This is a genomic window from Neoaquamicrobium sediminum (assembly GCF_013240295.1).
In the GTDB taxonomy this organism is placed as follows: Bacteria; Pseudomonadota; Alphaproteobacteria; order Rhizobiales; family Rhizobiaceae; genus Aerobium; species Aerobium sediminum.
The window spans coordinates 114,294-228,775 of sequence record NZ_JABETK010000002.1; the positions used below are offsets into that span (position 1 = coordinate 114,294).

Consider the following 114,482-nt stretch of genomic DNA (forward strand, 5'->3'; position numbering starts at 1 on the left):
TTCAAACTCGAATTCCAGCCAAGGCAGGCCGCTGTTGTTCAGCGCGACGATCTGCATGTGGATGAAGCCATGCGCGAAATTGCCGGAAAAGTCTCGTGCGCGAACCGGTTTCTCCGCGCGTACAACCAGTGTGACCGGGCTCGCCGAGGCCATCTCTTGGATCAGCACCACGGGGTCTTCCGCGCTGCCCGTACCGGAGATTTCGCGAATGGTGAAGCCGCCCATTTCATCGGAGAAAGAATAGGGGCCGGCGTGCCAGCGGCCGAGATCGTCGGCGCCAAGCGCTGGTGCCACAGCGACCGGTTGAGCCAGGACTAGCAGGATCGGCAAGTGTCTTGCCATGCATCCTCCCGTCGGCAGCACGCACCCGGTTTTCTGTTCGTTGTGGAGCCGGCTACCTTTGGGCATTCTAGCGTCGATCGGGGCATGCGAGAAGCGTCTATGTTTGCCGCGGGCGGGCACTTGGAACCTTGCCACAATGATTGACGTTTACGTCAACGTCGCTTAAATTCGGATGATAGCGGCTAAACAGTAAGCTGGGACCTTGGGTCGCGGGCGGTTTCGCCGCTTCCCAACATGCGCTATGAGCGCAAAGGGTATCAGCTTGAGTGCCGACGGGCGGACGCGGAGGATTGATTGATGAGCGAGACTGAGCGCGAAAGCATGGAATTCGACGTGGTGATCGTCGGCGCGGGGCCGGCCGGTCTTTCCGCGGCGATCCGCCTCAAGCAGCTCAATCCCGATCTGTCCGTAGTCGTTCTCGAAAAGGGCGCGGAAGTCGGCGCGCACATTCTTTCGGGCGCCGTGGTCGATCCGATCGGTATCGACCGGCTGCTGCCGGACTGGCGTGACGAAAGCGACCATCCGTTCAAGACCCCGGTCACGGACGACCATTTCCTCGTGCTCGGGCCTGCGGGTTCGGTGCGGCTGCCCAACATCCTGATGCCGCCGCTGATGAACAATCACGGCAATTACATAGTATCGCTCGGCAATGTCTGCCGCTGGCTCGCCGGCCACGCCGAAGCGCTCGGTGTCGAGATTTATCCGGGCTTCGCCGCGGCCGAGGTTCTTTATAACGATGCCGGATCGGTGATCGGCGTGGCTACCGGCGACATGGGGGTCGAGCGCGACGGATCGCACGGGCCGAACTACGCGCCAGGCATGGCGCTGCTCGGCAAATATGTGCTCATCGGCGAGGGCGTGCGCGGCTCGCTGGCCAAGCAGCTCATCGCGAAATACGCTCTGGGCGAGGGGCGCGAGCCGCAGAAGTTTGGCATCGGTCTGAAGGAGCTGTGGCAGGTCGCGCCGGAGAACCATCGTCCCGGCCTCGTCCAGCACTCGTTCGGCTGGCCGCTCGGCGGCAGCACGGGCGGCGGCTCGTTCCTCTACCATCTGGAGGACAACCAGGTCGCCGTGGGTTTCGTGGTTCACCTCAACTACAAGAACCCTTATCTCGCGCCGTTCGAAGAGTTCCAGCGCTTCAAGACGCATCCGGCGATCCGCGGCACGTTCGACGGTGCCAAGCGGCTCTCCTACGGCGCGCGCGCGATCACCGAGGGCGGCTACCAGTCGGTGCCGAAGCTGTCGTTCCCGGGCGGCGCGCTGATCGGCTGCTCGGCGGGTCTCGTCAACGTGCCGCGTATCAAGGGTTCGCACAACGCCGTGCTGTCGGGAATGCTTGCGGCCGAGCATGTCGCCGAGGCGATCGCGGGCGGTCGTGCCCATGACGAACTTGCCGGTTACGAAGAAGCCTGGCGCGCGACCGACATCGGCAAGGACCTGAAGAGGGTCCGCAACGTCAAGCCGCTTTGGTCGAAGTTCGGCCTGTGGCTGGGCGTCGGGCTCGGGGGTCTCGACATGTGGCTGAATACGCTGTTCGGCTTCTCGCCATTCGGCACCATGAAGCACGGCAAGACCGATGCGGCCGCGCTGGAGCCCGCCGCGCAGCACAAGAAGATCGAATATCCCAAGCCGGATGGCGTGCTGACCTTCGACAGGCTGTCTTCGGTGTTCCTGTCCAACACCAACCACGAGGAGGACCAGCCGGTCCATCTCCAGGTCAAGGACATGGAACTGCAGAAGCGCTCGGAGCACGACGTCTATGCCGGACCCTCGTCGCGGTACTGCCCGGCCGGCGTCTACGAGTGGGTGGATGCCGACGGCAACGCGGCCGCCGACCGCATGGGGATAGAGGTGCGCTTCGTCATCAACGCCCAGAACTGCGTCCACTGCAAGACGTGCGACATCAAGGACCCCAACCAGAACATCAACTGGGTGCCGCCGCAGGGCGGCGAGGGACCGGTCTATCCGAATATGTAGGCGATTGGCGAATGGTGAGTAGCGAATAGGGGGCGGCTGAAACGCCAGCGCCAACCTGTTCGCTAACCGCTCAGCGACGCCTGCAACACGGCTGCCGGCTGTTCCTGCGGCAAAAGCATGAATTCGAACAGCAGGGGCAGGTGGTCGGATCCCACCGCTTCGAGCTTGCGCACATTCACCGGCACGATGCCGCCCTTGACCATGACATGGTCGATGGGCAGACCTAGCGACGGGCGCATCCAGGCCGGAAAGCGGCGGTCGAGATAAGTCGGCCCGACCCCGCGCAGGATCTCGGTTCCACTGGCCCGCTCCACGCGTTGCGCCGTCTGGCTCCACGGAACGGCATTCAGGTCGCCGGCAACGATGGCCGTAGAGCCGATCTCGGCGAGCAGCGGCTCCATCAGCGGCACCTGCCATTGCTGGCTGAACGGCCACGGCCAACCAAGATGCACCGCCGCAACCTCCAGCCGCCTCCCGTTCATGTCGAGGATGACGTGGCCGAACGAGCCCCGGTCTCCGCAATCCGGCTCGAAATCTGCGGCGAAGGGGCGACGCGACAGGATCGCCGAGCCGCCGATATAGGCAGGCGGCGGGCAGATGAGTTGGTACGGATAGGTGGCCTTGAGGACGCCGAGTTTGTCGATCCAGTATGCGGAGACCTCGTTGAGCGTAATGACGTCCGGCTTTTCGCGCCCGATCATCGAGAACACATCGTTTGGCCGCGGGTTGTCGTAGCGCAGGTTGAGTTGCACCAGACGATAGAGACTGCCGCCGGGTTCCGCCGAAGCGGCGTTCACCTTCAGCGCATGTCCCGAAAATCCCACGGTCTGGACGATCGCGGTCGCACCGAAAAGCAGGGCGAAGACGGCCTCCGGCCAGTAGCGCAGGAAGACCAGCAGCGGCACGCCACAGACGAGCAGGCCCGCAGCCAGATGAATGCGCAGGTGCGAGAAGGAATCGAACGCGAAATGGATCCAGCCGAGATAGCCGAACGCCAACGCCGCCGCGATGCCAAGCAGCGTGGTGACGGCCAGCAGCCGCAATATGATTGATCCCCTCAGGCGGTCCATGGCGCTCGGATGGTCGAAGATTGAGGCGCGATCAAGACAGCCGCGCCGCTCTGCTGAGCGTCGAACCCTACAGGAACGCGGTTTCCGAAAAGCTGCGCAGTTTGCGCGAATGCAGCCTTTCGGCCGGCATCTCGGCGAGCTTTTCCATGGCGCGGATGCCGATGGTCAGGTGCTGGGACACCTGCCGCTTGTAGAATTCCGTCGCCATGCCCGGAAGCTTCAGTTCGCCGTGGAGCGGCTTGTCCGAGACGCAAAGCAATGTCCCGTAAGGAACGCGGAAACGGAAGCCGTTGGCCGCGATGGTGGCCGATTCCATGTCGAGTGCAATGGCGCGCGATTGCGAGAGCCGCTGCACCGGCCCGCGCTGGTCGCGCAGCTCCCAGTTGCGGTTGTCGATGGTAGCGACCGTTCCCGTGCGCATGATGCGTTTCAGGTCGTAGCCTGAAAGTCCGGTCACCTCAGCCACCGCTTCCTGCACGGCCACCTGTATTTCGGCCAGCGCCGGGATCGGAACCCAGACCGGTAGATCGTCGTCGAGCACGTGGTCCTCGCGCACATAGGCATGAGCCAGCACGTAGTCGCCCAGCGCCTGTGTGTTGCGCAGCCCGGCGCAGTGGCCGAGCATCAGCCAGGCATGCGGGCGCAGCACCGCGATATGGTCGGTGATCGTCTTTGCGTTGGAAGGGCCGACGCCGATATTCACCATCGTGATGCCGCCATGGCCCGGCTTGGACAGATGGTAGGCCGGCATCTGCGGCATACGGGTCAGCGTCGAGCCTTCGTGCGGCATGGTCTCGCCGGCACGCGTGATGACGTTGCCGGGCTCGATGAAGGCCTCGTAGCCGTCGCCGCCCTTGGCCATCAGCTCGCGCGCCAGCACGCAGAACTCGTCGATGTAGAACTGGTAGTTCGTGAACAGCACGAAATTCTGGAAGTGGTTCGGGCTGGTGGCCGTGTAGTGCGACAGCCTGTGCAGCGAGTAGTCGATGCGCTGCGCGGTAAACGGCGCCAGCGGCATCGGCTCGCCCGGCAGCGGCTCGTAGGTGCCGTTGGCGATGTGGTCGTCGGTGGCGTTCAGGTCCGGTACGTCGAAGAGGTCACGCAGCGGCCGCTGGATGCGGTCGGCCACGCCGGCGTCCACGTGCGTGCCTTCGAGGAACGCGAAATGCAGCGGGATCGGCGTTTCGGATTCGCCCACCGTCACCGGCACGCCGTGATTGCGCATCAGCAGTCGAAGCTGCTCGGTCAGGTAGCTGTCGAACAGATCGGGGCGGGTGATGGTTGTCGAGTAGTGCCCCGGCGCGGCCATGTGCCCGTAGGAAAGTCGCGTGTCGATCTGGGTGTAGGAGGAGGTCGAGACACCGACCTCGGGATAGAAGGCGCGATAGCGGCGCTGCTGATCGACACCTTCGCCGAGCTTGTCGAACGAGTCCCTCAGGAAGCTGGTGTTGCGGTCGTAGAGGGCCTTGAGCGCGTCGACGGCCTCGCGTGCGTCGGTGAAGCTCTGGCGGGCATAGGGGTCCGGCGTGGAGACCGATTCGATGGGTTGTGGGTAGATTCGCTTTTCCATGACCTATTATAGAGACTTGGTCATGACGTTTCGAGGGTCCCCACCTCCAATTTCCGTTTGAAGCTGTTTTGCGGTCTGCCTGACACTCACAGGCGGCGCAGGCTCGTGACCAGCACGAAACCGATGCCCTTCTGCGGCGAGCCGGCGCTTTCGATGATGCTGGCCGAACCGGCCTGCACGGACTGTATCGCGAGCAGCGGCGTGAACAGCAGCATGAAAAGCAGGGTCACGCGCAATGCAGCGGTGAACAGGCCTGGGAAAGTGTTTGCGATCTGGTTCATCGGTCGCCTCTTCAGTGACGGGCCGGGATGGCGCAGCCGCTGGCATCGCAGCTCAGGAAGCCCGTCGGGCGCACGTGGTTGGCGCGGCTGTCCTCTGCGACGAGCATGGAGAGCGCCATGCCGAACGAGGCGACGAGCAAGCATACGATTGTGAAGCGGCGGCTGAGCATCTCTGGCAGTGTCCTTCGTTTGTGACCGAAAGATGCCAGAAGCCGGCTGAACCATGGCTGAGATGTGCATTCATCTGCCGTTCAGCGACCTTAACGAAAGCTTGCAGGTATTGATTGGTGCGGCTTTGCGCCGGCTTGGGCGGCCAGCACGAACGTTTTCCTAGCGATGCCGTCGAAGGATTGTACTGTTGGACGGAGTCCGACCGGCGGCCCAGCGTCATGCGGGACCGCCGGCGGCAGCGTGAGCTACTGCCGCTTCCAGTTCTGGGTGCGGCAGAAGATGGCCGCTACGCAGCCCTGCATGGCAAGGCTGTTGCCGTTCAGCGTGGCATTGCCGGAATAGGTCTTGTCGTTCGCGGGGTCGGTGATCTTCCCCTTGTATTTCCCGCTTCCGGCCGGCTGCATCTGGCCGATGCGTTTGCCATTATGCTCGCCGCTGCGCAGCGTAATCATGAAGCTGCCCCCTGACGCAGCGATCTGGGCGATGGCGCCGCTGTCTGTCTTCCAGTTCCCCTCGATGGGATCGGCAAGCGCGGTGCCCGCGAGCATGAGGGACAGTGCTGCTGTGACTGTAATTCTGCGAAGCATGTTTCTCCTCCCATCCCGGACGGGCTCATATGCCGGCGCGGGCTTGTTACTTACGCAAACGTAAACGTAAACGAATTCGTGTTGCCGCGAAAGACCCCGCATGCACGGCAGGATTGCGCGACTTTCTCCGTCATGCGGTCGCGCGATCGTCGAAAGAAGCCGGAGCGTGGTTAGCGAAAGCTTTCCCCGGCACAGGACAATTTTCAACGACTTTTCGGCGAAATGCGGAGAACTCCGCGCTTCCTATCCTTAACGAAATCCGAGCTTTACTTCTTGTTTTAGTTTTGTTTTCCGCAAATTAAGCAAGCCATTTAACGACGGATTCAAGCCTCCGCTGCATTCTCCAAACCATCGGATCACACGACGGGACCCGCACAAAACAAGGGCTCTCGGGAGACACACAGGGGACTGGAACATGGCACGTTTTGACATGCTTGAAGCCGGCATCGGCTCCACCGCACAGGCTGAAATTCTGTTCGAACTCGGCATGATGTATGCCACCGGACGCGACTGTGACGTCGATCTCGTCGCCGCCCACAAATGGTTCAACATTGCCGCGATCAAGGGTTCTGATCGTGCTGCCGGGCTGCGGGCCGAACTTGCCGCGACCATGAGCAAGCAGGACATCGCAAGGGCGCTTCGCGCAGCCCGTGAATGGATGACCGTGCACTGAGTTTTACGAGGCGCGGCGTTCGCGCCTCAAGGAATGAACAGGGATGGCGAGTTGGGTGCGGGCGCACCGGGGCTTGACCATGAGCGAAGGTCGCGACCGGCGGGAACAGCCGGCGCGGCCTTCGCTTTTTCGGCTCAGGCCTTGGCTTCCTCCTGGAACCGCACCAGCACTGTCCCGTCGGTGACCTGCGCGCCTTCGGTGGCTATCTCTTCGACGATGCCATCATGCGGCGCGGAAATGGTGTGCTCCATCTTCATTGCTTCCAGCACCAATAGCGGCTGGCCCTTGGCGACCGCATCGCCCACAGCCGCCCGCACCACTTTGACCAGCCCCGGCATCGGCGCACGCAGGGCGTCACCGCCAGCCGCCGCTGCCTCTGCTTCGGCGAACGGATCGGCCACTGCGAAGGTGTGGCTGGCCGCACCGGCAAACACCGTAACATGGCCGGGCCAACGTGCGGCCCGCCTGGCGGTCGCGAGCGGCTGCGTTGTCGTGGCGCCGTCGATGGTGACGGCCGCGTTGCCGTTGGCTGCGATGGCGAGCTTTGCGACGATCTCGTTGCCCTCATGTGAGAGACGCACCTGCCGCACGGGCGCATGGAAATGCGCGTAGCCGGCCAGCGATGCCCAAGGGTCCACCGCCTGCGGGTTGGTCTCGACTCCGGCGGCTGCAATGGCAGCGGCTGCAAGCTGGCCTGTTGTCGGAGCGTGTGAAGCGGTCAGTTCCGCCTGCTTGCGTTCGATGAGCCCGGTATCGACGTCGCCGGCTGCGAAATCCACGTCGCTGGCAAGTGCTGCGAGGAACGCGGTATTGACCACCGAGCCCGCGATTTCCGTGCCGGAGAGTGCTTCGCCCAACGCCTCCAGTGCGGCACCGCGGTCGGGTCCGTGAACCACCAGCTTTGCGATCATCGGATCGTAGAAAGGCGAGATCGCATCGCCCTCGCGCACGCCGGTTTCCACACGAAGCTCAGGTGTCGCCGGCGGAAAGCGCAGGTGATGCAGGGTGCCGATCGCCGGCAGGAACCCCTTAGCCGCGTCCTCGGCGTAAAGCCGTGCCTCGAACGCATGGCCCGACAGCAAAATCTGGTCCTGCAGCTTCGGCAGCCGCTCGCCGCTTGCCACCCGCAACTGCCATTCGACCAGATCGACGCCGGTGACCATCTCCGTCACCGGATGTTCCACCTGCAGTCGCGTGTTCATCTCCATGAACCAGAAGCGGTCGGGGCGGAGCCCCTGCGACGCGTCGACGATGAATTCGATCGTGCCGGCACCGGAATAATTGATGGCCTGTGCCGCAGTCACGGCGGCTTCGGTCATCGCTGCGCGCATCTCGGGGGTCATGCCGGGGGCAGGGGCTTCCTCTATCACCTTCTGGTGCCGCCGCTGCGCGGAGCAGTCGCGCTCGAAGAGGTGGACCACGTTGCCGTGGTTGTCGCCGAACACCTGCACTTCGATGTGCCTGGGCTTCTCGACATATTTCTCGACCAGAACCCGGTCGTCACCGAACGCCGCCTTGGCCTCGCGCCTTGCCGCTGCCAGCGCCTCGGGAAAGGCGTCCGGGTCTTCGACCTTGCGCATGCCCTTGCCGCCGCCGCCGGCCCGAGCCTTGATAAGCACCGGGTAGCCGATCTCGCGTGCCTTGGAGGCGAGGATCACGATCTCCTGGCCTTCACCATGATAGCCGGGCACCACCGGCACGCCGGCCTTCTCCATCAGACGCTTGGCAGCGTCCTTCAGCCCCATGGCACGGATCGACGCTGCCGAAGGACCGATGAAGACGAGACCGGCTGCTTCCACCGCCTCCACGAAATCGGGATTTTCCGACAGGAAGCCGTAGCCGGGGTGGATCGCCTGCGCTCCGGTGGCCTTGGCGGCCTCGATAATCTTCGCCGCCACCAGATAGCTCTCGCCGACGGGAGACGCGCCGATATGCACGGCTTCGTCCGCCATCTCCACGTGCAGCGAGCGGCTGTCGGCATCCGAATAGACGGCGACGGTCGCGATGCCCATCCGGCGCGCGGTGCGGATAACGCGACACGCGATCTCGCCGCGATTGGCGATCAGGATCTTGTCGAACATGAAGCTCTCCTGGAAAGAGGAATCCTGCAACGGCGTTGGCCCTCGGTGACGATAGCCATGCCGAATGCGGTTGTGCAGATTGGTGCTTTGCCCCTACTTTGCCGCGCGAGCGAGGCAGGCGAGGAAATGCCATGACGAGAAGTTTGCGATTGCTGGCGCGGCGGCAGCGATTGTATGGATGCCGGCGGCAGCCAATGCCGACTGGAAGCCGGTGGAGAAGATCGAGCACTACCGGGTATCGGGCAGCTCGGGCATCGATCTCTACCGGTCCATCGGTGCGAACGGGCCGCAGGTCGGCGTCGGACGCGCCATCGCGTTCACCGACTTCAAGCTGTTGTGGTCGCGCGACTATCGTCCGCAGCCTGACGGCTCCTGCACGCTCGTCTCCGCGCGTCCGAGCCTGACCATCATCTATCGCCTGCCAAAGGCATCCGGGGACATGCCGGCGGCGACCCGGCGCCTGTGGGAAACCTTCGTCACCGGCGTAGCCGCGCACGAGAAGGTCCATGGCGAGTTCATCGTCGATCTCGTCAAGGCGATCGAGGCCACCTCGGTCGGTCTGTCCGCGCCCAACGATCCCGACTGCCAGAAGGTTCGCGCCGAGCTGCAGAGCCGTCTCGGCCCGCTGTCGCAGGAGCAGCGCCGTCGCAGCCGCGAATTCGATCAGGTCGAGCTGACCGACGGCGGCAACGTCCACCGGCTGGTGCTCGCGCTGGTGAATGGCGGGTAGGGCGGTCGCGCCCGTCCAGCGTTCCGGTTTTCTGATGCCAGCCTGCATCGTCACATCCTGAACACGCCGAACTTCGTATCCGGCACCGGCGCGTTGAGCGCCGCACTCAGCGACAGCGCCAGCACATCGCGGGTCTTCGCCGGATCGATGATGCCGTCGTCCCACAGCCGGGCGGAAGAGTAGAGCGGGTGCCCTTCATGCTCGTATTTCATCAGGATCGGCTTGCGGAATTTCGCCTCGTCCTCGGCCGACCAGTCCTCACCCCTGCGCTCGAAACCCTCGCGCTTGACCATCGCCAGCACGGTCGCTGCCTGTTCGCCGCCCATCACGGAGATGCGCGCGTTGGGCCACATCCACAGGAAGCGCGGCGAGTAGGCGCGTCCGCACATGCCGTAATTGCCCGCGCCGAAGGAGCCGCCGATGATGACGGTGAGCTTCGGCACCTGCGCGGTCGCCACCGCCGTCACCAGCTTGGCGCCGTCCTTGGCGATGCCGCCTGCCTCGTATTTGCGTCCGACCATGAAGCCGGTGATGTTCTGCAGGAAGATCAGCGGGATCTTGCGCTGGCAGCACAGCTCGATGAAATGCGCCCCCTTTAGCGCGCTTTCGGAAAACAGCACCCCGTTGTTGCCGAGGATGCCGACCGGCATGCCGTGTAGGTGGGCAAAGCCGGTAACCAGCGTCGTGCCGTAGTTCTGTTTGAACTCGTCGAACTCCGAGCCGTCCACCAGGCGTGCGATGACTTCGCGCACGTCGTAGGGCTGGCGCAGGTCGGTGGGCACCACGCCGTAGATTTCTTCCGGCGCGTAAAGCGGTTGAATCGGTTTGCGCAGCGTCACGCCTATCCGCTTGTTCCGATTCAGGTTCTTGACGATGCGCCGGACGATCGCGAGCGCATGCGTGTCGTCGGTGGCGTAGTGGTCGGCGACACCGGATTCGCGCGTATGCAGGTCCGCCCCGCCGAGGTCTTCGGCCGTTACGTCCTCGCCTGTTGCCGCCTTCACCAGCGGCGGGCCGCCCAGAAAAATGGTTGCCTGCTTTCGCACCATGATCGTCTCGTCCGACATTGCAGGCACATAGGCGCCGCCCGCCGTGCACGACCCCATCACGCAGGCGATCTGCGGAATGCCGGCAGCCGACATGTTGGCCTGGTTGAAGAAGATGCGGCCGAAATGCTCGCGATCCGGAAACACCTCGTCCTGGTTGGGCAGGTTGGCCCCGCCTGAATCGACGAGGTAGATACAGGGTAAATTGTTCTGCAACGCGATCTCCTGCGCACGCAGATGCTTCTTCACCGTCAGCGGGTAGTAGGTGCCACCTTTCACGGTCGCGTCATTCACGACCACCATGCATTCCGTGCCCTCGATCCGCCCGATGCCGCAGATCATGCCGGCCGAGGCGATGTCCTCGCCATACATGCCCCATGCCGTGAACTGGCCGATCTCGAGGAAAGGCGCGCCGGTGTCGAGCAGCTGGGCCAGGCGTTCGCGCGGCAGGAGCTTGCCACGGGCGACGTGACGCTCGCGGGCCTCCTCGCTGCCGCCGAGCTCGACGGTCGCGGCCTTGTCGGAGATGTCGGCGACGAGCTCGCGCATCCGCTCGGCATTTGCCTTGAAGGTGTCGGACGAAGGGGAGAGTTCGGACTTGATGATGGGCATTGCGGCTCCCGTGAGCTTTTATTGCGCGGTCGTGTTGCCGTAGGCGGGAACGCCGCCCGCATCGTTCAGCATGCGCGCGAAGTGCATGAGATTGAAGGTCATGGTGGTCAGATTCTTGCGGGTGAAGTCGTTGTCGAAGCCGGCTTTGCTCCCGTCGTCCATCGTGTCGCCGTAGGAGGGGCCGGGGCCTGCCTCGCCGATCCAGCCACAATCGGCCTGGGGCGGCACCGTGTAGCCCACATGCTGCAGCGAATAGAGCACCGTATTGGACACGGCCTTGATGCCGTCCTCGTTGCCGGTGACCATGCAGCCTCCCACCTTGCCGTAGTAGATGTACTGGCCTTTGTCGTTTTTCTGCGCCGAATGCGCGTAGAGCCGTTCGATGATCATCCGGCAGATTGAACTTTCCTCTCCGAGCCAGATCGGCGTGCCGATAACGAGGATATGGCTGTCGCGCACCTTCGGCCAGACGCGGTCCGGCCAATCGTCCACTTCCGCGCCATGCTTGCGCATGTCTGGCTGGACGCCGAAGGCGATCCTGTGGTCGGCCGCGCGCAGATAGTCGGTCGAAACACCACAACCCGACATGATCTCGATCGCATCGCGCATGAGCGTTTCGGTGTGCGATCGGCCTTGTTCGGTGGGTGTCAACGTGGTGTTGATGAACAGCGCGCGCAGACCGGAAAAGTCGGCCCGGTTGCCGGAAATGAGCTCTTTCTGGCGTTGGTCAAGCGGCATGTCGTACCTCCATTTTGTTGGAAATGAAGAACTAGAGCACCAAAGCCCGACGTCACGCAGACTCCCCCATCATCTCCCGGCCGATCAGCCAGCGCCTGATCTCACTCGTGCCGGCGCCGATCTCGTAGAGCTTGGCATCGCGCAGCAGGCGGCCGGTCGGGTAGTCGTTGATGTAGCCGTTGCCGCCGAGAAGCTGGATCGCGTCGAGCGCGGTCTGCGTCGCCTTCTCCGCAGCATAGAGGATGCAGCCGGCCGCATCCTTGCGCGTGGTCTCCTTGCGGTCGCAGGCCGCCGCGACGGCGTAGACATAGGCGCGGCAGGCGTTCATCCTCGTATACATGTCGGCGAGCTTGCCCTGCACGAGCTGGAACTCGCCGATCGCGCTGCCGAACTGGCGGCGTTCCTGCGTATAGGGGATCGCAACATCGAGAGCGGCCGCCATGATGCCGAGCGGCCCGCCCGACAGCACGACGCGTTCGTAGTCGAGCCCGGACATCAGTACCTCGACGCCCTTGCCCTCCTCGTAGAGCACGTTCTCGAACGGCACTTCTACATCCTCGAACACCAGCTCGCCGGTGTCGGAGCCGCGCATGCCCAGCTTGTCGAGCTTCTGCGCGACCGAGAACCCCTTCATGTCGCGCTCGATGAGGAAAGCAGTGATGCCGCGCGAGCCCATCGTCGGCTCCGTCTTGGCATAGACGACCAGCGTATTCGCCGAGGGGCCGTTGGTGATCCACATCTTGGAGCCATTGAGCACGTAGCGGTCGTTCTTCTTGTCGGCCCGCAGCTTCATCGACACCACGTCCGATCCCGAGCCGGTCTCCGACATGGCCAGCGCGCCGACAGCCTCGCCCGAACAGAGCGAAGGCAGGTATTTTTCCTTTTGCTCCTGCGTGCCCCAACGGTTGATCTGGTTGACGCACAGATTGGAGTGCGCGCCATAGGAAAGCCCGACGGACGCGGACGCGCGGCTGATCTCCTCCATCGCGATCACATGAGCGAGATAACCCATGCCGGTGCCGCCGAAGTCAGGGTCGGCCGTCATGCCGAGCAGGCCGAGCGCACCCATCTCACCCCACAGATGGGCCGGGAACTCGTTGGAACGATCGATCTCGCCGGCGATTGGTGCGATCTGCTCCTGGGCGAAGCGGCGCACCATGTCGCGCATCGCGTCGATATCCTCGCCGAGGCCGAAATTCATCGAATGGTCGTACATCGTCTCTCCCCTTATGCGTTGCGCGCGCCGACGAGGCGCATCGTCATCTTGTGATAGGTATCCGTCACCTCCGCGACGGAAAGGCGTTCGTCCGGACGGAACCAGACGATCACGCCGGTGACCATCTGGATGATGGCCATCGCTGTCAGCGTCACGTCCTCGACCGTGAAGAGCCCGGCATCGGCACCTTGCCGCAGGATCTGCCGCAGTTCCTTTTCATAGCCAGCGCGCAGGCGCAGGATCGTAGACAGGCGATCCCGCGACAACGACCGCAACTCCATGTTGTTGACGTGTGTCGAGTGCCGCCGCTCCACATGGAAGTTGATATGGTTTCGGACGAAAGCAGCAAGCAGGGCGGTAGCATCCCCGGTGGCCGGCCGGGCGGTTTCCCAGCTTGCGACGAGCGCGTTCATATGCGCCGTCATAAGGTCGTAGAGCAGGTCTTCCTTGGTCGGGAAATAGCGATAGAGCGCCGCCGGTTGCACACCCACCTCGGCGGCGAGCTGGCGCATTGACACCGCCTCATAGCCGTAGCGCGCGATCAGGTTGACGGCGGCATCGCGGATCGCCGCCTGCGTCCTTTCGCCGTCCGATCCTGCCGTTCGCGCCATTATCTCCTCCGGATGGTCAGATAATAAAACGAACGTTCAATTAATTCAAGATGGAGTAGCGATGCGCAATTTAGTTGACTCGGTCCATTAAATGTCGGCAAGCTGAGCACGAGTTGGGAGAAACTGCAAATGACGGATCTCGATACGGCAATCCGCGGCGTTCGAGACTTCAACCGCTACTATACGCGCACGATCGGGCTCCTGAACGAGACGCTTACCGCCAGCGACTTCACGCTCACGGAGGCGCGTGTCCTGTTCGAGCTCGGACATCGGCAGGCTCCCGCGGCCGGCGAAATCGCCCGCGACCTGATGCTCGATCCTGCCTATCTGGCGCGCATCCTGCGCAAGTTCCGCGACAACGGTCTGGTCGCGGTGAGCAGGGATGTAGAGGATGGCCGCCGGCGCATACTCGCGCTCACCGACGAGGGCGCCAGCGCACTAGCCGGGCAGCAGGCACGTTCGGAAAGCCAGATTTCGACGCTGCTTTCGCCGATCGATAGCATCGGCCGCGAAAACCTGCTCGATGCGATGGCGCGTATCCATGAGACGCTGGAGCGCGACCGGACGGGCCAGGCCCCAGTCATTTATCGGCCCCATCGCGCGGGGGATGTTGGCTGGGTGATAGAACGCCAGGCGCAGCTCTATACGCAGGAGTATGGCTGGAACATCGAGTTCGAGGCGCTTATCGCCGGGATAGGTTCCGATTTCCTCGGAAATTTCAGGCCGGGCGCCGATTTCTGCTGGGTTGCCGAACGTGACGGCGAACGACTTGGCGCGGTGTTTTTGGTTCGGCAGGACGATGAAGAGGCCAAGCTGCGCATGCTGCATGTCGAGCGCGCGGCGCGTGGTGCAGGCGTCGGTTCCGGTCTCGTGGCGCGCTGTGTCGAACAGGCCCGCGCGAGCGGCTATAGCTATCTTACGCTCTGGACGAATTCGGTGCTGGTCGAGGCCCGGCGGCTCTACCAGCGCGCCGGTTTCGAGCTCGTCAGCGAGGAGCCCCACCACAGCTTCGGCAAGGACCTTGTTGGCCAGTACTGGAAGCTGAAGCTCTGATGACAGCCTAGCCGCGCGAGGCTGCTAGCGCTTCCGGCAGCATCTGCTCGAACAGGTCGATTTCGGCCTCCGGTCCCGCGCTGACCCTGACGCAGCGATCGAGCACGGGAGCCATCGGCTTGCGTACGAACACGTCGCGCGCAATAAGCGCCTGCATGACCTTGAGCGCGAAGGCACTGTCTCCGCCGCAGTCGAAGGTGACGAAGTTTGTGGCAGACGGCAGCGGCTTCAGGCCGTTGGCCTCCGCGATCGCTGCGATCCGGTTCCGGCATGCGGCGACTGAGTCAATCACCGAGTTGAGGTAGTCCTGGTCGCGGAGCGCGGCCAGAGCGGCCGTCTGTGCTAGCCGGTTGACGCCGAAATGGTTGCGAACCTTGTCGAATGCCCGGATCGTCTCCGCTTCGCCTATGGCATAGCCGCAGCGCAGGCCGGCCAGGCCATAGGCCTTTGAAAAGGTGCGCATGCGCACGACGTTGGGTCGCGCGACATCGAGCGGCGGAATGGCCGAGGCCGGCGCGGTTTCGCCATAAGCTTCGTCGAGAACGAGCAGCGTCGTTTCCGGCAGGGCCTCGATCAGCCGCGAGATTTCCGCAGCCTCCCACCATGTGCCCATCGGGTTGTCGGGGTTGGAGAGATAGACCAGCGGCGCATTTTCGCGCCGCGCAGCATCGGCCAGCCCGTCGAGGGCCTCGCGATCGTCGACATAGGGAACGCTGACCAGACGCCCGCCGAAACCGGCCACGTGGTAGTTGAAAGTGGGGTAGGCGCCGAGCGAGGTCACCACTGGCTGTCCGAGCTCGACGAATAGTCGCACTACCAGCCCGAGCAGCCCGTCGATCCCTTCGCCGACCGTGATGTTTTCCGGCGCGACGCCGAGATGAGCGGCCAGTGCCGCCTTCAGGTCGTGGTTCTCCGGGTCGGCGTATTTCCATACGTCGCCCGCCGCCTCGGCAATGGCCGCCTTGACCGCGGGTGAGGGGCCGAAGCCGCTTTCATTGGCGCCGATGCGCGCGCGGAAAGGGCGCCCGCGCTGGCGTTCCTGCGCTTCCGGGCCGACGAAAGGCACAGTGGCGGGCAATGTTGCGGCAAGGGCGGTAAGGGCAGGGCGGTTCATGATCGGGAGGCTTGAGCAGGTTGCGGATGCTGCGCTTTACAGCGTTTCGTAGGCTTTGGCGATCTGCGAAAGCATGGCGACTTCGAGCGCAGTGGCATCGTCGTCGCTGGCATCGGCGCGTGACGATGTCTTGGCGATGACCACGCGGCTTTGCGGGTCTGCCCACAGCCACTGGCCGTGTATGCCGACCGCAGCGAGCGTGCCGCGGCCATCGCCGACATCGTACCAGCACGAGCGGTAGCGCCCGTTCTCGAACATGTCTGCGAAATTTCCGTCCATCCAGGCTTGCCGGTCGCCATTGGTGCGCATGTCGTCGATCCAGTCGCGCGGGATGACCGCGTGTGCCGTCGGCCGTGCGACCATCGTTCATCACGAGTTGACCCAGCCGGGCAAGATCGCGCGTGGTGATGCAGACGCCACCCGCAGCCCGCGCGGTGCCGACCCTATCGACCGTAACGCTGGCAGCGCCCCGCGCGCCCATCGCCCGCCAGAGGCGGTTCGCTAAGTAAAGATGATAGCGCACGCCCGTTGCGCGTTCGACGACGAGACCGAGCAGATCCGTGTTCGGTGACGCGTAATAGAACTGTTTGCCATGGCCGTGCCCGCGCGGCCCCAGCGTGGCGAGGAACGCTTCCATCGTTTCCGGCTGGCTGTTGCCGCGCTCGGGGTTCCACAGCATGGCGCGGCGATAGCGGTCGAACGCCCCGCCGTCGTGGAGGTATTCCTCGTCGAAATCGAGGTCGACGGTCATGTCGAGCAGGTCGCGGATGCGCGCGTCGCCATAGGCGGAGCCCGTCATCGAAGGGACGTATTGCGCAACCGGCGCATCCGGGTCCAGCAGCCCTTCGCCGGCGGCGATCCCGGCGAGCAGGCCGGTGACCGACTTGCTGATCGAGAAGATGACGTGCGGCCGTGCCGGATCGGCGTTCTCCGCAAGCCATTCCGCGATCACCGCACCGTCGCGCATGACCACCAGATGATCGGTATGAGAGCGCTCCATGTGAGCCAGCGCTCCGATGGATCCGCCGTCGATGTCCTTGAGTGAAAGCTCTTGCAGGGCAGCGGGGCCGGGGGATGGGTCTTCGTTCCCGGCTGCCGTGGCGATTTCCGCCGTTGGCACGAATTCGGCCACGTGCTGGAAGCTGTAGCGGCTGAACGGGCTCGTTCTCCAGTTGGCAAGCGTGATGTCGGAACGCTTGAAACTGTCGGTCATCGCGAACTCCCCGAATCCTGTCTTTATAATCGCGCGCCGATTGGCGGCAGGCAGGCCTTTGGAGTCAACAAAAAAGCCCGGCGGTTGTCCGCCGGGCTTGCAATGGCTTGGAGTCTTGCGATCAGAAGCTGCGGGTCACGCGCAGCACGCCTTCCCAGCTATCGGCACCGCCGGAAACCTTCGTGTAGCGAACCTCCGGCAGCACTTCGAGATTCTCGATCGGGGTCAGCGCGAGGCCGCCCTTTGCCTGCCAGGCGCTGTCGCCGTTGGTCGTCGCATCGAACCACTGCAGGTAGCCGTTGACGGCAATCTTCTCGTTCAGCTTGACCTCGGCATGCGCCAGGATTGACCATTCCGAGGTCTCGCCGGAGCCAGGATTGACCGCCCCGTAAGTACCGCTCTCGCTGCTGCTGTAAAGTACGTGCACGCCGAGTGCGAACGGGTCGAAGTTCACGCGCCCCACGGCCTTTGCACCCCAGGAGTCATCGGGATTGTCGTAGCCGACCATGCCGCCGATCGAGCCCCAGTCCTTGCGGTAGATCGCGCCGGTTTCGATATTCGGCTCGAACTGACCGGTTCCGGTCTCGACAGCCGCGATGACGGCTGAGAAGCCGTTGGCCGCCTCGTAGGTATAGGACACCTCGCCGCTATTGTAGATCTGGCCTGCGAAGTCGCCCTCGAACTCGCCCGGCGCGCCATAGTCGCCGAAGAACCGCGCATAGGGATTGTCGGTCTTGCCGACGAGCAGCGTGCCGCTGCCCATCTGAAGCTCCATGAAGAGCTGGTCGGCGTAGACATCATTGCCGTCGAGCGAATTCCATTCGAAGAAGAGATGCGCGAAGCCGCGCAGCGTGCCCCACTCCGTCTCGGAGCGAACATCGAAGCTGGGGGCGAAGCGGGCCGTCTTCGTGAAGACGTATGGCAGCCCCTCCTGCTTCACATAGTCCATTCGGTAGCGCATATAGCCGCCGATCTGAAGGCAAGTCTCGGTCCCGGGGATATAGAAAAAGCCAGCGCCGTAAACGTCGCATATGCGAACATATTCCATTGGCTCAGGCTCTGCATATACAACGGCGTCAGCTGCATGTACTGCCGAGATACCGGAAAGGGACGCAAGAGATGCAAGGATAGCGCCGCGCAATTTCATGAATTATCTCCGAATCGGAACGAGGTGTATCGGTTTCTTTGATCAGGGCCTGATGTTGGAAATAAAACGACTCTTCTCAGGCTTGTCATGAAGTGGAGATTTCAGAAATTTGGCCGGCTGGACAACAGAAATATCGAACGGATCGATTTCAACTGCAGAGGGAAAGTTGCGTGTTGCAGAAATGCTACGAATCGGTGGCGCAAGAATAGGCAGATGCTGAATCCGCATGCCGAGGCGCCTGCGGCGCAAGGTCGGGGCGACCTTCCATGAAAAAGCTTCCAGCTCGGTTCCTGTCGATTGATGAACAGCGTCAATGCTGTTATCTGCACGCACTTCGAAGGGGCGGCGGGGCTTCAACCGGCTTCTGGCGACCGATCCGTGAGCGGAAGCTTCAGCAGAGTGGTATTGATGCCGTTTGAACGTATCTCCGTGGTGGGGCTCGGATATATCGGACTTCCCACCGCGGCGGTGTTTGCCAGCCGCAACAAGAAGGTAATTGGTGTTGATGTCGCCCCGCATGTGGTCGACACCATCAATGCCGGCGGGACTCATTTCGTAGAGCCCGATCTCGACGCGCTGGTGCATCGCGTGGTGAAAGACGGTTTCTTCCATGCCACGCTGACGCCGGAGGAGGCCGACGCCTTCGTGGTCGCCGTGCCGACACCGTTCCGCGACGCGACCGTGTCGCAGGTGCCAGAGCCGGACCTCAGCTACATCGAAGCCGTCAGCCGCATGATCGCGCCCGTGCTGCGGCCGGGCAATCTCGTGGTGCTCGAATCCACCTCGCCCGTCGGAGCCACCGAGCAGATGGCCGCGTGGTTTGCCGAGGAAAGGCCGGACCTCACTTTTCCGCAGACGCATGGCGAGGCATCGGATATCCGCATAGCTCACTGCCCGGAACGCGTACTGCCGGGTCAGGTCCTGCGCGAGCTGGTTGAGAACGACCGGGTGATCGGCGGCATGACACCGCTCTGTTCGACACGGGCGGTCGAGCTCTACAGGCAGTTCGTAAAAGGCGAGTGTTTCGTCACCGATTGCCGCACTGCGGAGATGACCAAGCTTACCGAGAACAGCTTTCGCGACGTCAATATTGCTTTCGCCAACGAACTGTCCCTGATCTGCGATCGCCTGGGTATCGACGTGTGGGAGTTGATCCGCATGGCCAACCGCCATCCGCGCGTCAATATTCTTCAGCCCGGCCCGGGTGTGGGAGGACATTGCATCGCCGTCGATCCGTGGTTCATCGTCAGCGCGGCCCCCGAGCAGGCGCGGCTTATACGCCAGGCGCGCGAAGTCAACGATTCCAAGCCCCGCTGGGTCCTGTCCAGAGTGGATGCCGAAATCGAGGCGTGGACGGCCGAAAATCCCGGCTTGAAACCAACGGTTGCCTGCTTCGGCCTGGCATTCAAGCCGAACATAGACGACCTGCGCGAGAGCCCTGCGCTCGGTATCGCTCGCGCGCTGGCCGAGAAAGTGCGAGATCGCCTGATGGTGGTTGAGCCGCATATCGCGAAGCTGCCCGACGGGTTGGGCGAGGCCACCCTCGTGTCCCCGCAGGACGCTTTCGCGAGGGCTGATATCTGCGTGCTCCTGGTGGACCACGACGCGTTCAAGTTCGGCGGTACGCCGGATCGTGCTCGCGTCAGGATCGTCGACACAAGGGGAATATGGAAGGCATGATGCGCGTTCAGGGACGCAGGCAAGCTTGCGCCCCGGCCTGGTAACGGACGAGCGCCTGGATTTATTAGGAGAGTTGTTTTGAACGAGATGAACAAGGGATCGGCGGCCGCCGTGGCTGATAGCGCGATTTATGAGAAGCTTCTGTCCTCCATCGGCTCGCGCGATGCGCTAGTCGGGATCGTGGGGCTTGGCTATGTCGGGCTTCCGCTTGCGGTGACGGCAACGAACGCCGGCTTCGGCGTGATCGGCTTCGACATCGACGCGCAGCGCGTTGCCAAGGTGAACCGCGGCGAGACGGTCATCAAGCATATTGACGGTGCGCTCCTGGGCGATGCCATCGCCAAGGGCAAGTTCGAGGCTACGGCCGACTTTGCGCGGCTGGCCGAGGTCGATGCGATCCTGATCTGCGTGCCGACGCCGCTAACGCGCCATCGCGAACCGGACCTCTCCTTCGTGGTGGCCACGGCGCGCTCTGTCGCGGGCAGCCTGCGGGCCGGCCAGCTCGTGGTTCTGGAATCGACCACCTATCCCGGCACCACCGATGAGGTGCTGCGGCCGATCCTGGAAGAAGGCGGCCTGAAAAGCGGCCAGGATTTCTTCCTCGCCTTCTCGCCGGAGCGCGAGGACCCGGGCAATCCGGATTTCGGCACCTCCACGATCCCGAAAGTGGTGGGCGGCGACGGTGCGCATGCGCTGGAACTGGCCAACACGCTTTACGGTGCTCTGGTGACGAAGACGGTACCGGTGTCGTCTGCCGCGACGGCCGAGGCGGTGAAGCTGACGGAGAACATTTTCCGCGCCGTCAACATCGCGCTCGTGAACGAGCTGAAAGTCGTCTACGAGGCGATGGGCATCGACGTGTGGGAAGTGATCGACGCGGCTAAGACCAAGCCGTTCGGCTTCATGCCGTTCTATCCGGGGCCGGGGCTGGGCGGTCACTGCATCCCGATCGACCCCTTCTACCTGACGTGGAAGGCGCGCGAATACGAGATCTCAACACGCTTCGTGGAGCTTGCCGGCGAGATCAACACGGCAATGCCGCAGCGCGTGGTGAGCCAGTTGGCAAGGGCCATGGATTCAAGGCTCAAGCGCGGCCTCAACGGCGCGCGCATTCTGGTGCTTGGCATTGCCTACAAGAAGAATGTCGACGACATGCGCGAGAGCCCGTCGCTACGGCTGATCGAGCTTCTTGAGGAGCGCGGGGCGGTGACCGCCTACCACGATCCTCACATTGCCCAGATCCCGCCGACGCGCGAACATGCCCCGCTGACCGGTCGCCGCTCGGTCGATCTTACAGCGCAGGAGGTCGCGGCCTATGACGCCGTCCTCATCGCTACCGATCACGACACAGTCGACTATGCTCTGGTCGTCGACAACGCCAAGCTCGTCGTCGACACCAGAAACGCATGCGCCAGGCGGGATCTGCCGAACACCAACGTCGTAAAGGCTTAAGGCTCTCAGGGCTGCCGGCTAAGCTTCGAGCCAGACGTTTTCGAAATGCTGTTCGAGCGACTGATGTTGCTCGCAGCCTTTCACGCTGGCCTGGAACGAACGGAAGACCGAACGCCAGTAGGGCTGGATGATGATGCCCGAGTTGCGCAGGTTGGATTCGATCTTTTCCATGATCGTGCGGCGCTCGTCCGGATCGGGCGTCGCCAGCGCCTCGTCCATCAGGGCGTCGAACTCGGGGTCGGAGTAGCCGCTCTCGTTCCAGGCACCGCCCGACCGATAGGCGAGCGCCAGCACCTGCACGCCCAACGGGCGGCCGAGCCATTCGGTGCACGAGAAGGGAAACTTCGTCCAGTCGTTCCAGAAGGTTGCTTCCGGCAGCACGGTGCGCCTCGTTTTGAGGCCGGCGTTGCGCATCTGCCCGGCGATCGCGTCGGCGGTCGCTTTCTGCCAGTCGACATCCACCGAGATCAGTTCGTATTCGTGATTTTCCATGCCTGCTTCGGCAAGCAACGCCTTGGCCTGCTCGACATCGCGGACGTGGGGGCCGATGTCGGCGTATTCCTCATGCATCGGGCCGACGTGGTGGTTCTCGCCCTGCTTGCCGCGACCATCGATGCCGAGAAGAAGGACCGCCTCGTTGTCGACGGCAAGCTGCCCGGCGCGACGAACGCGCGCATCGCCATAGGGTTCGGCACGTGCGCTGAAGCGGGCGACGATTGTGGAACCAGTGGCAATCTCCGAGGTCGTCAGGCCGATCGCCTCCACCTGATCCACCTGCTCGGCCGCCGTCTCGTGGTTGACATCGACTTCGCCCGCCTCGAAGGCGGACAGCGCCGCGTTAGGGTCGGTGCCGTAGTCGATCCAGCGGATTCCGTCGAGATGGAAGTCGCCCCGCCACCAGGGCGTTTCCTTGCGGCGAACCTCCGCGCTCTCGCCGGTGTTCCACGACACCATTTCGCATGGGCCGGTGGTGATCGCCAGTGCCTCAATGGGGTCTTCGCTCCCGTCGTAGCTGCGGTGCATGATGAGCCCGGGATAATCGGCCATGCCGGCGATCAGCGAGATGTCCGGCTTGGGCAGGTTCAGGCGGACAGTCATGTCGTCCAGCTTCTCGATCGCGCCCTCGATCGCCTGCTTCGACTCCGGGTCGATCAGCACGGACATGCGGTTCGCCATCGAATTGCCTTCGGCGGCGCTGTCGCACCAGCGGGTCAGGTTGTGGACGAGATCGTCCGCGTTGAAATCATCGCCATTGGACCATGTGATGCCGGAACGGACCTTCAAGGTTATGACGCGGGCGTCATCGCTAACCTCCCATGCCTCCAGCAGCCAGGGTTCGAAGGTGAAATCGCTATTCCATCGCACCAGATACTCGTTGCACTGGCGGGCGATATTGGACATCTCGACCCCGTCGAAGGTGCGTGGGTCGCGCCAGTTCTTGACGGTCATGGAGACGCGCAGCGTCCCGCCCGTCTGCGGCTCCTGCGCGGCTGCGGGAGTAACTGCCAGGCCGCCAAGCGCACGCGCGCCTGCAGCGCTGACGCCGAGAGCGGCTAGCGACGCAAGGAACTCGCGCCGGCCGATGCGGCCCGAGCGAAAGCTGCCGGTAACGGCTTCAGCCATAGGGTGAAGGGGTCGTTTCGTCAGCATGTACCTGCTCATGTCGCTCTCCGTCGATCTGGTTGGTGGGGCCGGATGGCTATCACGGCGGATCGTAGAGGCATCGGAGCGAGGCAAATGTGCGTGAATCCGCAAATGATATGCGTCCAGCCGCGCGTTAGCACGCACTCATGGATTTCACAGCGTCGACTATGCGGTCGAAGGCGCCGGCCGCGCGGACTACACGGGTTCGCGCCCGCAGGAAGCTGTGAACCAGTCGGGGCTCGACCACACAAGTTGCATTCCCGCCGGCTGCAAGGATCAGTTCGCAATAGAGCTGCCCCTCGTCCCGAAGCGGATCGAATTCTGGAACGGATACAAAGGTAGGTGGCAGGTCCGTGTAATCGGTATCACGCAGAGGGTTGACGGCCGGGTCAGCCGCATCCCCTGCTTCGCGCAGACGGATCGCCTGATAGTGGCCGATTTCGGCGGCTGTAAGCAGCGGAGCCTCGGCGTGCTCGCTGAATGACGGCAGGTCGCCGTGAACACCCAGACCGGGATAGACGAGCACAAGCCCGCATGGCTTTTCCGAATGGCGTCTCGTCGCGGCCGCAACCGCCGCGGCCAGCGAACCACCAGCGCTTTCGCCGAACAATATCGGAGACTGACCGAACGTCCGCGCCGCCCACGCAAAGGCGGCCATCGCGTCATCGAAGGCCGCAGGGTGAAGGTGTTCCGGTGCGAGCCGATAGTCGACCGAGATCACGTCGACATCGGCTCGGCTGCACAGTTCGGCGCACATGTCGCCGTGGCTGTCCAGGTCGCCGAAGACAAACCCGCCTCCGTGGAAATAGAGGACCGTGGCTGCGCCTTTCCGGCCGAGCGGTCGGTAGATGCGCAATCGTATGGCCCGGTCCGGAAACTCGAGTGCGGTATCGAGGATTTCGATGTCGGCAGGCGTGGGCGCGTGGAAGGCGCTGCACATCTCCCCGTAGACTGCCCTCTGGCGATCCAGCGGCTGCGCGTCCAGATCAGGTGGGAACCCCCGCTCGTGCGCCTGTATGAATGCAGCGAGGTCTGCATCCAGCAGGTGACGGTATCGGTCGAGTGCCGACATCGCGAGACTCAGGGCAGCCTACAACGCATCGTAAAGTGCCGCGGCATCGTCATATGCGAAGCGCAGCGGCACCGAGCCGACCACCTGCCACGCGGAGATCGTCTCGCCGGCCATCAGCCTGCACGCGCCGTCGGTATCGGTGACGGCACCGCCATAGAGCCGGTTGGCGATGTTGAGAACCGCCGTCTCGTGCATGGCGCGGCTGCCGCTGGAACAGGCGTCCTTGACCAGGATTGCGCGAAAACCCTGCTCGACGGCGTCCTTCACGGTCGCGGCAATGCAGGCCTCTGTCCAGACGCCGCATACGAAGATCCATTGCAGGCCGTGGGCACGGAAAAGCAGAGGCACGTCGCCCTGCGCGAGGCTGCTGGCGTCGGTCTTGACCAACACGAGCTCGTCGCCGGCCGGCCCGACTTCCGGGCAGATTGCCGACAGCGGATCGTTCACATCGCTGAAGGCAGAGCGGCCGTCTTCCATCATCGGATGAAAAGGCCGGTGCGTTCCGGCACCGGCATCCACCACATAGGCCGAGTGGTGAACGGCGATGCCGTGCTCCCGCGCCGTTGCCTGCAAGCGCTGGACGTTTTCGAGCACGCGGTCGAAGCCGTCGACCAAGTAGCGGCTGTCCTGGCGGTGCTCTTCCTGCAGATCCACGCACAAAAGCGCGCTTTGCGCGGCTTCGATCGTCAACGGCTTTCTCAAGCTGCACCACCTGCCAGAAACTCGTCCTCATAGGGAAACCGCGACAGAAGCTCGGTGCCGGTCTCGGTGATCAGGATCTCATCCTCGAGCTTGACGCCTTCGCTGCCGCCCTTCTCACCGATATAGCTTTCGACGGACACGACCATTCCCGGCTGGATGATGCCATCGCGACCGTAGGTTTCGTAGTCCATTGAATGGGCGATGAACGGCGTTTCGCCATGCATGCCGACGCCGTGCATGACCGACGTGTAGCGCTGGTCGACGAACCGGTCGGGGATCTTCCACGCCTTTTCGGCTATCTCGCGAAACGCCATGCCGGGCCTCACGATCGAGATGTTGTGCTGAACCTGATCGTGGGCCATGCGGTAGAGCATCTTCTGGTAGTCGCTCGGCTTGCCGGGACCACAGCGGAAGGTGCGCGAGAAGTCGGAGTAGTAGCCGTAGCAGCCGATCGTATCGGTATCGAGCGCGACCAGTTCGCCCGGCCTGATCTTGCGGCCGCTCGCCTCGTTGAACCACGGGTTGGTGCGCTGGCCGGAGGTGAGCAGGCGCGTCTCGATGAACTCGCCGCCCTGGCGGATGACCTCGCCATACATGATGGCGAAGAGCTCGTTCTCCGACACGCCCGGCTTGATCGCCTCGCGAACCGCGGAGACCGCGGCTTCCGCCCCAGCCATCGAAGCGACGAGGCATTTGACCTCCTCCGGCGTCTTGATGGCGCGCACGGCGAGTATCTCGCCCTGGCAGTCCTTCACTTCGCAGCCGCGCTTCTCCAGCGCCAGAGCCTGGAGGTGGCTGCAGCGGTCGAGCCCCAGCTTCATCGAGCCGCCGCCGTGAGCCTTCAGCAACTCGGCGATTTCATCGGCGAAGGGACCGGCGGTTTCGTCGTCTCGTCCGGAGACCGACGACCATACCAGCTTCGACGGCCGCGCCTCGTCGACGGTGTCGAGCACCATGGAGACATGGTAGCTCTGGGGGTATTCGAACAGCACGATCGGCCCCTCGGCAGGCACGAAGAAATAGCGTGTCGAATTGCGCAGGAAATAACCGAACATGTTGCGCGAACCGGTCGCGTAGCGCTGGTTGTACGGGTCGAACAGCACCAGCGCGCCATAGCCGGCGTCCTTCATCCAGGCGCGCAGCTTCGCCAGCCGTCCCTTGCGCAGGGCATTCGCGTCGATGAAGGAGGGTTCGGTGTCGGAGAGCCACATGCCGCCCGATGGGTCCGCAGCCGCCGGATGGCGCATGCGGTCCCTGAAGTCGACGTCTTCGGTGCTGTCCGGATCAAATACGACGATGCTCATTCATGCCTCCTGTACGCGGCGATGATGATACCGGTCAGCTCGCTGGTTTGTGCCAGATTCCGCAAAAGAAAGCCCTGAAACCGCGAGATGGAACGGGCGTCATGCGCGGCGATAGGCACCGGGCGTTGCCCCGTGCGTCTCGCGGAAGGCGCGGGCGAAGCTGGACATGCTGGCGAAGCCACAGGCCAGCGCTACCTCCCGTATTGGCAACGAGGAATGCGCCAGCAGATCGGCCGCACGCCGCAAGCGCAATTGCCGGTAGTAGGCGCTGGGCGCGACGGAGAGTTCCGTCTGGAACGCGCGCTCGAGCCTGTCGTTCGAGACCCCCAGCCGATGGGCCAGCGCCGCGATCGCGAGCCGGCCTTCGACTTCTTCTTCCATTATCGCAATCGCCGAGAGCACCAGTTCGTCGCGAACGCCGGTGCGCAGCCGAACCGGCATCAGCCGCCGGTCGACGCTGGAGCGCAGCGGCGAATGCACGAACCATTCGGCAACACCAGCGGCAAGTTCAGCACCATGATCGCCCGAAATGATCTCGAGCATCATGTCGAGGCTGCCGACACCGCCCGCCGAGGTGAAACGGTTGCGGTCGACCACATAGAGATCCCGCTTCAGGTCGAGGTCCGGAAACGCCTCGTGGAACGCCGCCTGGCTGGTCCAGTGCAGGGTGCAGGCGTGGCCGTCGAGCAGACCGGCCCGCGCCAGGAAGAACGCGCCATCGGCCACGGCCCCAATCGCGGCACCGCGACGAAGGCAGCGCCGGATCCATGCGGTGGCCTCCTTCGATACCACCTGATCCGCATCGCCGCCCGAGCAGACGACAACCCGGTCGACGATAGGAGCGTCGGCAACGCCACGGTCGGGGGCGATCAGAATTCCGTTCGACGCTCTCACCGGCATGCTCGAAGGGCCGACCACGATCCACCGATAAAGCTGACGTTTGGCCAGCACATTGGCCGCGCGAAGCGGCTCGATGACCGAGCTGAACGCCATCATCGGAAAGGCCGGAAACACGAACGCGGCGACCAGCCGCGTGGTCTCCCGGCTTGCAGCTGCCGCGCTTTCAGCGATGCTGGGGTTTGGAAGTATGTGTGCCATGTCGCAATGCCGCGCGATCGCTTGTAAATGGGCGTCGGAGGACGCCTCGGGAGATGCGTTGCCGCAAGCCGGTGAAGGCATCACGCCGCAGGCCCGCAGACGCCGTCGATACGGCGGATCGTGTAGAATGGCTGCGCCGTTGTCCATCCATCGCGAGCGGCATTTTAGCCGGGTCAACTCAACTCTACATGGGTTGATGATTCTGCCGTGCCGTGCTTGGAGAGCAGGCAAGGTGACCGACCCTATGTTGGCATTGATGGAATCCGGTAGAGGCAGTGCTGATGGCGACTGAAGAGCCACTTTCGAAAGAGGGGCGCGATCTCAAGGTAAAATGCAAGTCGATGGCCTTTTACGAGGTCAGGTACCGGCTGCGTACGCATGAGAAGGAGGGCCCCAAGGCCGCCCTCGTGCAGTTTATCGACGCTGACGGCAGGCCGATCACCGAGGAGCACGTTTCTCCCGGCTTTTCCGAAGAAGTGGGCCGGTACTCCTATCTGAAGGCGAACCCGGAGACGGGGGCAGGGGTGGTTCGCTTCTTCGCGCCCACGTCAGGCGGACGTGTAACGCTGCGGTTTCGCGCATGGGCGAACCGCCACCCGGTGTTGCTGGGGCATGATATTTCCGTGCGTGAGGTCGCAGGTTGGACTATTGCGGCCGAGCGTTCCAACAGCGAGCCAATTCGTCTGACGTCTGTGGCACGGCCGCTTTCGATCCCCGTTCCGGCCGGCGCCAAAGCCGAGCTGAGCGTTACCCTTCGCTCTGAAGCGGATGGCCGCCACATCGTACTTCATGCGCCGTGTGCGATGACGATGGCCGGTGCGCGCGTGAGGCTGGACGAGACCTCTGAAAAGGCCGGAAGCCTGAGACCGTTCGAACGTCGGGGCACGCACGTCGTCCTGGATGTGGAAAATCCCGGCCAAGCGCCAGTGGTCCTGTCGCTTGCTTGCGAAGGCGTCGCGGCGATCGACATCGAAGACGTTATCGTCGCCGTCGGCATGACGGACGCGGACGATCTGGCGAACAAGGCGCAGCCGGGGGCAGGCGCCCTGACTGCACCCATCGGGAGCCAGGGCGCGAAAGTCCGCTGGGCAACGAAGGTCGGCAACCGGCTCTTCCTGCGCTCGACGATCATCGACACCAGGCAAGAGCTGACACGCACCGCCGACAAGGTGTCGCAGATCGAGCGCACGCTCGAAGAGTCGCTGCTGCTGGTCGAAAAGAAGGTCGACTATCTCCTGGCAAAGATCGACGCCTACGCGGAGGTCGACGACAGGAACGGCGCCGCACTTCACGAAGGCCTCGCCACCGTTCGGAAGATGGCCCAGGACCTCGGCAAAACCGCAGACGCCAACCAGGCGGAGTTGCGGAGCTGGCAGGAAGGTGTCGACGGGCGGCTGGCTTCCATCGAACGCGGCAATGCCGATCTGGCTGGAGAAGTGAGCGCTGTAAGGGAGAACGGCGAAAAACTGGGCCAAGCCATCAAGGTCGGCCAGCAGGCGACGGATGCCCGGCTGAAAGACGTTGAGCAGGCGAGCAGGAAAATCAGCGAGGCGGTCACCGCAAACCAGACTGAATTCCTCAAGCGGCAGGATGGCCTCGATGTCCGTCTTGTCAGCATTGAGAAGTCGGGAGCGAAACTGGCTAGCGCACTCGACGCCAGCGACCGCCACATCAAGCAAGCCCTGAAGGATATCGGCGGTCGTACGAAGAAGCTCGAGGAGATGGACAAACGGCTGACCAGGCTCGCCGAGCCAAAGAAGCCGGAACCCGCGCCCATTGAGCCGGCCAAAAGGGGAAGCCGACTGTCCTTGTCGAATTGCTTGGTCCTTCGGGGGTGGGAAAGTCGACTATCCTGCGCGCAGCTCAGGCTTTGCGAACCCCGGAACAGTGGTGGTGGGGGGCGGATGAGATCGACACGGTCATATCTGAGGCCAAAACCGACAGGGCGAAACAGCGTGATGCGGTGGACAGTTTCCTGCCACCGGACTTTGCGCGCCGATGTATAGACATCATTACGTCATCTCGCATGCTGCCTTCGCAGATTATCGCGGCTAACAACGGCTTGCGCACCACCTCCCAGGCTGAGAACGGCGGTGGAAAACTAGACCACGGTAGCGGCGGGATTGTCCGGCTGCGGGCGGCGTAAAAGTCGTCCACTTTTTCCCTTTTCTGCGTGGCGCAGGGAGGGAATAGGGATCTACACCGTGGAATTATATCTGAAGGTTCGCGTGGCTTGCGACGGAGGCATGAGCCAGCGCGAGGCAGCAAGGCATTTCGGCATCTCGCGCGACACGGTTCGCAAGATGATGGCGTATTCGGTTCCGCCGGGCTATCGGCGGCAGGCTCCGGTTCGGCGTCCGAAGCTGGACGCGTTCATCGCGGTCATCGATCGGTGGCTTGATGCGGACCGTGCGGTCCCGCGCAAGCAGCGCCATACGGCCAAGCGGGTGTTCGACCGGCTGCGCGACGAGCACGGGTTTGCCGGCGGCTACACGATCATCAAGGACTATATGCGCAAGCGGGATCTGCGCGGCCAGGAGATGTTCGTGCCGCTGGCGCACCCGGCGGGGCACGCACAGGCCGACTTAGGGGAGGCTGTCGTTGTCATCGGCGGCGTTGAGCAGAAGGCGCACTTCTTCGTGCTCGATCTGCCGCACAGCGATGCCTGCTATGTGCGCGCCTATCCTGCGGCGGTGGCCGAAGCGTGGGTGGACGGCCATATCCATGCGTTCGCCTTCTTCGGCGCCGTGCCGCAGTCGATTGTCTACGACAACGACCGCTGCCTGGTGGCGAAGATCCTGCCCGACGGCACGCGCAAGCGGGCAACGCTGTTCAGCGGCTTCCTGTCCCACTATCTGATCCGGGATCGTTACGGCCGCCCCGGCAAGGGCAATGACAAGGGCAGCGTCGAAGGTCTGGTCGGCTATGTGCGCCGCAACTTCATGGTGCCGATTCCGCACTTTGCATCGTGGGACGAGTTCAATCTGTGGCTCGAGGAGCAGTGCCGCAAGCGCCAGGGTGACCGGCTACGCGGCGAGAGCGAGACGATCGGCGAACGCTTGCTGCGCGATCTGGTGGCGATGCGCCCACTGCCGGCATCACCCTTCGATGCTTGCGACCATGCCAGCGGTCGGGTCACTTCGCAGGCGCTGGTGCGCTACAGGACCAACGACTACTCCGTCCCGGTCGCCTACGGCCACCAGGACGTCTGGATCCGTGGCTATGTCGGCGAGGTGGTGATTGGCTGCGGCGGGGGATCATTGCCCGTCATCCGCGCAGCTATGAGCGCGAGGAGGTTGTCTTCGATCCACTGCATTACCTGCCGCTGATCGAGCAGAAGATCAACGCGCTCGACCAGGCGGCACCGCTACAGGGCTGGGAATTGCCGGAGGCGTTCACGACACTGCGCCGCCTCATGGAAGCACGGATGGGCAAGCAGGGCAGGCGCGCCTATGTGCAGGTGCTGCGCCTGATGGAAAGCTTCGATCTGGCCGATCTGCACGCAGCCGTGAAGCAGGCGCTGCATCTGGGCGCCATCAGCTTCGACGCCGTGAAGCACCTCGTCCTGTGCCGGGCCGAACGCAGGCCACCAAAGCTGGACCTCGACATCTATCCCTATCTGCCCAGAGCCACTGTCGAGAAGACGTCGGCCAAGGCCTATATGCGCCTGCTGGACCGTAAGGAGGAACCGGCATGAGCAGCGATGCTCCAGAACTCCTGCTCGCCCACCACCTCAAGACCTTGAAGCTGCCGACCTTCCTGCGTGAGCACCACAAACTTGCCCGGCAATGTGCGGTCGAGGGCGTGGATCATGTCCGCTACCTTGCCCGGCTGGTCGAGCTGGAACTGATCGATCGGGAACGGCGGATGGTCGAACGCCGCATCAAGGCGGCAAAGTTCCCCGCCGCAAAAAGCCTCGACAGCTTCGACTTCGCCGCCATCCCGAAGCTCAACAAGATGCTGGTGCTGGAACTGGCGCGGTGCGAATGGATCGAGCGCCGCGAGAACGTCATCGCGCTCGGCCCCAGCGGCACGGGCAAGACCCACGTCGCGATCGGCCTCGGCCTGGCGGCCTGCCAGAAGGGATTGTCCGTCGGCTTCACCACAGCGGCCGCGCTCGTCAGCGAGATGATGGAGGCGCGCGACGAACGCCGTCTTCTGCGCTTCCAGAAGCAGATGGCGGGCTACAAGCTGCTCATCATCGACGAGCTGGGCTTCGTGCCGCTCTCCAAAACCGGCGCCGAGCTGTTGTTCGAGCTGATCTCGCAGCGTTACGAGCGTGGCTCCACCCTGATCACCAGCAATCTGCCCTTCGACGAATGGACCCAAACCTTCGGTTCCGAGCGCCTCACAGGCGCACTCCTCTACCGGCTGACCCACCACGTCAGCATCCTCGAGATGAACGGCGACAGCTATCGCCTCGCGCAAAGCCGGGCACGAAAAACCCCCAACCCTCACCAATAAGATCGCCGCTGCTGCGAGCGGAAAACTCTGGTCGGGCTACGCCCTCCCGACGTTCCCCGCTCGCAGCAGCGCCAGTGGCCTGGTTTTGCGCCGCCCAATGGCCGGTTTTTGCTCCGCCGTTGACAGGTCTCGCCGCGTCGTCGGGCACCTACATCACGGTCAATGACGCAGACGACTGGTCGCATCCACAACGCATCGAGGTGCAGATGCGAGAGATTGGAGACGATCGACCGTTCAACACCACCTTCGGTGTTCGGGTAACCGACAGTCTGGTTGGCGCGATCAAATATCGCAGCGGGTCTTGCATCGTGGAGAATACGTCATCCCTTCTTGTGGCGACCCGCATTGTGAAAGAGCTCGGCGGGTGGGACGAGGTTCGGTTTTCTGCCGATACTGAACTCTATTTTCGTATTATGAAGTTGAAGGGTCAGAGCGAGCGAATTTTATGGCCTTACACCCCGCTCGCATTCATCCTTTCACTGCCGGAGTCGCTGACCAACCGTGGCGCAACGAGCCTCAAGTCGCTCCACTACGGCGCGCGGCGGGAATATAGGGAAGCCGCCGCCCACTGGCGCGACACGGAGCAAAGTCTCATTGCCAACAACGGGCCGCGTCCGTATCCGCTGCCGCGAGATCGCGTCGGAGCAGGCCGGAGAGCCTGTGCGGGTCGCCAATCTGCTGGTCGCGGATATGACAAAACCCTCAGCACTTGCCTATTTAAGATGGCTAAACGGAAAAACCACGTTCGCCGTACTTCATATCCCCGAGATAGAGAGCTTCGGGGTCGACTTTAGCCCTCATGTTCGTGCTTTCATAAACGACGAGCGGATTGAGGTTGTAGTTTCTGGACAGAATGTCGAGTGCGAGGAGGTTATAATCCCGGACCAGGGCTGCCTTGCAGCATTGCCGGACATGCTGCCCGAAATTTCGGCAGACCGGTGCTTGGTGGCGGGGCATGGAGATGTGTCGAGATTCGGCGCACGCAAAGTCGTACGCACCGAAGCAGATCAAATTTCAGCAATGTGGTCTGCCGCTGACTAAGACCTGACAGATCACGCGATCAGATACCCAATTTCAGTGTGCAAGGCCTTCTCCATTATTGGCGCACCCGACAGGATTCGAACCTGTGACCTCTGCCTTCGGAGGGAATATGGCTAGCTCCGCCAAAAAGCGCAAGGAGCCGCCAATGTCCGCCTATCTCCCTGTAAACGCTAAACAATTTGAATTTCTTCTCCGCCGAAGCTACTCTTCTCCCCGCCACAGTTTTCGCCCGCATGCTTACGTGGTGCTTACGCGAGAGGAAACGGTAGGGTCGGAGGAAGCCCATGCCTAAGCTCACTAAACGGGTCGTCGACGCCACACATAGTCGCGAAAAAGATTACGTCATTTGGGACGACGAGCTGCCCGGTTTCGGCCTCAGAGTGTTCGCCTCCGGCAAGCGCAGCTACGTCATTCAGTATCGGCTCGGCAAGCGATCGAGACGCTTCACGATTGGCCTGCACGGCGTCTGGACGCCCGAGCGGGCCCGCCAGGAAGCGAAGGTGCAACTGGGGCGTATCGCTAAAGGCGAAGACCCGGCAGAAGAGAAGCAGCTCGACAACAGGGCGATCACGGTCAAAGAGCTGTGCGACCTCTACCTCGCCGACCTGAACGCCGGCCTCATTCTCGGAAAAGGCGGGCGCCCCAAGAAGCCAGGCACGATCGCCTCGGACATTGGCCGAATCCACCGGCACATCGTCCCCTTGCTCGGTTCCCGACGGGTGAAGGATCTGACCAAGGCCGAAGTCAACAAGGCCATGAAGGACATCATGGCGGGCAAGACGCGACTCGTTGCCAAGACGAAGAAGCTGCGAGGAAAATCGATCGTCAAGGGCGGAGCCGGGACGGCTACCCGTACGATCGGCTTGTTCGGCGGAATTCTCACCTACGCCGTGGATGCTGGCATTATCGAAGTGAACCCTGCACACGGTGTGCGGCGACCGAAGGACAGCGTCCGCGCTCGGAGGCTCAGCGAGACCGAATATCGCGTGCTTGGCCAGTTGCTCGCTAAGGCGGTCGAGAACGAGAAATATGAGGTTTCGGTCGATTTGATCCGCCAACTTGCGCTCACGGGCTGCCGCCGAACCGAAATGGTCACTCTGACTTGGGCCGAAGCCGATACCGATTCAAGCTGCCTGCGACTGACGGACAGCAAAGAGGGGAGATCTATCCGCCCAATCGGCCTGCCCGTCGTGGAGTATCTCGAGAAGCGCCGGAAAACGAGAGCAGGCACCTACGTCTTCCCGGGACAAGGAGATGATAACGCTTTCGGAAGCTTGCCGAACCATTGGGAGCAGATATTCGACGGTACGCCGCTCGCCGACATCACGCCTCATGTCCTGCGACATAGCTTCGCCAGCATCGCAAATGATCTTGGTTTTACGGAGGTCACCATCGCTGCTCTGGTTGGACATTCGAAGGGTTCCGTCACCAGCAACTACATACACACGCTCGACACGGCACTGATCATGGCCGCCGACACCATCTCTGGCTACATCCAGGGCCTCCTGGACGGCATTGAATTCAAGCAGACGGCATATGCCGTAGATCGGGAGTCGCGCCGCGCAGCGCTCGCACGCTTCTTACAGCAGGCTACGGCAGCGGACGCCGTCGGCACGGCGAATGACGAACAGCGAGCCGCTGCATAACGCTCAGCAAGTGGCGGTGGAATTCTGCCGGGAATGCCGCTACTTGCATGTCAGAAAAACTTGCCTCATTTTCTGACAGGTGAAGACGCTAAACGCCTCAGTCCCCGAGCGGGTTATGAAGCGCGTCCGCGCTAGCGGACGTGGCAGCGTCTTCACGCCTAGCGACTTCCTCACAGTTGCCACCCGCTCCTCTGTTGATCAAGCACTCTCCCGGTTAGTGACGGCCGGACAGCTCCGCCGGCTTGCGCGTGGGCTCTACGACTTTCCGAAGCTACACCCGAAACTCGGGGCGTTGTCACCCGCACCCGACGAGGTTGCACTCGCTCTTGCGCGAGAGACCGGCTTGCGGGTGCAGATCGCCGGAGCGCGTGCGGCGAACGCGCTCGGCCTTTCAACCCAAGTCCCGGCACAAAGCACTTATCTGACCGACGGCCCATCGCGTCGCGTGGTCCTAGGAACGCGCGTCGTGGATCTTCGCCACGCCTCGCCCAAACATCTTATCGCGCCAGGCAGCCCCGCCGGGACGGTGATCCAGGCGCTTCGGCATGTCGGCCCCCTCCGAGCGGCGGACGTCGCGAGCGTCGCGGCGAGCCGGCTTTCGGCACCCGATAAGAAGACACTGGCCTATGCGGCGATCCAGGCACCAGCGTGGATGAGGACAACGCTCGCTGCCATCGCGCTTCTTTAATCAAGGCTTATGCACTGTGTCACCGCCAAGGTCTCCGTCGACGTCCTGACCGTTTTGTAATGCCACTTCGGACATCGACTTGATTTGTCTATTCAGTTCGTCAAGCCGTGCCCTCATCGCCGCGCGATCACCTGACACAGTCCCGATGCCGCCCGGAGCCCCTGACAGTATACCCACGATGTGGTCACGCTCATCTTCGAAGGTGCGCAGTGTCGCGTCACGTTCCAGCGCCGCTGCTGCGTCATCCTGCCGCCGGCGAGCCTTCTCGTCGGCGAGAATGCTTTCCTCGACCCGCGCGACGTTGGGCTTGATATCGGGGAACCGATCAGCTGCGAAACGCAGGAACTGACTGAACTCATAAATGTGAAAATCCTCGCCGGCCTGCGAGCGAAACTCCTCAATCAGCTCCGGGCGAGCACCCATTTTCCGCCCGCGGTGTATCCACCACCAGTCCTCCTTCGCGTCATCGGAAATGAAGATCACAGGCCGATTGTCGGCTTTCGCCTTGGCGATCATGTCCTTCCAGATGATGAGATCGCCGAATTTGTCGTATTCTCCCGCGTCCTTCTTCTGGTCCTTGTAACCCGGCGGTATTTTCTTGGAGTAACGATCTTCGCCCTCCTTCTTCAGCGCAGCAAGTCTCTCCGACGGCCACTTATCTCCAATCCGATGCCCAAGGAGCGAGGTCAGTTTCTCTAAGACTCCTTCGGCCCCAACAGAGGGATGGGCATCACGTGCAGCCTCCATGCGCCCCTTGAAGTCCGATACAAACATATCGAGCGCGGCCAGTTCCTTCTGCACGTCTATCGTCGGATGCGCGCGCAGTTGGCGGAGACGTTCGCGCGCTTTGTCGATGTTCGCCTCTTGATCTTTGATCAGCGCGTCATAGGCATCCAGGGCGCCGAACTCGACGTCCAGGCGATTGCGATGAAATTCGAGGCCGACTTGATATGGGATCCACAAAGCGTCGCCGAGCGCTTCGAAAAGACGTAGCAGTTCATCTCGCACGACGGTCGTGTGCCGGAGGCAATGAAGGAGGACGTTCGCGTCGGGAACGAACACTGCGGTATCCCAGAGCTTCGCGATGTGCTCCGGCGTCTTTGGGTACCATCCTGGAAAATTGTCACGCATATGATTCAGTCCAACCAGGCGAGTTTCTCGACCCCGAGGCGGGTGGCGGCATCTCTGACGAGATTGCGTGTCGCTTCGTCCGGCGTCTTTCCTGTCTCCAGAAGCACCGCGCCAAACGGCTTGCCCTCATGACGAGATTTTCCTCGCTCGAAGACGGCCATGATGACGAGTTTCCAATCCCGGCTCTTGCCCCAGCAGATGACGCGACCATCTTCTAAGCGGCAGCCGTGTGGCTTGATGAATGTTTCTGCCGCCTCGGTCGGCGCCGTCATGTCGAGCGCGCGCCAGATCTCGGGTTCGCTCGCGAGCAGCCGCGCACGCTCATATGGCTTGATCAGGGAATCCTTGATGTAGACCCGTACTTTTCTCGGGTCCATGAAGTGCGCCAACTGCCCGCCAATGGTCGGATCCTTGGTCCACTTTTCATAAAACCGAGACCGCTCCGCATCGTTGAGCGAGGCCCAGCCCAAATCATCCGCCGCGCCCCACAGCTTGTCCCGCAGGCCATCTCGTATGTCCTCGGGCATCATCATTGCACGGTTCCCCGGTTATGCGGTTGGGGAAAGTCAAAGGCCGGCAACTCCAACGTGGGATCGCCCTCGCGCATGAACAGGTCGGCCTGGTCCCGCATCCACTCAAGCATGAAACTCCCAGCGCCCTCGTCACGGAAGTGCACCATGCCCGGCAGGCGAAGACGCTCGAGGTCACCCCGCGCGGCCTTCTCAAGCTCCACGACCTCTGCGATGCGCCGCAAGTCGCTCACGAAATCGAGTACAACCACTTTAGTTTTCTTGGGGCTGATCCTTAGGCCGCGCCCAAGTTGCTGCACGAAGATTCGACGGCTGTGGGTCACGCGCATGAACGCGATCATGTCGACGTCAGGCACATCGACGCCCTCGTTGAAGAGATCGCGCGTCGTTACGACGTCAAGGCTTCCTTTGCGAAAGGCCGCCATCACTTTATCACGCTCGCGGGCGCTCATCTCACCGGTGATGGGCTCAGCCCGGAAACCGAACAAGCGCAACGTGGCCGCGAAACTGTTGGCATGATGCACCGAAGAGCAGAACACGATGGCCGACCGCCGGCGCTCAGCATCGAACGTCTCACGGATAGCGCGCGCCGCCTCCTCATCGCGTGTAGGAAGCAGCAACAGGCGATTCAGTTGACTGAGTGAGTAGCGGTTGCGCGATTGGGAGCGAACGAGTTCCCAGTCGATGTTATCAGCGAGGAGCCTGTAGTCTGCCTCGCATAGAAATCCTCGTTTCAAGCCCTCGGCGATCCCAATTTTCAACACCGGAGGTCCAAGGAGTTCGTCGATATCGTATCCGTCCCCGCGCCATGGCGTGGCCGTAACACCGCCAATCATCGCTTCGGAGAGATGGTCCGTGACGCGTCGGAAGGTCTCCGAGCCAACATGATGAGCCTCGTCGATAAGCACCAAGCCGAAGTCAGGGAGTTCCTCAAGCCTCGACACAGCGGACTGGATGGTCGCGAAGGTGATACCAGCCCAATGGCTTGGGCTCTCACCGCCCATTAGACGATGTGTCCTGATCCACTTCGGAAGTTGATCCCAGAACGAGCGTTGTAGCTGATCGACGAGTTCACGTGTGCCTGCGAGCACCAGCGCTCGCCCCGTAGGAATCGCCTCATCTCGAAACAGTTGCGCGACGCTTTCCGCCAAAACGACGGTCTTTCCCAGGCCTGTGGCCAAGACAACCTGAGCTCGGCCGGTCTCGCGGAGCGACGCCACGAAATTCTCGACTGCCTCGTCCTGATAGTCGCGCAGCTCTCTTCGATGCACCGAGTACTCAGGACTTTTCCGAGCGAGCTCAAGAAGCATCGCTGGTTCTAGGACCCCAATCTCAATCCCGAGCGCCTTCCAGCGCTTAATGGCATCGTGTGTGGCGGGACCGGCTCTCCTGCTGGACGCTACATAGATGCGGTCCGCTTTATAGAACCGCGCGGCCTCTCCGACCTCGTTCACCGCGCTCGCCGACGGGTAGCCGCCGGTGGTAAACTTGCACTGGATTACCCAAAGCTCTCCATTCTTGACACCAGCACGTCCGCGCCGTGATCGCCGGAACCCGCGACCAGCCGCACATCCTCGAACCCGTTGCAAACAAGGAGCCTTGCAACGTCCCGCTCAAAGGCTTGCCACGGCCCCTTTAACAATCGCTCCGCGTCGAGGAAGGGCTCGCGCATCAGTCGGACACGTCGGATTTTAACAGCCTCACGGAGCAGCTCGCTCGGATCACCGCATCTCGGCTCGCACGCTCAATATCGGCCGGCGATTGATTGGCGAGCCACACGGCATCGCTGAGATACGCGTCGTATCGTGAGCGCACCGCCGAACGGGCTTGTTCGGAGATCACGTCACTGCCGAAATCTAAGCTCCCGTAAGCGTCGTCCCAATACTTGCCGTCCAGGAACAGCTCAGGGTGTCTGGCAAAAAGTTCTCTCAGGGATTCGGGTCCGCATAATCCCAGAAACGCCCATCCGCGATTAAGGCCTTATGATCAGGTACGCCTCGATTGGCCATTCGGCGGGCGACGGCATCGCGTTCAGCGCTCTCGAGTTCATTGAACATTGCCTCGCCCTGTCCGTCCGCGACAAGGGTGGGGATAGCGCGTGCCATGTCGCTGAGGACGGACGTCGCCAGCGTGATGATCTCCTGAGGATCGAGTCGGCTATTTAGGCAATACAGCTTACGAAAATCGGCGAGTACGCCAGCGACTGAGGGATCTTGCGCCTGCCCCTTTAGGAACTCGACCGTACGATGAGTGAGCTCGGTGAGAAGTCCGTCAAGCGGGGTCATCGTGGTAGAACGAAAGACATCATGGCTCACGTCGACCAAAAAACCGTAAGTCCTGGTTGCGACGTCATCAAGTTTTAGAACCCAAGGGAGACCGGCCGGAAGATCAGGGTCATTGCTGGCGACCCCATAGGCTTGAATCTCATACTCGACCCTAAAAGTCGGATGCACATACTTACGGGATAGCTCGTGGATTTGCCGACGCGGCGGCGCTGGCGGCTCGGGTTGCGGCGGGGGCGGTGCGGTCGTTGTGGTGTCTTCCGGATCACCCGCAGGCGGCTCATCTACGAAGCCCGGCGGCAAGAGCGCATCGCCTCCCTCGGCCGGTTTCTCACCCAAGACTTCTTTATCCTGCTCAAGTACGAGCTGCCACCAGCGCTCGTCTGTCAGATAGTCAGGATCATCCTCCTCGAAGAGGTTTGCCATCTGCTGGGCACGGTCGTTATCCTTCACGACCAAGACACGTGACCACAGCCCGTTTTTTTCCTTGAGGGCTAGACCGACGGAAAGTCTGGTAGAGCTTGTAAAGCGGGCTGTCGTTGCCAGCATAACCCCGTTGCTTGGCGACGATAGGCCGGAGCGGCCCGTCACCACGAACGACGCGCAACATTTCACTCCATGCGGGATCGTCCCGCTCGAAGCGGTCTTTGGTGTAACTTACGCGGCAGTGATCAATATGTATCTCGCCAACAAACCGACCGCGTCCTCGCTGATCGTCGGTGGGATATTCCACTTCAGCCGTGTCGCCGTCGCTCCATTCGAACAAATCCTTATTCGCGATCTCGATCTTGCGCCCGTTTCGGATGAAATCCAGACCGAACTCAGTGTTGTGAAGATAGCGTTGGAGGCCGATCCAACCGTGGACCCGGCGCTCAGCCTCGACCACCTCGCAGCTCGGGCTCCCCGTCGGGCAGGTTTCCTCGGCCGCCGCGAGCGTTCTCATGCAGTGGATGCAGTAACGACGCGGCGCGAGCTTGAAGTCAATGTGCTCCACCGCCCGGGCGACGGTGCCATCTGGAAACGAAACCGTGCGATCCTCACCCCAAACGCAGTGACGCCTCGGCGCCAAGCGCGTGCTTCCCACCATCAGGCGGATCTTGCCGGCCTCTGATTGACCGAGCAGCGAGGAGTACGCTCGCGCGACGTGCTTGCGCACCGTTTTCTGATTGTTGCCTCGCGCCAAGTATGCACGCTGATCCGGCTTCAACCGGCTTATTACAATCGTTGTCCCATGCGCGTTGTGATCCGGCTTGGCGCGTGTCTGGCGGGGGACCTTGAAGCTACGGGTCGTGCGCAGCTCATCAAGGTCGATACGCACGCCGACCTCCTCGGGATCGCCGGCGCGACTAGTCCAAACCTCGGTCACTAGGCCCAGCCGAGCCGTCGCGATGTTGAAGCCCATTCCAAAGAGGCCGAGATTCGACAATGGATCGTTGCCAGACCAGCCAGCTCGAACGGCGTTTTCCAAAGACTCAAACGACATCCCCGGGCCATTGTCCCTGACAGTGACGCGCGCGTTCTCGTTATCGGCGGTCGGTAGCGCGACGCTAATCTCTGGCGCGTCGATGGGGTCACCAGATCGCGTCGCGTGGACGAACCCGTCGATAGAGTTGTCGATTAGCTCCGCGAGGCACCGCCATTGAGGAAGGTTGATCTCACCCAGCATCTGCAGGACGCGGGGGTCCGGCGTCAGATCGAATTCCTGGCTCATTCTATCTCGTTCCCCCTTCGTAGCGGCAACGCGCTCTGCGCGCTCTTTATCTTGCTCGCCAGAGCGTCCAAATCATCGGCACCCGTCCGGCATTCCCAAACCTCCAGGACATACCAGCCACGCGCCTCCAGCTCGCCGCGCGTTCTCAAATCCCGTTCGCGATTGCCCACTAGTTTAGGGTAGGCCTTCGGTGAAGGCTGCGGATCAGGCGGCTTCGCGTTGATCTTCGGGAGCGCCCCAGTTCCAGGGAAGCAGTTCATGGAGACGGTTCTGGGGAATGTCGGCGATGCGCGCGAGAACGTCGGCGAGCCAGGCCTGCGGATCGATGTCGTTGAGCTTTGCCGTGCCAATGAGGCTCAGCATGAAGGCGGTGCGTTGGCCGCCGCGGTCTGAACCAGCGAAGAGCCATGATTTTCTGCCCAGGGCTATACCTCTTAGGGCTCGCTCCGCTGCGTTGTTCGAGAGGCAGATACGGCCGTCATCGAGGAACCCGGCGAAGGCGGGCCATGCCTTGAGCATGTAATCCATAGCCTCGGCCACATCGCTGTTCTTCGACAGCTTCAACCGATTGTCGCGCATCCATTCTTCCAGATCGGCAACCAGCGGGGCGCTGTGCTCCTGCCGCAGAGCCAAACGATCCTGCGCCGATCTGCCGTTGATGGCGCGTTCGATATCGAAGATCGCGTCGATACGGCGGACCGCCTCCACTGCCAGCGGCGAGATGACGGCCTTTTTGCGGCGCTTCTTGAGCTGCGCGGCGATATCGGCCAGCTCGAAGAAATAACGGCGCGCGTGGCTCCAGCACAGGGCACGGGTGAGCGGCGCCGGCAGGCGGTCGGCATGGAACAGCGCATTATAGCCGGCATAGGCGTCAGCCTGAAGGATGCCTCTCCAGTTGCGTAGATGGCTCACGGGATGTTCGCCCCGCCGGTCGCGGGAATAATGGAAGATCGCCGCTGGTGGTGCAGGTCCGCCAAAAGGTCGATCATCCCGGACATAGGTCCAGATCCGACCCGTATCGGTCTTCGTCTTGGCCAGGACCGGCACTGTCGTATCGTCGCCATGCAGTCGTTCGGCGGCAAGGACGTGGGCTTCGATCAGCAGATAGAGCGGCATCAGCGCGGCGGCGCAGGCGCCCACCTGATCGGCCAGGGTGGAAAGGCTCAGGTCGACGCCTTCCCGGGCATAGCGATCACGCTGGCGGTTAAGCGGTTGATGCGCGCCAAACTTCTCGAACAGCAGCATGGCCAGGAAGCTGGGACCGAAGAGTCCGCGAGGCGTCACATGGAACGGCGCCGGCGGTTGGGTAATCTTCTCGCAATCGCGACAGGAGAACTTCTCACGAACGGTCTGGACCACCTTCCATTGGCGCGGCACCACCTCGAGCGTCTCGGTGATATCCTCGCCCAACTTGCACAGCCGATCCGAGCCGCAGCAGGGGCAGGCCTCGGGCGCGGCGATGACGACGCGCTCGCGCGGCAGATGCTCGGGCAAGGGCTTGCGTGCGGGCCGCTTGCGCTCGAAGGGCGCGACGTTGGTCTTCGCAGCTGCCAGCGCCGCCAGGAGCTCATCTTCGCTGGCAGCGGTCTCACACTCCTCGAAGGTCAGTTCCATCTGGTCGAGCAGATGGCGCGTGCGCTCGGAGCGCTGGCCGAAAAGGGTGCGGCGCATCTTCTCGTTCTGCAGTTCGAGAAGGGCGTTGCGGGCTTCCAGGTCGGCGTTGATCGCCTTGATGCGGGCGACTTCAGCGGCGACAGCCTCGGCAGCGGCAAGCCGCTCGCGAAGGCTGTCGATCTGTGCTTGCGCCTCGTCCCCCATGCCGACGCGTATAGCAGAAATGCGCCGGAATCCCTAGCTTTTTAGGCAATCTCGACCTTTTATCCTGCTAATGTCGGACGCCAGGTGGCCTGCGGATTACGCCAGTCGATCGCCTCCAACATGCAGGCCATCTGCGAGGGGGAAATGGCAAGCACGCCGTCCACCGCTGAGGGCCAGATGTACTTCCCGCGCTCGAGGCGCTTGGCATAAAGCGACATGCCAACGCCGTCATGCCAGATGATCTTGCAAAGATCGCCGCGGCGTCCTCTGAAAATGTAGAGATCGCCGGCGAAGGGATCGCGTCCGAAACTCTGCTGCACCTGCAGGGCCAGGCTGCGCATGCCGCGTCGCATGTCCGTGTGCCCCGTTGCGATCCATATCCGAACGCCGGAGGGAACTGGGATCACGGCTTGACCGACCGCAGCACTGCCGACACCAGCCCGGGCGAGGCGCCAGCGGGAATGCGCACGATCGCCCGCTCAAACTCCACGATGATCGCTGCCCCAGTAGCCGGTGCCGGGTCAGGATGTACCTGCACCTCGGCAAAGCCCTGTGCTGCCTGACCCATCTGCCGCCGCCATCTGTAGATCTGGTTGGGCCGCAGATCAGCACGGCGAGCAATCTCCGCCACGTTCGCGCCGGGGGCCGAAACCGCAGCGACCAACTCGCGCTTCTGCTGGTCGGTCCATACCCGCCGCCGCTCCGGGCCTGAAATTACCGTGATCTGACTCATCGCACCGTCCCTAGTACCGGTGCAAACACCAGCGCTTGCACCGGTGCCATCTCGAAATATCAGCCGATCACCGCAAGGCGGCCCTCACCGGAGCGATACAGTTTAGGCCTCCAAAAGTCAAGCTTTGACTTTGGCATTCGCGCTAGCTTGCAGGCGGGATCCGGATGTTGGTGCCAAAAACAGCCATGCACGAAAACCGCGATACGCCGTGAACGAAACACCAAATCAGGCCGGCCAGGTAAATCCTTCGCGTGAAGTCGGTAGCGTAAGCCAGCCGCATGCATCGCGCGCCGGACCTTCAGCTCAGGTTTTGTGTCCCGCGCCTTGATAAGCGCCATTTGAGCGCTTCTGGCCTTGTCTGTTTCATTCGTCTTCCGCACCACCAGCCTCGTCGGGCGCTGGCCCAGCTGCTTCCTCACCGACTGGAGGTTCCTCACTCTCTCGGCTAACTAGGTCGTCTTGGCGGAACCCTTCCAGCATCTCTTCCAAGAGCGCCGCATGATCCAACCGCGCGGGCACACGCTGCAAGGTGCTCTGGATGCGGCCTTCAATTTCGGTGGGACTGAGTGAATCGACCAGTCGTTCATCCATTGCCCAGGCGCGGCCAGGGTGGACCACGTCCCAAGGTGAGCGCTTGTTGGCGCGTGTGGACGCCGCATCGCCGTGCTTGCTCATGCCCCAGCACGCTTTCGTCTCGGCATTCCAGATCGGCCAGAACGTGCGGATCAGATGCTTTTCAGCCACGAGTTGCGCGTTCGTCGCGCATACCAAACGCCTACATCGAAAATCCGCCAGTCTGATGGGTGAGAGATGTTCTGGCAGTCGATCGGTGTAGGCCTCGGCCGTACCAATGGTGCCCGCATGCTCCAGCAGGCGCGCGGTCAGCTTTGCACCCTGTTCACGGGTAGTGCTTGCATCGTCATTGGCAGGATCGGCTTTGCCGACGTAGATTGGTGTTTCCGACCCAGAGATGCCCGCATAAAGTGGATGCTCGCCGCGATAGTAGATCGCGTACACGCCGGAGCCATACGCTGTGCGGACATCGGCGAGCGGAATCATAGGCTGAGCGAGAAGGGCGATTGAGACCATGCGCCCGATGGCCTTTGGATCGGCCGGATCAAACGTTGCTCTCGGCATCCGAATTGGATCGGTGGCCGATCTTGCAGCTTCGAGAGCCGCCGCATGCGAGGCGAGGCCCTCTCGTATACGCCTTACCACGGCTTGTGGCGGATTCTCGCCAGCAGCAGCTAGCACCGCGCTTAACGCATCCTCGAGTGCCTTAATCGCAGCGCGATCAGGTGCGAGCGCCATCCTTCATCCCTCTTCGGTATGCCGACACGAGGTCTTCTGGTCGCGACTCGTTCTCCCGGCTACGGCAAGGCTCAATCCTTACGCCGCCTTTCTTGCTGGTACTAGCGAAGGTTGCGCTCCACCAGCCGCAAGACCCACAAGCCACTCCCCGGCGGCAGCTCCAAGCTGGGCGGGAACCGCATTGCCCAATTGGCGCATACTTTCCGTCCAAGAGCGGGGAAATTCGTATTCGTCAGGGAGCCCCACAAGGCGAGCAGCCTCCCGGGTAGTGAAATAGCGGACGGTCCCGTCGTCTCGAACCATCATGTTTTCCCCCGGGAACGCCGTGGTCTCCTGCCTTCAGTGCTTTTGCAGGCAGATCGAGGGGGCTACCCGTATGTCCAGGATAAACCCGCGCACCAGTCTGCAGAACATGGTTGCGTTTTCCATTGGGTTCGCCGAGGCCAAGCAATGTATCCCGAACGGTCATCCAAGGCTGTGTTGATGGAGCAATCGCGAGCTTCTTCAGAGCCGCGACGCGGCGTCGATCCTGCTCAAGGACAGCCTCCTTACGTGGCTTCAAACCATGACGCTTCCAGTATTCGCCTGTTACGAATTGATCCCACAGCAACCGATCTCGAGAATGCGTCGGAACCATCAACGTCGGCGCAACACCGACGCTCATATGAACTCCGAAGATAAGGACGCGATGGCGAATTTGCGCCGCGCCATAATCAGCGGCGTTCACCAGTTGCCAAACAACGCGATATTCGCGCTTCGATCGCGAGGCGTTCAACCTCGTTAGATGCGACCCATGGCTTTCGCCGTCGCGCCGAAGCACCCTTGGGCGCTCTAGGCTCGCGATTATCCAGTTGAGGTACGGTTGGAAACGCGGACCAGCGAGGTTGCGAACGTTCTCGAACAGGAACATCCGCGGTGAGGCCTCACGAATGGCGCGGATAGCCTCTGGCCACATATCGCGATGATCGTCCTGGCCAAGCTTTTTTCCGCCTATCCCAAATGGCTGACACGGCGGCCCACCGGAGATCAGGTCAAGAGTGGCAATTTTCTCCCAATCGATCTCACGAACGTCCTGTAAACCCATAGGCCAGTCACGCACGTGCTCGACGCCATTCAGCTTGTTATGAAGAACCGTTTCAACCGCGTCACGATCGAACTCAGCCATATATGCGTGTTTGAAGCCTGCCCGGGACATCCCCAGAGCAAGCCCGCCACAACCGGCGAAGAGTTCAGCGCTTAACATCTCCGCCTCCTTCTAGTTCGAGCGGTAGCATCGGGCCACCAGCCGCTTCATCCAAATATCGTTCAATCGCACGCCGGATCAGCCACGCTACCTTGACCCCTTGCGCCTTCGCGAGCCTATCAAGCTCGGCCTTCTGACGCCTGGTCAATGTAGTGGTGACGCGCTCGGCATCCCGCCCATCCTTGCCCAAGCTTCCAACCTCCGCGGCGATCCGCGGCATTCCGCGGCAACCAATCGATCTTGGCCGAGAGTCCTTAAAAATTCAACTGGCATTGTGCGGAGTTAAACAGCCTTGACTCTCCAGCCATCAAAGAACAAAACATGAACACAATGCTATACCCGTCTCCGGAGGTCAAGGAAAAGAGTGCGGCCCGAGCCCGCCATAGAGTCTTTGCGCGCGCAGATCGAAAAGATCGAAGGCAGAAGCCGGCGCGCCAATACGGTTCTCCCGTTTGGGATTGCCGACGTCGACTCACGACTCCCCGGTGGCGGGTTGGCGCTTGGCGCCCTGCATGAGATCGCAGGGGGCGGGAACGGCGCGGTCGATGGGGCGGCGGCGGCATTGTTCAGCGCGGGTGTCGCGGCACGGACCAAGGGCAAGATCCTGTGGTGCATCACGCGTCCAGATCTCTTCGCGCCGGCGATCGCTCAAGCTGGTCTCGCGTCCGATCGCGTAATCTATCTCGAAGCCGGCGATGACAAGACCGTGTTGGCCTGCATGGAGGAAGGGCTGCGCCATGGTGGCCTAGGGGCGGTTCTCGGTGAGGTGGCGCGGCTTTCCATGACAGCCTCGCGCCGCCTGCAGTTGGCGGCCGAGGGAAGCGGATCGATCGGGATCGCGCTGCGGCGTTGGCGACGACAGACCGAAGCCACTGATTTCGGCCAACCCACCGCCGCGATGACACGCTGGCGCGTGTCTATGGTGCCATCGACACCTCTGCCTGTTCCGGGCGTAGGGCGTGCCCGCTGGCTAGTCGAACTGATCCGCGCACGCGCGGGCGAGAGTGCAGATTTCGAGTTGGAGGCGTGCGATGACACGGGTCGTCTCGCTCTTCCTGCCGAGTTGGTCCACCGACCGGCTCCGGCGGAAGGCTGGCGACGCGGCGCCTCCGGCTGAGGCGCCGCTCGTCCTGATTGGCCGGGAAGGAAACAGGCGGGTGGTGTTGGCGGCGAATGCCGCTGCCGTGGCCGCCAGCCTTTGCCCCGGCATGCCTGTGACCAAGGCTCAGGTCCTCGTGCCAGACCTCATCGTGCAAGATGCCGAGCCGGCAGCCGATGTGGAGGCACTTGATCGGCTCGCCACCTGGCTCCTGCGCTACGCGCCTGTCGTGGCCCCTGATCCTCCAGACGGGATCATCATCGACTCGACCGGAGCCGATCACCTTCACGGCGGCGAAGCCGCCATGCTGGAGGGCCTGATCGGAAGGCTGGCAATGTCTGGCATCGCCGCTCGCGGCGCGATCGCCGACAGCTGGGGCGCAGCCCACGCCTTGGCCCGGTTTGCAGCCCGTCCAACGATAATCGCTCCTGAACGTCATGATGCATCGCTGTTAGAACCGCTTCCGCTGGCCTCGCTGCGCATCGACGCTTCGATCGTCGCGGCGCTGCGAACGCTTGGCTTCGAAACCATCGGCGATATCCTCTCGCAGCCGCGCGCGCCGCTCACCCTGCGCTTCGGTCCAGCAATCGGCCGCCGTATCGATCAAGCGCTCGGCGATCTGTCAGAGCCGATTGATCCGGTTCGACCCGCCGACCTGATCGAAGTGCGCAGATCGTTCGCGGAACCGATCGGCGCGGCGGAGACCATCGCCCGCTACATCGCCAAGCTCGTCGATCAGCTCTGCGACCGCCTCGAGACAGCTGGTCTCGGCGCACGACGGCTCGACCTCATCTGCCACCGTGTCGACAGTCGCTCACAGGCGGTCCGGGTTGGAATGGCGACGCCGGTCCGGGATACAAAGCGCCTGACGCGCCTCTTATGCGACAAGATCGAGACGATCGAGCCCGGCTTTGGGATCGAGGTGATGACGCTTGCAGCCAGCGTCGCCGAGCCGATCGAGCGCCGGCAGACCGTCAGTTCGCTGATAGAGGAGAGTACACCGGACGTCTCGGACCTGATCGATACGCTCATGAACCGGGTAGGTGAGCACGCGCTCTATCGGCTGGCGCCGGTTGCGAGCGACGTCCCGGAACGCTCCGTTGGCCGCATTCCGGCGATGGCCGCCGATACAGGCGCAGCATGGCCCGGCCATTGGCCCCGGCCCTCGCGTCTGCTGGCCCATCCGGAGCAGGTCGAGACTGTAGCGCTGTTGCCCGACCATCCACCCGTTTCATTTACCTGGCGCGGCGTCCGTCGTCGGCTGCGCCGCGGAGATGGGCCGGAGCGCGTATTCGGCGAGTGGTGGAAACGCGACGCGGAGTTGGTCGCCGTCCGAGACTATTTTCGGGTCGAGGACGACGCCGGCGAACGCTACTGGCTTTATCGTGCCGGTGACGGCGAAGACACAGCGACGGGATCGCACCGCTGGTTCATCCACGGGGTCTTCGGATGACGTCGCCTCGCTACGTCGAACTGCAGGTCACCTCACACTTCAGCTTCTTGCGCGGCGCGTCCTCCTGCGAGGAACTGTTCGCGCAAGCGGCCTTGGCTGGGATCGAGGCCGTCGCCATCGTCGATCGGAATTCGCTCGCCGGCGTCGTCCGTGCTCATGAAGCGGCCAAGACGACCGGCGTTCGCCTGATTGTCGGTTGCCGGCTCGACCTCGCCGATGGGACATCCGTGCTGGTCTATCCAGCGGATCGACCCGCTTATTCGCGCCTCTGCCGGCTTCTTTCCCTCGGTAAGAAACGAGGCGGCAAGGCCAGGTGCATTCTCGAATGGCCTGATCTCGTTGCCTACGGCGATGGCCTGATCGTCGCGCTCGTTCCCGACCTTGCGGATGACGAGTGCGCGTTCCGGCTCCGGCGATTGCGGGACGCTTTCGGCGACAGAGCCTATCTCGCGCTCACCTTGCGCCGCCGGCCAAACGATCAACTCCGACTGCATGAGCTTTCGAACATGGCCACACAGATGCGCGTGCCCACCGTGGTGACGAACGACGTCCTCTTCCACGAGCCGGCCCGGCGGATCCTGCAGGATGTCGTCACATGCATCCGCCACAACGTCACGATCGATACGCTTGGCGATCGGCGAGAGCGACACGCCGACCGCTACATCAAGCCGCCGGACGAAATGCATCGTCTGTTCAGCCGCTATCCCGAGGCCCTTGCCCGGACGCTGCAGATCGCGCACCGCTGCCGCTTCAGCCTCGACGAGCTTGCCTACCAGTATCCGGAAGAGCGCGACGATCCCGCACTCACGCCCCAGCAGACGTTGGCGAAGCTCACCTGGGAAGGGGCGGCTGAACGCTATCCCGAAGGCGTACCCGAGAGCGTGACCGCCGCCCTCCAGCATGAGTTGCGGTTGATCGAGAAGCTGGACTACGCGCCTTATTTCCTGACCGTGAATTCCATCGTTCGCTTCGCACGGTCGAAGGACATTCTGTGTCAGGGTCGCGGATCGGCCGCCAACTCCGCCGTCTGTTACGTTCTTGGCATCACCTCGATCGATCCAGGCCGCAATGACCTGCTGTTCGAGCGATTCATCTCCGAGGAACGGCGCGAGCCGCCCGACATCGACGTCGATTTCGAGCATGAGCGGCGCGAGATCGTCATGCAGTGGGTGTTCGAGACCTACGGCCGAGAGCATGCCGCGCTGTGCTCGACCGTCATCCGGTATCGCACCAAGGGCGCGCTGAGGGACGTCGGCAAGGCGCTCGGCCTGCCCGAAGACCTGATCGGCACGCTGTCGTCGCAGGTGTGGGCGTGGTCAGAGGAAGGCGTCGAGAAGCGTCACGTCGAGGAGTTGAACCTCAACCTCGCCGACCGGCGCCTTCGGATGACGCTCGACCTTGCCCGACAGCTGATGGGCGCTCCCCGCCACCTCAGCCAGCACCCTGGCGGCTTCGTGCTCACCCATGACCGCCTCGACGATCTCGTGCCGATCGAGCCCGCGTCGATGGTCGATCGCCAGGTCATCGAATGGGACAAGGATGATATCGACGCTCTCAAGTTCATGAAGGTCGACGTCCTGGCGCTCGGCATGTTGACTTGCATGAAGAAAGGGCTCGATCTGCTCGCCGAGCACAAGGGCGTAAACCTCGATCTGGCTACCATCCCGGCCGAGGATCCTCGCACCTATGCGATGATCCGGAAGGCCGATACGCTCGGCACCTTCCAGATCGAAAGCCGTGCGCAGATGTCCATGCTGCCGCGCCTTAAACCGCGTACCTATTATGACCTTGTCGTTCAGGTCGCCATCGTCCGGCCTGGGCCGATTCAAGGCGACATGGTTCACCCCTATCTTCGGCGCCGGGAGGGGCTGGAGCCCGTCCATTATCCGAAGCCAGAGCTCGAGAAGGTTCTGGGCAAGACGCTCGGCGTTCCCCTGTTCCAGGAGCAGGCGATGCGCGTCGCGATCGAATGCGCCGGGTTCACGCCCGGGGAAGCCGACATGCTGCGCAAGTCGATGGCGACCTTCAAGTTCACCGGGGTGTATCGCATTTCCGGGACAAGCTGATCGCCGGCATGGTGGCCAATGGCTACGACGCTGCCTTCGCCGAGCAGACCTTCAAGCAGCTCGAAGGCTTCGGCTCTTACGGCTTTCCGGAAAGCCACGCAGCCTCTTTGCGCTTATCGCCTACGCGTCGGCCTGGCTGAAGTGCTGGCACCCCGACGTTTTCTGCGCAGCGCTCCTGAACAGCCAGCCCATGGGGTTCTACGCGCCGGCCCAGACCGTGCGTGATGCGCGAGATCATGGCATCGAGGTGCGACCGGTGTGCGCCAATGCGTCCCGTTGGGACTGCACGCTCGAGCCGATCGATGATGACGGCCGATTTGCTGTTCGGCTCGGCCTGCGCATGGTCAAGGGTCTGGCGAACGCCCATGGCGCAGCGATCGTCGCTGCCCGGGCGGGACATCCCTTCATGTCGGTGGACGATCTCTGGCGCCGAGCTGGCGTGCCTGTGGGCGCGTTGACGCAGATCGCTGAGGCGGACGGTTTCCGGCCGCCCTTTGGTCTTGCTCGTCGGGAAGCGCTCTGGGCGATCAAAGCACTTCGGGATGAGCCATTGCCGCTCTTTGCTGCGGCCTCGGCCCGCGAAGCGGAAATCGTGCCCGAGGTTGCCGAACCGGCCATCGTCCTCCGACCCATGACGGCCGGTGGCGATGTCGTCGAAGACTACCGCCACGTCAGCCTGTCTCTACGGGATCACCCCGTATCCTTCCTCCGGCAAGACCTGCGGCGGCGCCGAATGGTCACCTGCCTCGAAGCTATGGAGGCGCGTGACGGCCGGTGGCTCGAAGCGGCCGGCATCGTGCTGGTCCGACAGCGGCCAGGGTCTGCCAAGGGCGTCATGTTCATAACGCTGGAAGACGAAAGCGGCATCGCGAACCTCGTGGTTTGGCCTAAGGTCTTCGAGCAGAACCGTCGCACGATCCTGTCCGCAGGTATGATCGCGGTTCGCGGTCGCGTCCAGCGCGAGGGTGAAGTGGTCCATCTCGTCGCCCAGCGGCTCACGGACCTCTCCGCCGATCTGGCGAGCGTCGGCGATCGACAGACCGCCTTCCCGTTACCGCATGGTCGCGGCGACGAGTTTCACCATGGCTCGCCGACGCCCGATCCACGTGACTTGCCGCCCCGGACCGTTCGGCCGCGCGACATTTTCATCCCAGACCTCCACTTGGACACGATCAAGGTAAAGACGAGAGACTTTCGGTAACGACCGCTGCAGAGGCACGCGAGATAGCCGAGAGGTCGATCGCGAGTTCCCGCGCTCCGGTCTCGTCAGCTCCGACGCGGCGAAGCATCGCGACGAAGGCCTTGGGATCTGGCTGTCCCAACGCGAGCCGGTAGTAGAGCAGGTCCTCGAGCATGCGGTCCCGTCGGGCCGCTCGGTGGCTGAACCGCCAGTCAAAGCTGACGCTGGTCGGGCGGCCTTCGACTGGAAGCCACCACCGCTCGAGCCCCGTGCGGTCGCTATCGACCCTCTTGGCGAGAGAGATCAACTCGCCGAACGGGCTCGAGCCACGGGCGGCAGCGAGCGATTGCGCGCCATGCTCACGCGCCAGCGAGCGCCGGACCGCGAGACTCCCGTAGCGAGCGATGCGGCCCTCGCGCTGCTCGAAGTCGACCGGATCGCCCGGGAGGTCCCAATGAACGATCCGGCTGCACCAGAGATGGAAGTCCAATCCCTCTTGGCCGATCGAGGTGGTGCAGAGCATGTGCGGCCAGAAAGGCGAGTTGAACGCGCGGCGAAGGGTGTTGCTGCGAAGGCGCTTTATTCCCTTCTTTCCGCCGCGGCTCTGTTCGCCTCCGGCGAAGGGAGTCACGGCCCTGCACTGGGACGCGGTGGTTGGTTCTGCCGCGGCGAAATTGCACGAGGCCGGGACGGTCGAGCAGGCTCGCCGAAAGCTGTTCGACGATCTCCTGTCCTTCGGCATCGCCCAGACTGGATAAGAGGCACATCTGCTCGTCCAGTACCGCCTCGAAGCCGCCCCTGAGCATCGCGTCCGCGAGCGCGTCGGGATAACGCTTCTTCTTGGACGATGACTGGATGAGGTCGGCGAAGGCCCTGTGGCCGAGATAAGGCCGCAGGTTCTCCCATAAGAACGCGAATGTCCGCTGTCGATCGCGGGGCCGATCCTGCGGAACATCGTGGCGCACAAGGCATCGCGCAAGGATCGAGCCCGGCGATGACAGGAGGTGGTCGCTGAGCGCCGCCACTTCCGCCGGTGAGACCCTGTTGATCTTGGGCAGGCTGGACCAGTTCTTGGCCTTCGCGCCCCGGCTCACCCTGTCGGCCAGCGATGAAACCCTCTGGTATGTTGTCCCGTTAATCTCGCGCTCGATCCCGGCCGCGACGATCCAGGTCGGACGCTTCTCTGTCCCGTCGAGGCGAATCCGCCGCGCTTGGAGATATACCTCGAGCTGTCGACGGGCGTCCGCCCGGACGCTCGCAAGCGTCGTGCCCCTCGACTTCCTTGGTTCGATCGCGAGTGGCAGGCTGGGCCACGGCATGAAGAGCCCGACCAGAGCGCCAGTTTCGCTGCCCCCGGGCCGCAAGAGCGCGACTGGCGCCTTCTCCTTCGGCTTTCGCAGTCCACCGGACAGGTTGATCGAGAGCAGGGCCGAGATGGCCGTCGGGGCGCCGCGCCACCTGCTGAAAAGCAGCGTCTTGCCTGGAAGCGGCCGCCTTCCTGACCACGGCCCCTCCAGTCGCCACCAGGCAACAGTTGGCGGCTGCCACGGTAATGAGAGATGAGCTTTATCTCCGACCAAATGGGCGAGATGGCGCAACTGGGGGTGCGCAAGATTGCCCTTGCCGCTTCCGGCCTCGATCGGAGCGGGCTTGGCGGCCTGAAGGGACTTCCAAATCTTGTAGCCGTGCATCGTCTGCGCGGGGTATGGGATCGAGGTCCACATCGCTGGCGCCCAGCCGGCAAACTCCGCGCCGGCAGTCTCAGCGAAGTGCTTGAACACAACGAGGTCCTGAGTCTCAACGGAGACCTGCGGGTTATCGCGGTCGAACAGGTCCTCCTTGTGCACCAAGGCGCGCTCCGTCCGCGCCATCAAAGGCCGGAGGAGCGCCTCAAGTCTCTCCTTGGCGCGCAGGACCGACGCGCGGATTGCGTCCCCCGTCCCGATCGTCTTCAAGGCACGGCGGTAGTCACGCATTGCCTCCTCGACGGCGGCCCGGCATCCTTCGTCGTCAGCGAGGAAGCCGGCAAGATCGATGAGCGATCGGTAGTGGTCGACCTCATGGATATCGTCGCCGCCAAGGCGTCGCAGCCTGTATGGTGTTGCGGAGAGCAGAAGCACCGCCGGTCTCTCGTCGCCGCCGAGAAGCGCCTCCACGAGGAGCCGGTGGATACGCGCTCGTTCCTGTTTTAGCCGAACGTTCGAAGTCTCGGCCTTCGGAACGATCAAATCCGCATATCGGTGGAACTCGTCGAGAACGACAAGGTCGGGCTTCACCTTCTTGAGGCGCAGCGCTGCCAGCGCGAGGACCGATCTGAAGCGGCCGACGAACTCGACGACATCCACGTCATCGCGCTCGAGCCATTTCAACGCGGCTTTCTCGATGCTCCCCGACTGGCAGTCGAAGATGTCCCGCATTGCCCGCTCGATCTCAATTGCGGTGAAGCCCTTAAGGTCGCCGCGGTCGGCGAGCAATCGCCGTCCTCCCGCGGCTCGCTCGCGGTCGAGCCGTTTCACAGCAGACAATAATGCAGGGAACCGTTCCAGCGCCGAGCGTATCAGTTCGCGCTCCGTCTTCCGGCCGGTCCTCGGGCCCGGCTTCCATCCGGGCAAGCTCGTTTCCGGGGTGAAGGTGAACACCCGGAATCCATTCCCCTCCTCGGGCAGCCAGCCGGGGACCAGCGCGAGACGATCTCCACCGGGATCGTATTCATCGGGGTCGATCCCAGTCAGCGAGACAAACTTCGGGCGGTTTTGACCGGCAATCTCGAGGCTCGGACAGAGGTACATCACGTTCAGTCGTCTGCGTCCCGCCCGCAGCCGCTGGGCGATCGTCCGGGCAATGACGGTCTTGCCCAGCCCGACCTCGTCGGCGACGAGGAAGCGACGCGGGCCGTTTGCCTTAAGAACCTCGCTTGCCACTTCGACGGTGCGGGACTGAAACGGTGCGAGCTCCATCAGACGTCCCGGTGGATGGCGTCGTGGACGGCCTGCAGGAAAGGCCGCACCTCGGACAGGTCCGCGAGAGCAGCGCGCCTCTCCTCCTCGTCGGGCAGTTCCTCGAAGGTCTCGCGAAATGAGTCGAGCATCGCCATCATGCCGGCGGTACGTCGCTCGAAGCCTCGAGGATCGCGGGCCCAGGCGGACAGCATCGTCTCAAGCGTGAACATCTCGGGCACGTTAGAGGGCTCGCGCTCATGGGTATTATGCAGCCGGTCGGACCACCTTTCCCCTGCCGTGCCGTCGAGACCGTCGAGTTGCGAGCGCAGCCAATCCCGGAACCTGCTGGCCCCAACGTATCGGGTCAGGAGCGCGAGGTCGCGCCGGTCGTGGTCGAGACCGGTAACTGGCAGCGAGAGCACCCAGCATCGTTGGATCGTCCTGTCCGTTAGGCTGGTCGCACGGAACGAGACGAGCGACGTCCGTTCGCTCGGCACGACATTCCCGCGCAGAAGTCGGACCTTTCGCATACCTGTCTCGATCCAGACCCAGGCGTCGGGTTCGAGGAACGGTGCTGCCTCGAACCGCGCGGTCGCGAGTGCGGCGTCCGCTCCCTCGCCGACTGTAAGCATCAGTCCGCCGTCCTCGTATTCAAGGGCGAGCTCGCATTCGAGGAGGAGAGCGATCCGCTCATCCAGCTGCCGCTGGCTTTCCTCAAGCCTCGCGAGATCCTCGTCTACTCGGGAATAGTCGAACTCAAAGCCAGATTGCACGAAGCTATGAAGCGAGCTGGCTAGCGCCGTGTCCATGACGTCGAGGATGGCGACAGCCTCGGCGTTTGGACCAAGCAATCCGCGCTTCGTCAGGTTGGCGCTGCCGAGCATGATGGCCGACCGCTTCCCCTTGCTGACGGCGATCATCTTGGCGTGAACACCCGCCGGTAGCGGCTCGATAAACTCAGCGGTCCTGTCGTCGGTCTGCTGGTCTACTGAGACAGTCGTTTCCGGCTCCGGCGCCGCACCTGTCCGAAAGACGATCCCGGATATCGGCGCACAGCTGCCAGCCGACACGTCATTCGTCAGCAGGGTAACGGAGGGGGCGCCCGCGCGTAGCACCTCTCGCAGTCCGGTCACATCGATGAAGGGGCTGACCGCGCTGGCCGTCTCCGCCCCACCCAGCAACGGCGCGGAGATGAAGGACGTGTCTCCACCCGGCCTGCGCCACAGCAATCGCCGAATGGCCGTACCGGCAGGAGCGAGCCAGCGCGCAGTGCGCAGCTCGTTGAGTTCAGTCGCAGTGAATTGGCCTTCGACCAGAAGGCCACGCGCCAGTTCGGCGATGTCCGGAACCAAACGCGCCGCCTTATCGTGCGAGGACGTAACGAGAAGGCCGGCGTCTAGGTCTCGCGAGCCAGTCAAGTTCCGGCTGCCGATCCAGAATCGCCACTGGACGGGATCGCCATCGTATCGAACGAGGGCGACTTTTGGATGCCAGCTCTGGCGGCGCTCGTTGGCCGGGATCGCCTCAATCATCGTGTCGAGCAGAGGCAGGATCGACCTGTGCGCTCGGGGTGCGATTATGCGACCGACCTGATGCAGCACGCGGAGCTTGCCGCGCACGCAGTCGAAGGCCTTCACGAGACCGAGCGGGGAGCTCTCGAACTCGGCCTCAGCATCTCCGCCAAGCGCAAGGACGAGTCCGAGTAGTGCGATAAGGTCGAGCGAGTAGGTGGCGACGACCGCTCGCGAGACGAATTGCCCAGCGTAGGGCCGCAGTGCGCCAAAAACCGAGATGCGGCTGCCCGGGTCGAAACTCATACGCCCACTCCGACGCGGATGATCATCTCCCGCACCACGGGCCACCGATAGTCGAGCGGTGCTGCGACGTCCTTGCGCCAGTCCACGCGCCGCTTAGCGTTCAGCAGGTACGCCCGCTCCCGCTTCAGCTCGCGCTCGCGGGTCTCGAGGGCACGGGAGATGCCGTCCAACTTCCTACCGGAGCGAACCCATTCGAGCACCTCCTGCACGAAGCGCGTGAGGTTGCCATCCATGCGGGTGGCCGCGCGCAGGGCGTCGAGGTTGGTCTCCAGTGCGGCCTCGCCATGCTGCGCAATGAGCTCAGGCAGCGCGTCGGAATGGAGCCGTTCGTCAATTTCCAGGTCCACGTTGCGCTTCGCCTCGACGAGTGCGGCATAGGCTGCACGCGCAATACAGGCGATCGACGCCGCCCTCCGTGCCAGCGCGAGCAGATCCCGCTCCTCGGTAGAGGCCACGTCCTGAACCTTCCGCGACCAAAGCGATACAGTGCACACGCCGGCTTCTGCGAGGCGGCTGAGCAGTGGACGCGTCCCACCTGGACCGGCCTGCCGCCATTTCCGACGGATGTACTCCGCCTCCACGCCACGGAGTTCGAAATCGAGAGCGCCGGACTTGTGCCGCCAACCCTCAGGCGCGCGCGGGATGTCTTCGAATAGATCGGTGACCGATGCCCTCAGCGCGTCGCTGTCGTCTCGCGTGATAAGCCTTGGCCAAGCGGCCTGCAGCTGCGATTCGGTCGGGGCGTAGTCCATGCCCGCGATAGGAGTTGCGATCTGCCAGGAGCGGAGGGCGGTCCAGTAGATCGTGCTCGCGCGAACAACCGGGCGCTCCCGTGCCTGATACTTCATCCATCCCGAGATGCCTGAGTTCTGTAGCTGCGGAACACCCTCCATCAATCGAAGAGAGTAACGGCGCTCTACCTCGAAGAGCCGGTCGCGGTCGAAACGACCGCCGTCGCTATTGGCCAATAGCTCCTGATACGCCCAGGCGACAAAGAATACATAGCGCAGTTGCTGATGCTGGACCGAAGTGCCTGGGAAGAAGCGGTCGGCGAACGCGAAGTGGATTGGTGCAAAGCCGAGCTCGTCGCGCGTCCCGTCCGACGAGAGCTTCGACAGAAATCGGTGAGCCGCATCTCGATCGGCCTCTGAGAGCATGAACCATCCGATAGCGGGCGTACCGGTCATCGAACCTCTCTTGCGCGGCCCGGATCAGGCTCTTCTCGATTGGGCATCCTCGTATGAATGTCGAGTGTCGCAAGTTCGAACGGAACGTTGGTGTCACAAGATGACACCGCAATACTGTCCAAACCCATCCGCCCGTAGGGTAAACGACACGCCCCCTCCGGGCACCAGCAGAAAACCGATTTCAAAGGATCAACCCCCGAGCCAGAATAGCCCGCGCGGTCTATCGCGGGTCAAGCTCAAGACTAATCATTTTGCCGACGTCGCACATACTTGATTGTGCTTGCTTAGATTAAAAGTGGCTACGTTGCGAGCTATGCCTCAATGGCAACCTCTGGGCGCCCTAGCGGCTAGTTGGAACGACCGGTGAGGACGTTGCCACCAAGGGCCGCTCATCTCGTTGAAAGGCGGCGCCTTGAGACAAGCTCAGCCAGACCGGACGATTGCCGAGCGGCATAGAGCGGCATGGTTCCAACGCCGGACGCTGCATGCCGGTAGAGCAACGTGCCCGTCGCATCGCGATCGGCGGGGTATGCGAATGCGTAGCCCTGACCAAGCCCACAGCCCATCGCCCAAAGCTGACTCGCCTGAACCTCGGTCTCGATGCCTACCGCGACCACGGCGACGCCGAGACGGCGGGCGATCTCGATTAGCCCTTCCACGATGATGGTGCTCGGATCGTCAGGCCACAGCCGGGCGACGAATGCCCGGTCGATCTTGATGATATCGACCGGCACGTTCACCAGATGCGTCAGCGAGGCGTAGCCCGTGCCGAAGTCGTCGAGGGCTACGCGCACCCCGGCCGCACGCAACACTTCGATCTCCCGCGCTACGACGCGATCATTCCGCCCGAGATAGACGTCCTCGCTTATCTCCAACACGATCTTGTTCAGCCCGATGCCGGCTTTGGAGAAGGTCTCGGAGACCTTCTTGGCGAGGCTGCCTGTGTAGAAATCCGCTGTCGACACGTTCAGGCTGACCTGTTCGACGAGCAATCCCGCGTTTTGCCAATGACCTATGTCGTCAGCGACGATCGCCATCATGCGGGCCGTCAACTCGGAGGCGACATGAGCGTCAGTCGTTGCTTCGTGGAAAGAGCCGGCAGGAAGAAGATCGCCGCTTCGCGATCGCAGTCGGCACAGGGCTTCGAGCCCCACGATGAGGCCGGTGTCCAGCCTCAGGATCGGCTGGTAGTGCGCCTCGATACGATCCTCGGCCGAGGCTTCCGAGACATCCCGGATCGCGGCGCGCCGGCTCGTAATCCGTGAGCCGATGCCAGGCCAGTAGCGAACGAAGCCGCCACGGCCCGTCTCCTTCGCATGGTAGAGCGCGAAGTCGGCCGCTTCTCCGACGCTCGTCGCTGTGCGTTCGGTCTTGCTCAACGTCGCGCCGCCGATGGTCGCGCGAGGTACAACGGTGTGTCCGTCGCAGTCCGCCGCCACCTCGAGCTCGTCGAAGACGCGTTCGGCCGCAGCATTCAGGTCGGCGACATTTGCCGGCTGCTGGAGGATGACCGCGAATTCGTCGCCTCCTATCCGATAGGTGACGTCCGGCGCCATCGCGCGAGCGATACGCGCCGACGCGGCACGGATCAGAGCGTCGCCCGCCAGATGGCCGAACGTGTCGTTGACGATCTTGAGGTTGTCGAGGTCGATGATGAACAGTGCCCACGACCCGACATCGTCGCAGCGAAGCTGAGTCATCGCGCCGTTATAGGCTGCCCTGTTGGCCAAGCCCGTCAGTGCATCGACATTCGCTCGACGGTCCCGATCGAGCGTACTCTCGTGTCTGCGGAAGGCCGTCTCGCAGAGTTCCACGCAAGCTTCAGCCACCTCTCGCTCGACATCTGCGACCTGACGCGCACCGTGAAAATAGAGGTTCATCACCGCTAGCGTGTCGCCTGCCGCCCCAAGCACAGGCAGTGACCAACACGCCGATACACCAAGCCCGTGAACGATCGCCGCACTATGGGAGGCGCGAGGGTCGGACGCGAGATCCTCCAGGAGCACTGGCTGGCGTAAAGACGCGGCTCTCCCGGGTACATCGGTGTCGGCGCCGATCGCAACCCCGTCATGCGCCTGGCTGTAGGCCTCCGGGAAGCTCGGTGCCGCTAACGGCCGCATCATGCCCGTTCGATCGATGGCGAACACCGAACAGAGCACACCGGGCCATGTCTTTTCGACCCGCAGCAAAGTTGCCGCATCGTGTCGAAGAGCGGCTCACCGTTCGCGATCATCCGTAGAATTTCGTTTTGAAAGCGCAGCAACGACGGGTCACCCAGGAACACACTTCGCCAAGGCTGACGGTAATCGGAGTTCGCTTAACGGCTGACCTCTGAACACGATAAACATTTCATTATCCTTCAAGGGGGAAGGCTTTCCCCTACGGCCGAGCCCAAGGTCTCTGCCGACCCCTTCTGGGGGAGACCCCGCAACGCCCCCCGAGAGTGAGAGTGCGGACCGGATTGCCGTGACGGGTTGAGAGCTGGGAGAGAGGCTTCCGGCGCCCGTCGCGGAGATCCGCGATGTCCAGACGAACTGCTTTGCCACGTCCAGGCCAGAACCGGGCGAGCCTTTACGACGAGATCACCGATAAGATCGTCGCCGAGTTGGAGGCCGGTCGCGTGCCTTGGGTCCAGCCGTGGGGAACGACGGCCGCAAAGGCCCCGCTTGCCATGCCGAGAAACGCGCCACCGGCCGGCACTATTCGGGGATCAATATCCTGATCCTTTGGGGCGCCGTGGTCGAACACGGCTTTCCGGGCCAGAGCTGGCTCACCTTCCGTCAAGCACTGTCGCTTGGCGGCAATGTCCGCAAGGGCGCGCGCGGCACGACCGTCGTCTATGCGGACCGCTTCACGCCGGAGGACGAAAAGCGCCGCGCCCGCGAGAGCGGTGACGACGCGCAGGCGATCCCGTTCCTTAAGCGCTTCACCGTGTTCAACGCAGCCCAGTGCGAAGGACTGCCGGAAGACGTCGCGATCGATGCGCCCCCGCCGCCGCAAGGGATGATCGAACCACAGGTCGAAGCGCTGATCCGCGCCTCAGGCATAGACTTTCGCATCGCAGGTGATCGGGCGTTCTACGTGCCTGCGCTCGACTATGTGCAGGTCCCTCCGCCACAAGCCTACTTCGAGCCGATCAACTGGCACCGCACGGCCCTGCATGAACTCGGACACGCGACGGGTCACTCGAGCCGAGTAGGCCGCGACCTGACCGGCGGCTTCGGCACCAAGAAATACGCATTCGAGGAACTGGTCGCCGAGATGAACGCGGCCTTCTGCTGCGCTTCGCTCGGCATCGTGCCCACCGTCCGCCACGCCGACTATATCGGCTCGTGGCTGCAGGTCCTGCGCGAGGACAACCGCGCCATCGTTCGGGCCGCAAGTCAGGCGAGCAAGGCGGCCGACTGGCTGCTGGCCCATGCGCCTGAGGGCGCTGCCCACGTCGTCACCGCAGATGAGCTTGAAAGGAGGGTGGCATGAGCAAGGTCTCGTACCCGCTTCGGGTCTTCTTCGATTGCTCGACCGCTCACCTGTCGGAGGCGTCGAGCACCTATCTGAATGTTCACGCCGCTCAGGGCGACGAGCTTGTCGCGGCGACGCCATACGGCTGGTTTATCTGGGTCGGAGAAGGCGACCGCGATAGTCTCCCTGCCGATCTTGTGAGGATCACCGAATACGCGCGGCGCCTCGGCGCGGAATACATCCTGTTCGACCGAGATGCGCCTGAGGATGAGGGGCTTGCCAAATTCCTTGATCGCGCCGCTGTCCTTCCGGCGTCTCACCGGGCGCACCCAGAAATAGAGTGAGAGGGAGGACGGGGTTTCCGTGACGGGTTGGAGGTCGAGAGAGAGGCTCTCGGCCGCCCGTCGCGGAGTATATCCCGATGGCTGTTGCCGCTCAAAAGATCGTCCTGTCGCCCTCGCGCGACATCCCCTTCAACAAGCTGGTCCTGAGCCAGTCGAACGTCCGACGCATCAAGGCCGGTGTCTCGATCGAAGACCTAGCGGCCTCGATCGCCCGGCGCGGCCTGATCCAGAGTATCAGCGTCTTCCCCGTCGTCGATGCCGAAGGCAACGAGACCGGCATGTTCGAGGTGCCGGCCGGCGGACGCCGGTTCCGGGCGCTGGAACTGCTGGTGAAGCAGAAGCGCCTCGCCAAGGTGTCGCCTGTGCCGTGCGTAGTGCGCGAGCGCGACAGCGCGATCCTCGCGGAAGAAGTCTCGCTCGCCGAGAACATCGAGCGCGCGCCGCTCCATCCCCTCGACCAGTATCGCGCCTTCCAGGACATGCGCGACAAGGGCATGACCGAGGGGGAGATCGCCGCAGCCTTCTTCGTGCAGGCCCAGGTCGTCAAGCAGCGGCTGCGGCTCGCTTCGGCGTCGCCCGCGCTGCTCGAGATTTATGCCGAAGACGGCATGACGCTGGAGCAACTCATGGCCTTCACAGTGTCGAGCGATCACGCCCGTCAGGAGCAGGTCTGGGACGCGATCAAGGACGCCTGGTCGAAGGAGCCTTATCAGATCCGGCGCATGCTGACCGAGACAACCGTCCGCGCCTCGGACAAGCGCGCGGTTTTCGTGGGCATCGAGACCTATGAGGCGGCGGGCGGCGTCGTCATGCGCGATCTCTTCCAGTCCGATGATGGCGGCTGGCTGCAGGACGCGAGGCTGCTCGACCGCCTGGTCGCCGAAAAGCTCAGGGCTACTGCCGAGACGATCGCCGGCGAAGGCTGGAAGTGGATCGAGGTCGCTGTCAGCTTTCCCTACGACACGACGCGCGGCCTGCGGGAATTGCAGGGCGAGCCGCTCGACCTTTCGGCCGAGGAGCAGGCGACCATCGAGGCGCTCAATGCCGAGTATCAGAAGCTCGAAGCCGAGTATGAAGGCGCCGACGAACTGCCGGACGAGGTAGACCAGCGCCTCGGCGAGATCGAGACGGCACTAGCCGCCTTCGAGACCCGGCCGGTGCGCTACGAGGCGGACGATATCCCTCGCGCGGGCGTCTTCATCAGCATCGCCCATGACGGCAGCGTCGCCATCGACCGTGGCTACGTGCGGGCGGAGGATGACGCGCCGATCGATCCCGAGGTCGAGACCGGCGTGGACGCCGACGGCGATCCGGCCGAGCCGTCGGTGCAGAGGGCGGTCATTACCATCGGCGGCCAGCCTGCCGAGCCCGAGGACGACGAGGATGACGGCGTCATCAAGCCGCTGCCGGAGCGTCTGGTGATCGAGCTGACGGCCTATCGCACGCTCGCGCTGCGCAACGCCGTCGCGGAGAACCCGCACGTCGCCATGACGGCGCTCCTCCACAAGCTCGTCTCGGACACCTTCATGACCCGCATGTATACGGGCGCCATGGAAGCCGGGGTGAAGCACGTCTTCTTCCCGGCCCAGGACGATGCGCTGAAGGACAGCCCGTCCGCCCGTGCGGTGCAGGACCGCCACGCCGCCTGGGCGGGTGATATCCCGAAGGACGATGCTGCCCTATGGGACTGGCTCGCCGACCTGGATGAGCCCAGCCGCATGGCTCTTCTCGCGCATTGCGTCAGCTACGGCGTGAATGCGCTCTATGAGCGGCCGAACCCGCACAGTGGCAGCGGTGTATCCCAGCATACCCTCGACATGAGGCTTTCGCAGGCCGACCGCCTGACGATGGCGACAGGCCTCGATCTGGTCGAGGTCGGCTGGCGGCCGACCTTCGGCAACTACCTGAACCGGGTGACAAAGCCCCGCATCCTGCAGGCGGTCCGCGAGGGCGCCGGCGAGCAGGCCGCGCAACTCATCGACCATCTGAAGAAGGGCGACATGGCGAAGGAGGCCGAGCGCCTGCTGGCGGACACCGGCTGGCTGCCGGAACCGCTTCGCGTGGTCACCGAGGTCGAGGCGTCGACGGCGGAAACCCAGACCAGCGGCGAGGATGACAGCGCAGCGCTGCCTGACTTCCTCGCGGGCGATGACGAGGAGGCCGCCGGCGAAGACGATGAACGCCACCTCGTCGCGGCCGAATGATCGTGCAGGCGGGGCGGCTTCGGCCGCTCCGCCGATTCCCCCAATCGAGGAGCTACGTCATGTCGCAATCCAGCCCGCCGCCCCGGCGCGTCGTCTTCCAATATCTCGTTCCCGTGCAGGTCGAGGTCGAGGACGGGCTCGTCGCCTGCGTCACGGTCATCGACGAGACGCCAGTCCGCGATCCCGCCATCGTCGAGGGCGATCCCGCCTATCTCAGCGAGGCGGTGCAGGCCGCCGACGACGGTCAAGACTGGCCGTCCTGGCGGTTCGGCTACTAGCCGGACAATCTTTCGATCCTTTCCGAGCCCGGCCTAGCGCCGGGCTCTTTTCGTTTCTGGAGCCTGCCATGACCGATTTTCTGACCCGCTTTTCCTGCCTGCTCGACGTTGGCACTGCCGCCAACGCGGCGCGCGCTTTCGAGATCTACGCAACGCTGATGGCCGAGAACGCCCGAGAGGATCCGCCGGCCGAGCCGTTCCTGCTCTCCCTTTCGCCCGAATACGGATCGGCTCGCCTGTGGCTGCGCGATCCTGGCAGCGCCGACCAGCAACTCGCGATCACCTTCGTGACGCGCTGCGCCGAGGCCTTCGGCCTGACTGGACGTTGGGGATTCCAGTGGGCGAATGTTGCCTCGGCTCCCGTCATCGACGGCTTCGCCGGCGGCGCCCACCTGCTCGATCTCTCGACCGGCCGTACGCTTGAATGGATCAGCACCGGGCGCTGGCTCGCCGACCGGCTTTCCGAGGGAGGCGCGCGATGAGCATTCCCGACCATGCCCGCGCCAATTTCGAGACGCTGCTGCACGCCGCGACCAGCGGCGACCTGGCGTTGATGGAATGCACCGAGATTGCGACGGGCGAGGTTCGCTACGTCATCTGCGCCGTTGGACGTGACGCCAGCGACTATGTTCTTACACCATTCGGCCATCTCGCCGATGGCAACCCATTTGAGCTCTACCGCCCGCCCGATGCCCCGACCTGAGGCGGGCGCTCGAATAGATCCGCGACGATAGTGCGATCCTTAGCCGGGAGCGGCGCATCGCCCGCCGGCATGACGCAACTGTCGAAGGCGAGCTTGCCGCAAGCCGGAGCGATGGCCGCTGCCCGCGTCAGAGTGAGAGGTCGGCCGGGACGGGGTTGAGCCCGTCCGGTCGAGAGAAAGCGCCGGCCCGGCTCGCCCGTCTCCCGCTCTTTCGAGGTATCCTCCATGCTCCACGCTCCCGTCTCTGGTGCCGCTCCGGCGGTCTTGCTTCCGCTCGCACCGAACGCGCCGCCGGCGGCCGCCATTCTCGCCGCCGCCGGCCATCTCCTTCCTCATCTCGAACAGGGCCGCGCGATCGATGCCGCGATACTGCGCTCGGCCATGGAACAGGCCTTCGGCGCGTCCGACGCTAGCGGCGCCTGGGACTGGAAAACGGCCTATGACGCCTGCGAAGCGGCAACCGTCCTCTTCATGCGCAAATACGGAAAGCCGCTTTTCCGCAAAGCCGCGTCTCCGGCCGCACGGCTCTCCGCGCTCGGCAAGATCGCCGGGCTGCTGCCGACGCACACGCGCCGGTCTGAGGAGGCCCAGGCGCGTCAGCAGTTCTCGACGCCGACGCCGCTCGGTCTCGCGGCCTTGACCGCCGCAGCGCTCACGCCCGCCGACCGGGTGCTGGAGCCCTCAGCCGGCACGGGCCTGCTCGCGATCCTTGCCGAGATTGCCGGGTCCGATCTCATCCTCAATGAACTGGCCGAGACCCGCGCCGATCTTCTTGCCTCTCTCTTTCCGGCCAATGCGATCACGCGTTTCGACGCCGCGCAGATCGACGATCATCTCGACCGCACCGCCATTCCCAGCGTCATCATCATGAACCCGCCGTTCTCGGTTATGGCGAATGTCTCCGGACGCGTCGCCGACGCCGCCTATCGCCATATCGCTTCCGCTCTGGCGCGGCTTGCGCCAGGCGGCCGGTTGGTCGCGATCACCGGCGCGAATTTCTCGCCCGAGCTGCCGGCCTGGCGCGACCACTTCGCCCGGCTGCAGGAGCGCGGCCGCGTCGTGTTCACTGCGGCGATCGCGGGCTCTGTCTATGCCAAGCAAGGCACGACCATCGAAACCCGCCTGACCGTCATCGACAAGGCGCCGGCCGAGGATGATGCACGCTTCCCGGCATCTCTCGGCATCGCGCCCGACGTGGCGACGCTTCTCGCTTGGATCGAACGCGACTTGCCCCCGCGCATTCCGGTCGCGCTGCCAAAGATCTCCCCGGATACGGCGCCGCGCACCGTTCGCGGCTATCTCGCCAAGGCCGCAGCATCCACGGACGGCCGGCCCACGGCTGAGATCGAAGGCCTGCCGCTTGACTATCAGACCGTGGAGCGGATGCCTCTTGAAGATGGCCGACTGTCGGACTCGATCTATGAGGCCTATGCGCTCCAGTCGGTCCGCATCCCGGAGGCGCAGCCCCATCCCACCAAATTGGTACAGTCGGCCGCCATGGCGTCGGTCGCGCCGCCGAAGCCGAGCTATCGCCCGACGCTTCCAGCCGCGATCGTCACCGGGGGCGTTCTGTCCGACGCCCAGCTCGAGACAGTGATCTATGCCGGCGAAGCTCACAGCGAACACCTCGCAGGCGCCTGGATTGTGGACGAGACCGGCGATCTCGTCACCGCCGCGCCGGACGACGCTCCAAGCGCCGTCCGCTTCCGCCGGGGCTTCATGCTCGGCGACGGCACCGGCGCCGGCAAGGGCCGTCAGTCCGCCGGCATCATCCTCGACAACTGGCTGCAGGGTCGCCGCAAGGCAGTATGGATCTCGAAGTCCGACAAGCTGCTCGAAGACGCTCAACGCGACTGGTCGGCGCTCGGTATGGAGCGCTTGTTGGTCACGCCGCTATCCCGTTTCCCTCAGGGCACGCGGATCCGTCTCAGCGAAGGCGTCCTTTTCACCACCTATTCCACGCTACGGTCCGACGACCGTGGCGAGAAGCTTTCGCGCGTCAAACAGATCGTCGAATGGTTGGGCTCCGACTTCGATGGAGTCATCATTTTCGACGAGTCGCACGCAATGCAGAACGCCGGCGGCGGCAAGGGAGAACGGGGCGATGTCGCGCCCTCACAGCAGGGCCGTGCCGGGCTGCGGCTGCAGCACGCGCTGCCGGACGCGCGTGTCGTCTACGTTTCTGCCACCGGCGCGACCACAGTCCACAATCTCGCTTACGCCCAGCGGCTCGGGCTGTGGGGCGGTGACGATTTTCCCTTCGCCAACCGCGCCGAGTTCGTGGAGGCCGTCGACAATGGCGGTGTCGCGGCCATGGAGGTGCTTGCCCGCGACCTGCGCGCGCTCGGCCTCTACACGGCCCGGTCGCTCTCCTATGACGGCGTTGAATACGAACTGGTCGAGCACCAGCTTACGCCCGAGCAAGCCCGCATCTACGATGCGTATGCCGGCGCCTTCTCCATCTTATGGCGAGCTGCGCATAAGATGGCTTATCGCGAGGAAGCGGTAATGCGGAGGAGCGCGGCGTAACCGGCGAATTCCCATGATAGTGTGCGCAGTTGCTGCGCATTATATTGGTTGCGAACCTCGGCGGTCCCTGGACCAGCTGAGGAGGCAATCATGTTGAAGTTGCATGACGAGTTGATCACCGAACTCTCGAATTCGCTCACCACACAGAATTACAATCCCGTGGTCGTGGCGAACCACCGTCTCTACGCCCGCGCGTTTCTCGATTATCTGGCCGAGTGCGATATACAGGTCGAGACTGTGACGCCGCAGCAGGTCGATCAGTATTTTGGCTATGCGGTTCAGGATTTTGAGATCCAGTACGGTCGGCCTCCCAGTGCGCGTTGGCACATGTTGCCCCGCACCGCGATCGCCAAGCTCCTCCGGCTTGCTCAAGGCAATTGGCCCCCGGACGCAGAAATGATCGGTCCCGATGACGAGCATCGACATGAAATTTGCCGCGAATACGAGGCATGGCTGCGCGAGGAGCGCGGTTTGGCAAGCGCGTCCATTGCGGCGCTGATGTGGGAGGCGCGAAACTTCCTGCGATGGCAGTTCGACCGGGCCGGTGCCGCCAGCCTCGAAACGTTGAGCATCGTGGACATCGATCTCTACATGGACATGCGCGCGCCTGGTTTACGGCGCAAATCATTGGCCGATGTCGCTGAGCGTCTCCGTTCGGTGGTTCGCCATCTGCATCGGACGGGTCGCATCCCGACCGATCTGACGCCACACATCATCGGCCCCATGCTCTATGCCTACGAAGATGTGCCGTCGACGCTGGAAAGGAGCCAAATCGCCGCGGTTCTGGCGACAACGCAGGAGGACAGATCGCCACGCGGACTACGCGATTATGCGATACTTCAGCTGCTTGCCACGTATGGGCTGCGCGAAGGTGAGATATGCCGCCTTCGGCTCGATGACGTGGACTGGCGCGCAGAATCCCTCCGGATCTGCCACACCAAGACCAACGCGTACTCGTACATGCCGCTAATGGTGACTGTTGGTGAAGCGCTGCTGGATTATCTGCGCCTTGGGCGGCCCCAGGTTGAAGTGCGGGAAATCTTCGTCCGATCCTGCGCACCCTATATCGCAATGACGAACCTGTACGGCATGATCCGCGGTCGGTTGGCCGCCGCAGGCGTAGTGCCAGCAGGAAAGCGGGGGCCGCATGTCTTCCGCCACGCACGTGCGGTCGAAATGCTGCGGGCATCGGTCCCGCAAAAGATCATCGGCGACGTGCTCGGGCATCGATCCACCGAATCCACCAATACTTATCTCAAACTGGCAACAGATGATCTCCGAGCCGTGGCACTCGAGGTGCCTGGAATGGAGGTGCTGTCATGAGCGCCTGGCACGATCCCGATCGCACCGTCGTCGACGCCTTCCTGGTAAAATCGCAGTTCCGGCCGGGAAGCGTACCGACATATCGCTGGTTCCTTTGCACCTTCGAAGATGTTGCCCGCCGGCATCCGGCGGTGGACCGGCAGATGCTCGACGCCTGGCTGAAGGAGATGCAAAAACGTTGGCGATTGTCGACGCTGCTCAATCAGGTCTGCATTGTCGACCGCTTCCTCGACCACCTCGTCGAAATCGGGCTGATCGCCGACAACCCTGTTGCTGCACTTCGCCGTCGGTACAACGTCAAGCAAAGCAAGCCGATCTGGCGGGCCTTGGCTTCCCGAATCCCGACGAATCCTTGGCCGCGTTACGACGGCCTGCGCCCTTCGGCAGCGTGCTGGGTGACTTCATGCAAGACCATGTCATGCTGATGCGCAGCCGGGGATATCAATATGAAGCGCAGGCTCACTGGCTGCTGCGGTTCGATCGGTTCCTTCAGGCCCGTCCCGACCTCGCGGAGCAACCACTTGAGGCAATGATTGCGAGCTGGGCGGCTGCCAAGCCGACCCGCAACCACGCGGCTGAATGCCAGAAGCTGGCGCGCATCCTGACCAAGGCGCGGTTCCGCCTCGATCCGACTATCCCGCCAAAGCGCTTCAATCCCCGGCCAGAGCGGGAAGTAGCGCGGGAGCATCGGCAACCGCATATCTTCAGCCCGGCTGACGTTCGGCGTATGCTCGATACCGCACGGACTTATCCGTCGCCGGACGCTCCGCTGCGGCCGTTGACCCTCTACACCATGATCATGCTGGCCTATTGTGCCGGGCTACGGCGAAGCGAGCTGGCATGGCTCGATCTTGGTGACGTGGACCTGCAATCAAGCACGATCACGATCCGGGAAACGAAGTTCTACAAGACCAGGATCTTGCCTCTATCCGACAGTGTCGCGGTCGAACTGCGCGCGTACATCGATGCGAGGCGGCGCGCTGGCGGCCCACAGAACCCGAAATCAGGGCTGTTCTGGCATGCCCACTTAAATGACCGCTACAGGCCCGAGGCGGTTACGACAATGATTACCAACGTCATGCGCCGTGCTGGGCTCAAGCCCGCTTCGGGCCGGACCGGGCCGCGGGTCCATGACCTTCGTCACTCGATGGTGGTGAACCGCATCCTCCAGTGGTACCGGTCCGGCATTAACCCTCAGGAAAAACTGCACTTCCTCTCGACCTACATGGGGCACCGGGATCTCCACTCCACGCTGGTCTACATCACCGTCACGCAGGATCTGTTGCAGGAAGCCAGTGAACGGTTCCGCGCGCTCGGCGCCCCGTGCCTTGTCACGGAGGCGCGGCCATGAGGAAAGGCAATCCATTGCCCGCGTTGTTGCGGGCGTTCTTCCAGGAGTGGCTGGCCGAGCAGCGCAGCGCGTCAATCCACACGATCCGCTCTTATCGCGACACCTGGCGGCTGCTGCTTCGGTTCGTCGCGGAGCGAAAAGGCTGCGGGGTCGCGCGGCTGACGCTCACCGACGTCTCGGCCGGCGAGGTGCGCGCGTTCCTTCATCATACCGAGCATGGCCGCAAGACCACGATCGGCACGCGGAACTGCCGACTGGCCGCCATCCGCAGCTTCTTCAGCTTCGTGGCGGACAAGAATCCGGAATACATCGCGCAGTGCTCAGAGGTCCTGGCTGTTCCGTTGAAGCGGGAGCCCACCTCCGCGCCGTGCTACCTCGAGCCCGAGGAGGTCGAGGCCATCCTCGCCCAGCCCAACCGATCGACACTCGAAGGGCTGCGCGACCATGTACTGCTCTCGTTCCTCTATAACAGTGGCGCGCGAATCCAAGAGGCGCTTGACCTCTGTCCCGAAGCAATCCGGTTCGATGCACCGAACTTCGTGCGTCTTTACGGCAAGGGGCGCAAGGAACGCATCTGCCCGCTCTGGCCAGAAACCGTGGCATTGCTCAGGAAGCTACTGGAGCGACAGCCGCGTGCGCCCGATGAGCGGATCTTCGTCAATCGATACGGTGAACCGCTAGGGGCGTCAGGGGTGCGGTTCAAGCTCAACGCCTACGTGGAACAAGCCGCGAAATCGACGCTGACCCTCCAGTCAAAACACGTTACGCCTCACAGCTTCCGGCACGCGACCGCCGTCCACCTCGTTGCCGCCGGGGTCGATATCACCGTCATCCGCAGTTGGCTCGGGCACGTCAGTCTCGATACGACCAATCACTATGCTCAGGCCAATCTGGAGACCAAACGAAAGGCGCTGGAACAGGTTGGCGCCCCGGCGGCGAGCAACGTGCCACCTTCGTGGAAGCGAGATGCCAATCTGATGGGATGGCTCGACACCCTATAGAATAATGTGAAGGACGTGGCGAAATGTTCCGCAGCTTTGCAGGACTACGCCGCGTTCCTCCGCATTACCGCTTCCTCGCGATAAGCCATCATCCATAACCATCTCGACGCCGCGATGCAGGCCGCCAACATCACCGGCGATAGCGGCACCCTGAACCGTCAGGCGAAGTCGGCCGCGCGTTCTGCATTCGAAAGCGCCAAGCAGCGGTTCTTCGGTCATCTGCTGACCAGCATGAAGACCCCGACGCTGATCCGCTCGATCGAGCAGGACCTGGCCGACGGGCACAGCGCCGTCATTCAGATCGTCTCGACCGGCGAGGCACTGATGGAGCGCCGACTGGCCGAGATTCCGACCGAGGAATGGAACGACGTGCGTGTCGACATCACGCCGCGGGAATATGTCCTCGACTATCTCGCCCATTCCTTCCCGGTGCAGCTCTACGAGCCGTTCTCCGACAGCGAGGGCAATCTGTCGTCGCGGCCAGTCTTCCGGGGGACGGTCAGCCCGTCGAGAGCAGGGAGGCCGTCGCCCGCCGTGACGAGCTGATCGAACGGCTCGCGTCGCTAGAACCCGTTCCCGGCGCCCTCGACCAGATCGTCCAGCGCTTTGGCTCCGATGTCGTCGCCGAGGTCACCGGCCGTTCACGGCGCGTTGTGCGCAAGGGCGATCGCCTTGCCGTCGAGAATCGGGCGGGCTCGGCCAATCTCGCCGAGGCCGCCGCCTTCATGGACGACCAGAAGCGCATCCTGGTCTTCTCGGATGCGGGCGGTACGGGGCGCAGCTATCACGCCGATCTTGGCGCGAAGAACCAGCGCCTGCGTATCCACTATCTGCTTTTGACGTATTCCTCGTTGGATATCCTTAGCGCGGTACGGCCGCAGAGTCGACGGTTACGGGAGACTTGGCCGCGACACTTACGGCCGGGATCGGCTGCTGCTGTGTTGGCGGAGGGCGTAGCCCGGAGCCAACACAGCAGCAGCCGATGGCCTTTCAAATTCTGGGGTGCAGGGGGTTGCGGGAGCGAGCCTTATGGAGATCCTCAACTTGTCGCGGGCCGGACGGCGCGGTTGAGAGCAGCATAGTTTCGAGCCGCCCTGTTGAGATAGTATCGCAAGCTACGCCAGTCGGAATGCCCAAGTTCTTCTGCGGCGTCGATCAAGATCTGGTGGTCATCGAACAGGATGTCGGAACTCCCCTTTGCCAATGCATACAGCCGGAAGACGACTTCCTCCGCAAAGCAGGCACGCAATCGATGGCCGCTACCCCGAACGTCAGCCACGACGAAGGCATCCTTGACGATATCTCCGACTGCCTTGGCGGTTAATCCATCTTTGGTTTTCAGCGACAGCCACAAATATCCGTGAAACACCGGCCCGGAAGACTGCACCTTGGCGCGTTCCGACCATATAAAGTCGAGGGTCTGGTGGAGTAGTTGAAACGGCACCTTGATTTCGCGGGTCTTTCCGCCCTTCTCTATGATCTCTGCGGTGACGAATGTGCGGCCGCTCTGACGGAAGCGTTCCACCGCGCCGCGCATCTCCGTACGAGATTTCGATGATGTGCCTGCGCGCGTAAAATGTTCGTTGGGCGCGAGAATGCCCTCGGCGACCAGCGACGCCCGCAAGCGTTCGATCGTCAACGAGGCAACGCCCGCACGACGTAAGCCCACGTCTCGCATCCAGCGTGCGATCAGCCAGTTCCTCGCGGCGAGATAGGGATTATCCGGACTGGAAAGCACATCCAGCACCTGTTCGACCGCATCATCCGACGGCGTCGGGCGGCCACCGTTTTTGGCTTTTGCGCTATAACCGAACGTCACCTTGCCTGTGCTGGGGTCAGATAAACGGGCATCCAGACGCGCAACATAGTTTGCCGCGCGCCATTCCTCATGGCCCTGCGAGTAGCTGTGTTCCTGAAGCAGGTAACGATGGAAGCGTGAGATTACGTCGAGGCAGCGCGACAGGCGGCGACGCGTTCTGGCTCCCGGGTTTCCGAGCCTCAGACGTTCGAGTTCCGTTCCTGTCCAGCTGACAATCGAGTCGAGGCTTATGCTGCTCGTCGCGGGTTGCCCGAGTACGAAGTCCCACCAGGCGCAGAGAATATAAGCCTCATCTTCAATACTTCCCGGCGCCAGATGGCGCTGAACGGCCTGGGCGCGCAAATAGTCGAAGATCGGTTCGACCAACGCCCCGCCAGGATCGAGAACGAGCGGGAATCGCGGTAGACGATGCTTTTGCAGCACAAAGTCTTCGGATGCCCGCACGATCCTGGTACGGCCTAAGCTGGCCTTCATCGGATCGGCACAATGCGGGCGAGCTCGGATCGCGCTTCCGCAAGTTGGGCCTGGGCGATCTCCTTCAACTGTCGCTCACGGGTCAGAGCTTGTCCCATAAGTCGGTGCTCGCTGGAGAGGACAGCCATTTGCTGGGCGAGCGCCTGGACCTCTCGTTTCAGAGACTGAAGTTCCGTGCCCGGTCGTTGTACGGGTTTCAAGAGCTTGGCCGCAACCGTATCAAAACGCGCGCGCAATTCTGGATAATGACCGGACGGGGCCGGAGCTGCCAAATTGGGATTCGACCAGGCGGTGAGCCCCGTTCCATATCGACCCAACGGGCAAGTTCTGCTGGCCCGCGTGGGCAATATTCTCCCTCCGGAAGGCCTCCCTTCGCAGCCCAGGATTCGAGCAATTCAACTTTGCGCTGAAAGGATTCCCTGGCAGCAGATGGTTTCATTTCTGATCGACTCCATGGAAACGGGCCAGGTGATCTTCGGCCGCTTGCCGTCTTTCGGCCATCCTGGCTGCCAGCACTGTTCCCGGGCACATGAGGCAAGCGCTATTGGCGCTTTCTATCACCTTTTCCCAGTATCTCCTGTTCTCGGCCAACTGCACATTGTGCGGGCATCCGGCGCAGATCAGATCTTCAGCGTACCGTAAATCGGGACCTTGGCGTCGTTGTGCCTCCGGATTCTTTCTTCGGGCCGCAATCACACAGCCCGCCACGCTGAGGTCCTTTTCCGAGTTACCACACGCGCAATAGGAATGGCCCTGGCCATTCGGTTCCAGACTTTGCGCCCCCGCAAACTCAATGAGCAGTCGATCGAATGTCGGCCCGTCTGCACCGTAGTCGCCGACCTCGGCGCGTGCTTGCCAATCAGCCTTGAGACGTTGAAGGTCGTTCAGGATCCTTGTCCCGGCCCTGCCGCTGAGTTGCTCATGACCATCGAGTGCCCGACGATAGATCTCGAGACGGAAGTCGAGGCCGACCTCCTCGAATGTTCGCAGCCTCAGGTCTTCGCGTGCAAGCGCACGCCTGGCCTGTTCAAGGTCTGCTCGGGCATGGTCGACAAGCTTGAAGAAACCTCCGAACCGCGCTTCGGTGATGTACGAACGGGTGCTGTCCGGATCATAGTGGCAAAGATATTGGGATAGGGCGGTCAGCGAGCGGTCCCGATACCGATAATAATAGACGACCGCGAAAAACCGACGGAACTGGTGTGGAGCGAAGGACCAATAAGTGCCGTCGGGAAGCGCAGGCACCTTCATCTCCTCGGCAAAGGCCAGCAAGCCGCGGCTGATGTTGGGGGTCTGGACCGACGGGGCCCTGGCGAATGGGTTGTGTAACTGTAGCAGCCACCGTGATCCGGATTCCTTGCGTGCGGTTGCACTCAGCCACATCAATATCTCCACGGCTTTTGCTACCGCCGCCGGGGCCGGAATCCGCTCCCGACCGCGGACGCTTTTGGCGATGAAGGTCTTGAGCCAAAGCTCACCGCCATCATCCTCCAGGCAATCATCTCGTAAGCTGAGAATTTCCTCGATCCTTCTTGCCGAGAAGGCCGCGATGACGATCACGCACGCAGTGGGAAGCAGGCGCAGGAAGATATGGTGGAGGCTGGTCGTGACATTGTTGATAGCCGCGCCATCGAAATGGCCGATGCTGGGAATGCCCAGTGCTCCATCCTCGCGCACATGCTTGAGCGCCGGACTGTTCCAGATGTCGTGGACCAGTTTTGCACGACGCCATTTGCCAGGCTCGTTCCTGAACCCTCGCTCGGCATGACGGACGTCATCGACAAGTGTCTTCAGATCGTCGGCGTAAAACAATACCCATCGAAGTGCGCGATCAATGAGAAAACAGGTTTGGGTTGCCGGCGCGGTCGGGGTTTTGGAAAGCGGTGCACCGAGCTTCCTGGCTAACCGGGCGGAGTCGATCCTTCTGTTGAATGGTCTATATCCAATCGGATCATGTGTGAGTTCTTCCTGGAGGCGGCCAAGTCGTTCCCAAACGCGCATATAGCGATCTAAGGATTGCCCACAGAATGTCTGATCTCTCTTGCGATTGTTTACCCGGTTATGAAGACAGGGGGTGATTTTGAGGCCGTTCTCAACGGCCCAATCAGCAAAAATCTTCGCCGCATTGTCCGATAGCTGTTTGCTATATTCGAAACCGGCCAGCCTGCTGGCCGCTTCGACGGAGAAAGTATTCGGGTCACTTTGTTGAACAGGCGGAGCGCGGCCGGCATGACGACATCTTTTAACGGCTTCTCGCGCCGCAGCTTCAGATCGGATCAGTCCTTCCATGCCGGCGTGCTTCAGGCTGTCGCAAAACTCCTCGAACCAGGCCTGTGTCAGATCCGACATGCCAGGAAGCCCACACGCGGTGCGCCAACGAAGGAATGCAACGAACCCCGCATATTCCTCCCGGATGGTCGAGGCAGAGCGGACCCAGGCATTCGGCCCGGTAAGCGCGTAATAGACGTATTTCTTGGCGGTAAGGAGATCTCGCCATTCGGCGTAGTCCGTCAGGCGTCGGTCTGGTGCGATCAAGATGTCGAACCGGATCGTCGTGCTCGCGTGCCGGCGTATCGTCGGGTTGTCGAGCTCAACCAACCAGGCATTATCCTCGAGAGTGCCGTCCTTGAGCCAGAGCGGCCTCGGGTTTTGCAGGAACTCGCAAAAGGCGGCAGCACCTGCCTCGCGGGCGTGTCGTGGCGGTTGATGGACCCGGCTCACCATAACTCGATGGCCCGCACAGTGCCCGCCGTCAGGCCGGCATCGACTTCGGCCTCCATCATCCTGAGAGCGCGACGGTGATGGGAGGACCGCAACCGATCAAGAATGACTTCGCAGAGAGCCTGGAAATTCAGCCAGACCTCGGCCCATCTTGCAGGATTGTTCGCCTTGAACGCTTCCTCCTGCCGGCCAAGAGATCGTTGGAAAAGGACAAGCGCCCGGATGCTATCGTTGCTCGGCCGGAACTGCCGGAAATGACAAGTCGCGCATTTGTCGATGGCCATGCAGGGTCCTGTATCCTCGTTGTTGGACGTCTTGGGGGCCGTGCAGAGAAAGCCCAGGCCCGTGGTTCTGGCGTGGTCCAAGGCGCTCTCGTGCGTCATCGATGTTCCAAGGGTATCGGCCGCTCCTTCGATGGGTTCGATGAGGCCCGCTTCTAATGCGGCTAGGAATGTCCGCATTTTTGAGGCAAGAAGGGCTTTGAACCACGGACGGCTCAGATACCGCATGGTGGTGGCTGAGTTCTTGTGCTGAGCCAATCGCGCCGCGACCGTATGTTCGAAATTGGCGCGCGCCGCTTCCAGTTGAAGGACCGTGGGCCGGATCATCTGGCGACGTAGCGGTAGCCGGCCAATGACGGGGTGCTCGAAATTCTCGGCCAGCATCGCCTGCCAGTGGTGATCGATGGCAGCGGTTGTCATCGGACCGATACGGTTGCGGTCGGATTTATATCCAGGCACGATCCAGAGCTTATCGGCAGTGGGCAATTCGAGGTATCGGGCCGTTGCCCGAATGCGCTCCGACAGCTTCTGCCAGGCGCGGATCGCTTCGGCACCGCTGAGATCGCCGTCGTTGTGGCGGACGTCAATGTCGGCGCCTTCCCAAAGGGTGCCTTCCTGGATTTCGCCACGGGCGCGCAATTTTGCCGCGGCGACGGTGATGATCCGGACTTTGCCCCGGTGAATATCACCGATGAAGGGATCTGCGGCGAGCCGGTCACAGGTCGATACATTGAATGCGGTGTCGATCATGACGATGGTTTGCGCAGCGAGCAGCAACCGAACGTTGCCCTCAACGTGACTGACGGCTTCCGTCCAGCCACCGAGCGCCGTGCCATGGCAGCCCAGCATCGTATTCTTCCAGTCGTTGAAACTCCGTCGATGCGGTTCCGCCAGCGCGAGATAGCGCACCATGATGGCCATGCCTCGCTGTCTGGCATTGGCACGATTCTCGTCGGAGAGCGTGGCTCTTCGGACGTGAAGCGCGCTCAAATCCTGGAGGAGGTCCTCTGGTGTCCGCGGTGTCGGTAGATCCCGCGCTGCTGTGAAAGCCTGACCAGTTTCCCACTTGGCTATTCCGGCGCGCAGAGTACGCACGCAGATTGCCCGCAGCGCATAAAGTCGTTCATCGTTGAGACGGATGACTTCGCGCCAGTCGAGCTGGTCGTATTTCGGTCGTACCCACCCTTGTAGATCCGTCGGCAGTTCGACCTTGTTGAGTTCGCCGAATGATGGAATGTTCCGTCCCGTCAGTTGCCCCCGGGCAACGGGTGTAAATCTACCGGGATCGCTCCAGAGGCCGGCGCGGGACAGCCGCCGCAGGCAACTGACAACGGCTTCGAGGAGAGCTTTCCTGGAAAGCAGGTTGGTGTTGTTGATGATTTCGAAGCACTCGATGTCGCGTAACCGTGACGCCCAAGCCTCGCCCACCTCGTACATGAGCATTTTCGTCAAGCGCTCTGACCGCCCGAGCTGGATCGAATTGAAGAATAGGGCCTCTGCAGATTCTGCGCATATTTCGGCCCTCAGAGCCACCCAGCGGAGAAAGCGGACGAACGCCCGAAAATAACCCGCAGTTGTCGACGCGGTACAGCCGATGAATTGCTGCTCCCACGCAGACGCGAGGCGCTTGGCCGCCGCGGTGCCATAGAGCGGAACCACCACGGCGAAATCGAAAATCCTGCCGTCGACCTTGACTTCGAAGCTGTCCAACGTACCCTCCAATCAAGCCTGTGAGGATACATATCGAGTCGAGCAGATTCGCTAAGCGGCTGTGTTGATAGCGAAAATCTGATTCGATATCGATCGCAAAACGCCAAAATCCTGCTGGAGCCGGGCTGGAAGGCCGATGCGGCGATCCAGGGTCTCGGTCGGACCAACAGGACCAATCAAGCTCAACCGCCGCTCTTCCGCCCGATCGCCACTGACGTGAAGGCTGAGAAGCGCTTCCTCTCCACGATCGCGCGTAGGCTCGATACACTCGGCGCGATCACGCGTGGGCAGCGCCAGACCGGCGGACAGGGTCTCTTCCGGCCAGAGGACAATCTCGAAAGCCCCTATGCGCGCGGTGCGCTGCGCCAGCTCTATCTGCTGCTCGTGCGTGGCAAGGTCGAGAACTGCTCGCTCGACCGCTTTGAGTCCGCCACCGGTCTCAAGCTCACGGATGACAACGGCATCAAGGACGAGCTGCCGCCGATCACGACCTTCCTCAACCGTCTGCTCGCGCTGACCATCGACCTGCAGGGCGTGCTTTTTACGGCGTTTGAGCAGCTCCTGACGGCGAAAGTCGACGGGGCGGTTCGCAGTGGAGTCTATGACGTCGGACTCGAAACGCTGCAGGCCGAGAGCTTCATCGTCACCGGCAGCGAGGTGATCCATACGCACCCGGGCACCGGCGCGGAAACTCGGCTTCTCACCATCACCCGCCGGGAGCGCAATCGACCGACGAGCCTCGCCGACGCGCTCGATCATCTCTCCGATCCGCGCGCACGGCTCCTGGTCAATGGTCGCTCCGGCCGCGCCGCCGTGCAGATTTCCGCACCATCGATGATGCTCGACGATGGCGAGATCGAGCGCCGCGTCTGCCTGGTCCGGCCGATGGAGCAGCACTATGCGCCGCTGCGCATGATGGGTGAGAGCCAGTGGGAGGAAGCCGATCGCGCCGCCTTCGCCGCCGCGTGGTGGGCTGAGTTGATGACGTGCCGGAGTTTTCCGACAGCACGATCCACATTGTCGCCGGCCTGTTGTTGCCGATCTGGAAGCGGCTGCCAAACGAGTCGACGCGGGTCTACCGGCTCCAGACCGATGGCGGCGAGCGCATCATCGGCCGCCGCGTCTCGCCCGCCTGGGCGGCAAACGCCGTCACCACGGGCGCAACATCGCTGACCCCTGAGCAGGCCTTCACCGCTCTGATGGACGGCACGACGATCCTCGATCTCGCTGACGGCCTTCAGCTTCGGCGCGCCCGCGTCATGAATGCCCAGCGCCTGGAGCTGACCGGCTTCACCGAGGCGATGCGGGACCGGCTGCGCACCTACGGCCTGTTCAGCGAGATCATCTCGTGGAAGCTCCGCTTTTTCGTGCCGGCCGACGCCGCCGGACCGGGCGTCCTCGCCAAGGTGCTCGATACATATCCCGTGGCGCGCATCTCCGAGCGGGAGGCCGCGTGATGGCACGTCAAGACGCTTCCGATCTCGCGCACAGTCTCGGCCGGCAGGCCGAGGCGGTGTGCCGGCATTATCTTTCCAGCGGTCGCCGCGAGGGCAACTACTGGCTCGTGGGCGATGCGCGCAACACACCCGGCCGCTCGATGTATGTCCGGCTCAAGGACACGCCGAAAGGTCCCGCCGGCAAATGGACCGACGCGGCCACCGGCGAGCATGGCGATCTCCTCGACGTCATCCGAGAAAGCTGCGGCCTCATCGACTTCAAGGATGTCGCCGACGAGGCGCGGACCTTTCTCTCGATGCCGCCGCCGGCGCCGGAGGCCCGTCAGCACGAACGGCCGAACCCAGCGCCGCATGGCTCCCCGAAGCGGCCCGCCGACTGGTCCGCATGTCGCAGCCGATCCACGGCACGCTCGTACAAACGTATTTACGGGAACGCGGCATTACGGATTTGCGCGGAACCGGAAGCCTGCATTTCCACCCGCGCTGCTATTATCGCCCCGAAGAGCATTCGCCGACCGAGACCTGGCCGGCGATGATCGCGGCCGTCACCGACCTCGACGGCAAGATCACCGGGGCGCATCGCACCTGGCTCGATCCGCGCCGCCGCGATAAGGCGCCAATCGACACGCCGAGGCGAGCCATGGGCGATCTTCTCGGCAACGCGGTCCGCTTCGGCATAGGCAGCGATGTGATAGCGGCGGGCGAAGGCATCGAGACCGTCCTGTCGCTTCGTCAGGTCCTTCCCGACATGCCTATGCTGGCGGCGCTCTCCGCGGCCCATCTCGCTGCAATCCTGTTCCCCGACACACTGCGGCGGCTCTACATCGTCCGCGACAACGATCCGGCCGGTGACGCTGCGCGCGACACCCTCATCGAACGGGCCGACGCGGCCGGGATCGAGGCGATTGTCATCTCGCCGCAGCTGGGCGACTTCAACGAGGATCTGCGCAACCTCGGCCTGGACGCATTGAGCGTGGAAGCCCGGTTGCAGGTCGCGCCGCAGGACGTCGCGCGCTTCATGGCGTTGGCGGCATAGCCGGCAGGAGAACGGGCGTGAGGTTCGCCGCCGTGCTCGGCGGATGCATCATTCCATCGGAGGGGGCCCGCGCCTCGGCCTTCGAGAGGGCGATCGGCCCACAGGCCGGCCAACCGGGCAATGGCGGCGGCCGACTATTTTCCGGCGCGGCCGAGAGGCCGCTTTCCATCGCGAGGCAAAATAGCCGGCCTTAGCCATCGAGCCCTACGCTTTCGCTCCGGGTGCCCGGTCGTCCGGCCTGCGGGCTTCGTCGCCATGAAGGCCGCGACGGTCGCGGTCCAACCGACGGAGCATCCCATGCGCGAGCACGACGACTACGAACCGCATCACGAATCGTCACCCACCGACCATGTCCTCAACGAACTGCAACTCCACGGGTACCGCCCCTTCACCGACGAGCCCGACCAGCGGCTTCTGCCGGACGGCAATCAGCCGCGGGCGCCGTCGCCGACATCTTCGACGCTCTGATCGGCACCCTGGCAGACACGCGTCTCGAACCTGACCTCGACGATCTCCTCTGGTCGACCGTGAACGTCTTCCACCGCGCCACCGACCGGATCGGCCGCGAACTGGATGACAATGAGCAGTCCCAGAAGCGGGCGCAGCGCGAACAGGACGGCAGCGAGGTGAAATCGGTCGAACTGGAGCGCCTGATCGCAGAGGGGATCACGCTGATAGAGCGCCAGAACGCCTTCGAGCTGATGCGCGACCAGGCCGCCGAACACTACGAACGCCACGTCGGCAAGCCTTGGCTCCCGCGCAGCGGATCGAAGGTCAACCATCGCAATCTGACTTCGGCGATGATCGACAGCCGCGACTTTCTCATGGCGAAGAAGCGCGCCGATCAGGAAGTACTACTTCCGCCCGGTCCCAAGATCATCGTCACCGGCGGCCTCGACTTCAATGATCACCAGCTTATCTGGGCAAAGCTCGATCAGGTTCACGCCAAGCACGCCGGCATGGTTCTGGTCCATGGAAAGTCGCCAAAGGGTGCCGAGAGGATCGCCTCGCTCTGGGCATCGAACCGCAACGTTCCGCAAATCGGCTTTGCACCCGATTGGACCAAGCACGGACGATCGGCACCGTTCAAGCGGAATGACCAGATGCTCGATATCGTGCCGAAGGGCGTGCTGCACTTCCCGGGCACGGGCATAAATGACAACCTCGCCGACAAGGCCAAGAAGCTCGGCATTCCGGTTTGGAAGCACGGCGGCGCGTGAGCGCCGCCACGCATGGGCCGCTGCCTAGCGCTTCATCTTCGTGACTTTGTAGACGCACCCGGAGCGATCATACGTGGTCCAATCACCGACTTGCTGACCGTCTTCAAAGTAGCCGGACCGCAGCTTCGAACCGTCGCGGCGAAACCACTCCCAGTATCCGGTAGGTTGTCCCTCCATCGTCTGGCCGACGACCCACAAGCTTCCGTCCTTGTGTCGCTTCTGGAAAGCGAGCGTCTCCGTCATCGGCAACCCCACGTTCAGTCTGGCTCGCCTGTCACTGCGATACGGGCGGATCGCGCGTAGAAGGCAAGCTCGGTGTCGTTTTCGATCAACGCGTCGAGGAGCGCTTTCATATCCGCTTGGTCCGAAGACGACTGGAAGGGGCCCGGCTGCCGCTCAATCGCCAGCACAGCGATCGTCAAAGCCTTTTTCACGAGGTGCAGATTACGTCCTGTGAACTCCGCCATCGTCCAGCCCTTCGCGACTCTACACTTGCCGCCAAGAGCATAGCGCAAATGAAGCCATCTGAGGACACGACGCGAGGCTGAGTCGAAAGCAGCGTCGAGACTGTAAAACGGGTCTCCCGACGCGAAGACCACCTCCGCCTATCAGCGCTGATCCTTGGTCCAGCCGCGGACTTGTCGCCATCAACCCATGAAGGGTCGGCTATGCGAGCATGCCGCCGCTGCGGCTGCGCCTGCGCGGTGATTGCAGTCCACGGCCGAACACTTCGGGCGCCTGTCGGCGGGGATGGTCCCCCGCTCCAGCAGGAGCCCAGCAGATGTCCCTCAATCAAGCTCACGCCTTCGCCTTCAGCCTCGCCACCACCCTGATGGTCTCGATTGTCATCTTCCAGGCGGGCGACGGCAGCATGGGTGTCATGCCCGCGGGCGAATATGACGGCGAACTCGCCGCGATCGTCCATGAGGTTGATCCCTTCGCCCGCTGATCGCGGGCAAGGCTTCACGGCCGCAAGCGGAAGTCCGGCAGGATTTCCGCTCCCGTCCCGGCTTGTCATTCGCTATACTTCAGGCGCGCTGTGGTGGTGGTGGAGGCGCGATCGTCAGCCATGAACGATTGGAAACCACTGCCATGATCATCCTTGCCATACTCGCATCCCTCTTCGCCGTCGGCCTGCTCTGCTGGCTGGTGTTCACCTTGGCCGTTTTCACTCTGCCCGCCTTCGTCGGCGTGACGACGGGCGCCTGGGCCAACGAAGGCGGCGCCGGCATTGCCGGCGCTGTCGTCGTGGGCGCGCTCGCGGCGGCGATGACGCTCGCCATCGGGCACCTCCTGATCGCCTTCGTCCGCCCGATGTGGCTGAAACTCGTCGTGGCGATCGCCTTCGTCGCCCCGGCGGCGATCGCGGGTTTTCATGCCACCCATGGCATCGTGAAGCACCTGATGCCGTCGGAAGCGTGGCAGATGGCGTTTTCGATCTTCGGGGCCGTCGCGGTCGGGATCACCGCCTTCCTCCGGGTCGCTGGACTAGTGGCGACTCCCAGCCCATCCAGCCCGGGCCTTACTCGGGCATAATCTTTGTCGAAGTCGTTCCGGCGGATCGGAACAGCACAAGACAAAGCATATCCTCGTAGCCTCCGAGGTTGCAGATGAAGCGGTGGGTGCTGATTGTTCATCGCCCCGAAAAGCAGCCCGCGGGGGAGCGCTTTGGGCAACACCGGCAGCGCATCCGTTCGTGCACCGAAGGCTGAGACGCTCCCGGTGGCAGTCGACGGAGATGCTGGAGCGATGCCTGTAGATGGGGAACGAAGCTGCTACGCACGCCCTGCGCCAACTTGCCGATGCGGGAGGGTCGCCATCTTCTCCGTTATCTGACCGTGCCTAGACCGCTCCAAACGGCCTCTTTAATGGCCTGATCTGGCCGAAGTACGGCTTCGCCTCGATCGCCTATGACACAACAGCCGCGTCGAACTTTCTTCCCCTGCCGGCTGCGCCGTCATTCCTCGCGAGACAAGAAAGCCCTCCTAAGCTGTCAGGCCCCTTCGGGGTGCGCCGTCGACCGCCTCCGGCCTGCCGATCGCCATCGAGGCCGCAATGGTGCGGGCTCGGAAACGGAAAACGGAGAATTACAATGGCGACCATCGGCACCTTCAAGAAGACCGACTCGAACGAGTTCACCGGCGAAATCGTCACCCTCAGCGTCCAGGCCAAGGGCGTGCGCATCGTCCCCGATACCCGCGCCACCGGCGAGAACGCTCCCAGCCACCGCGTCCTGGTGGGCCGCGCCGAGATCGGCGCCGCCTGGTCGAAGCGCTCCAACGAGGGCCGCGACTATCTCGGCCTCAAGCTCGACGATCCGAGCTTCAACGCCCCGATCTACGCCAACCTCTTCGACGACGAGGACGGCGACACCTTCTCGCTGATCTGGTCCCGCCCGAGCGGGCGGCGCGGCGACTGAGGCCTCCGCGCAAGGCCCCGGCCGGAAGGTCGGGGCCTTTCAGCTTTCTGGCAACCGAATCAGCTGACGTTTCCCCGATCGGCTTTGCGGTGGCCAAACTGGCATAGGGCGACTATTATAGTCGTAGTTCTGGCGTGCGCGTAGGTCCGAGTGGGAGGTGATCATGCATGATCACCGCCCGACAATCACGGGCCGCGCGCGCGTTGCTGGGTTGGACACAGGAGACGCTCGCTGACAAGGCTCGCGTATCTCTGACCGCCCTCAAGCGCCTCGAGTCGGCCAGTGGCCTCGAGGTGTACGAGAGCACGCGGGATGAGGTTAGGCGCGCTTTCGAACAGAGTGGCGTCGTGTTCCTGAGCTCCGACCGTGGTGTGGGAGTGATGGTGGTTGATCGCAAAGGGCAAGGCTAACGGCACGCGAGGAGCGAACTCGCAAACGCCCCTCTCATCGGGTTGCGCTAGAAGCTCGCTCGTAACATCGTTAACAAAATGCTCCAGTATGGATGGATATCCGCGCCGGGGAACGCCGTGACTACAAACTTATTTCTTGATGAACCGCCAAGCAGCGCGACGCCGACCGCCTATGACGCGGCCAATGTGAAGCTTTACCTGCGTTTGCTGGATGCCGAAGCGCAAGGCGCTTCCTGGGCGGACGTCGTCGAGACGATTTTCGGGATTTCGGTCAACGCCGAGCCCGAGCGTGCCGAGCGCGTTCACCGCTCGCATCTCGCGCGCGCAAAGTGGATGACGAAGAACGGCTATAGCGGTTTGCTGGCCGGCCGCGTGAACTGAACGTGATGCAGGTTTCGCATCACGTTGCTCCGCCTTCGTTATTCCCAGCCCCCACACAACTTGGAATCGTGTCCGCAGCTCAATTCGCGCGCTAAAACTGCGGAGGCTGTGGAGGATGTCTGAAGAAGATTCTTGGCGGTCAGAGGCCGCTTACGACTATGTCGATGCTCTGTCTCCCGGAGATCTCGCCTGGGAGTTTTTGCGGAGAAACACCGAGTACCGGCGATCATACGACGAATTCCTCCAGGCAGGCGACAACACCGAAGAACTGACCCGGGAGTTTACATCCCGATGGGGGTTGCGATTTCCCGGCAGATCCTTCTGCATCTGCAATCGTCTCTCCAGTCTATTGGGACGCCCACTTCGATCCATCGATCGTCGTCCTCGGCAAAATCCCGACGGCTCACACGCCTCCCTCACTTGACGATTTCATCAGGGCGCAGGCCATAAATGGCATCGATGGCGAGATGCTGCGCCTTCAGATCCGGGGCGAAATTTTCGACGCTTCTCTGCGCGACGGTGCCGGAAGTCTCGCGGCCATGGTCCTTCTTGATGAGCTTACGCCCGACCGCCTGAGCACGCTGGCTCGTTTTTGGGCGGCTCTCGCTGGAAAAACCGTCCCGCCGGATCCGCGTATCACCCGATCCCGACAAAAGCGGGCGCGCGAAATGCTGCGCGTCCTCGACGGTCGGGCATCCGGAGCGACGTATCGTGCAATCGCCGACGCCGTCTTTCCCAAACATGATCACGACGCAGCCTCGTGGGTAGGCAGCGCAATCCGCGAGACGACCATTCGCCTGGCTAGAGACGGCGCGAAGCTCGTCCAGGGCGGCTATCGTTCGATCTTGCGCCGGCCACGCCGAGACCGCTGACGCCCCAAGGGGTGTCGAACTTATCTCCTTTACTTCGACATCGTGCCGACCGCCGCAATCGCGCCACCGTGACCGCAATCCGCCGCCTGTCCGAGGCAGGCGCCGCGAAACCACGGAGGTTCGATCATGGACGAAACGGCCGCCCCCATGCCGCCACGCTACCTCAGGACAGAGGAAGCCGCGCGCTTTCTCGGGCTGTCGGAGCGCACGCTCGAAAAGCACCGAACATATGGCACCGGACCGACCTACCGGAAGCTCGGTGGACGGGTGGTCTATTCGCTGACCGACCTGCAGGCGTGGGCCGATCGCGGCTTGGTGACCTCCACCTCGGATCCGCGTGGCGGCATCGTCGCTCCTGCGAAAGCTGCGGCCTCCCAAGGCCGCAACGCCGGCACTTCCGGCCTTCGCTGATCCGGTCTCCGTGATGTCGTCCCGCCATCAACGCAGCGACGAGCGAGCGCAACTCGACCTCTTCCGGGCGCTGCCCGGTGACCTGGCGCCTCGCGATGCGCAGGACCTGATGGCCTATCCGTTCTTCTCCCTCGCCAAGTCGAAGCGGCTTGCGCCGATCGACTTCAAGGCCGGCTCGGTCAAGATCCGTGTCGAGGCAGTGCCCGAGCATGGCATGGCGACGATCTGGGACGCCGACATCCTCATCTGGGCCGCCTCACAGATCGTCGAGGCTCGCGACGTGGGGCTCCAGCCATCGCGGCTGATGGCCACGACCCCGTATGAAATCCTGAACTTCATCGGCCGCGGCGTATCGCTGCGGGATTACGATCGGCTCAAGGCCGCACTCGACCGACTGCAGTCGACTACCGTCGCGACCTCGATCCGCCAGCCGACAGAGCGGCGGATGCACCGGTTCTCCTGGATCAACGAGTGGAAGGAACGAGCCGACCAACGCGGCAGGCCGCTCGGCCTCGAACTCATCGTTCCCGACTGGTTTTACAGCTCGGTGCTCGACGACGCGCTGGTGCTCACCATTGACCGCAACTACTTCGGCCTGACCGGAGGGCTGGAGCGCTGGCTGTACCGCTTGGTGCGCAAGCACGGCGGCAAGCAGGAGTTCGGCTGGAGCTTCGACTTTCCGCACCTCCATGCAAAGTCGGGTAGCCTCTCGCCGCTCAAGCACTTTGCCTACGACCTCCGCGAGATCGTCCGCCGGCAGCCGCTCCTGGGTATCAGCTCACCATCGAGCGGTGCGTCGGCGGTCCCGACATCCTGTCCTTCGCACCCACCGATCCCGACGCGCTTGGCATTCCGCGCCGCCGTCGCCGCTCGAAAACTCGCCCTGGGGATAAGCTGTGAATCGTCTCGTGCTATCGGGGACCGGCACTATCGTGCCATCGAGGACCGAAGTCTCGTGCTATCGGGGACCGGATTCGACGAATCCTCGCGCTGAATCAGCGACTTGCAAGCCCTGTAACTTATCTAACCTAGATTCCTACGGAATCTTTCTAACGCGACCGTGCTTTTCGGCCGCTGTGGACGAGTCCCCGATCGCCGGGAGACCGTCATGATCGTCGCACTGCTCAACCAGAAGGGCGGCGTCGGGAAAACGACGCTCGCCCTGCACCTCGCCGGCGAATGGGCTCGCCGTGGACAGCGCGTGACGCTGATCGACGCCGACCCCCAGGGTTCGGCGCTCGACTGGTCGCAGCAGCGCAACCGAGAGGGGTTGGAGCGGCTGTTCGGTGTCGTCGGCCTGGCCCGCGACACGCTCCACCGCGAAGCGCCGGAGTTGGCCCGCGACGTTGACCATGTCGTCATCGACGGCCCGCCGCGCGTCGCTGGGCTGATGCGCTCGGCGCTGCTCGCGGCCGATCTCGTGATGATTCCGGTGCAGCCGTCGCCGCTCGATGGCTGGGCCTCCGCCGAAATGCTCTCGCTGCTCGGCGAGGCACGCATCTACCGCCCGCAACTCGCCGCCCGCTTCGTGCTGAACCGGTGCGCGGCTCGCACCGTGTTGGCGCGCGAGACCGCCGAAACGCTCGCGGATCACGACCCGCCCTTGCTCTCGACCACGATCGGCCAGCGCATCGTCTTCGCCGATGTCGTGCAGACCGGCCGGCTCGCCGCCGAGCAGGACGAGGATTGCCCTGGCGCGCGCGAGATCGCCGCGCTCGCGGCGGAAGTCGCGAGGATCGGCGCATGAGCGCGCGGTCCCCAAAACGCAGCTTCGCGGCGCGTCCGGCCGATCCGGAGAGCTGGATCAAGGCGCCCGAGCGCCACACCCCGCGCGCACAAGCCGGCGAGGACTTCTCGGCGCGACTGACGATCGACGTGACTGCGGATATGCGCGGCCGCATCAAGATCGCCGCCTTCCAGCGCGGGCAGACCGTCGCCGAAATGCTGCGCGCGCTGTTCGAGCGCCAATTCCCACCCCCGTCAGGAGAAGGATCATGACCGGCCATGTCGCCGCGCCAATGCGCGTCGGCCGCGCTGCCGCCGAGCCGCCGCCAGAAGCTTTCACCCAGGTCGAACTTACTTGGGTCGAGAAGCGAACGGAGCACTGGATACGGTTCGGTCACGAGCTACGCGAACAGATCCTCGACCGGCGCCGACGCATCCTCTTCTTCCCTCCGGGAAGCATCTTTGCGCTGGTCCGATGGGCCGCGAATGAGCACGGGACCGTGCTCTCGCGCCTCGACATCCTGCGCGCTGTTGAGCCTGCTGCGCCATGCCAGACGATGCCGACCGTCACGCCCGGAGCGGACATCCTCTTGCGCGTCGACGGCTGGCCGAAGGTGGAGCGCATGCTCCAGCTCATCGACGCCATTGAGGCGCGCGGCATCGAGCCGATCGAGGTCTCGCCGGACCATTGGCGCCACGTCCACAACCGAATGACCGTCGGCGAAACGCCACGCGCTTATGGTCTTCGGCAGCATCGCGCCTTTCTCCTGCGCCAGGAGATCGGCGCATGACGCGGCTCTCCTACGCCATCGCCACAACGGCGGCGGTGTCGCTTCTAGGCCTCGCCTCGATCGCCTCATTCGCGCCGCGCCTCATCTGGAACGCTTCAGCCAGCACGCCGGTCGGCTTCTACACGATCGGCGATGTGCGCGCCCTCGACGTGACCGATCTGGTGGCGGTCGACGCGCCCGAGCCGCTCGCGACATTCCTGTCCGATGGCGACTACCTGCCACGCGGCGTGCCGCTCTTGAAGCGCGTCGCCGCGCTCCCGGGTCAACGGGTTTGCCGGACCGGGCTCGCCATCACGGTCGACGGCGTGCCGATCGGCGACGCCCTCGATCGCGATCGTCGCGGTCGCCCGCTCCCCGTTTGGCAGGGCTGCCGCTTGGTCGCAGCTGGCGAGTTGTTCCTGATGAACTGGCAGGTCCGCGACAGCCTCGACGGCCGCTACTTCGGCCCGCTTCCGGCCACCGCCGTGATCGGCCGGGCCACCCCTCTCTACACCGACGAGGACGGCGATGGCCGCTTCGTCTGGCGCGCGCCGACGCGGTGACGGCGAGCCCATGACCCTGTCCACCGCAACCTGAAGGAGACGACCAATGCCCGTGATCGGTCAATTCATGCGCGAGAATGATGGCTTCATCGGCCATCTGACGACACTTTCCCTGCACCAGGACATCATCGTCGTCGCGGCCGAGCCGTCCGATGCCGAGAACGCGCCGGACTATCGCGTTCATGTGCTCGACACCATGAGCAACGAGACCGGCGCGGAGATCGGCGCAGGCTGGAAGCGCACCGGCGAGAAGGCCGGCGAATACGTCTCGCTGCAGCTTGACGATCCGACCTTCGAACATCCGATCCGCGCCAACCTGTTCCAGTCGGCCGACGACAAGTCCGCCTGGGCCCTACACTGGAACCGCCCGCCAAAGCGCGGCGAGCGGGACTGAACGATGCCCGCCACACGCATCAAACCTGTCGTCGGAGGGAGGATCGCCCTCCGACGTGCAGCTCTCCTTCTCCTTTCCGGCCTGGTCCTCGCCGGATCCGCCGCGAGCACTGCCTACGCCCAGCAGGCGCAGGTCGAGCATCCATCACGCAGCGATCCCTATGGCGCGTACATTGCAGAGGCGTCTCAGCGGTTTGGCGTTCCAGAAACGTGGATACGTGCCGTCATGCGCGTCGAGAGCGCGGGCGATGTGCGCGCGATCTCGTCGGCCGGCGCAATGAGCCTGATGCAAATCATGCCCGCCACGTGGGAGGAGTTGCGCGTCCGGCATCGGCTCGGCGGCAACCCCTACGACCCCCGGGACAACATTCTGGCGGGTGCTGCATATCTGCGCGAGATGCACGACCGTTACGGATCGCCGGGGTTTTTGGCGGCCTACAACGCGGGTCCGGGCCGCTACGAAGAGTATCTCGCCGGCCGCCCATTGCCGGCCGAAACGCGCGCCTATGTCGCGACGCTCGCCCCCATCGTCGGGGGCGGTGAACTGACCGGTCCTGTCATGGTGGCGGCCGCCGATCCACTGACCTGGACGAGAGCGCCGCTCTTCGTCGTACAGTCGGCCGGCAGAGAGTCTGCCGTGCCGTTACAGTCTGACGGCAAGCCGGACACCGCCACGGCGGCGGAACCGGTGCGCGATCAGGGCCCCGTCGCTGCGCCCACCGATGGCCTTTTCGTTGCGCGCAGCGTTTCCGGGGACCGCGATGACCGCGTTCGCACCCGTTCGTACCGTGGCGTGCCTTGGCGGAAGATGGGCAGTCTGCGGAGGGGGAGCAGTCAGCACAACCGAAAGATGGCGAGATAAAAGCCGGCGATGTGCGGCTTGGTGCGGTCGTGTGTTTTCAGGGGCTTATGGCGCATTTGCGCGAGGTGCACCTTGCCGGCGCAGCCTGCGCATTCGCCATTTTTCCAAGTGTTTCCTTCGCTTTGCGCGATGTGCGGAGCTTTGGCGATGAGCGGCGAGGACGATTTCCGCATCCGGCCTGGCCGCATCCGCTCGACCCGCGCGCAACAGGCACGGCCCTTCATCGCTCAGGCACTTGCGGCCGCACAGCGGGCTGGCGGCCGCGTCTCGCGATCCGGCCAGATCACCAAGAGCAATCGCTCGCGGTTCGGTCGCGGGCAGCGCGCGACAGTGCAGGCCAACCGGCTCCTGACCAGCCGGTCGCGCAACGTGGTTTTCAAGACGCGCGTCGTGCGGCACACCGCCAAGGCCGCGCCGCTTAGCGCCCACCTCAGCTACCTCAGGCGCGAGGGTGTTACCCGACGGGGAGAAGGCCCAGCTGTTCGGTCCCGAGACCGGAGACGCCGATCCCAAGGCCTTCGCTGAGCGAACCCAGGACGACCGCCATCATTTCCGCTTCATCGTCTCACCGGAGGACGCAACGGAGATGTCCGACCTCAGGACATACGCCCGCGACCTGATGGGGCAGATGGAAAAGGACCTCGGCACCAAGCTCGACTGGGTCGGCGTCGATCATTGGAACACCGACAATCCCCATGTCCACATCATCCTGCGGGGACGTACCGACGACAGCCAGGACCTCGTAATCTCCCGCGACTACATCAAGGAGGGCATGCGCGCCCGCGCGCAGGACCTCGTCACCCAGGAACTGGGGCCCCGCACCGAGCAGGAGATCCGTCGTAACCTCGGACGTCAGGTCGAGGCGGAACGCTGGACCGATCTCGATCGGCAGATCTCCCGCGACAGCTATCGCAGCGGCATCGTCGACCTCGCGCCACGTCCCGATCAGAAGCCTGACGAGTTCCACGCGTTGAAGGTCGGCAGGCTGCGCAAGCTGGAGACGCTTGGTCTCGCCGATCAGGTCGGTCCCGGTCAATGGGTTGTGTCGGAGACTGCGGAGAAGACTCTACGCGCCCTCGGTGAACGCGGCGACATCATCAAGCGCATCCATCGTGGCCTGACCGAGCGCGGCATCGAGCGTGGCGCCGCGAGCTATGTGCTCGCGGGCGAAAGCATCGATGACCCTGTCATCGGGCGTCTGGTCGATCGCGGTCTCGACGACGAACTGAAGGGCACGGCCTACGCCGTCGTCGACGGCACCGACGGGCGAACCCATCATATTAAGCTCCCCGATCTCGACGCGGCTGCCGACAGCGCGCCGGGTTCGATCGTCGAGCTGCGCAAGTTCGACGACGTGCAGGGCCGCCGCCGTGTCGCACTCGCTGTTCGATCCGATCTCGATATCGAACAGCAGGTCCATGCGACCGGCGCCACCTGGCTCGACCGGCAGGCTATCGCCCGCGAACCGGTGGCTCTCGGTGGAGGCGGCTTTGGCGCGGAGGTGCGGCAGGCAATGGACCGACGCGCCGAGCATCTTATCCACCAAGGGCTCGCCGAGCGTCAGACCCGCGGCGTCAGCTTCTCGCCGGGGCTGATCGAAACTTTGCGCCAGCGCGAGGTCGAAGCGCTCGGGGAGAAGCTCGCGGCCGAGACCGGCCGGCCATTCTCGAAGGCCGGAACGGGCGAGTATGTGGCGGGCACCTATCGCCAGCGCTTCGCGCTCGCCTCCGGCCGCTTCGCCATGATCGACGACGGGCTCGGCTTCCAGCTCGTGCCCTGGTCGCCGTCCCTCGAACGTCAACTCGGCCAGCACGTCTCCGGGGTCTCGCGCGGGGGCGGCGGCGTCGACTGGAGCTTCGGCCGCAATCGCGGCCTCGGCATGTAGCCCCACCAAGAAAGGAGTACCTGCCATGTCGGCGACGAAAATCCTCTGGGGGCAGATCCTCACCGTTTTCCTGATCGTGTTGATGACGACCTGGGGCGCCACGCAATGGACAGCCTACCGTCTCGGCTTCCAGCCCCAGCTCGGTCAGCCTTGGTTCGAACTGGCCGGATGGCCGATCTATTATCCCCCGGCCTTCTTCTGGTGGTGGTATTTCTACGACGCCTATGCGCCGCCGATCTTTGTCGAGGGCGCCTATATCGCCGCGTCGGGTGGCTTCATCTCCATCGCCGTCGCGATCGGCATGTCGGTATGGCGGGCGCGTGAAGCCAAGAACGTCGAGACCTATGGCTCGGCCCGCTGGGCACGACCGGAAGAGGTGAAGGCGGCAGGACTGCTCGGCCCCGACGGAGTCGTACTCGGCAGGCATGAGCGCGAGTATCTCCGCCATGACGGTCCGGAGCATGTGCTGTGCTTCGCGCCGACCCGTTCCGGCAAGGGCGTTGGCCTGGTGGTGCCTTCGCTCTTGACGTGGCCGGGGTCGGCGATCGTCCACGACATCAAGGGCGAGAACTGGACGCTCACCGCCGGCTATCGCGCACGGCATGGCCGCGTGCTGCTCTTCGATCCGACGAACGCGAAGTCGGCGGCCTACAACCCGCTGCTCGAAGTGCGCCGCGGCGAATGGGAAGTCCGCGACGTGCAGAACATCGCCGACATTCTCGTCGACCCGGAAGGCTCGCTCGAAAAGCGAAACCACTGGGAGAAGACATCGCACGCGCTTCTGGTCGGCGCGATCCTGCATGTCCTGTACGCAGAGGCCGACAAGACATTGGCCGGCGTCGCCGCCTTTCTCTCCGATCCGAAGCGCCCGATCGAGTCGACCCTCGCGGCGATGATGAAGACCGCCCATCTCGGCGAGGCCGGTCCACATCCGGTGATCGCCAGCGCCGCCCGCGAACTGCTCAACAAGTCCGATAACGAGCGCTCCGGGGTGCTGTCGACAGCGATGTCGTTCCTCGGCCTGTATCGCGATCCCGTCGTGGCCGAGGTCACCCGTCGCTGCGACTGGCGTATCGCCGACATGGTTGGAGGCAAGTATCCGACCACGCTCTACCTCGTGGTGCCGCCATCGGACATCAACCGGACCAAGCCGCTGATCCGCCTGATCCTCAATCAGGTCGGCCGTCGCCTCACCGAGGACCTGCAGGCGAAGAGCAATCGACACCGGCTGCTGCTCATGCTCGACGAATTTCCCGCCCTTGGGCGCCTGGACTTTTTCGAGAGCGCGCTCGCCTTCATGGCAGGCTACGGTCTGAAGGCGTTCCTCATCGCGCAATCGCTGAACCAAATCGAGAAAGCTTACGGTCCGAACAACTCGATCCTCGATAACTGCCATGTGCGCGTCAGCTTCGCCACCAACGACGAGCGAACTGCGAAGCGCGTTTCGGATGCGCTTGGCACCGCGACCGAAATGAAGGCCATGAAGAACTATGCCGGCCACCGGCTATCGCCCTGGCTCGGCCACCTGATGGTGTCGCGCTCGGAGACTGCACGGCAATTGCTCACGCCGGGCGAGATCATGCAGCTCCCGCCGTCAGACGAGATCGTCATGGTCGCCGGCATCCCGCCTATCCGCGCAAAGAAGGCACGCTATTACGAGGATCGTCGGCTTCAGGAGCGCATCCTTACGCCCCCGCACTCACGAAGCCCGCAAGCGCTCGAGCCGACGATTGGAGCGCGCTCGCCATACCGGAACCTCCCGTACTGAGTGCGCCAGCTCCGGCAGATAACCTAGCCGACGACGACCCGACGGACTCCGAGCAGCGGCATCAGCCTGAACTGAGCCGCATCAAAACAGTCGAACGCAAGGCGATCGTCGACAACGAATTCGAGATCGATCCTCGCGACGACGTCGATGAGGATGCTGCGCGCCTCAGCCGCATGACGCAGACCATGCGCCAAGTCGCTCGGCAGGCATCGCTCGATCCTGGCGATGGCATCGAGCTATAGGAGGCGGGGGTGACCAAACCTTTGAAGAAGCAGCGGCTGTCGGTCTATCTCGACCCGGACGTCATGAAGGCGCTCGCAGCCCATGCTGCCCGGCGCGATCTGTCCCTGTCACTGGTAGCCGAGGCCGGTATCGCTTCATTCCTCTCGCCGGACGCTGCCGAGCGTCAGGAGGCCGCGACGACGAAGCGGCTTGACCAGCTCGACCGACGCATGGCGCGCATGGAGCGCGATCTGGGAATATCGGTCGAGACGCTCGCCGTGTTCATCCGCTTCTGGCTGACCTCCAACCCGCCGTTGCCGGAGCCGGCGCAAGTTGCGGCTCGCGCCAAAGCGTCGGAGCGCTACGAAGCCTTCGTGACCGCGCTCGGCAGACGACTCGCGCAAGGTCCGAAGCTCAGGCAGGAAATCGCGGAAGACATCCCCGCGCGCGACGCGGAATAATCACTGGTTGACGTATCACAAGTATTCGACCGTTCCGCCGTTTCCCTGTCTTTGTACGCCACAGTACGACGGCCACATGATGGTTGTTGTCACGCCATGATTTCTGCCTCTTCTACTCATCCCCGATCCAGGGCCGCCCGCGGCGGTCCCGCAAAAGACGGGGGGGACAGCGTGACGGCAGCTCACCAGAAATCGGAGGCGATCCTTCGCGGGGCTCGGATGCTGCGCACTGCGCTCGGCCCGGCGATCGCCACGTTTCTGGAAGACCCCGCAATCGTCGAGGTGATGCTCAACCCCGACGGGCGGCTCTGGGTCGACCGGTTGTCGGAAGGTCTCTCCGACACCGGTGAACGGCTATCTCCAGCCGACGGCGAACGCATAGTTCGACTTGTCGCACATCACGTCGGGGCCGAGGTTCATGCCGGGGCGCCCCGCGTCTCCGCCGAACTGCCTGAAACAGAGGAGCGGTTTGAGGGCCTTCTGCCGCCGGTGGTGTCCGCGCCGGCTTTCGCGATCCGGAAGCCAGCCGTCGCCGTGTTCACGCTCGATGACTATGTCGCGGCTGGCATCATGCTGTCCGACCAAGCCGAAACACTGCGTCAGGCCGTTCTTCATAGGCGGAACATTCTCGTCGCCGGCGGCACCTCCACCGGTAAGACCACGCTCACGAACGCCCTGTTAGCGGAGGTATCGAAGACATCCGATCGCGTCGTGTTGATCGAGGACACCCGTGAACTGCAATGCGCCGCGCCAAACCTGGTCGCAATGCGCACGAAGGACGGCGTCGCTTCTCTCTCCGATCTTGTCCGTTCCTCGTTGCGTCTTCGTCCCGACCGCATCCCGATCGGCGAAGTGCGCGGTGCAGAGGCGCTCGATCTGCTGAAGGCCTGGGGCACCGGCCATCCCGGCGGCGTCGGCACGATCCACGCCGGCACCGCCATCGGCGCTCTTCGCCGGATGGAGCAACTCATCCAGGAAGCCGTCGTCACGGTTCCGCGCGCGCTGATCGCCGAGACCATTGATCTGGTTGCGGTGCTCTCCGGCCGCGGCTCCTCGCGCCGCCTTGCCGAGCTTGCCCGCGTCGAAGGCCTGGGCCCCGACGGCGACTACTGCGTCACTCCAACAATTCCGTCCATCTCAGGAGACAGGTAATGATCAAGCATGCCCTGCGCATCCGCCGTCACATCGCCACGGCGGCTTCCGTCACTTTCATTTCCATAGCCCTCGCACCTGCCGCTCATGCGTCCGGTTCGTCGATGCCATGGGAAGCTCCTCTGCAGTCGATCCTCGAATCGATCGAGGGCCCGGTCGCAAAGATCATCGCGGTGATGATCATCATCATCACCGGCCTGACTCTCGCCTTCGGCGACACGTCGGGCGGAGCGCGCCGCCTGATCCAGATCGTGTTCGGCCTGTCGATCGCCTTCGCCGCGTCGAGCTTCTTCCTCTCGTTCTTCTCGTTCGGCGGCGGGGCGCTTGTCTGATGGCCGTTGGAGCGGATCATAGCGCGGACGTACCGGGCTTTTCCGTGCCGGTTCATCGTGCGCTGACCGAGCACATCCTGCTCGGCGGTGCGCCGCGCTCGCTCGCGATCCTCAATGGCACCCTGGCCGCCGCGCTTGGCTTGGGCCTTCGCCTTTGGCTGGTCGGGCTGGCGCTATGGGCGGTCGGCCACTTCGCCGCCGTCTGGGCGGCCAAACGTGATCCGCAATTTGTCGACGTCGTGCGCAAGCATCTGCGCATCCCCGGCCACTTGGCAACGTGAGGAGCCGGGCAATGATGAACCTAGCCGAATACCGCAATCGGAATACCCGGCTCGCCGACTTCCTACCCTGGGCGGCGCTCGCCGGCGACGGCGTCGTCCTCAACAAAGACGGCAGCCTGCAGCGCTCGGCCCGCTTTCGCGGTCCTGACCTCGACAGCGCAGTGCCAGCCGAGCTCGTCGCCGTCGCTGGCCGGCTGAACAACGCCTTCCGTCGCCTTGGTTCCGGCTGGGCCATATTCGTCGAAGCGCAGCGCCATGGCGCGGTGTCATATCCGGCAAGCACATTTGCCGACAGCGCTTCGGCGCTTGTCGATGCCGAGCGCAAGGCAGACTTTGAAGAAGCCGGCGCCCATTTCGAATCCAGCTACTTTCTCACATTCCTTTATCTACCGCCGGCCGAGGATGCCGCCCGTGCCGAGACCTGGCTTTACGAGGGTCGGGACCATGCCGGCGTCGATGCGCGCGAAGTGCTCCGAAGTTTTGTCGATCGCACCGACCGTATCCTCAACCTGATAGACGCCTTCATGCCGGAGTGCGTATGGCTCGATGACGCCGAAACGCTCACCTACCTGCATTCGACGATCTCGACGAAGCGCCATCGCGTCCGCGTGCCCGAAACGCCGATGTACCTCGACGCTTTGCTCGCCGATCAGCCGCTCACCGGCGGGCTGGAGCCCCGGCTTGGAGATGCGCACGTACGCATCCTCACTATCGTCGGCTTCCCGACCGCGACGACGCCCGGCATCCTCGACGAGCTGAACCGACTTGCCTTTCCCTATCGCTGGTCGACCCGAGCGATCCTGCTCGACAAGACCGACGCGACCAAGCTGCTGACAAAGATCCGGCGGCAGTGGTTCGCAAAGCGCAAGTCGATCGCCGCCATTCTCAAGGAGGTGATGACCAACGAGGCATCGGCGCTCGTTGACACTGACGCAGCCAACAAGGCCGCTGACGCTGATATGGCGCTACAGGAACTGGGCGCCGACTATGCCGGCCAAGCCTACGTGACCGCGACCATCACCGTCTGGGACGATGATCCCCGCGTCGCGGCCGAGAAGCTCCGGCTGGTGGAGAAGGTCATTCAGGGCCGCGACTTCACGGCGATGACTGAGACCATCAATGCTGTCGACGCCTGGCTGGGCTCACTCCCCGGGCATGTCTACGCCAACGTCCGCCAGCCGCCCATCAGCACATTGAATCTCGCTCACATGATCCCGCTGTCAGCGGTGTGGGCGGGACCGGAACGGGACGAGCACTTCGATGCACCCCCACTGCTTTACGGCAGAACGGAGGGCTCGACCCCGTTCCGGCTTTCCATCCACGTCGGCGATGTCGGTCATACGCTGATCGTCGGGCCGACCGGCGCCGGTAAATCGGTGCTTCTCGCACTCATGGCGCTCCAGTTCCGCCGCTATCAACAATCTCAGGTCTTCGCCTTCGACTTCGGCGGATCGATCCGCGCCGCGGCGCTCGCCATGCAGGGCGACTGGCATGATCTCGGCGGCGGTTTGACTGAGGGTTCCGAGGAGAGTGTGTCGCTCCAGCCGCTCGCCCGCATCGACGACGTCGCCGAGCGCGCCTGGGCCTCCGACTGGCTGATCGCGATCCTCTCCCGAGAGAGCGTGCCGGTCACGCCCGAGGTCAAGGAGCATCTGTGGTCGGCGCTTTCGTCGTTGGCGTCAGCGCCGGTCGCCGAGCGCACGTTGACCGGGCTGTCGGTCCTTCTCCAGTCCAATGACCTGAAACAGGCGCTGCGACCCTACTGCGTCGGCGGCCCCTATGGCCGGCTGTTGGACGCTGAGGCCGAGCATCTCGGCGAGGCGCATGTCCAGGCTTTCGAGACCGAAGGTCTGATCGGCACCGGTGTGCAGCGGCAGCGGTGCTCGCCTATCTCTTCCATCGCATCGAGGACCGCCTCGACGGCCGGCCGACACTCCTGATCGTGGATGAAGGTTGGCTCGCCCTCGACGACGACGGCTTCGCCGGACAACTCCGCGAATGGCTGAAGACGCTGCGCAAGAAAAACGCCAGCGTCATCTTCGCCACCCAGTCGCTCTCCGACATCGACGGCTCTGCGATAGCGCCGGCGATTATCGAGAGCTGCCAAACGCGCATCCTCCTGCCGAACGAGCGCGCGGTCGAGCCGCAGATCACCGCTATTTACCGCCGCTTCGGTCTCAACGACCGGCAGATCGAAATCCTCGCGCGGGCAACGCCCAAGCGAGACTATTACTGCCAGTCGCGACGGGGCAATCGCCTGTTCGAGCTGGGCCTGTCGGATGTGGCCCTGGCGCTGTGCGCAGCCTCATCCAAACAGCATCAAGCGATGATCGCCGACGTCCACGCCCGAAGCGGCACCGGGTTCCTCGCCGAGTGGCTGGCGGCCAACCGACTCGACTGGGCTGCCGACCTGATCACCGACCTCACCAACGTCAATCAACAAGACCCGGAGGCACGTCCATGACACGTCTGATTCAAACCCACAGTCGCGCACTGCGCGTGACGGCCGCACTCCTCGCGGTCCCGCTCGCACTTTCACCGGTCCTCAGCACCCCGGCTGCCGCTCAGTGGATCGTCTACGACCCAACGAACTATGCCCAGAACGTCCTCACTGCGGCGCGGACCCTCCAGCAGGTGAATCAGCAGATCACTCAGCTTCAGAACGAAGCTCAGATGCTGATCAATCAGGCGCGCAATCTTGCCAGCCTCCCGCACTCTTCGCTTCAGCAGCTTCAACAGTCGGTTCAGCGGACGCAACAGCTTCTGAGCGAGGCGCAGGGGATAGCCCTTAACGTCCAACAGATCGACCGAGCATTCCAGACCACCTATGGCAATGCCTCGATGTCCGCCTCGGATCAGGCGCTCGTCACACAGGCGCGGGAGCGCTGGCAGAACACTGTCGGTGGTCTGCAGGACGCTATGCGAGTCCAGGCGGGTGTTGTCGGCAACATCGACACCAACCGTACGGAGATGTCAGCGCTTATCGGCCAAAGCCAGGGCGCGACGGGGGCGTTGCAGGCGACGCAGGCCGGCAATCAACTGCTCGCACTGCAGGCCCAACAGCTCGCCGACCTCACCGCCGTCGTCGCCGCTAACGGGCGCGCTCAGAGCCTATCCGAAGCCGAGCGCGCCGCAGCGGCGGAACAGGGTCGTGAGCAGCGCCGTCGCTTTCTCACGCCCGGCAGCGGCTACCAGCCGGGCAATGCGCGCATGTTCCCGAACGGCAATTGAGAGGACCGACCGTGGACGGCAAATTGGTCGCTCGGATGGGCGCCGTGATTTTCGTCGCGGTTGCGGTCACCGCGACCGCGATCGAGATGTCCCGGAAAGAGGAAGTGCCTGAGGCTTGGTCGTCCGGACGAACGCCTCAAGAAACTGCGGATCCCCTGCGCGACGCGCTCATCCGCTGCCAGGCACTCGGTGAAGAAGGTCCGCGAGACCCCGCCTGCCGCCGGGCCTGGGCCGAGAACCGACACCGCTTTCTCGCGCCCGGTTCTCGTCCCGTCGAGCGCTTGCCGGACGTAGCATCACCCATCGGTGACGTCTTCAGCCCTCAACCACGAGGGACAGACGCGCAAGATCACGCGCCGACCGCGCCGAGCACGCCACAGATCAACGAAGCGCGATAGCATCATGGGCAACACCGGCGTCATCGACCACTTCCTCGAGGTCTTCACTCGCTACATCGACAGCGGGTTCGGCCTGCTTAGCGGAGAGGTCGCCTTCATCGCCACGACCCTGATCGTCATCGACGTGACGCTCGCGGCACTGTTCTGGAGCTGGGGCGCCGACGACGACATCATGGCGCGGCTGGTGAAGAAAACGCTCTTCGTCGGCGTCTTCGCCTACATCATCGGCAACTGGAACAACCTCGCACGTATCGTCTTCGAGAGCTTCGCCGGTCTCGGGCTGAAGGCGAGTGGCACCGGATTTTCAACTGCGGACCTCATGCGCCCGGGAAGAGTCGCGCAGACCGGCCTAGACGCCGGTCGACCATTGCTCGACTCCATCTCCAGCCTGATGGGCTACTGGTCGTTCTTCGAGAACTTCATCCAGATTGCCTGCATGTTTCTTGCCTGGGCGCTGGTCCTGCTCGCCTTCTTCATTCTCGCCATCCAGCTGTTCGTCACCCTCATTGAATTCAAGCTGACGACGCTCGCCGGCTTCGTCCTGATCCCGTTCGGCCTGTTCGGCAAATCCGCGTTTATGGCCGAGCGCGTGCTCGGCAACGTCATCTCCTCCGGCATCAAGGTTCTGGTCCTCGCTGTCATCATCGGCATCGGGTCAACGCTCTTCTCAGAGTTCACTTCCGGTTTTGGCGGGCAGAATCCGTCGATCGACGAAGCCATGGCGATCGTGCTGGCCGCGTTGTCACTTCTCGGCCTCGGCATTTTTGGTCCCGGAATCGCCACCGGGCTCGTTTCTGGCGGCCCGCAGCTCAGTGCAGGCGCGGCGATAGGAACCGGCCTCGCAGCGGGCGGCGTGGTCGCTCTTGGCGCCGGCGCCGTCGGTGCAGCAGCCTCCGGCGGCGCGGCCTTGGCAGGCGGTGCGGCAGCCGCAGCTCGTGGTGGCGCCGCCATCGCGGGTGGAGCGTCCACAGCCTACAGCCTTGGCGCAGCCGGACAGTCCGGCGCGGCCGGGGTGGCCTCCGGCCTCGGAGGCGTTGCGCGTGCAGGCGGCAGCGCGGCTGTCTCACCTCTGCGCCGTGCCGCATCGCGCGCTGCCGACACAATGAGGTCAAGCTTCAACGCAGGCGGCAAAGCGGCGTTCGAAGCGACAGGCGGAACATCCACCATGGGCTCAATAGGGGTGATGCCGCCAGCGATGGCGCGGCGCCTGCGAGCGCTGGCGGGCCGCCGGCTTGGGCGCAGAGAATGCGCCGGTCCCAGCAAATGACTCACGCCGCCCAGGCCACGGCTCATGCCGTCCGCTCTGGCGACGCCCATGGCGGCGGTTCCTCGGTAAATCTGACTCAAGGCGACCGCTAATGTTCAAACGACCATCCACTCACTACGGCAAGGCACCCGAGCCGGAGACGCCGTATCAACGTGCTGCCCAAGTCTGGGACGATCGGATCGGGGCCTCCAGGATCCAGGCGAAAAACTGGCGGCTGATGGCTTTCGGCTCGCTGATCCTTACGGCGGGGTTCGCCACCGCCCTCGTCGTGCAATCAGCTCGCGGGACCGTCGTGCCGTGGGTCGTGCAGGTCGATCGACTGGGTCAGTCCCAGGCGGTCGCACCCGCCGAGGCCGACTTCCGGCCCACCGATCCACAAATCGCCTTTCATCTCGCGCGCTTCATCGAACAGGTTCGCAGCATCCCGGCGGACGCGATCATCGTGCGTCAGAACTGGCTACGGGCGTACGACTTCACAACTGATCGCGGCGCCATGGCGCTCAACGACTATGCTCGCTCGAACGACCCGTTCACGCGGGTCGGCCGACAGCAGGTTGCTGTCGATGTCTCAAGCGTCATCCGCGCCTCGCCCGACAGCTTCCGCGTCGCCTGGGTCGAGCGCCGCTATGAGAACGGCCAGCTCGCCGAGACCACGCGCTGGACCGCGATCCTGACGATCGTCGTGCAGGTCCCCCGCAACGCCGATCGGCTGAGGGCAAATCCGCTCGGCATCTATGTCAACGCCATCAATTGGTCACGGGAGCTTGGGCAATGAAGCCGTCTTTCCGTAAAGCCGGAAACCCGGCTTCACACGCACTTGTAATCCCGGCTCTCCGCCGAGCCGCAATCCCGATGGTCCTGCTGGCGACAACTGCGCTCGCGGGCTGCGCCACCACGAACCCACCGCCCGAGATCTCCTACGACAACGCGGCTCCCGCCGTGCAGACCGTCGATCCGCCAGCGCCCGTCACCGTGGTCGAACTGCCGCGGCCGCTGCCGCTACCCGGCCAGTTGCAGCGTGTGCCGGAGACGCGACGCGCGCCCGAGCCCGCCAACCCAACGGCGCGCGTCAACCAGGCTAATGAGGCGGCCCGCGTCCAGCCGGTGCGCGACGGCTTCATCAACTCCATGCAGGTCTATCCCTGGACGCAAGGCGCGCTCTATCAGGTATATACCGCTGTCGGTCAGATCACCGACATCGCGCTTCAGCCCGGCGAACAGCTCGTCGGCGCAGGCCCTGTTGCGGCCGGGGACACGGTGCGCTGGATCATCGGCGACACCGAGAGCGGATCGGGCGCGACGCGCCAGATCCACATCCTCGTGAAGCCCACACGGGCCGACCTGATGACGAACCTGGTCATCAACACCAACATGCGCACCTATCACATGGAGTTGCGGTCGACAGAGCGAACCTACATGGCTTCAGTGTCCTGGCAGTATCCGCAGGATCAACTCATCGCGCTGCGCCGGCAGAATGCCGACGCGCAGGCCGCTCAACCGGTTGCGAGCGGTGTCGATCTCGCGAACGTCAATTTCCGCTATGCCATCGAGGGTGACCGCGCTCCTTGGCGCCCACTGCGCGCCTTCGACGACGGTCGCCAGGTCTTCATCGAGTTTCCGCGAGGCATTGGTCAGGGCGAGATGCCGCCGCTCTTCGTCGTCGGGCCCGAGGGCAACACCTCAGAACTGGTGAACTACCGCGTTCGCGGCCACCACATGATCGTCGATCGACTCTTCGCGGCGGCGGAACTGCGGTTCGGTTCCGGTCGCGAGCAGAAGCGCGTCAGGATCGTCCGAACAGACGGGAGGCCCACCTCGTGAGCGCGAACTCGCCCACAAATGAGGAAGTGCCAGACGATGATGCACAGCCCCTGACCGGCGAGCCGGTCGGGCCCGCGCCGATGCGTCTGCGCGCCGAACCGCCCCGCGTCACTCGACTATCGCGCAAGGTCCTCGCCGGCCTTGGTCTTGTCGCCAGCGTCGGCCTTGGTGGTGCACTGCTCTACGCGCTCCAGACGCGCGACGCCGGTCGGCCCAACGACGAACTCTATTCGACCGAGAATCGCTCGACGGCTGAGGGCTTGGCCGGCCTGCCGCGAGATTACAGTGGCGTGCCCCAACTCGGTCCGCCCCTTCCCGGTGACCTCGGCCGACCGATCCTCAGCACCCAGGATCGCGGACAGCCGGTGCCCGCTCCCGTTATCGCCACACCCAACCCCGGTATCAGCGCGGAAGAGCAGCGCCGCCTTCAGGAGATCGAGACCGCGCGGACCAGCCGCCTCTTCTCCGGATCGGACAGCCGGGGCGCTCCCGCTGCAGCGGGAGCTGCCCCAGCACTCCCGCACGCTCCGGATTTGGCGAGCCTCGGCCTCGCACCTCCGCCGGCCACACCCTCCGCGCAGGAGCGTCAGAACGCTTTCCTGAACGCAGCGACCGATCGACGGACGGTGTCGCCCGATCGCGTCGTTGCTCCAGCGTCGCCAAATGTACTTCAGGCCGGCGCAGTTATCGCGGCAGCTCTTATAACCGGCATCCGATCCGACCTCCCGGGCCAGATCACCGCTCAGGTGACCGAAAACATCTACGACAGCCCGACAGGGCGCATTCTGCTCGTGCCACAAGGCACGCGCATTATCGGCCAGTACGATAACAATGTGCAATTCGGTCAAAGCCGCGTCCTGCTAGTCTGGAATCGACTGATCTTCCCAAATGGCCGTTCGATAGTGCTCGAGCGCCAGCCCGGCGCAGACGTCGAAGGCTATGCCGGCCTGCAGGATGGCGTCGATTACCACTGGTGGGATCTTGCCAAGGCCGCCGGTCTGTCGACTCTTCTCGGAGTCGGCGCCGAGCTCGCCGCCGACAATGACGACCGTCTCATCCAGGCGATCCGGAATGGCGGTCAAGACACGATCAACGATGCCGGTCAGCAGATCGTCAGACGGCAGCTCAACGTGGCTCCAACATTGACGATCCGGCCGGGATTTCCTGTCCGTGTCGTCGTGACCCGTGATCTCGTTCTCGAACCTTATGGGGGCTGATGATGTCGAAGCTCAAGCTAGGTCCCATCGCCGACGAGAAGCCGATCAAGGTTCAGGTGGAGCTGCCGGCGGCTCTCCACCAAGACCTTTCCGACTACGCGGATTTGTTAGGGCGCGAACAAGGTATGCCTGCTGTCGAGCCCGCGCGGTTGATCGTACCGATGTTGCAGCGGTTCATCGCAACCGATCGAGGGTTCTCGAAGGCTAGGCGTACGAAGACCCAGAACGCCTCCGATTAGCTGGCGCTGCTCCGCGTGAAGGCTGGCAGGACATCGAAGCACTTCAGCAGCAGCGGCAGAGCCGGATTGTCGTTATCGCTCGACGAAATCATAGCCGCCGTCGGCGCCCGCGCGGGTGTGAGCGGAACCAATGCAATATCAGGCCGATGCACGACGCTCGTTATCGTCAGCCCGAAGCCTTGCTCGACCATGGTCAGAAGTGTTTCCCTGCTGACCTGCTGGATAGACAGTTGGATCGCCTCTTCGGCAGCGCCCAGCATCCGCCGGAGAATAGCTGCGAGTTCGCGCCCGGCACCATCGGAGCGGACAAGAAAGACTTCGTCGCAAACGTCCTCCCAGGCGAGCCGCGGTCGCGACGCGAGTTGGTGTATGGGTGATAGGGCAACGAAGAGGTCGGGTTCGCACAACCGTCGAATCTGAAACGGAGGGCCCTTCGTTGCGGCCAGGCTGATCGCCGCGTCTAGCAGCCCGCGCTCCACGCCGAGGGTGTTCTGCTCTGACGTGCCTTCTTCGAGCTTCACCTCGATCGTCGGGTGTCGCTGTCTAAAGGTCGCCAAGAGGTCGATTATGGGACATGCCGGAAACGCCTCGAGCATCCCGAACCTGACTAGTCCAGTCGTAAGTTTACGGACCGATCGCATCTCAGTGGCGGCCTCGCGAAGATACCTCGCCCCGACCGCAGCTTGCTGCAGAAATCGCTCTCCTTCCGGCGTCAATCCAGCGCCCGATCGCGTGCGCTTGAACAGGGAAACGCCAAGCTGCCGTTCGAGCATCTGAACGCGGCGGCTGACCGTTGATTGCGATATCGAAAGGCGATCCGCCGCCCTGCGGAAACTACCCGCTTCGGCGACATGGATAGCATACTTAAGGTATCGAAGATCGAGCGTCAGATCAGGCATGACGCGCATTCCCGGTTCCCGGCTTCCGTTCGCACGAGCAGCGCGCGATGCTCCAAAGCCTTTGCTGGAGGCCCCGCTTTTCGATCTCAGATGGGGAATCCAAGCCGAGCCCATCAGTGAGCATGACCATCTCCGAATCCGTGATAGATGTATGCGCCGGTCATACATATTCGAGCGCTTGATGTCTATGCGTGACGCATATATTCTTTCCGGATGGAGCCCGAGGCCGCCAAATATCATTTTGGTGCACTTGCGCTCGCGGTAGCTGACAGCATCGCGAGCGCATCAGCCTCGCTTTCGCCGAGCGGCCCCGCGGCTGCATTGATGGTCTTCCTTAGCTTCGAGCCGGGATTACCTATCAGTGTCCTTGCGAGCCGGATCCGGCTTTCGCATGCGGGAACGGTCCGATTGATCGATAGGCTCGAATCCGATCACCTGGTGGAAAGGCGGCGACACACGGCGGACAAGAGGGCGCGCTTTATCCACTTGACCAATGCAGGTGTGAAAATGACCGGCGCTCTGCTCAGAGCGCGCGAACAAGTGATTGCAGCGTGTGTCTCGCCGCTGTCGCCGGCTGACCTGAACAAACTAGGCCGATTGTCCGAGCGGCTCCTTATCGCAAACGGTTACGAGAAATCTGGTGTCGAAACTATGTGGCCCGTGGTTGGCTACCGGGGACAGACACCGGCTGAAAATGCATCTCAGCCCGCCCGCCAGCTGCGCCGGCGCCCTTCGCACAAGGGCTGACGAGAAACCGAGGCAGGCTTGATATCTTTGGCATCGATCGCGTTCGACTTTCTCATATGCATACTGGCCTTCTGGTTCGGGTATTCTGCGAACCGAGGCGGCACGTGCTTGGTCGTAGCGGCTCATGAGTTGCAGCAACGGCGCCGACCAAGAATGTTCGTCGGATTTGTTGCGGCGTCTGCGGCTGCTGGCCTTATTGCGATACCGCTCGCTTGGTCGGGGACGCTGAACGCGACCCTCCCACTCTCGACGAGCGTCAACGGCCTCCTCATCATCGGCGCCATCGCCTTCGGCCTCGGCGCGCTCATAAATGACACCTGCCTGCTAGGTTCACTGGCACGGTTAGGGGATGGAGAGATGCGGTTGCTTGCCCTTCCTGCCGGACTGGCAATCGGCATCTTGGCCGCTGATTTCGGCCGGTTTGGCGCCGTCGCGACATGGCCAAGTTTCATCGCTAGGCCGAGTGTCCCTGGGGCCGCGACGCTTCTTGCCTTAGCCGTCGTGCTCGCGCTGGCGGTGATCTTCGTATCGCGGAAGACCCCACCGCGAAGAAGGCAGAGCTGGGCATTTGGCGCTTCAATGATCGGCCTCGGTATCACTGGTGGGCTTCTCTACGCGCTTTCGCCAGCATGGACATTCGCTGACCTTATCCAACGCGGCCTTCCTCTTCGAATGTCGTAAGCGCTGTCTTCAGCCCACGTGAGGGCGCGGCAGGAGCTCTTCGATCCGGGATGCCGGGTGGCCATTGGCGAGGCTGGTGAGCGTCGCGGTCAGCCATGCGTGCGGGTTGATGCCGGTGAGCTTGCAGTTCTCGATGAGTGTGGCGATCACCGCCCAGTTGTCGCCGCCCTCGTCGGAGCCAGCAAACAGGGCGTTCTTGCGATTGAGGGCAAGCGGGCGGATGGCGCGCTCGACGGCGTTGTTGTCGAGATCGATGCGGCCATCGTCGAGGAAGCGGATGAGGCCTTCCCAACGCGGAAGCGTGTAGCGGATCGCCTCGCCAAGGCGGCTCTTGGCGCTGACCTGCCGACCGCGTGCTTCGAGGAACCTGTAGAGGTCGTCGATGATCGGGCGGCTGCGCTGGTCACGGATGTCGCGACGTTCGTCAGCAGGTAGCCCGCGGATCTCATCTTCGATGGCGTAGAGCGAGGCAACGCGCCGCAGCACGTCGGCTGCCACGGGCGAGCTCTCGGCCAACTCGTAAAACTTGCGGCGCACGTGCGCCCAGCAGAATGCGAGCCGGATCTGCTGATGACGCCGGGCAAGCGCTGCATAGGCGCCATAGCCGTCGACCTGCAGGATGCCCGCAAAGCCCTGGAGATGCGCCTCAGGTCGCTCGGTCTTGCGATCGGCAGCGTAGACATAGGCGACCATCGGCGGGTCACTGCCGCCCCATGGCCGATCGTCGCAGGCATAGGCCCAGATCTGACCGGTCTTGGTCCGCTTGCGCCCGGGATCGAGCACAGGCGCGGTGGTCTCGTCGGCGAACAGCCGCTCGGATCGTCGCAATCGCTCAAGGATGTGATCGCGAATGGGCCGAAGATACCATGCTGTCCTGCCGACCCAGTCTGCAAGGGTGGAACGATCCAGCTGGATGCCTTGCCGGGCATAGATCTGCGCCTGCCGGTAGAGCGGGAGGTGATCGGCATACTTGGATACCAGCACCTGCGCGATCAGCGCTTCGGTGGGGATGCCACCTTCGACGATCCGTGCCGGCGCCGGAGCTTGAACAACCGCGCTCTCACACGAACGGCAGCCATAGCGCGGACGGCGGGTGACCAGCACGCGGAAGGTGGTGGGGACGACATCAAGGCGTTCGGCCACATCCTCGCCGATCTGGTGGAGCGCGCCGCCGCAGCAGGGACAAGCCTTCTGCTCGACATCCACGACCTGCTCGATCCGCTCAAGATGGGCGGGCAGCGATCCGCGGTTGGACTTGCGCGGGCGCTCGCCCTTGGCCTTGGGCACCGCGGCATCAGTTGCGGCGTGCACGCTGCCGAGCGCGGTCTCGATATCCTCCAGCGCAAGCTCGAACTGATCGGGATCAAGCTGCTCGGACTTGCGGCCAAACCGGTGCCGCTGGAAGGCCTCGAGGATCGCCTGCAGCCGCTCGATCCGGGCATCGGCCTTGCTCTTGGCATCGGTGAGATCGGTCAGTGTGCGGGCCTGTTCGAGGACGAGCGCGCGCAGCGCGTCAACATCATCGGGAAGGTCCGCCTCGAGGAGCATGAACCAGTTGAATCAGTCTGCGCGCACTCCGTCAAGCAGCAATCTGGGGCGCGATCGGACGGCGTCCGCCATGCACGCGGCGCCAGTCCAGACCCTCCAGCAAAGCGCCCAGTTGGGCAGCGGTCAGCCGCATCACGCCCTCCTGAATCCGGGGCCAATGGAAGGTGCCTTGCTCCAGTCGCTTGGCCATCAGGCACAGGCCCGTTCCGTCCCACCAGATGAGCTTGATCCTATCGGCACGCTTGGCGCGAAACACATAGATCACGCCGGAATAGGGCTTGCCGCCATACTCGGCCGCCACCAGTGCGGCGAGCGAGTCCGCTCCCTTCCTGAAATCCACGGGCTTCGTCGCCACCATCACCTTCGTGCCGGGCGCTGGACCGATCATCGCTGCACCTGCAAAGCCTTCAGCACGGCAGTTGCCAGATCGGGCTTTGCTGCGCGTCCGATCCGAACCACTGCACCCGCTACCTCAACTTCGATGGCGACATCATCCGAGAGGGGCTTAGGGCAGTCCGCAACCACCGGGATGAAAGCAGGTCCGGTCTCCTGTTCAACTGGCCGGCTCGCTTCAAGCGCATACCGCAGCTCGCGCCGCCACGTGTAGAGCAGTGATGTCCGGATATCGTGCTCCCGGGCGAAGGCTGCGACGTTGCCGCAGCGCTCCATCTGCGCAACCATCGCCAGCTTCTGCTCAAGCGTCCAGGTCCGCCGGCGGCCAGCCATAGCCCGCAGCACCTCGGCGCGCCCAGTAGGCTCCAGACCCACTCCAGACCTGGTGTCCAGTCCGCTCGTAAGGATGACATGTTCCATGACCCCAAGCGTCTGAACCAATCACCCGTCAGCGCAAGGTGGGATCCGGACAGCGCTTACCGAATGTCGCCAACAGGCGAGGTCGCACTGGTTGCGGTCATTGCCTCAGTTGCGGGAGCCATCACGGCATCCGTGCGCCAGGGTCGCTTGCGTTTCCAGCGGCCGACGGCCGCCGGCATCCTGCGGTCGATCGCCGGCGGCGCGTTGATGGGAATAGGCATCGGCCTGATACCCGGTGGCAACGACGCTTTAATCCTTGCCGCAATGCCTACGCTTTCTCCGGGCGGCATAGTCGCCTACCTCGTGATGACGACCACGATCGTTTTCGGATTCGAAGCGCGTGACAGACTGGCCAGGAACGGCGCGTCAGGCCAGGGGAAAAAGTAGACGGTCCGGCGTCGTTCGTGACACCTTTGAGTACCGGCTCCGCAGGTCGTACGCCTTTCGTGGACCAATGACCCTGATAACTGTCTCGAAAGATCCTGCGTCGAGAATTCGGTAAAAAGCGTGATAGGCGTCGTCACCGCAGAAGTGGGTGTCTGTTGCCTCGTACCCCCAATTCTTGCGCGAGAATGCAAGGTTGAGAAACAGCTTCCCGGTGTTCGGTCCGTCTGCGAACTGAACGTCTACTCGGTGGCCGACCGCGCAGTACCGATATTGCCGAGACGCTGAGAGTTCGCGGCCATCCCGAAGCCGAAGTATCCCGCTTTCTCGATAGGTGAGCGCGGATTCACCTGTCGAAGCGAAATCCGCGTCGCCAATCAGTTGTTCGCCCGTCGGATCGACGTTGCGACGAAGCGCCCACTCTCCACGGAGCGTGTCCAAGACCATCGTGCCTATGTTCACGACCGATCGATGGTCATCGGCCCAAGGCGCTCATTTTTGGGTTGGACCGACGCAAACAGCAGCACAAGTGATGCCGCAAGCAAAACTGCGTCCTTCAGCAAAAACTGGCCAGGAGCGGCGGATATCGCAGGAAAGCCTCCGGCAGTCGGCTCCCCGACCCCAGGCGTCGTAAAAAAGAAGGTCAGGGTGATGAAGTAGGTCGCCGCCGACATAAGCGCGCCAAGCGCTGAGAAGGATGGGCGGAAAGCCCCTAAGGCCAGCACGACTGCGGTCGACAGCTCGATGACGCCGACAAAGTAACTTTGGCCCTGTACCCCGAACATACCCAGCCAACTCATGATCGGACTATGGCCGATGAAAGGGGCGATGCCATCGGCCTCGTAAGCCGTGAATTTCATCGCGCCGAACCAAGAGAAAACGATCACGAGCGCCCATCTCAACAGCGCCAGTTCCTTCCGACTGCGCTCGGGCACAAGCAATTCATACCGATCGAAAATACTCATATCGAACTCCTCAAAAGGGGATGATCGTCAGGGCGTCACGGACGATGGTGGCCGACTGGGCAATCGGCACACCGGGCCTGATCGCACAGACGACAGATTGCCAAGCCGCCGTGGAGGTCCGAGAACAGCGACGACAGGATGTTGTCCGCGGCCCGCTCCAGCACGACGCGATCGTCAGCCGACACTTTGCTCAGCAGCTCGGACACCGCCGCGTTCCGCAGACCTAGCAGCTTGGTCCGCTCCACCTGACCACGCGAGGTCAGCGAGACATGAACTACCCGGCGGTCAGAGGGCGACGGCGATTTCGCCACCAGGCCTTGCTCGCCTAGCCTCTCGACGACGCGAACTGCACCTGCATGCGAAAGCCGGAGAGTTTGCCGTACCTGGCCGATCGACATTCCTGGCGCGTGACCGATCGCGATCAAAGCCGCGGCCGTCTCGCCCCCGCATTGAATGCTTCAGCGATCGCCAAGCGCACGCGGTCAGACACCGCTTGAGACAGCGCGCCAAAGATGTTGATCAAGCGATCCGAGGGGTCATCCATCGCCGCGACTCACGCAATATATGCGTCGCGCATACAATATCTGTGGGCCGGTGTCGAGCCTCGTGCCGGAGTACAAGCGTTCGCTGGAAGGCTTAGACGTCGTCGGTGCCTACCGGCCCACCTTCGCCCTCCATCCGATTGATCGCACGCACATCCTTGGCGTTGAACTTGAGCCTTACGCCGAGCCCTCCGCTATTGTCCTCGCTGATGAAAACCGCGCCGCCGCGTTCGAGCGCGTCCCGCAGCCGCGTCAAATCCGAGGCTGCAAACACGCTGGCGCCGGCTTCGAATTGAGCTAGCGCCTCTTCCTCCAAGCCTGCGATCTTGGCGACATGTGATCGCGGCCACTGAATGAGCGCTCTCGCTGCACGTGCTAGTGGCCCATTCATGTTTAATGCCTCCGTTTCGCGAACGCATCCTGTCGCCAAGATACGACCTTTCCCGCAACCGATCCGCTAGATGAGCTTCGCCATCACCACGGCGACATCCGCCATGCGTGTCGCGAAGCTCCACTCGTTGTCGTACCAAGCAAGCACGCGAACCATCCGGCCATCGACGACATCGGTCTGGGGGAGCGCGACGATCGAGGATTCGGTCCGGTGGGTCAGATCCACAGACACCAGAGGCTCTGTCGTGAATGCGAGCACCCCACTCATCGGACCACTCGCAGCCTGACGAATGGCGTCGTTCACTTCGTCGATCGTCACCTCCCGGGATGCGGAAATAGCGAGATCGACGACCGATACGTTCGGCGTTGGCACGCGGATTGACGAGCCATGGAGCTTGCCTTTCAGTTCTGGCAGCACGCGTCCGATTGCGTTCGCGGCTCCGGTCGAGGTTGGGATCATCGACAGCGCGGCTGCCCGTGCGCGGTAGAGATCCTTATGCACCGTATCCAGCGTCGGTTGGTCACCGGTATAGGCGTGAACCGTGGTCATGTAGCCCCGCTCAATGCCACATAGATCGTTCAGTATCTTCGCGACGGGCGCGAGGACATTCGTGGTGCATGAGCCATTCGATACGACGACATCTTCGGTTGTCAGCGTTTCGTGATTGACCTTGAAGACGATCGTCTTGTCTGCGCCCTCGCTGGGCGCGGAGACGAGCACGCGCTTTGCTCCTGCACGGATGTGCGATTCAGCCTTCTCCTTGGAGGTGAACAAACCCGTGCATTCGAGCGCCACGTCGACTCCAAGCTCGTTATGCGGAAGCTTTGATGGATCGCGCTCCGAAAACACTTTGATTTTACCGGACCCGATGTCGATCCAGTCTTCGCCGGTGGCTATCGATCCTTGAAAGGGGCCGTGAACTGAATCGTACTTCAGGAGGTGCGCCAACGTAGCAACCGGCCCGAGGTCGTTGATCGCAACCACCTCGATGTCATCACGCCGTAGTTCGACGATCGACCGTAAGGCCAGTCGTCCGATCCGACCGAAACCGTTGATTGCGACCTTGACCGTCATGCCTGTGTCCCCTGGTTCGCCGAACTGGCTACGGCATACGCACTTCGCTCAGTGCCGCCTGGCACGCGGTGGTCGTCTCCAGCAGCGAAAGCTTGCCGATCAGACCATCCTCATTATGTATGCGCCACGCATAGACCTATCCGTCTGTTGGCTGCAGGTCAACGAGGCAATGTCGGCATGGAGGATTAGGTTTGCGCCGCCCGGTTTCACAATCGACCTGGTGAAGGCACGCATACCGGCGAGATGAAGTGGCGTTGATGTTTACCCAAGAAGAAGAGAGGAGGCTGGCTGCGGCTAGAGCAGTCGACGAGATCGAAGACGGCATGTTCGTTGGCCTTGGGACCGGAAGCACAACAGCCTATGCCATTAAGAGCCTGAGCGACCGCATTCGGCAGGGCCTTCGCATCACCGCTGTCGCCACCTCCCGAGCGACCGAAATGTTGGCTCGTCGTCTCGCGGTGCCGCTCGTTCCTTTTGAGCAGTTCAGTTCGATAGACCTCACGATCGACGGCGCTGACGAGATCGACTGCCACTTTCAGGCGATCAAAGGCGGCGGCGGCGCCTTGCTCCGAGAGAAGGTCGTGGCCGCCGCTTCTAGCCGGATGATCGTGATCGTAGACGCTAGCAAAGTCGTTCAACGACTCGGCGGGTTTCCTTTGGCGGTCGAAGTCGTGCCCTTCGCGAGCGAGTTCGTTCGAACGCATCTTGCCAACCTCGGAGCCAGTGTGACGCTTCGCTCGGTCGGCGGAGAACCATTCATCACAGACCAGAGCAATCACATCTTGGATGCAGCCTTCGGCAAGGCCCTTAGGCCGATCGAGATCGCCGGAGCGATCGATGCCATCCCCGGCGTAATGGAGCACGGCTTGTTTCTCAGCGAGATTGACACTGTGGTGGTCGGACGCGGTGAGACGGTCGAGGTGCATCTCAGAGAGCAAGCCCCCGGATCCCTCCGTTAGGTGCCGACGAGGGGTGGCACCTGGCGCAGGCGTGATGTGATTCGGCCGTCGGGCAGCCAAAATCACGACAGCCCACCCCGATCTATAGCCGCCAGGTATCGCCATTTTGTGTGTCCCGACGATCGAAGTCCTGTATTCCAATCGTCCGCGCCATCCGCAGCATATCCTAAGCCACTGTAAAGGCGCACCTTTCGGCTTGCCAGAATCCCCCGGCGCCGCAGGGGTATGGCTTGCTGTCTATGCTTCGCGCACATATAGATGGGGCAATGGATGGACCTCGAGATCGAAATATCTTCGGGGCGTTCGCACTCATGATCAGCGACGACATCGTTCGCGCTAGTTCATCGCGGGCGCCAGAAGCTGGACCCGCCGCCTCGGCGCTTGCGTTGATTGCCCATAAGCCAGGGCTATCGATCCGCATGCTGTCAGTTGGGGTGGGACTTTCCCATGCCGCGACCGTCCGCTTGGTGGACCGTTTGTCGACGGAGGGATTGGTCGAGCGGCGTGAGCATTCGACTGACGGGCGCACGCGGTCCCTCCATCTTACAGAGGCTGGCAAGGTCGCGAGCGATGCGGTCCTGGCCTCGCGAGACAAGGTGATCGCTGAGGGACTATCGATCCTCACCCCTACCGAGTTGGACGCTCTTTATAGCATTGCTGAACGCGTGCTGCGCGATCGCCTGGAAAACCTCGAGCATTCCTACCGCATCTGCCGCTTGTGCTGTTACGAGGGCTGCACGAATTGCCCGATCGATGCCGAGTTGCACGAGCGCGGCGTAGACCGCGAGAACGGCGGCGAGGCTTAGAGCTCCGGAAGTCGCAGGTTTCAGTGTTGAGCGATGAGATACGCCGCCAGAAACCCCACGACCGTGATCAGGCCTATGAACGGCGGCGCCTTCTCGAAAGCTTCGGGAATCATAGCCTCCGCCAGCATCGCGATGACCGCGCCGGCTGCGAACGACA

104 protein-coding genes and 16 pseudogenes (2 of these 120 cut by a window edge) are annotated in these 114,482 nt (G+C 63.2%); 64 read left to right on the forward strand and 56 right to left on the reverse strand.

The window, feature by feature from the left end; translation table 11 throughout:
* Positions 1-342, reverse strand: partial view of a hypothetical protein gene (locus tag HK436_RS12250; RefSeq protein ID WP_173190311.1) — the 5' portion only. It extends 255 nt beyond the left edge of the window; only the first 342 of its 597 coding nucleotides appear in the window; its start codon is at positions 340-342; its stop codon lies off the left edge, out of view.
* A gap of 297 nt (positions 343-639) precedes the next feature.
* On the opposite strand from HK436_RS12250, the gene HK436_RS12255 reads away from it, so the two are divergent.
* Positions 640-2,319 (forward strand): electron transfer flavoprotein-ubiquinone oxidoreductase, encoded by a 1,680-nt coding sequence (locus tag HK436_RS12255; RefSeq protein ID WP_173190313.1) that lies wholly within the window; start codon positions 640-642, stop codon positions 2,317-2,319.
* Positions 2,320-2,381: 62 nt separating this feature from the next.
* On the opposite strand, the gene HK436_RS12260 is transcribed toward HK436_RS12255, so the two are convergent.
* The 5 genes from HK436_RS12260 to HK436_RS12280 form a co-directional block, all read right to left on the reverse strand.
* Positions 2,382-3,389 carry an endonuclease/exonuclease/phosphatase family protein gene (locus tag HK436_RS12260; RefSeq protein ID WP_173190315.1) on the reverse strand — a complete coding sequence of 336 codons (1,008 nt, stop codon included), beginning with the start codon at positions 3,387-3,389 and terminating at the stop codon, positions 2,382-2,384.
* 67 nt (positions 3,390-3,456) lie between these two features.
* On the reverse strand, positions 3,457-4,959 hold the full coding sequence (locus HK436_RS12265) for an AMP nucleosidase (RefSeq protein WP_173190317.1): 1,503 nt from the start codon (positions 4,957-4,959) through the stop codon (positions 3,457-3,459).
* Positions 4,960-5,045: 86 nt separating this feature from the next.
* Positions 5,046-5,240, reverse strand: coding sequence for a hypothetical protein (locus HK436_RS12270; RefSeq protein ID WP_173190319.1), 195 nt, complete (start codon positions 5,238-5,240; stop codon positions 5,046-5,048).
* Between the two features lie 11 nt (positions 5,241-5,251).
* The gene (locus HK436_RS12275; RefSeq protein WP_173190320.1) at positions 5,252-5,410 is read right to left on the reverse strand and encodes a hypothetical protein; all 159 of its coding nucleotides are present in this window, start codon (positions 5,408-5,410) and stop codon (positions 5,252-5,254) included.
* 246 nt (positions 5,411-5,656) lie between these two features.
* A complete protein-coding gene (locus tag HK436_RS12280; RefSeq protein ID WP_173190322.1) occupies positions 5,657-5,998 on the reverse strand; it encodes a DUF2147 domain-containing protein in 342 nt (113 codons plus the stop codon).
* 415 nt (positions 5,999-6,413) lie between these two features.
* On the opposite strand from HK436_RS12280, the gene HK436_RS12285 reads away from it, so the two are divergent.
* Positions 6,414-6,671 carry an SEL1-like repeat protein gene (locus HK436_RS12285; RefSeq protein ID WP_173190324.1) on the forward strand — a complete coding sequence of 86 codons (258 nt, stop codon included), beginning with the start codon at positions 6,414-6,416 and terminating at the stop codon, positions 6,669-6,671.
* A 134-nt stretch (positions 6,672-6,805) separates the two neighbouring features.
* Here HK436_RS12285 and HK436_RS12290 read toward each other — a convergent pair whose 3' ends face one another.
* Complete coding sequence (locus tag HK436_RS12290; RefSeq protein ID WP_173190326.1) at positions 6,806-8,752, reverse strand: acetyl/propionyl/methylcrotonyl-CoA carboxylase subunit alpha; 1,947 nt, start codon at positions 8,750-8,752, stop codon at positions 6,806-6,808.
* Positions 8,753-8,930: 178 nt separating this feature from the next.
* On the opposite strand from HK436_RS12290, the gene HK436_RS12295 reads away from it, so the two are divergent.
* Positions 8,931-9,482 carry a DUF922 domain-containing Zn-dependent protease gene (locus HK436_RS12295; protein WP_173190328.1) on the forward strand — a complete coding sequence of 184 codons (552 nt, stop codon included), beginning with the start codon at positions 8,931-8,933 and terminating at the stop codon, positions 9,480-9,482.
* A gap of 50 nt (positions 9,483-9,532) precedes the next feature.
* On the opposite strand, the gene HK436_RS12300 is transcribed toward HK436_RS12295, so the two are convergent.
* The 4 genes from HK436_RS12300 to HK436_RS12315 are packed head-to-tail and all read right to left on the reverse strand — an operon-like array spanning position 9,533 to position 13,705.
* Positions 9,533-11,140, reverse strand: a complete 1,608-nt coding sequence (locus HK436_RS12300) for a carboxyl transferase domain-containing protein (protein WP_173190330.1) — start codon at positions 11,138-11,140, stop codon at positions 9,533-9,535.
* An 18-nt stretch (positions 11,141-11,158) separates the two neighbouring features.
* A complete protein-coding gene (locus HK436_RS12305) occupies positions 11,159-11,878 on the reverse strand; it encodes a flavodoxin family protein (RefSeq protein ID WP_173190332.1) in 720 nt (239 codons plus the stop codon).
* A 52-nt stretch (positions 11,879-11,930) separates the two neighbouring features.
* A complete protein-coding gene (locus HK436_RS12310) occupies positions 11,931-13,094 on the reverse strand; it encodes an isovaleryl-CoA dehydrogenase (RefSeq protein WP_173190334.1) in 1,164 nt (387 codons plus the stop codon).
* 11 nt (positions 13,095-13,105) lie between these two features.
* On the reverse strand, positions 13,106-13,705 hold the full coding sequence (locus HK436_RS12315; RefSeq protein WP_173190336.1) for a TetR/AcrR family transcriptional regulator: 600 nt from the start codon (positions 13,703-13,705) through the stop codon (positions 13,106-13,108).
* Positions 13,706-13,834: 129 nt separating this feature from the next.
* On the opposite strand from HK436_RS12315, the gene HK436_RS12320 reads away from it, so the two are divergent.
* Positions 13,835-14,758, forward strand: a complete 924-nt coding sequence (locus tag HK436_RS12320; RefSeq protein WP_173190337.1) for a bifunctional helix-turn-helix transcriptional regulator/GNAT family N-acetyltransferase — start codon at positions 13,835-13,837, stop codon at positions 14,756-14,758.
* Positions 14,759-14,765: 7 nt separating this feature from the next.
* Here the strand turns inward: HK436_RS12320 and HK436_RS12325 are convergent, their stop codons facing one another.
* The 5 genes and pseudogenes from HK436_RS12325 to HK436_RS12340 form a co-directional block, all read right to left on the reverse strand.
* Positions 14,766-15,875, reverse strand: a complete 1,110-nt coding sequence (locus HK436_RS12325) for a pyridoxal phosphate-dependent aminotransferase (protein WP_173193423.1) — start codon at positions 15,873-15,875, stop codon at positions 14,766-14,768.
* A gap of 33 nt (positions 15,876-15,908) precedes the next feature.
* Positions 15,909-16,235 (reverse strand): hypothetical protein, encoded by a 327-nt coding sequence (locus HK436_RS32395; RefSeq protein ID WP_280515799.1) that lies wholly within the window; start codon positions 16,233-16,235, stop codon positions 15,909-15,911.
* A pseudogene (locus HK436_RS32400) lies at positions 16,216-17,085 on the reverse strand (serine hydrolase domain-containing protein); the annotation flags it as partial. The pseudogene HK436_RS32400 and the gene HK436_RS32395, both read right to left, overlap by 20 nt.
* A 121-nt stretch (positions 17,086-17,206) precedes the next feature.
* A complete protein-coding gene (locus tag HK436_RS12335; protein WP_280515672.1) occupies positions 17,207-18,232 on the reverse strand; it encodes a porin in 1,026 nt (341 codons plus the stop codon).
* Positions 18,233-18,274: 42 nt separating this feature from the next.
* Complete coding sequence (locus tag HK436_RS12340) at positions 18,275-18,589, reverse strand: hypothetical protein (protein ID WP_173190339.1); 315 nt, start codon at positions 18,587-18,589, stop codon at positions 18,275-18,277.
* A gap of 51 nt (positions 18,590-18,640) precedes the next feature.
* Here HK436_RS12340 and wecC point away from each other — a divergent pair, with 51 nt between their 5' ends.
* Together wecC and HK436_RS12350 are read left to right on the forward strand one after the other, a co-directional pair.
* Positions 18,641-19,912 (forward strand): UDP-N-acetyl-D-mannosamine dehydrogenase, encoded by a 1,272-nt coding sequence (wecC, locus tag HK436_RS12345; RefSeq protein ID WP_173190341.1) that lies wholly within the window; start codon positions 18,641-18,643, stop codon positions 19,910-19,912.
* 87 nt (positions 19,913-19,999) lie between these two features.
* A complete protein-coding gene (locus tag HK436_RS12350) occupies positions 20,000-21,364 on the forward strand; it encodes a nucleotide sugar dehydrogenase (RefSeq protein WP_173193425.1) in 1,365 nt (454 codons plus the stop codon).
* A gap of 18 nt (positions 21,365-21,382) precedes the next feature.
* Here HK436_RS12350 and HK436_RS12355 read toward each other — a convergent pair whose 3' ends face one another.
* The 5 genes from HK436_RS12355 to HK436_RS12375 form a co-directional block, all read right to left on the reverse strand.
* The gene (locus tag HK436_RS12355; protein WP_173190343.1) at positions 21,383-23,026 is read right to left on the reverse strand and encodes an ABC transporter substrate-binding protein; all 1,644 of its coding nucleotides are present in this window, start codon (positions 23,024-23,026) and stop codon (positions 21,383-21,385) included.
* 115 nt (positions 23,027-23,141) lie between these two features.
* Complete coding sequence (locus HK436_RS12360) at positions 23,142-24,080, reverse strand: alpha/beta hydrolase fold domain-containing protein (protein ID WP_173190345.1); 939 nt, start codon at positions 24,078-24,080, stop codon at positions 23,142-23,144.
* A gap of 18 nt (positions 24,081-24,098) precedes the next feature.
* A complete protein-coding gene (locus HK436_RS12365; RefSeq protein WP_173190346.1) occupies positions 24,099-24,782 on the reverse strand; it encodes an isochorismatase family protein in 684 nt (227 codons plus the stop codon).
* A complete protein-coding gene (locus HK436_RS12370; protein WP_173190348.1) occupies positions 24,779-26,086 on the reverse strand; it encodes a M24 family metallopeptidase in 1,308 nt (435 codons plus the stop codon). The genes HK436_RS12365 and HK436_RS12370 overlap by 4 nt, the downstream gene beginning before the upstream one ends.
* A gap of 99 nt (positions 26,087-26,185) precedes the next feature.
* A complete protein-coding gene (locus HK436_RS12375) occupies positions 26,186-27,082 on the reverse strand; it encodes a GlxA family transcriptional regulator (protein ID WP_244649139.1) in 897 nt (298 codons plus the stop codon).
* A gap of 383 nt (positions 27,083-27,465) precedes the next feature.
* Here HK436_RS12375 and HK436_RS12380 point away from each other — a divergent pair, with 383 nt between their 5' ends.
* The 6 genes and pseudogenes from HK436_RS12380 (at position 27,466) to HK436_RS12405 (ending at position 35,023) form a co-directional block, all read left to right on the forward strand.
* Complete coding sequence (locus tag HK436_RS12380) at positions 27,466-29,190, forward strand: hypothetical protein (protein ID WP_173190353.1); 1,725 nt, start codon at positions 27,466-27,468, stop codon at positions 29,188-29,190.
* 198 nt (positions 29,191-29,388) lie between these two features.
* Positions 29,389-30,881 (forward strand): annotated as a pseudogene (gene istA, locus HK436_RS12385) (IS21 family transposase).
* On the forward strand, positions 30,878-31,648 hold the full coding sequence (istB, locus tag HK436_RS12390) for an IS21-like element helper ATPase IstB (RefSeq protein ID WP_173190355.1): 771 nt from the start codon (positions 30,878-30,880) through the stop codon (positions 31,646-31,648). Before istA ends, istB begins: the two are co-directional and overlap by 4 nt.
* Positions 31,649-31,722: 74 nt before the next feature.
* On the forward strand, positions 31,723-32,442 hold the full coding sequence (locus tag HK436_RS12395; RefSeq protein WP_173190357.1) for a glycosyltransferase: 720 nt from the start codon (positions 31,723-31,725) through the stop codon (positions 32,440-32,442).
* 531 nt (positions 32,443-32,973) lie between these two features.
* Positions 32,974-34,335 (forward strand): tyrosine-type recombinase/integrase, encoded by a 1,362-nt coding sequence (locus HK436_RS12400; protein ID WP_024588040.1) that lies wholly within the window; start codon positions 32,974-32,976, stop codon positions 34,333-34,335.
* A 115-nt stretch (positions 34,336-34,450) separates the two neighbouring features.
* The gene (locus tag HK436_RS12405) at positions 34,451-35,023 is read left to right on the forward strand and encodes a DUF6088 family protein (RefSeq protein WP_024588039.1); all 573 of its coding nucleotides are present in this window, start codon (positions 34,451-34,453) and stop codon (positions 35,021-35,023) included.
* On the opposite strand, the gene HK436_RS12410 is transcribed toward HK436_RS12405, so the two are convergent.
* The 14 genes from HK436_RS12410 to HK436_RS33545 form a co-directional block, all read right to left on the reverse strand.
* Positions 35,024-36,154 (reverse strand): PIN-like domain-containing protein, encoded by a 1,131-nt coding sequence (locus HK436_RS12410; protein ID WP_024588038.1) that lies wholly within the window; start codon positions 36,152-36,154, stop codon positions 35,024-35,026.
* 5 nt (positions 36,155-36,159) lie between these two features.
* The gene (locus HK436_RS12415) at positions 36,160-36,687 is read right to left on the reverse strand and encodes a hypothetical protein (protein WP_024588037.1); all 528 of its coding nucleotides are present in this window, start codon (positions 36,685-36,687) and stop codon (positions 36,160-36,162) included.
* On the reverse strand, positions 36,684-38,138 hold the full coding sequence (locus tag HK436_RS12420; RefSeq protein WP_206680521.1) for a DEAD/DEAH box helicase: 1,455 nt from the start codon (positions 38,136-38,138) through the stop codon (positions 36,684-36,686). The genes HK436_RS12415 and HK436_RS12420 overlap by 4 nt, the downstream gene beginning before the upstream one ends.
* 44 nt (positions 38,139-38,182) lie before the next feature.
* Complete coding sequence (locus HK436_RS33535; RefSeq protein ID WP_206680522.1) at positions 38,183-38,356, reverse strand: restriction endonuclease; 174 nt, start codon at positions 38,354-38,356, stop codon at positions 38,183-38,185.
* Between the two features lie 256 nt (positions 38,357-38,612).
* Positions 38,613-39,419: a hypothetical protein gene (locus tag HK436_RS30565; protein ID WP_206680523.1), complete on the reverse strand. Its 807-nt coding sequence runs from the start codon at positions 39,417-39,419 to the stop codon at positions 38,613-38,615.
* A complete protein-coding gene (locus HK436_RS30570) occupies positions 39,409-40,677 on the reverse strand; it encodes an ATP-binding protein (protein ID WP_206680524.1) in 1,269 nt (422 codons plus the stop codon). Before HK436_RS30570 ends, HK436_RS30565 begins: the two co-directional genes overlap by 11 nt.
* Before the next feature lie 204 nt (positions 40,678-40,881).
* Positions 40,882-42,495: an IS66 family transposase gene (tnpC, locus tag HK436_RS12430; protein WP_069336336.1), complete on the reverse strand. Its 1,614-nt coding sequence runs from the start codon at positions 42,493-42,495 to the stop codon at positions 40,882-40,884.
* 59 nt (positions 42,496-42,554) lie between these two features.
* On the reverse strand, positions 42,555-42,902 hold the full coding sequence (gene tnpB / locus HK436_RS12435; protein WP_069336335.1) for an IS66 family insertion sequence element accessory protein TnpB: 348 nt from the start codon (positions 42,900-42,902) through the stop codon (positions 42,555-42,557).
* On the reverse strand, positions 42,899-43,228 hold the full coding sequence (gene tnpA / locus HK436_RS12440; protein ID WP_069336334.1) for an IS66-like element accessory protein TnpA: 330 nt from the start codon (positions 43,226-43,228) through the stop codon (positions 42,899-42,901). The genes tnpB (HK436_RS12435) and tnpA overlap by 4 nt, the downstream gene beginning before the upstream one ends.
* Before the next feature lie 59 nt (positions 43,229-43,287).
* Positions 43,288-43,665 carry a very short patch repair endonuclease gene (locus tag HK436_RS12445; RefSeq protein WP_312860591.1) on the reverse strand — a complete coding sequence of 126 codons (378 nt, stop codon included), beginning with the start codon at positions 43,663-43,665 and terminating at the stop codon, positions 43,288-43,290.
* Complete coding sequence (locus tag HK436_RS12450; protein ID WP_139139294.1) at positions 43,592-44,539, reverse strand: Eco29kI family restriction endonuclease; 948 nt, start codon at positions 44,537-44,539, stop codon at positions 43,592-43,594. Before HK436_RS12450 ends, HK436_RS12445 begins: the two co-directional genes overlap by 74 nt.
* Positions 44,540-44,617: 78 nt before the next feature.
* On the reverse strand, positions 44,618-44,845 hold the full coding sequence (locus HK436_RS33540; RefSeq protein WP_206680525.1) for a DNA cytosine methyltransferase: 228 nt from the start codon (positions 44,843-44,845) through the stop codon (positions 44,618-44,620).
* Positions 44,772-45,782, reverse strand: a complete 1,011-nt coding sequence (locus HK436_RS12455; RefSeq protein ID WP_206680526.1) for a DNA cytosine methyltransferase — start codon at positions 45,780-45,782, stop codon at positions 44,772-44,774. Before HK436_RS12455 ends, HK436_RS33540 begins: the two co-directional genes overlap by 74 nt.
* The gene (locus HK436_RS33545; protein WP_376769163.1) at positions 45,769-46,002 is read right to left on the reverse strand and encodes a ribbon-helix-helix domain-containing protein; all 234 of its coding nucleotides are present in this window, start codon (positions 46,000-46,002) and stop codon (positions 45,769-45,771) included. Before HK436_RS33545 ends, HK436_RS12455 begins: the two co-directional genes overlap by 14 nt.
* A 144-nt stretch (positions 46,003-46,146) precedes the next feature.
* Here HK436_RS33545 and HK436_RS12465 point away from each other — a divergent pair, with 144 nt between their 5' ends.
* The 3 genes and pseudogenes from HK436_RS12465 (at position 46,147) to HK436_RS12475 (ending at position 51,601) form a co-directional block, all read left to right on the forward strand.
* Complete coding sequence (locus tag HK436_RS12465; RefSeq protein WP_024588030.1) at positions 46,147-46,899, forward strand: ImuA family protein; 753 nt, start codon at positions 46,147-46,149, stop codon at positions 46,897-46,899.
* Positions 46,814-48,334 (forward strand): Y-family DNA polymerase, encoded by a 1,521-nt coding sequence (locus HK436_RS12470; RefSeq protein ID WP_024588029.1) that lies wholly within the window; start codon positions 46,814-46,816, stop codon positions 48,332-48,334. Before HK436_RS12465 ends, HK436_RS12470 begins: the two co-directional genes overlap by 86 nt.
* Positions 48,331-51,601: pseudogene (locus HK436_RS12475) on the forward strand (error-prone DNA polymerase). The gene HK436_RS12470 and the pseudogene HK436_RS12475 overlap by 4 nt, the downstream one beginning before the upstream one ends.
* Here the strand turns inward: HK436_RS12475 and HK436_RS12480 are convergent.
* From HK436_RS12480 to HK436_RS12500, 6 genes and pseudogenes are all read right to left on the reverse strand, one after another.
* Positions 51,573-51,887, reverse strand: coding sequence for a hypothetical protein (locus tag HK436_RS12480; RefSeq protein ID WP_173190361.1), 315 nt, complete (start codon positions 51,885-51,887; stop codon positions 51,573-51,575). The pseudogene HK436_RS12475 and the gene HK436_RS12480 overlap by 29 nt on opposite strands.
* 144 nt (positions 51,888-52,031) lie before the next feature.
* Positions 52,032-52,535 (reverse strand): annotated as a pseudogene (locus HK436_RS33550) (hypothetical protein); the annotation flags it as partial.
* Between the two features lie 1,783 nt (positions 52,536-54,318).
* Positions 54,319-54,537 (reverse strand): annotated as a pseudogene (locus HK436_RS33555) (DEAD/DEAH box helicase family protein); the annotation flags it as partial.
* Positions 54,537-56,336 (reverse strand): phospholipase D-like domain-containing protein, encoded by a 1,800-nt coding sequence (locus tag HK436_RS12490; RefSeq protein ID WP_024588026.1) that lies wholly within the window; start codon positions 56,334-56,336, stop codon positions 54,537-54,539. The pseudogene HK436_RS33555 and the gene HK436_RS12490, both read right to left, overlap by 1 nt.
* Entirely contained in the window at positions 56,333-57,523 is a 1,191-nt protein-coding gene (locus HK436_RS12495) for a DUF6361 family protein (protein ID WP_024588025.1), read from the reverse strand. The genes HK436_RS12490 and HK436_RS12495 overlap by 4 nt, the downstream gene beginning before the upstream one ends.
* 389 nt (positions 57,524-57,912) lie before the next feature.
* Complete coding sequence (locus HK436_RS12500; protein ID WP_173190365.1) at positions 57,913-59,646, reverse strand: putative bifunctional diguanylate cyclase/phosphodiesterase; 1,734 nt, start codon at positions 59,644-59,646, stop codon at positions 57,913-57,915.
* A 398-nt stretch (positions 59,647-60,044) separates the two neighbouring features.
* Here HK436_RS12500 and HK436_RS12505 point away from each other — a divergent pair.
* The 12 genes and pseudogenes from HK436_RS12505 to HK436_RS12555 form a co-directional block, all read left to right on the forward strand.
* Positions 60,045-61,003: pseudogene (locus tag HK436_RS12505) on the forward strand (ArdC family protein).
* On the forward strand, positions 61,000-61,329 hold the full coding sequence (locus HK436_RS12510) for a DUF5983 family protein (protein WP_024350853.1): 330 nt from the start codon (positions 61,000-61,002) through the stop codon (positions 61,327-61,329). Before HK436_RS12505 ends, HK436_RS12510 begins: the two are co-directional and overlap by 4 nt.
* A 77-nt stretch (positions 61,330-61,406) precedes the next feature.
* Positions 61,407-63,533, forward strand: coding sequence for a ParB/RepB/Spo0J family partition protein (locus HK436_RS12515; protein ID WP_024350852.1), 2,127 nt, complete (start codon positions 61,407-61,409; stop codon positions 63,531-63,533).
* Between the two features lie 59 nt (positions 63,534-63,592).
* A complete protein-coding gene (locus HK436_RS12520) occupies positions 63,593-63,811 on the forward strand; it encodes a hypothetical protein (RefSeq protein WP_024350851.1) in 219 nt (72 codons plus the stop codon).
* 68 nt (positions 63,812-63,879) lie between these two features.
* Positions 63,880-64,293, forward strand: a complete 414-nt coding sequence (locus HK436_RS12525; protein WP_024350850.1) for a hypothetical protein — start codon at positions 63,880-63,882, stop codon at positions 64,291-64,293.
* On the forward strand, positions 64,290-64,514 hold the full coding sequence (locus tag HK436_RS12530) for a DUF6117 family protein (protein ID WP_024350849.1): 225 nt from the start codon (positions 64,290-64,292) through the stop codon (positions 64,512-64,514). The genes HK436_RS12525 and HK436_RS12530 overlap by 4 nt, the downstream gene beginning before the upstream one ends.
* Positions 64,515-64,739: 225 nt before the next feature.
* Positions 64,740-66,980, forward strand: a pseudogene (locus tag HK436_RS12535) (strawberry notch-like NTP hydrolase domain-containing protein); the annotation flags it as partial.
* A 153-nt stretch (positions 66,981-67,133) separates the two neighbouring features.
* Positions 67,134-68,366, forward strand: a complete 1,233-nt coding sequence (locus tag HK436_RS12540) for a site-specific integrase (RefSeq protein WP_007015824.1) — start codon at positions 67,134-67,136, stop codon at positions 68,364-68,366.
* On the forward strand, positions 68,363-68,791 hold the full coding sequence (locus HK436_RS31370; RefSeq protein WP_244648927.1) for a site-specific integrase: 429 nt from the start codon (positions 68,363-68,365) through the stop codon (positions 68,789-68,791). Before HK436_RS12540 ends, HK436_RS31370 begins: the two co-directional genes overlap by 4 nt.
* Complete coding sequence (locus HK436_RS12545) at positions 68,770-69,717, forward strand: tyrosine-type recombinase/integrase (RefSeq protein WP_244648756.1); 948 nt, start codon at positions 68,770-68,772, stop codon at positions 69,715-69,717. The genes HK436_RS31370 and HK436_RS12545 overlap by 22 nt, the downstream gene beginning before the upstream one ends.
* Positions 69,714-70,718, forward strand: coding sequence for a site-specific integrase (locus tag HK436_RS12550; RefSeq protein ID WP_009823939.1), 1,005 nt, complete (start codon positions 69,714-69,716; stop codon positions 70,716-70,718). The genes HK436_RS12545 and HK436_RS12550 overlap by 4 nt, the downstream gene beginning before the upstream one ends.
* An 84-nt stretch (positions 70,719-70,802) precedes the next feature.
* Positions 70,803-71,558: pseudogene (locus HK436_RS12555) on the forward strand (strawberry notch C-terminal domain-containing protein); the annotation flags it as partial.
* A 199-nt stretch (positions 71,559-71,757) separates the two neighbouring features.
* Here HK436_RS12555 and HK436_RS12560 read toward each other — a convergent pair.
* From HK436_RS12560 to HK436_RS12570, 3 genes are all read right to left on the reverse strand, one after another.
* Complete coding sequence (locus tag HK436_RS12560; protein ID WP_173186677.1) at positions 71,758-72,903, reverse strand: site-specific integrase; 1,146 nt, start codon at positions 72,901-72,903, stop codon at positions 71,758-71,760.
* A 543-nt stretch (positions 72,904-73,446) separates the two neighbouring features.
* Positions 73,447-75,735 (reverse strand): site-specific integrase, encoded by a 2,289-nt coding sequence (locus HK436_RS12565; RefSeq protein ID WP_037554237.1) that lies wholly within the window; start codon positions 75,733-75,735, stop codon positions 73,447-73,449.
* Positions 75,729-77,723: a hypothetical protein gene (locus HK436_RS12570; protein WP_173186685.1), complete on the reverse strand. Its 1,995-nt coding sequence runs from the start codon at positions 77,721-77,723 to the stop codon at positions 75,729-75,731. Before HK436_RS12570 ends, HK436_RS12565 begins: the two co-directional genes overlap by 7 nt.
* A 30-nt stretch (positions 77,724-77,753) precedes the next feature.
* Here HK436_RS12570 and HK436_RS12575 point away from each other — a divergent pair.
* The 3 pseudogenes from HK436_RS12575 to HK436_RS12585 form a co-directional block, all read left to right on the forward strand.
* Positions 77,754-79,180 (forward strand): annotated as a pseudogene (locus HK436_RS12575) (strawberry notch C-terminal domain-containing protein); the annotation flags it as partial.
* Positions 79,180-80,216, forward strand: a pseudogene (locus tag HK436_RS12580) (DUF7146 domain-containing protein). The pseudogenes HK436_RS12575 and HK436_RS12580, both read left to right, overlap by 1 nt.
* 297 nt (positions 80,217-80,513) lie before the next feature.
* Positions 80,514-81,436: pseudogene (locus HK436_RS12585) on the forward strand (DUF2493 domain-containing protein).
* Between the two features lie 257 nt (positions 81,437-81,693).
* Here HK436_RS12585 and HK436_RS12590 read toward each other — a convergent pair.
* Positions 81,694-81,951, reverse strand: coding sequence for a hypothetical protein (locus HK436_RS12590; protein WP_244648929.1), 258 nt, complete (start codon positions 81,949-81,951; stop codon positions 81,694-81,696).
* A 266-nt stretch (positions 81,952-82,217) separates the two neighbouring features.
* On the opposite strand from HK436_RS12590, the gene HK436_RS12595 reads away from it, so the two are divergent.
* The 15 genes and pseudogenes from HK436_RS12595 (at position 82,218) to HK436_RS12660 (ending at position 90,242) form a co-directional block, all read left to right on the forward strand.
* Positions 82,218-82,385, forward strand: coding sequence for a hypothetical protein (locus tag HK436_RS12595; protein WP_167522629.1), 168 nt, complete (start codon positions 82,218-82,220; stop codon positions 82,383-82,385).
* Positions 82,386-82,528: 143 nt separating this feature from the next.
* Complete coding sequence (locus HK436_RS12600; RefSeq protein ID WP_024350843.1) at positions 82,529-82,972, forward strand: hypothetical protein; 444 nt, start codon at positions 82,529-82,531, stop codon at positions 82,970-82,972.
* Between the two features lie 556 nt (positions 82,973-83,528).
* The gene (locus HK436_RS12605) at positions 83,529-83,855 is read left to right on the forward strand and encodes a DUF736 domain-containing protein (protein ID WP_024350842.1); all 327 of its coding nucleotides are present in this window, start codon (positions 83,529-83,531) and stop codon (positions 83,853-83,855) included.
* A gap of 167 nt (positions 83,856-84,022) precedes the next feature.
* Entirely contained in the window at positions 84,023-84,265 is a 243-nt protein-coding gene (locus tag HK436_RS12610) for a helix-turn-helix domain-containing protein (protein WP_024350841.1), read from the forward strand.
* 117 nt (positions 84,266-84,382) lie between these two features.
* Positions 84,383-84,646 carry a DNA -binding domain-containing protein gene (locus tag HK436_RS12615; RefSeq protein WP_024350840.1) on the forward strand — a complete coding sequence of 88 codons (264 nt, stop codon included), beginning with the start codon at positions 84,383-84,385 and terminating at the stop codon, positions 84,644-84,646.
* Positions 84,647-84,761: 115 nt separating this feature from the next.
* Entirely contained in the window at positions 84,762-85,070 is a 309-nt protein-coding gene (locus HK436_RS33560) for a transcriptional regulator domain-containing protein (RefSeq protein ID WP_354320922.1), read from the forward strand.
* A 115-nt stretch (positions 85,071-85,185) separates the two neighbouring features.
* Positions 85,186-85,518, forward strand: coding sequence for a DUF2285 domain-containing protein (locus HK436_RS12620; RefSeq protein WP_234905396.1), 333 nt, complete (start codon positions 85,186-85,188; stop codon positions 85,516-85,518).
* A 126-nt stretch (positions 85,519-85,644) separates the two neighbouring features.
* Positions 85,645-85,929, forward strand: a complete 285-nt coding sequence (locus tag HK436_RS12625; RefSeq protein WP_024350838.1) for a helix-turn-helix transcriptional regulator — start codon at positions 85,645-85,647, stop codon at positions 85,927-85,929.
* A gap of 13 nt (positions 85,930-85,942) precedes the next feature.
* Positions 85,943-86,829: pseudogene (locus HK436_RS12630) on the forward strand (replication initiator protein A).
* A 208-nt stretch (positions 86,830-87,037) separates the two neighbouring features.
* On the forward strand, positions 87,038-87,676 hold the full coding sequence (gene parA, locus HK436_RS12635; protein WP_024350836.1) for a ParA family partition ATPase: 639 nt from the start codon (positions 87,038-87,040) through the stop codon (positions 87,674-87,676).
* Positions 87,673-87,927 carry a hypothetical protein gene (locus tag HK436_RS12640; protein ID WP_024350835.1) on the forward strand — a complete coding sequence of 85 codons (255 nt, stop codon included), beginning with the start codon at positions 87,673-87,675 and terminating at the stop codon, positions 87,925-87,927. Before parA ends, HK436_RS12640 begins: the two co-directional genes overlap by 4 nt.
* Complete coding sequence (locus HK436_RS12645; protein ID WP_024350834.1) at positions 87,924-88,445, forward strand: DUF2840 domain-containing protein; 522 nt, start codon at positions 87,924-87,926, stop codon at positions 88,443-88,445. Before HK436_RS12640 ends, HK436_RS12645 begins: the two co-directional genes overlap by 4 nt.
* The gene (locus tag HK436_RS12650) at positions 88,442-88,987 is read left to right on the forward strand and encodes a S26 family signal peptidase (RefSeq protein WP_024350833.1); all 546 of its coding nucleotides are present in this window, start codon (positions 88,442-88,444) and stop codon (positions 88,985-88,987) included. Before HK436_RS12645 ends, HK436_RS12650 begins: the two co-directional genes overlap by 4 nt.
* A 46-nt stretch (positions 88,988-89,033) precedes the next feature.
* Positions 89,034-89,381, forward strand: a complete 348-nt coding sequence (locus tag HK436_RS12655; RefSeq protein WP_024350832.1) for a DUF736 domain-containing protein — start codon at positions 89,034-89,036, stop codon at positions 89,379-89,381.
* A gap of 3 nt (positions 89,382-89,384) precedes the next feature.
* A complete protein-coding gene (locus HK436_RS12660; RefSeq protein ID WP_173190369.1) occupies positions 89,385-90,242 on the forward strand; it encodes a lytic transglycosylase domain-containing protein in 858 nt (285 codons plus the stop codon).
* Here HK436_RS12660 and HK436_RS12665 read toward each other — a convergent pair.
* The gene (locus HK436_RS12665; protein ID WP_173190134.1) at positions 90,215-90,466 is read right to left on the reverse strand and encodes a hypothetical protein; all 252 of its coding nucleotides are present in this window, start codon (positions 90,464-90,466) and stop codon (positions 90,215-90,217) included. The genes HK436_RS12660 and HK436_RS12665 overlap by 28 nt on opposite strands.
* On the opposite strand from HK436_RS12665, the pseudogene HK436_RS12670 reads away from it, so the two are divergent.
* The 14 genes and pseudogenes from HK436_RS12670 (at position 90,390) to HK436_RS12735 (ending at position 104,516) form a co-directional block, all read left to right on the forward strand.
* A pseudogene (locus HK436_RS12670) lies at positions 90,390-92,127 on the forward strand (relaxase/mobilization nuclease domain-containing protein). The gene HK436_RS12665 and the pseudogene HK436_RS12670 sit on opposite strands and share 77 nt — an antisense overlap.
* Positions 92,128-92,152: 25 nt before the next feature.
* Positions 92,153-94,137: pseudogene (locus HK436_RS12675) on the forward strand (conjugal transfer protein TraG).
* A 9-nt stretch (positions 94,138-94,146) separates the two neighbouring features.
* The gene (locus HK436_RS12680; protein WP_024350828.1) at positions 94,147-94,578 is read left to right on the forward strand and encodes a hypothetical protein; all 432 of its coding nucleotides are present in this window, start codon (positions 94,147-94,149) and stop codon (positions 94,576-94,578) included.
* Between the two features lie 171 nt (positions 94,579-94,749).
* On the forward strand, positions 94,750-95,730 hold the full coding sequence (gene trbB / locus HK436_RS12685; protein WP_024350827.1) for a P-type conjugative transfer ATPase TrbB: 981 nt from the start codon (positions 94,750-94,752) through the stop codon (positions 95,728-95,730).
* Positions 95,730-96,062, forward strand: coding sequence for a TrbC/VirB2 family type IV secretion system protein (locus tag HK436_RS12690; protein WP_024350826.1), 333 nt, complete (start codon positions 95,730-95,732; stop codon positions 96,060-96,062). Before trbB ends, HK436_RS12690 begins: the two co-directional genes overlap by 1 nt.
* The gene (locus tag HK436_RS12695) at positions 96,062-96,343 is read left to right on the forward strand and encodes a VirB3 family type IV secretion system protein (protein WP_024350825.1); all 282 of its coding nucleotides are present in this window, start codon (positions 96,062-96,064) and stop codon (positions 96,341-96,343) included. The genes HK436_RS12690 and HK436_RS12695 overlap by 1 nt, the downstream gene beginning before the upstream one ends.
* 11 nt (positions 96,344-96,354) lie before the next feature.
* Positions 96,355-98,807: pseudogene (trbE, locus tag HK436_RS12700) on the forward strand (conjugal transfer protein TrbE).
* Complete coding sequence (trbJ, locus tag HK436_RS12705; protein ID WP_029660577.1) at positions 98,804-99,574, forward strand: P-type conjugative transfer protein TrbJ; 771 nt, start codon at positions 98,804-98,806, stop codon at positions 99,572-99,574. Before trbE ends, trbJ begins: the two are co-directional and overlap by 4 nt.
* An 11-nt stretch (positions 99,575-99,585) precedes the next feature.
* Entirely contained in the window at positions 99,586-99,972 is a 387-nt protein-coding gene (gene trbK-alt, locus HK436_RS32405) for a putative entry exclusion protein TrbK-alt (RefSeq protein ID WP_070154328.1), read from the forward strand.
* Between the two features lie 4 nt (positions 99,973-99,976).
* Positions 99,977-101,331, forward strand: a pseudogene (gene trbL, locus HK436_RS12715) (P-type conjugative transfer protein TrbL).
* Positions 101,331-102,014, forward strand: coding sequence for a conjugal transfer protein TrbF (gene trbF / locus HK436_RS12720; protein ID WP_024350821.1), 684 nt, complete (start codon positions 101,331-101,333; stop codon positions 102,012-102,014). Before trbL ends, trbF begins: the two are co-directional and overlap by 1 nt.
* On the forward strand, positions 102,011-103,060 hold the full coding sequence (gene trbG, locus HK436_RS12725) for a P-type conjugative transfer protein TrbG (RefSeq protein ID WP_024350820.1): 1,050 nt from the start codon (positions 102,011-102,013) through the stop codon (positions 103,058-103,060). The genes trbF and trbG overlap by 4 nt, the downstream gene beginning before the upstream one ends.
* The gene (locus tag HK436_RS12730; RefSeq protein ID WP_029660576.1) at positions 103,057-104,277 is read left to right on the forward strand and encodes a TraB/TrbI/VirB10 family type IV secretion system protein; all 1,221 of its coding nucleotides are present in this window, start codon (positions 103,057-103,059) and stop codon (positions 104,275-104,277) included. Before trbG ends, HK436_RS12730 begins: the two co-directional genes overlap by 4 nt.
* 2 nt (positions 104,278-104,279) lie before the next feature.
* Positions 104,280-104,516 (forward strand): DUF2274 domain-containing protein, encoded by a 237-nt coding sequence (locus HK436_RS12735; RefSeq protein ID WP_024350817.1) that lies wholly within the window; start codon positions 104,280-104,282, stop codon positions 104,514-104,516.
* On the opposite strand, the gene HK436_RS12740 is transcribed toward HK436_RS12735, so the two are convergent.
* Positions 104,513-105,415: a LysR family transcriptional regulator gene (locus tag HK436_RS12740; protein WP_024350816.1), complete on the reverse strand. Its 903-nt coding sequence runs from the start codon at positions 105,413-105,415 to the stop codon at positions 104,513-104,515. The two genes, HK436_RS12735 and HK436_RS12740, sit on opposite strands and share 4 nt — an antisense overlap.
* Positions 105,416-105,628: 213 nt before the next feature.
* On the opposite strand from HK436_RS12740, the gene HK436_RS12745 reads away from it, so the two are divergent.
* Both HK436_RS12745 and HK436_RS12750 read left to right on the forward strand, forming a co-directional pair.
* Positions 105,629-106,162 (forward strand): MarR family winged helix-turn-helix transcriptional regulator, encoded by a 534-nt coding sequence (locus tag HK436_RS12745; RefSeq protein ID WP_024588022.1) that lies wholly within the window; start codon positions 105,629-105,631, stop codon positions 106,160-106,162.
* Positions 106,163-106,189: 27 nt separating this feature from the next.
* Positions 106,190-106,843 (forward strand): YeeE/YedE thiosulfate transporter family protein, encoded by a 654-nt coding sequence (locus tag HK436_RS12750; protein WP_173190371.1) that lies wholly within the window; start codon positions 106,190-106,192, stop codon positions 106,841-106,843.
* A gap of 9 nt (positions 106,844-106,852) precedes the next feature.
* Here HK436_RS12750 and tnpC (HK436_RS12755) read toward each other — a convergent pair whose 3' ends face one another.
* The 3 genes from tnpC (HK436_RS12755) to HK436_RS12765 are packed head-to-tail and all read right to left on the reverse strand — an operon-like array spanning position 106,853 to position 109,204.
* On the reverse strand, positions 106,853-108,391 hold the full coding sequence (tnpC, locus tag HK436_RS12755; RefSeq protein ID WP_173190373.1) for an IS66 family transposase: 1,539 nt from the start codon (positions 108,389-108,391) through the stop codon (positions 106,853-106,855).
* Between the two features lie 31 nt (positions 108,392-108,422).
* A complete protein-coding gene (gene tnpB, locus HK436_RS12760) occupies positions 108,423-108,779 on the reverse strand; it encodes an IS66 family insertion sequence element accessory protein TnpB (protein WP_173190375.1) in 357 nt (118 codons plus the stop codon).
* On the reverse strand, positions 108,776-109,204 hold the full coding sequence (locus tag HK436_RS12765) for a transposase (RefSeq protein ID WP_173190376.1): 429 nt from the start codon (positions 109,202-109,204) through the stop codon (positions 108,776-108,778). The genes tnpB (HK436_RS12760) and HK436_RS12765 overlap by 4 nt, the downstream gene beginning before the upstream one ends.
* Positions 109,205-109,267: 63 nt before the next feature.
* Between HK436_RS12765 and HK436_RS12770 the strand changes: the two genes are divergently transcribed.
* Positions 109,268-109,591 carry a YeeE/YedE thiosulfate transporter family protein gene (locus HK436_RS12770; protein WP_024588019.1) on the forward strand — a complete coding sequence of 108 codons (324 nt, stop codon included), beginning with the start codon at positions 109,268-109,270 and terminating at the stop codon, positions 109,589-109,591.
* Here the strand turns inward: HK436_RS12770 and HK436_RS31380 are convergent.
* The 5 genes from HK436_RS31380 to gap all read right to left on the reverse strand — a co-directional run bounded on the left by HK436_RS31380 (position 109,571) and on the right by gap (position 112,560).
* Complete coding sequence (locus HK436_RS31380; RefSeq protein ID WP_070154329.1) at positions 109,571-110,035, reverse strand: DUF6314 family protein; 465 nt, start codon at positions 110,033-110,035, stop codon at positions 109,571-109,573. The genes HK436_RS12770 and HK436_RS31380 overlap by 21 nt on opposite strands.
* An 11-nt stretch (positions 110,036-110,046) precedes the next feature.
* Positions 110,047-110,553 (reverse strand): YkgB family protein, encoded by a 507-nt coding sequence (locus tag HK436_RS12775; RefSeq protein ID WP_024350814.1) that lies wholly within the window; start codon positions 110,551-110,553, stop codon positions 110,047-110,049.
* A 35-nt stretch (positions 110,554-110,588) separates the two neighbouring features.
* Entirely contained in the window at positions 110,589-110,978 is a 390-nt protein-coding gene (locus HK436_RS12780) for a MarR family winged helix-turn-helix transcriptional regulator (RefSeq protein WP_280515674.1), read from the reverse strand.
* Between the two features lie 211 nt (positions 110,979-111,189).
* Positions 111,190-111,486, reverse strand: a complete 297-nt coding sequence (locus HK436_RS12785; RefSeq protein WP_029660573.1) for a helix-turn-helix domain-containing protein — start codon at positions 111,484-111,486, stop codon at positions 111,190-111,192.
* Between the two features lie 66 nt (positions 111,487-111,552).
* Positions 111,553-112,560 (reverse strand): type I glyceraldehyde-3-phosphate dehydrogenase, encoded by a 1,008-nt coding sequence (gene gap, locus HK436_RS12790; RefSeq protein ID WP_024350811.1) that lies wholly within the window; start codon positions 112,558-112,560, stop codon positions 111,553-111,555.
* Positions 112,561-112,817: 257 nt separating this feature from the next.
* Here gap and rpiA point away from each other — a divergent pair, with 257 nt between their 5' ends.
* Both rpiA and HK436_RS12800 read left to right on the forward strand, forming a co-directional pair.
* A complete protein-coding gene (gene rpiA / locus HK436_RS12795; RefSeq protein WP_024350810.1) occupies positions 112,818-113,519 on the forward strand; it encodes a ribose-5-phosphate isomerase RpiA in 702 nt (233 codons plus the stop codon).
* Between the two features lie 311 nt (positions 113,520-113,830).
* Positions 113,831-114,325 (forward strand): MarR family winged helix-turn-helix transcriptional regulator, encoded by a 495-nt coding sequence (locus HK436_RS12800; RefSeq protein ID WP_230450755.1) that lies wholly within the window; start codon positions 113,831-113,833, stop codon positions 114,323-114,325.
* A gap of 20 nt (positions 114,326-114,345) precedes the next feature.
* Here the strand turns inward: HK436_RS12800 and HK436_RS12805 are convergent, their stop codons facing one another.
* On the reverse strand, positions 114,346-114,482 hold the 3' portion of the coding sequence (locus tag HK436_RS12805; RefSeq protein ID WP_029660571.1) for a ZIP family metal transporter. It continues 625 nt past the right edge of the window; only the last 137 of its 762 coding nucleotides appear in the window; the start codon falls outside the window, past its right edge; the stop codon is at positions 114,346-114,348.

Coding starts and splice junctions, on each gene's coding strand:
- trbF (WP_024350821.1), top strand. CDS start 101,331: ATGTTCAAACGACCATCCACTCACTACGGCAAGGCACCCGAGCCGGAG.
- HK436_RS12660 (WP_173190369.1), top strand. CDS start 89,385: ATGCCCGCCACACGCATCAAACCTGTCGTCGGAGGGAGGATCGCCCTC.
- HK436_RS33560 (WP_354320922.1), top strand. CDS start 84,762: ATGTCTGAAGAAGATTCTTGGCGGTCAGAGGCCGCTTACGACTATGTC.
- HK436_RS12355 (WP_173190343.1), bottom strand. CDS start 23,026: ATGAGCAGGTACATGCTGACGAAACGACCCCTTCACCCTATGGCTGAA.
- HK436_RS12595 (WP_167522629.1), top strand. CDS start 82,218: ATGTCCCTCAATCAAGCTCACGCCTTCGCCTTCAGCCTCGCCACCACC.
- HK436_RS12515 (WP_024350852.1), top strand. CDS start 61,407: ATGGCTGTTGCCGCTCAAAAGATCGTCCTGTCGCCCTCGCGCGACATC.
- HK436_RS12270 (WP_173190319.1), bottom strand. CDS start 5,240: ATGAACCAGATCGCAAACACTTTCCCAGGCCTGTTCACCGCTGCATTG.
- HK436_RS33545 (WP_376769163.1), bottom strand. CDS start 46,002: ATGCCGCGGATCGCCGCGGAGGTTGGAAGCTTGGGCAAGGATGGGCGG.
- HK436_RS33540 (WP_206680525.1), bottom strand. CDS start 44,845: ATGATGGTTCGAGACGACGGGACCGTCCGCTATTTCACTACCCGGGAG.
- HK436_RS12260 (WP_173190315.1), bottom strand. CDS start 3,389: ATGGACCGCCTGAGGGGATCAATCATATTGCGGCTGCTGGCCGTCACC.
- HK436_RS12640 (WP_024350835.1), top strand. CDS start 87,673: ATGAGCGCGCGGTCCCCAAAACGCAGCTTCGCGGCGCGTCCGGCCGAT.
- HK436_RS12650 (WP_024350833.1), top strand. CDS start 88,442: ATGACGCGGCTCTCCTACGCCATCGCCACAACGGCGGCGGTGTCGCTT.
- HK436_RS12695 (WP_024350825.1), top strand. CDS start 96,062: ATGGCCGTTGGAGCGGATCATAGCGCGGACGTACCGGGCTTTTCCGTG.
- HK436_RS12620 (WP_234905396.1), top strand. CDS start 85,186: ATGGTCCTTCTTGATGAGCTTACGCCCGACCGCCTGAGCACGCTGGCT.
- gap (WP_024350811.1), bottom strand. CDS start 112,560: ATGACGGTCAAGGTCGCAATCAACGGTTTCGGTCGGATCGGACGACTG.
- trbG (WP_024350820.1), top strand. CDS start 102,011: ATGAAGCCGTCTTTCCGTAAAGCCGGAAACCCGGCTTCACACGCACTT.
- HK436_RS12665 (WP_173190134.1), bottom strand. CDS start 90,466: ATGAAGGGCCGTGCCTGTTGCGCGCGGGTCGAGCGGATGCGGCCAGGC.
- HK436_RS12550 (WP_009823939.1), top strand. CDS start 69,714: ATGAGGAAAGGCAATCCATTGCCCGCGTTGTTGCGGGCGTTCTTCCAG.
- HK436_RS12510 (WP_024350853.1), top strand. CDS start 61,000: ATGAGCAAGGTCTCGTACCCGCTTCGGGTCTTCTTCGATTGCTCGACC.
- HK436_RS12600 (WP_024350843.1), top strand. CDS start 82,529: ATGATCATCCTTGCCATACTCGCATCCCTCTTCGCCGTCGGCCTGCTC.
- HK436_RS12300 (WP_173190330.1), bottom strand. CDS start 11,140: ATGCCCATCATCAAGTCCGAACTCTCCCCTTCGTCCGACACCTTCAAG.
- HK436_RS12545 (WP_244648756.1), top strand. CDS start 68,770: ATGCAAGACCATGTCATGCTGATGCGCAGCCGGGGATATCAATATGAA.
- HK436_RS12470 (WP_024588029.1), top strand. CDS start 46,814: ATGACACGGGTCGTCTCGCTCTTCCTGCCGAGTTGGTCCACCGACCGG.
- HK436_RS12305 (WP_173190332.1), bottom strand. CDS start 11,878: ATGCCGCTTGACCAACGCCAGAAAGAGCTCATTTCCGGCAACCGGGCC.
- HK436_RS12360 (WP_173190345.1), bottom strand. CDS start 24,080: ATGTCGGCACTCGACCGATACCGTCACCTGCTGGATGCAGACCTCGCT.
- HK436_RS12800 (WP_230450755.1), top strand. CDS start 113,831: ATGATCAGCGACGACATCGTTCGCGCTAGTTCATCGCGGGCGCCAGAA.
- HK436_RS12295 (WP_173190328.1), top strand. CDS start 8,931: ATGCCGGCGGCAGCCAATGCCGACTGGAAGCCGGTGGAGAAGATCGAG.
- HK436_RS12540 (WP_007015824.1), top strand. CDS start 67,134: ATGTTGAAGTTGCATGACGAGTTGATCACCGAACTCTCGAATTCGCTC.
- tnpB (WP_173190375.1), bottom strand. CDS start 108,779: ATGATCGGTCCAGCGCCCGGCACGAAGGTGATGGTGGCGACGAAGCCC.
- HK436_RS12740 (WP_024350816.1), bottom strand. CDS start 105,415: ATGCCTGATCTGACGCTCGATCTTCGATACCTTAAGTATGCTATCCAT.
- HK436_RS12520 (WP_024350851.1), top strand. CDS start 63,593: ATGTCGCAATCCAGCCCGCCGCCCCGGCGCGTCGTCTTCCAATATCTC.
- HK436_RS12450 (WP_139139294.1), bottom strand. CDS start 44,539: ATGGCGCTCGCACCTGATCGCGCTGCGATTAAGGCACTCGAGGATGCG.
- HK436_RS12405 (WP_024588039.1), top strand. CDS start 34,451: ATGAAGCGCGTCCGCGCTAGCGGACGTGGCAGCGTCTTCACGCCTAGC.
- istB (WP_173190355.1), top strand. CDS start 30,878: ATGAGCAGCGATGCTCCAGAACTCCTGCTCGCCCACCACCTCAAGACC.
- HK436_RS12280 (WP_173190322.1), bottom strand. CDS start 5,998: ATGCTTCGCAGAATTACAGTCACAGCAGCACTGTCCCTCATGCTCGCG.
- HK436_RS12765 (WP_173190376.1), bottom strand. CDS start 109,204: ATGGAACATGTCATCCTTACGAGCGGACTGGACACCAGGTCTGGAGTG.
- HK436_RS32395 (WP_280515799.1), bottom strand. CDS start 16,235: ATGGTCGCACGGCCGACGGCACACGCGGTCATCCCGCGCGACTGGATC.
- tnpC (WP_069336336.1), bottom strand. CDS start 42,495: ATGGGGGACGAGGCGCAAGCACAGATCGACAGCCTTCGCGAGCGGCTT.
- HK436_RS12745 (WP_024588022.1), top strand. CDS start 105,629: ATGGAGCCCGAGGCCGCCAAATATCATTTTGGTGCACTTGCGCTCGCG.
- HK436_RS12605 (WP_024350842.1), top strand. CDS start 83,529: ATGGCGACCATCGGCACCTTCAAGAAGACCGACTCGAACGAGTTCACC.
- HK436_RS12380 (WP_173190353.1), top strand. CDS start 27,466: ATGGCGACTGAAGAGCCACTTTCGAAAGAGGGGCGCGATCTCAAGGTA.
- HK436_RS12455 (WP_206680526.1), bottom strand. CDS start 45,782: ATGTTAAGCGCTGAACTCTTCGCCGGTTGTGGCGGGCTTGCTCTGGGG.
- HK436_RS12290 (WP_173190326.1), bottom strand. CDS start 8,752: ATGTTCGACAAGATCCTGATCGCCAATCGCGGCGAGATCGCGTGTCGC.
- HK436_RS12770 (WP_024588019.1), top strand. CDS start 109,268: ATGTCGCCAACAGGCGAGGTCGCACTGGTTGCGGTCATTGCCTCAGTT.
- HK436_RS31370 (WP_244648927.1), top strand. CDS start 68,363: ATGAGCGCCTGGCACGATCCCGATCGCACCGTCGTCGACGCCTTCCTG.
- HK436_RS31380 (WP_070154329.1), bottom strand. CDS start 110,035: ATGGTCTTGGACACGCTCCGTGGAGAGTGGGCGCTTCGTCGCAACGTC.
- tnpA (WP_069336334.1), bottom strand. CDS start 43,228: ATGAGTCAGATCACGGTAATTTCAGGCCCGGAGCGGCGGCGGGTATGG.
- HK436_RS12375 (WP_244649139.1), bottom strand. CDS start 27,082: ATGATGGCGTTCAGCTCGGTCATCGAGCCGCTTCGCGCGGCCAATGTG.
- HK436_RS12415 (WP_024588037.1), bottom strand. CDS start 36,687: ATGATGATGCCCGAGGACATACGAGATGGCCTGCGGGACAAGCTGTGG.
- HK436_RS12370 (WP_173190348.1), bottom strand. CDS start 26,086: ATGAGCATCGTCGTATTTGATCCGGACAGCACCGAAGACGTCGACTTC.
- HK436_RS12625 (WP_024350838.1), top strand. CDS start 85,645: ATGGACGAAACGGCCGCCCCCATGCCGCCACGCTACCTCAGGACAGAG.
- HK436_RS12490 (WP_024588026.1), bottom strand. CDS start 56,336: ATGAGTTTCGACCCGGGCAGCCGCATCTCGGTTTTTGGCGCACTGCGG.
- HK436_RS12310 (WP_173190334.1), bottom strand. CDS start 13,094: ATGTACGACCATTCGATGAATTTCGGCCTCGGCGAGGATATCGACGCG.
- HK436_RS12315 (WP_173190336.1), bottom strand. CDS start 13,705: ATGGCGCGAACGGCAGGATCGGACGGCGAAAGGACGCAGGCGGCGATC.
- trbJ (WP_029660577.1), top strand. CDS start 98,804: ATGACACGTCTGATTCAAACCCACAGTCGCGCACTGCGCGTGACGGCC.
- HK436_RS12610 (WP_024350841.1), top strand. CDS start 84,023: ATGATCACCGCCCGACAATCACGGGCCGCGCGCGCGTTGCTGGGTTGG.
- HK436_RS12530 (WP_024350849.1), top strand. CDS start 64,290: ATGAGCATTCCCGACCATGCCCGCGCCAATTTCGAGACGCTGCTGCAC.
- HK436_RS12265 (WP_173190317.1), bottom strand. CDS start 4,959: ATGGAAAAGCGAATCTACCCACAACCCATCGAATCGGTCTCCACGCCG.
- HK436_RS12500 (WP_173190365.1), bottom strand. CDS start 59,646: ATGATGCGGCCGTTAGCGGCACCGAGCTTCCCGGAGGCCTACAGCCAG.
- HK436_RS12335 (WP_280515672.1), bottom strand. CDS start 18,232: ATGAAATTGCGCGGCGCTATCCTTGCATCTCTTGCGTCCCTTTCCGGT.
- HK436_RS30570 (WP_206680524.1), bottom strand. CDS start 40,677: ATGAGCCAGGAATTCGATCTGACGCCGGACCCCCGCGTCCTGCAGATG.
- HK436_RS12400 (WP_024588040.1), top strand. CDS start 32,974: ATGCCTAAGCTCACTAAACGGGTCGTCGACGCCACACATAGTCGCGAA.
- tnpC (WP_173190373.1), bottom strand. CDS start 108,391: ATGCTCCTCGAGGCGGACCTTCCCGATGATGTTGACGCGCTGCGCGCG.
- HK436_RS12350 (WP_173193425.1), top strand. CDS start 20,000: ATGAACAAGGGATCGGCGGCCGCCGTGGCTGATAGCGCGATTTATGAG.
- HK436_RS12775 (WP_024350814.1), bottom strand. CDS start 110,553: ATGAGTATTTTCGATCGGTATGAATTGCTTGTGCCCGAGCGCAGTCGG.
- HK436_RS12285 (WP_173190324.1), top strand. CDS start 6,414: ATGGCACGTTTTGACATGCTTGAAGCCGGCATCGGCTCCACCGCACAG.
- HK436_RS12410 (WP_024588038.1), bottom strand. CDS start 36,154: ATGCGTGACAATTTTCCAGGATGGTACCCAAAGACGCCGGAGCACATC.
- HK436_RS12655 (WP_024350832.1), top strand. CDS start 89,034: ATGCCCGTGATCGGTCAATTCATGCGCGAGAATGATGGCTTCATCGGC.
- HK436_RS12645 (WP_024350834.1), top strand. CDS start 87,924: ATGACCGGCCATGTCGCCGCGCCAATGCGCGTCGGCCGCGCTGCCGCC.
- HK436_RS12565 (WP_037554237.1), bottom strand. CDS start 75,735: ATGGTGAGCCGGGTCCATCAACCGCCACGACACGCCCGCGAGGCAGGT.
- HK436_RS12735 (WP_024350817.1), top strand. CDS start 104,280: ATGTCGAAGCTCAAGCTAGGTCCCATCGCCGACGAGAAGCCGATCAAG.
- HK436_RS12320 (WP_173190337.1), top strand. CDS start 13,835: ATGACGGATCTCGATACGGCAATCCGCGGCGTTCGAGACTTCAACCGC.
- parA (WP_024350836.1), top strand. CDS start 87,038: ATGATCGTCGCACTGCTCAACCAGAAGGGCGGCGTCGGGAAAACGACG.
- HK436_RS33535 (WP_206680522.1), bottom strand. CDS start 38,356: ATGCGCGAGCCCTTCCTCGACGCGGAGCGATTGTTAAAGGGGCCGTGG.
- HK436_RS12495 (WP_024588025.1), bottom strand. CDS start 57,523: ATGACCGGTACGCCCGCTATCGGATGGTTCATGCTCTCAGAGGCCGAT.
- HK436_RS12785 (WP_029660573.1), bottom strand. CDS start 111,486: ATGAATGGGCCACTAGCACGTGCAGCGAGAGCGCTCATTCAGTGGCCG.
- HK436_RS12275 (WP_173190320.1), bottom strand. CDS start 5,410: ATGCTCAGCCGCCGCTTCACAATCGTATGCTTGCTCGTCGCCTCGTTC.
- rpiA (WP_024350810.1), top strand. CDS start 112,818: ATGTTTACCCAAGAAGAAGAGAGGAGGCTGGCTGCGGCTAGAGCAGTC.
- wecC (WP_173190341.1), top strand. CDS start 18,641: ATGCCGTTTGAACGTATCTCCGTGGTGGGGCTCGGATATATCGGACTT.
- HK436_RS12255 (WP_173190313.1), top strand. CDS start 640: ATGAGCGAGACTGAGCGCGAAAGCATGGAATTCGACGTGGTGATCGTC.
- HK436_RS12525 (WP_024350850.1), top strand. CDS start 63,880: ATGACCGATTTTCTGACCCGCTTTTCCTGCCTGCTCGACGTTGGCACT.
- HK436_RS12690 (WP_024350826.1), top strand. CDS start 95,730: ATGATCAAGCATGCCCTGCGCATCCGCCGTCACATCGCCACGGCGGCT.